Source organism: Streptococcus mutans, from assembly GCF_006739205.1.
GTDB classification, from domain to species: Bacteria; Bacillota; Bacilli; order Lactobacillales; family Streptococcaceae; genus Streptococcus; species Streptococcus mutans.
The window spans coordinates 922,744-1,038,086 of the sequence record NZ_AP019720.1 but is presented as its reverse complement, the minus strand read 5'-3'; the positions used below and the strand labels follow the sequence as shown (position 1 = coordinate 1,038,086).

109 protein-coding genes, 1 tRNA gene, 1 other RNA gene and 1 riboswitch (2 of these 112 only partly in view) are annotated in these 115,343 nt (G+C 36.5%); of the genes, 20 read left to right on the top strand and 91 right to left on the bottom strand.

Going from position 1 to position 115,343, the window contains the following annotated elements; all coding sequences use genetic code 11:
• The 9 genes in view from FNL60_RS05375 to FNL60_RS05335 are tightly spaced (at most 59 nt apart) and all read right to left on the bottom strand, a layout consistent with a single transcriptional unit that may run on beyond the window.
• Positions 1 to 933, bottom strand: partial view of an ABC transporter ATP-binding protein gene (locus FNL60_RS05375; protein WP_002279944.1) — the 5' portion only. It extends 813 nt beyond the left edge of the window; only the first 933 of its 1,746 coding nucleotides appear in the window; it begins with the start codon at positions 931 to 933; its stop codon lies beyond the left edge, outside the window.
• A complete protein-coding gene (locus FNL60_RS05370; protein WP_002279945.1) occupies positions 930 to 2,663 on the bottom strand; it encodes an ABC transporter ATP-binding protein in 1,734 nt (577 codons plus the stop codon). Before FNL60_RS05370 ends, FNL60_RS05375 begins: the two co-directional genes overlap by 4 nt.
• A gap of 9 nt (positions 2,664 to 2,672) precedes the next feature.
• On the bottom strand, positions 2,673 to 3,287 hold the full coding sequence (locus tag FNL60_RS05365; protein ID WP_002262260.1) for a lysozyme family protein: 615 nt from the start codon (positions 3,285 to 3,287) through the stop codon (positions 2,673 to 2,675).
• Position 3,288: 1 nt separating this feature from the next.
• Positions 3,289 to 4,266 carry a nucleoid-associated protein gene (locus FNL60_RS05360; RefSeq protein WP_002264268.1) on the bottom strand — a complete coding sequence of 326 codons (978 nt, stop codon included), beginning with the start codon at positions 4,264 to 4,266 and terminating at the stop codon, positions 3,289 to 3,291.
• Positions 4,263 to 5,525, bottom strand: coding sequence for a serine hydroxymethyltransferase (gene glyA / locus FNL60_RS05355; protein WP_002279946.1), 1,263 nt, complete (start codon positions 5,523 to 5,525; stop codon positions 4,263 to 4,265). Before glyA ends, FNL60_RS05360 begins: the two co-directional genes overlap by 4 nt.
• Positions 5,526 to 5,534: 9 nt before the next feature.
• Positions 5,535 to 6,125 carry an L-threonylcarbamoyladenylate synthase gene (locus FNL60_RS05350; RefSeq protein WP_002279947.1) on the bottom strand — a complete coding sequence of 197 codons (591 nt, stop codon included), beginning with the start codon at positions 6,123 to 6,125 and terminating at the stop codon, positions 5,535 to 5,537.
• Positions 6,118 to 6,951 (bottom strand): peptide chain release factor N(5)-glutamine methyltransferase, encoded by an 834-nt coding sequence (gene prmC, locus FNL60_RS05345; RefSeq protein WP_032506511.1) that lies wholly within the window; start codon positions 6,949 to 6,951, stop codon positions 6,118 to 6,120. Before prmC ends, FNL60_RS05350 begins: the two co-directional genes overlap by 8 nt.
• The gene (prfA, locus tag FNL60_RS05340) at positions 6,951 to 8,030 is read right to left on the bottom strand and encodes a peptide chain release factor 1 (RefSeq protein WP_002267672.1); all 1,080 of its coding nucleotides are present in this window, start codon (positions 8,028 to 8,030) and stop codon (positions 6,951 to 6,953) included. The genes prmC and prfA overlap by 1 nt, the downstream gene beginning before the upstream one ends.
• Before the next feature lie 59 nt (positions 8,031 to 8,089).
• Positions 8,090 to 8,665, bottom strand: coding sequence for a thymidine kinase (locus tag FNL60_RS05335; protein ID WP_002264272.1), 576 nt, complete (start codon positions 8,663 to 8,665; stop codon positions 8,090 to 8,092).
• A 158-nt stretch (positions 8,666 to 8,823) separates the two neighbouring features.
• Here FNL60_RS05335 and FNL60_RS05330 point away from each other — a divergent pair, with 158 nt between their 5' ends.
• The 7 genes from FNL60_RS05330 (at position 8,824) to FNL60_RS05300 (ending at position 16,201) form a co-directional block, all read left to right on the top strand.
• Positions 8,824 to 9,009, top strand: a complete 186-nt coding sequence (locus FNL60_RS05330; RefSeq protein ID WP_002262253.1) for a 4-oxalocrotonate tautomerase — start codon at positions 8,824 to 8,826, stop codon at positions 9,007 to 9,009.
• Between the two features lie 81 nt (positions 9,010 to 9,090).
• Positions 9,091 to 10,026, top strand: coding sequence for an FAD:protein FMN transferase (locus FNL60_RS05325; RefSeq protein ID WP_002267671.1), 936 nt, complete (start codon positions 9,091 to 9,093; stop codon positions 10,024 to 10,026).
• A 24-nt stretch (positions 10,027 to 10,050) separates the two neighbouring features.
• Complete coding sequence (locus FNL60_RS05320) at positions 10,051 to 10,653, top strand: NADPH-dependent FMN reductase (RefSeq protein WP_002262251.1); 603 nt, start codon at positions 10,051 to 10,053, stop codon at positions 10,651 to 10,653.
• Positions 10,654 to 10,672: 19 nt separating this feature from the next.
• Positions 10,673 to 11,929 carry an NAD(P)H-dependent oxidoreductase gene (locus FNL60_RS05315; RefSeq protein WP_002264275.1) on the top strand — a complete coding sequence of 419 codons (1,257 nt, stop codon included), beginning with the start codon at positions 10,673 to 10,675 and terminating at the stop codon, positions 11,927 to 11,929.
• Between the two features lie 241 nt (positions 11,930 to 12,170).
• Positions 12,171 to 13,694, top strand: coding sequence for a putative cross-wall-targeting lipoprotein signal domain-containing protein (locus FNL60_RS05310; protein WP_002279949.1), 1,524 nt, complete (start codon positions 12,171 to 12,173; stop codon positions 13,692 to 13,694).
• A 326-nt stretch (positions 13,695 to 14,020) separates the two neighbouring features.
• On the top strand, positions 14,021 to 15,529 hold the full coding sequence (locus FNL60_RS05305) for an ABC transporter permease (protein ID WP_002279950.1): 1,509 nt from the start codon (positions 14,021 to 14,023) through the stop codon (positions 15,527 to 15,529).
• A 15-nt stretch (positions 15,530 to 15,544) separates the two neighbouring features.
• Positions 15,545 to 16,201, top strand: a complete 657-nt coding sequence (locus tag FNL60_RS05300; RefSeq protein ID WP_002279951.1) for an ABC transporter ATP-binding protein — start codon at positions 15,545 to 15,547, stop codon at positions 16,199 to 16,201.
• Positions 16,202 to 16,319: 118 nt separating this feature from the next.
• Here FNL60_RS05300 and FNL60_RS05295 read toward each other — a convergent pair whose 3' ends face one another.
• The 17 genes from FNL60_RS05295 to gyrA form a co-directional block, all read right to left on the bottom strand.
• Positions 16,320 to 17,840, bottom strand: a complete 1,521-nt coding sequence (locus tag FNL60_RS05295; RefSeq protein ID WP_002264279.1) for an ABC transporter permease/substrate-binding protein — start codon at positions 17,838 to 17,840, stop codon at positions 16,320 to 16,322.
• The gene (locus FNL60_RS05290) at positions 17,840 to 18,562 is read right to left on the bottom strand and encodes an ABC transporter ATP-binding protein (protein ID WP_002262244.1); all 723 of its coding nucleotides are present in this window, start codon (positions 18,560 to 18,562) and stop codon (positions 17,840 to 17,842) included. Before FNL60_RS05290 ends, FNL60_RS05295 begins: the two co-directional genes overlap by 1 nt.
• Positions 18,559 to 19,041: a MarR family winged helix-turn-helix transcriptional regulator gene (locus tag FNL60_RS05285; RefSeq protein ID WP_002267667.1), complete on the bottom strand. Its 483-nt coding sequence runs from the start codon at positions 19,039 to 19,041 to the stop codon at positions 18,559 to 18,561. Before FNL60_RS05285 ends, FNL60_RS05290 begins: the two co-directional genes overlap by 4 nt.
• A complete protein-coding gene (locus FNL60_RS05280) occupies positions 19,041 to 20,003 on the bottom strand; it encodes a zinc-binding alcohol dehydrogenase family protein (protein WP_002267666.1) in 963 nt (320 codons plus the stop codon). Before FNL60_RS05280 ends, FNL60_RS05285 begins: the two co-directional genes overlap by 1 nt.
• A gap of 318 nt (positions 20,004 to 20,321) precedes the next feature.
• Positions 20,322 to 21,446 (bottom strand): AI-2E family transporter, encoded by a 1,125-nt coding sequence (locus tag FNL60_RS05275; protein WP_002262240.1) that lies wholly within the window; start codon positions 21,444 to 21,446, stop codon positions 20,322 to 20,324.
• Between the two features lie 384 nt (positions 21,447 to 21,830).
• Positions 21,831 to 23,267, bottom strand: a complete 1,437-nt coding sequence (locus tag FNL60_RS05270) for a 6-phospho-beta-glucosidase (RefSeq protein WP_002280161.1) — start codon at positions 23,265 to 23,267, stop codon at positions 21,831 to 21,833.
• Positions 23,268 to 23,279: 12 nt separating this feature from the next.
• Complete coding sequence (locus tag FNL60_RS05265) at positions 23,280 to 23,873, bottom strand: histidine phosphatase family protein (RefSeq protein WP_002265474.1); 594 nt, start codon at positions 23,871 to 23,873, stop codon at positions 23,280 to 23,282.
• On the bottom strand, positions 23,870 to 24,484 hold the full coding sequence (locus FNL60_RS05260; protein WP_002265475.1) for a histidine phosphatase family protein: 615 nt from the start codon (positions 24,482 to 24,484) through the stop codon (positions 23,870 to 23,872). Before FNL60_RS05260 ends, FNL60_RS05265 begins: the two co-directional genes overlap by 4 nt.
• 11 nt (positions 24,485 to 24,495) lie before the next feature.
• Complete coding sequence (locus FNL60_RS05255) at positions 24,496 to 25,092, bottom strand: histidine phosphatase family protein (RefSeq protein WP_002262236.1); 597 nt, start codon at positions 25,090 to 25,092, stop codon at positions 24,496 to 24,498.
• Positions 25,093 to 25,369: 277 nt separating this feature from the next.
• A complete protein-coding gene (locus FNL60_RS10615) occupies positions 25,370 to 25,642 on the bottom strand; it encodes a VOC family protein (RefSeq protein ID WP_326845864.1) in 273 nt (90 codons plus the stop codon).
• Between the two features lie 7 nt (positions 25,643 to 25,649).
• Positions 25,650 to 26,291 carry an SGNH/GDSL hydrolase family protein gene (locus FNL60_RS05245; RefSeq protein WP_002280160.1) on the bottom strand — a complete coding sequence of 214 codons (642 nt, stop codon included), beginning with the start codon at positions 26,289 to 26,291 and terminating at the stop codon, positions 25,650 to 25,652.
• Between the two features lie 65 nt (positions 26,292 to 26,356).
• Positions 26,357 to 27,169: a Cof-type HAD-IIB family hydrolase gene (locus FNL60_RS05240; protein WP_002280159.1), complete on the bottom strand. Its 813-nt coding sequence runs from the start codon at positions 27,167 to 27,169 to the stop codon at positions 26,357 to 26,359.
• Between the two features lie 218 nt (positions 27,170 to 27,387).
• On the bottom strand, positions 27,388 to 28,641 hold the full coding sequence (locus FNL60_RS05235; RefSeq protein ID WP_002280158.1) for an NRAMP family divalent metal transporter: 1,254 nt from the start codon (positions 28,639 to 28,641) through the stop codon (positions 27,388 to 27,390).
• A 280-nt stretch (positions 28,642 to 28,921) separates the two neighbouring features.
• Complete coding sequence (locus FNL60_RS05230; protein WP_002273362.1) at positions 28,922 to 29,893, bottom strand: DUF1002 domain-containing protein; 972 nt, start codon at positions 29,891 to 29,893, stop codon at positions 28,922 to 28,924.
• An 83-nt stretch (positions 29,894 to 29,976) separates the two neighbouring features.
• Entirely contained in the window at positions 29,977 to 30,381 is a 405-nt protein-coding gene (gene gloA2, locus FNL60_RS05225) for an SMU1112c/YaeR family gloxylase I-like metalloprotein (protein WP_002262231.1), read from the bottom strand.
• A gap of 217 nt (positions 30,382 to 30,598) precedes the next feature.
• Positions 30,599 to 31,339 carry a class A sortase gene (locus tag FNL60_RS05220; protein WP_002265480.1) on the bottom strand — a complete coding sequence of 247 codons (741 nt, stop codon included), beginning with the start codon at positions 31,337 to 31,339 and terminating at the stop codon, positions 30,599 to 30,601.
• A 6-nt stretch (positions 31,340 to 31,345) separates the two neighbouring features.
• Positions 31,346 to 33,808 carry a DNA gyrase subunit A gene (gene gyrA / locus FNL60_RS05215; RefSeq protein WP_002280157.1) on the bottom strand — a complete coding sequence of 821 codons (2,463 nt, stop codon included), beginning with the start codon at positions 33,806 to 33,808 and terminating at the stop codon, positions 31,346 to 31,348.
• Positions 33,809 to 33,993: 185 nt separating this feature from the next.
• Here gyrA and FNL60_RS05210 point away from each other — a divergent pair, with 185 nt between their 5' ends.
• On the top strand, positions 33,994 to 34,980 hold the full coding sequence (locus tag FNL60_RS05210) for an L-lactate dehydrogenase (RefSeq protein ID WP_002262228.1): 987 nt from the start codon (positions 33,994 to 33,996) through the stop codon (positions 34,978 to 34,980).
• Between the two features lie 51 nt (positions 34,981 to 35,031).
• Here the strand turns inward: FNL60_RS05210 and FNL60_RS05205 are convergent, their stop codons facing one another.
• From FNL60_RS05205 to FNL60_RS05160, 10 genes are all read right to left on the bottom strand, one after another.
• Positions 35,032 to 36,168, bottom strand: coding sequence for a hypothetical protein (locus FNL60_RS05205; RefSeq protein ID WP_002280156.1), 1,137 nt, complete (start codon positions 36,166 to 36,168; stop codon positions 35,032 to 35,034).
• A gap of 166 nt (positions 36,169 to 36,334) precedes the next feature.
• Entirely contained in the window at positions 36,335 to 37,708 is a 1,374-nt protein-coding gene (nox, locus tag FNL60_RS05200) for a H2O-forming NADH oxidase (protein ID WP_002268044.1), read from the bottom strand.
• A gap of 239 nt (positions 37,709 to 37,947) precedes the next feature.
• The gene (locus FNL60_RS05195) at positions 37,948 to 38,904 is read right to left on the bottom strand and encodes an ABC transporter permease (protein WP_002262225.1); all 957 of its coding nucleotides are present in this window, start codon (positions 38,902 to 38,904) and stop codon (positions 37,948 to 37,950) included.
• A 1-nt stretch (position 38,905) separates the two neighbouring features.
• The gene (locus FNL60_RS05190) at positions 38,906 to 39,982 is read right to left on the bottom strand and encodes an ABC transporter permease (RefSeq protein ID WP_002264516.1); all 1,077 of its coding nucleotides are present in this window, start codon (positions 39,980 to 39,982) and stop codon (positions 38,906 to 38,908) included.
• Positions 39,975 to 41,507: an ABC transporter ATP-binding protein gene (locus FNL60_RS05185; RefSeq protein WP_002264515.1), complete on the bottom strand. Its 1,533-nt coding sequence runs from the start codon at positions 41,505 to 41,507 to the stop codon at positions 39,975 to 39,977. The genes FNL60_RS05190 and FNL60_RS05185 overlap by 8 nt, the downstream gene beginning before the upstream one ends.
• Before the next feature lie 69 nt (positions 41,508 to 41,576).
• Positions 41,577 to 42,626: a BMP family lipoprotein gene (locus FNL60_RS05180; RefSeq protein ID WP_002262222.1), complete on the bottom strand. Its 1,050-nt coding sequence runs from the start codon at positions 42,624 to 42,626 to the stop codon at positions 41,577 to 41,579.
• An 89-nt stretch (positions 42,627 to 42,715) separates the two neighbouring features.
• A complete protein-coding gene (locus FNL60_RS05175) occupies positions 42,716 to 43,186 on the bottom strand; it encodes a cytidine deaminase (RefSeq protein ID WP_012997758.1) in 471 nt (156 codons plus the stop codon).
• Positions 43,092 to 43,754: a deoxyribose-phosphate aldolase gene (deoC, locus tag FNL60_RS05170; protein ID WP_002280155.1), complete on the bottom strand. Its 663-nt coding sequence runs from the start codon at positions 43,752 to 43,754 to the stop codon at positions 43,092 to 43,094. The genes FNL60_RS05175 and deoC overlap by 95 nt, the downstream gene beginning before the upstream one ends.
• Before the next feature lie 18 nt (positions 43,755 to 43,772).
• Entirely contained in the window at positions 43,773 to 45,050 is a 1,278-nt protein-coding gene (locus tag FNL60_RS05165) for a pyrimidine-nucleoside phosphorylase (RefSeq protein WP_002280154.1), read from the bottom strand.
• Positions 45,051 to 45,158: 108 nt separating this feature from the next.
• A complete protein-coding gene (locus FNL60_RS05160; RefSeq protein ID WP_002270201.1) occupies positions 45,159 to 45,755 on the bottom strand; it encodes a class I SAM-dependent methyltransferase in 597 nt (198 codons plus the stop codon).
• Positions 45,756 to 45,850: 95 nt separating this feature from the next.
• Here FNL60_RS05160 and coaA point away from each other — a divergent pair, with 95 nt between their 5' ends.
• On the top strand, positions 45,851 to 46,771 hold the full coding sequence (gene coaA, locus FNL60_RS05155) for a type I pantothenate kinase (protein ID WP_002262217.1): 921 nt from the start codon (positions 45,851 to 45,853) through the stop codon (positions 46,769 to 46,771).
• A gap of 53 nt (positions 46,772 to 46,824) precedes the next feature.
• The gene (gene rpsT, locus FNL60_RS05150; protein WP_011074586.1) at positions 46,825 to 47,079 is read left to right on the top strand and encodes a 30S ribosomal protein S20; all 255 of its coding nucleotides are present in this window, start codon (positions 46,825 to 46,827) and stop codon (positions 47,077 to 47,079) included.
• 88 nt (positions 47,080 to 47,167) lie between these two features.
• Here rpsT and ciaH read toward each other — a convergent pair whose 3' ends face one another.
• The 18 genes from ciaH to FNL60_RS05060 all read right to left on the bottom strand — a co-directional run bounded on the left by ciaH (position 47,168) and on the right by FNL60_RS05060 (position 64,325).
• The gene (ciaH, locus tag FNL60_RS05145; protein ID WP_002276249.1) at positions 47,168 to 48,475 is read right to left on the bottom strand and encodes a three-component system sensor histidine kinase CiaH; all 1,308 of its coding nucleotides are present in this window, start codon (positions 48,473 to 48,475) and stop codon (positions 47,168 to 47,170) included.
• On the bottom strand, positions 48,465 to 49,139 hold the full coding sequence (gene ciaR, locus FNL60_RS05140; protein WP_002262214.1) for a three-component system response regulator CiaR: 675 nt from the start codon (positions 49,137 to 49,139) through the stop codon (positions 48,465 to 48,467). The genes ciaH and ciaR overlap by 11 nt, the downstream gene beginning before the upstream one ends.
• Before the next feature lie 50 nt (positions 49,140 to 49,189).
• Positions 49,190 to 49,426 (bottom strand): hypothetical protein, encoded by a 237-nt coding sequence (locus tag FNL60_RS05135; protein ID WP_002280153.1) that lies wholly within the window; start codon positions 49,424 to 49,426, stop codon positions 49,190 to 49,192.
• Positions 49,427 to 49,826: 400 nt separating this feature from the next.
• Positions 49,827 to 52,376 carry a M1 family metallopeptidase gene (locus FNL60_RS05130; protein WP_002280152.1) on the bottom strand — a complete coding sequence of 850 codons (2,550 nt, stop codon included), beginning with the start codon at positions 52,374 to 52,376 and terminating at the stop codon, positions 49,827 to 49,829.
• A 40-nt stretch (positions 52,377 to 52,416) separates the two neighbouring features.
• Positions 52,417 to 53,070, bottom strand: a complete 654-nt coding sequence (gene phoU / locus FNL60_RS05125) for a phosphate signaling complex protein PhoU (RefSeq protein ID WP_002262211.1) — start codon at positions 53,068 to 53,070, stop codon at positions 52,417 to 52,419.
• A gap of 31 nt (positions 53,071 to 53,101) precedes the next feature.
• Positions 53,102 to 53,860 (bottom strand): phosphate ABC transporter ATP-binding protein PstB, encoded by a 759-nt coding sequence (gene pstB / locus FNL60_RS05120; RefSeq protein ID WP_002262210.1) that lies wholly within the window; start codon positions 53,858 to 53,860, stop codon positions 53,102 to 53,104.
• An 11-nt stretch (positions 53,861 to 53,871) separates the two neighbouring features.
• Complete coding sequence (pstB, locus tag FNL60_RS05115) at positions 53,872 to 54,675, bottom strand: phosphate ABC transporter ATP-binding protein PstB (protein ID WP_002262209.1); 804 nt, start codon at positions 54,673 to 54,675, stop codon at positions 53,872 to 53,874.
• A 15-nt stretch (positions 54,676 to 54,690) separates the two neighbouring features.
• Positions 54,691 to 55,578 (bottom strand): phosphate ABC transporter permease PstA, encoded by an 888-nt coding sequence (gene pstA / locus FNL60_RS05110; RefSeq protein ID WP_002262208.1) that lies wholly within the window; start codon positions 55,576 to 55,578, stop codon positions 54,691 to 54,693.
• Entirely contained in the window at positions 55,568 to 56,503 is a 936-nt protein-coding gene (gene pstC / locus FNL60_RS05105) for a phosphate ABC transporter permease subunit PstC (protein WP_002262207.1), read from the bottom strand. The genes pstA and pstC overlap by 11 nt, the downstream gene beginning before the upstream one ends.
• A gap of 72 nt (positions 56,504 to 56,575) precedes the next feature.
• A complete protein-coding gene (locus FNL60_RS05100; protein WP_002265494.1) occupies positions 56,576 to 57,439 on the bottom strand; it encodes a phosphate ABC transporter substrate-binding protein PstS family protein in 864 nt (287 codons plus the stop codon).
• A 102-nt stretch (positions 57,440 to 57,541) separates the two neighbouring features.
• Positions 57,542 to 58,846: an RsmF rRNA methyltransferase first C-terminal domain-containing protein gene (locus tag FNL60_RS05095; RefSeq protein ID WP_002280151.1), complete on the bottom strand. Its 1,305-nt coding sequence runs from the start codon at positions 58,844 to 58,846 to the stop codon at positions 57,542 to 57,544.
• Between the two features lie 63 nt (positions 58,847 to 58,909).
• Complete coding sequence (locus FNL60_RS05090) at positions 58,910 to 59,668, bottom strand: inositol monophosphatase family protein (RefSeq protein WP_002262204.1); 759 nt, start codon at positions 59,666 to 59,668, stop codon at positions 58,910 to 58,912.
• Positions 59,658 to 59,936 (bottom strand): UPF0223 family protein, encoded by a 279-nt coding sequence (locus tag FNL60_RS05085; protein ID WP_002265496.1) that lies wholly within the window; start codon positions 59,934 to 59,936, stop codon positions 59,658 to 59,660. The genes FNL60_RS05090 and FNL60_RS05085 overlap by 11 nt, the downstream gene beginning before the upstream one ends.
• Positions 59,929 to 60,342, bottom strand: a complete 414-nt coding sequence (gene spx, locus FNL60_RS05080) for a transcriptional regulator Spx (RefSeq protein ID WP_002263835.1) — start codon at positions 60,340 to 60,342, stop codon at positions 59,929 to 59,931. Before spx ends, FNL60_RS05085 begins: the two co-directional genes overlap by 8 nt.
• Before the next feature lie 60 nt (positions 60,343 to 60,402).
• A complete protein-coding gene (locus FNL60_RS05075) occupies positions 60,403 to 61,323 on the bottom strand; it encodes a bifunctional riboflavin kinase/FAD synthetase (protein WP_002262201.1) in 921 nt (306 codons plus the stop codon).
• A gap of 30 nt (positions 61,324 to 61,353) precedes the next feature.
• A complete protein-coding gene (gene truB / locus FNL60_RS05070; RefSeq protein WP_002280150.1) occupies positions 61,354 to 62,235 on the bottom strand; it encodes a tRNA pseudouridine(55) synthase TruB in 882 nt (293 codons plus the stop codon).
• 92 nt (positions 62,236 to 62,327) lie between these two features.
• On the bottom strand, positions 62,328 to 63,635 hold the full coding sequence (locus FNL60_RS05065) for a sensor histidine kinase (RefSeq protein ID WP_002280149.1): 1,308 nt from the start codon (positions 63,633 to 63,635) through the stop codon (positions 62,328 to 62,330).
• Positions 63,636 to 64,325 carry a response regulator transcription factor gene (locus FNL60_RS05060; protein WP_002266795.1) on the bottom strand — a complete coding sequence of 230 codons (690 nt, stop codon included), beginning with the start codon at positions 64,323 to 64,325 and terminating at the stop codon, positions 63,636 to 63,638.
• Positions 64,326 to 64,499: 174 nt separating this feature from the next.
• Here FNL60_RS05060 and FNL60_RS05050 point away from each other — a divergent pair, with 174 nt between their 5' ends.
• From FNL60_RS05050 to FNL60_RS05040, 3 genes are read left to right on the top strand one after another with little or no spacing between them, the layout of a single operon-like run.
• On the top strand, positions 64,500 to 65,408 hold the full coding sequence (locus tag FNL60_RS05050; RefSeq protein ID WP_002280148.1) for an ABC transporter ATP-binding protein: 909 nt from the start codon (positions 64,500 to 64,502) through the stop codon (positions 65,406 to 65,408).
• A complete protein-coding gene (locus tag FNL60_RS05045; RefSeq protein WP_002280147.1) occupies positions 65,408 to 66,148 on the top strand; it encodes an ABC transporter permease in 741 nt (246 codons plus the stop codon). Before FNL60_RS05050 ends, FNL60_RS05045 begins: the two co-directional genes overlap by 1 nt.
• Positions 66,145 to 66,873, top strand: a complete 729-nt coding sequence (locus FNL60_RS05040) for an ABC transporter permease (protein ID WP_002280146.1) — start codon at positions 66,145 to 66,147, stop codon at positions 66,871 to 66,873. The genes FNL60_RS05045 and FNL60_RS05040 overlap by 4 nt, the downstream gene beginning before the upstream one ends.
• A gap of 126 nt (positions 66,874 to 66,999) precedes the next feature.
• Here FNL60_RS05040 and FNL60_RS05035 read toward each other — a convergent pair whose 3' ends face one another.
• The 13 genes from FNL60_RS05035 to FNL60_RS04970 form a co-directional block, all read right to left on the bottom strand.
• Positions 67,000 to 68,364, bottom strand: coding sequence for a DUF438 domain-containing protein (locus FNL60_RS05035; RefSeq protein WP_002280145.1), 1,365 nt, complete (start codon positions 68,362 to 68,364; stop codon positions 67,000 to 67,002).
• Entirely contained in the window at positions 68,364 to 68,597 is a 234-nt protein-coding gene (locus FNL60_RS05030) for a DUF1858 domain-containing protein (protein WP_002262193.1), read from the bottom strand. Before FNL60_RS05030 ends, FNL60_RS05035 begins: the two co-directional genes overlap by 1 nt.
• A 172-nt stretch (positions 68,598 to 68,769) precedes the next feature.
• Complete coding sequence (locus FNL60_RS05025) at positions 68,770 to 69,681, bottom strand: hypothetical protein (RefSeq protein ID WP_002280144.1); 912 nt, start codon at positions 69,679 to 69,681, stop codon at positions 68,770 to 68,772.
• A gap of 98 nt (positions 69,682 to 69,779) precedes the next feature.
• Positions 69,780 to 70,214 carry a hypothetical protein gene (locus FNL60_RS05020; RefSeq protein WP_002280143.1) on the bottom strand — a complete coding sequence of 145 codons (435 nt, stop codon included), beginning with the start codon at positions 70,212 to 70,214 and terminating at the stop codon, positions 69,780 to 69,782.
• 21 nt (positions 70,215 to 70,235) lie between these two features.
• Positions 70,236 to 71,489: a DUF2130 domain-containing protein gene (locus FNL60_RS05015; protein ID WP_002269287.1), complete on the bottom strand. Its 1,254-nt coding sequence runs from the start codon at positions 71,487 to 71,489 to the stop codon at positions 70,236 to 70,238.
• Positions 71,490 to 71,576: 87 nt separating this feature from the next.
• The gene (locus FNL60_RS05010; protein WP_002262188.1) at positions 71,577 to 71,741 is read right to left on the bottom strand and encodes a hypothetical protein; all 165 of its coding nucleotides are present in this window, start codon (positions 71,739 to 71,741) and stop codon (positions 71,577 to 71,579) included.
• Between the two features lie 42 nt (positions 71,742 to 71,783).
• Positions 71,784 to 72,806, bottom strand: coding sequence for a hypothetical protein (locus FNL60_RS05005; protein ID WP_002262187.1), 1,023 nt, complete (start codon positions 72,804 to 72,806; stop codon positions 71,784 to 71,786).
• Between the two features lie 27 nt (positions 72,807 to 72,833).
• Complete coding sequence (locus FNL60_RS05000; RefSeq protein ID WP_002270212.1) at positions 72,834 to 73,625, bottom strand: abortive infection family protein; 792 nt, start codon at positions 73,623 to 73,625, stop codon at positions 72,834 to 72,836.
• 276 nt (positions 73,626 to 73,901) lie between these two features.
• Positions 73,902 to 75,647, bottom strand: a complete 1,746-nt coding sequence (locus tag FNL60_RS04990) for an ABC transporter ATP-binding protein (RefSeq protein WP_002268174.1) — start codon at positions 75,645 to 75,647, stop codon at positions 73,902 to 73,904.
• On the bottom strand, positions 75,640 to 77,412 hold the full coding sequence (locus FNL60_RS04985) for an ABC transporter ATP-binding protein (RefSeq protein ID WP_002262184.1): 1,773 nt from the start codon (positions 77,410 to 77,412) through the stop codon (positions 75,640 to 75,642). Before FNL60_RS04985 ends, FNL60_RS04990 begins: the two co-directional genes overlap by 8 nt.
• A gap of 10 nt (positions 77,413 to 77,422) precedes the next feature.
• Positions 77,423 to 78,034 (bottom strand): TetR/AcrR family transcriptional regulator, encoded by a 612-nt coding sequence (locus FNL60_RS04980; protein WP_002280142.1) that lies wholly within the window; start codon positions 78,032 to 78,034, stop codon positions 77,423 to 77,425.
• Positions 78,035 to 78,225: 191 nt separating this feature from the next.
• The gene (locus FNL60_RS04975; protein ID WP_002280141.1) at positions 78,226 to 80,859 is read right to left on the bottom strand and encodes an ABC transporter permease; all 2,634 of its coding nucleotides are present in this window, start codon (positions 80,857 to 80,859) and stop codon (positions 78,226 to 78,228) included.
• A gap of 13 nt (positions 80,860 to 80,872) precedes the next feature.
• Entirely contained in the window at positions 80,873 to 81,574 is a 702-nt protein-coding gene (locus FNL60_RS04970) for an ABC transporter ATP-binding protein (RefSeq protein WP_002280140.1), read from the bottom strand.
• 112 nt (positions 81,575 to 81,686) lie between these two features.
• Here FNL60_RS04970 and FNL60_RS04965 point away from each other — a divergent pair, with 112 nt between their 5' ends.
• Positions 81,687 to 82,244 (top strand): TetR/AcrR family transcriptional regulator, encoded by a 558-nt coding sequence (locus FNL60_RS04965; RefSeq protein ID WP_002265512.1) that lies wholly within the window; start codon positions 81,687 to 81,689, stop codon positions 82,242 to 82,244.
• Positions 82,245 to 82,358: 114 nt separating this feature from the next.
• Here the strand turns inward: FNL60_RS04965 and FNL60_RS04960 are convergent, their stop codons facing one another.
• The 6 genes from FNL60_RS04960 to pcrA form a co-directional block, all read right to left on the bottom strand.
• Positions 82,359 to 82,922 (bottom strand): TlpA family protein disulfide reductase, encoded by a 564-nt coding sequence (locus FNL60_RS04960; RefSeq protein WP_002268730.1) that lies wholly within the window; start codon positions 82,920 to 82,922, stop codon positions 82,359 to 82,361.
• Positions 82,923 to 82,935: 13 nt separating this feature from the next.
• A complete protein-coding gene (locus FNL60_RS04955; RefSeq protein WP_002262178.1) occupies positions 82,936 to 83,649 on the bottom strand; it encodes a cytochrome c biogenesis CcdA family protein in 714 nt (237 codons plus the stop codon).
• A 196-nt stretch (positions 83,650 to 83,845) separates the two neighbouring features.
• Positions 83,846 to 84,616, bottom strand: a complete 771-nt coding sequence (locus tag FNL60_RS04950; protein ID WP_002280139.1) for an HAD-IIB family hydrolase — start codon at positions 84,614 to 84,616, stop codon at positions 83,846 to 83,848.
• A 96-nt stretch (positions 84,617 to 84,712) separates the two neighbouring features.
• Entirely contained in the window at positions 84,713 to 85,453 is a 741-nt protein-coding gene (locus tag FNL60_RS04945; protein WP_002264475.1) for a cyclase family protein, read from the bottom strand.
• 13 nt (positions 85,454 to 85,466) lie between these two features.
• Positions 85,467 to 86,747 (bottom strand): O-acetylhomoserine aminocarboxypropyltransferase/cysteine synthase family protein, encoded by a 1,281-nt coding sequence (locus tag FNL60_RS04940; protein ID WP_002280138.1) that lies wholly within the window; start codon positions 86,745 to 86,747, stop codon positions 85,467 to 85,469.
• 313 nt (positions 86,748 to 87,060) lie between these two features.
• Positions 87,061 to 89,337 carry a DNA helicase PcrA gene (gene pcrA / locus FNL60_RS04935; RefSeq protein ID WP_002262175.1) on the bottom strand — a complete coding sequence of 759 codons (2,277 nt, stop codon included), beginning with the start codon at positions 89,335 to 89,337 and terminating at the stop codon, positions 87,061 to 87,063.
• A gap of 174 nt (positions 89,338 to 89,511) precedes the next feature.
• Positions 89,512 to 89,597, top strand: a riboswitch (glycine riboswitch).
• Positions 89,598 to 89,707: 110 nt separating this feature from the next.
• On the opposite strand from pcrA, the gene FNL60_RS04930 reads away from it, so the two are divergent.
• Both FNL60_RS04930 and FNL60_RS04925 read left to right on the top strand, forming a co-directional pair.
• Positions 89,708 to 91,072 carry an alanine/glycine:cation symporter family protein gene (locus tag FNL60_RS04930; RefSeq protein ID WP_002264472.1) on the top strand — a complete coding sequence of 455 codons (1,365 nt, stop codon included), beginning with the start codon at positions 89,708 to 89,710 and terminating at the stop codon, positions 91,070 to 91,072.
• A gap of 98 nt (positions 91,073 to 91,170) precedes the next feature.
• The gene (locus FNL60_RS04925) at positions 91,171 to 92,361 is read left to right on the top strand and encodes a cation diffusion facilitator family transporter (RefSeq protein WP_002280137.1); all 1,191 of its coding nucleotides are present in this window, start codon (positions 91,171 to 91,173) and stop codon (positions 92,359 to 92,361) included.
• Between the two features lie 121 nt (positions 92,362 to 92,482).
• Here the strand turns inward: FNL60_RS04925 and FNL60_RS04920 are convergent, their stop codons facing one another.
• From FNL60_RS04920 to FNL60_RS04855, 14 genes are all read right to left on the bottom strand, one after another.
• Positions 92,483 to 93,316 carry an amino acid ABC transporter substrate-binding protein gene (locus FNL60_RS04920; RefSeq protein ID WP_002264470.1) on the bottom strand — a complete coding sequence of 278 codons (834 nt, stop codon included), beginning with the start codon at positions 93,314 to 93,316 and terminating at the stop codon, positions 92,483 to 92,485.
• A gap of 21 nt (positions 93,317 to 93,337) precedes the next feature.
• Positions 93,338 to 93,967, bottom strand: coding sequence for an amino acid ABC transporter ATP-binding protein (locus FNL60_RS04915; RefSeq protein WP_002262171.1), 630 nt, complete (start codon positions 93,965 to 93,967; stop codon positions 93,338 to 93,340).
• Positions 93,968 to 93,975: 8 nt separating this feature from the next.
• A complete protein-coding gene (locus tag FNL60_RS04910) occupies positions 93,976 to 94,617 on the bottom strand; it encodes an amino acid ABC transporter permease (RefSeq protein WP_002262170.1) in 642 nt (213 codons plus the stop codon).
• A gap of 190 nt (positions 94,618 to 94,807) precedes the next feature.
• A complete protein-coding gene (locus FNL60_RS04905; RefSeq protein ID WP_002280136.1) occupies positions 94,808 to 95,140 on the bottom strand; it encodes a zinc ribbon domain-containing protein YjdM in 333 nt (110 codons plus the stop codon).
• Positions 95,141 to 95,314: 174 nt separating this feature from the next.
• Positions 95,315 to 96,463: a mannitol-1-phosphate 5-dehydrogenase gene (locus FNL60_RS04900; RefSeq protein WP_002280135.1), complete on the bottom strand. Its 1,149-nt coding sequence runs from the start codon at positions 96,461 to 96,463 to the stop codon at positions 95,315 to 95,317.
• 15 nt (positions 96,464 to 96,478) lie between these two features.
• Positions 96,479 to 96,916 (bottom strand): PTS sugar transporter subunit IIA, encoded by a 438-nt coding sequence (locus FNL60_RS04895; protein ID WP_002262167.1) that lies wholly within the window; start codon positions 96,914 to 96,916, stop codon positions 96,479 to 96,481.
• 1 nt (position 96,917) lies between these two features.
• On the bottom strand, positions 96,918 to 98,870 hold the full coding sequence (locus tag FNL60_RS04890) for a BglG family transcription antiterminator (protein WP_002280134.1): 1,953 nt from the start codon (positions 98,868 to 98,870) through the stop codon (positions 96,918 to 96,920).
• Between the two features lie 29 nt (positions 98,871 to 98,899).
• Complete coding sequence (locus FNL60_RS04885) at positions 98,900 to 100,669, bottom strand: PTS mannitol transporter subunit IICB (protein ID WP_002266813.1); 1,770 nt, start codon at positions 100,667 to 100,669, stop codon at positions 98,900 to 98,902.
• 348 nt (positions 100,670 to 101,017) lie between these two features.
• Positions 101,018 to 102,832: a glutamine--fructose-6-phosphate transaminase (isomerizing) gene (gene glmS / locus FNL60_RS04880; protein WP_002280133.1), complete on the bottom strand. Its 1,815-nt coding sequence runs from the start codon at positions 102,830 to 102,832 to the stop codon at positions 101,018 to 101,020.
• A gap of 172 nt (positions 102,833 to 103,004) precedes the next feature.
• Positions 103,005 to 103,559, bottom strand: a complete 555-nt coding sequence (lepB, locus tag FNL60_RS04875; RefSeq protein WP_002262163.1) for a signal peptidase I — start codon at positions 103,557 to 103,559, stop codon at positions 103,005 to 103,007.
• 78 nt (positions 103,560 to 103,637) lie between these two features.
• Positions 103,638 to 103,880 carry a GlsB/YeaQ/YmgE family stress response membrane protein gene (locus FNL60_RS04870; protein ID WP_002310292.1) on the bottom strand — a complete coding sequence of 81 codons (243 nt, stop codon included), beginning with the start codon at positions 103,878 to 103,880 and terminating at the stop codon, positions 103,638 to 103,640.
• A 287-nt stretch (positions 103,881 to 104,167) separates the two neighbouring features.
• Positions 104,168 to 105,670: a pyruvate kinase gene (pyk, locus tag FNL60_RS04865; RefSeq protein ID WP_002262161.1), complete on the bottom strand. Its 1,503-nt coding sequence runs from the start codon at positions 105,668 to 105,670 to the stop codon at positions 104,168 to 104,170.
• 73 nt (positions 105,671 to 105,743) lie between these two features.
• On the bottom strand, positions 105,744 to 106,757 hold the full coding sequence (gene pfkA, locus FNL60_RS04860) for a 6-phosphofructokinase (protein ID WP_002262160.1): 1,014 nt from the start codon (positions 106,755 to 106,757) through the stop codon (positions 105,744 to 105,746).
• Positions 106,758 to 106,839: 82 nt separating this feature from the next.
• Positions 106,840 to 109,944: a DNA polymerase III subunit alpha gene (locus FNL60_RS04855; RefSeq protein WP_002280132.1), complete on the bottom strand. Its 3,105-nt coding sequence runs from the start codon at positions 109,942 to 109,944 to the stop codon at positions 106,840 to 106,842.
• A gap of 177 nt (positions 109,945 to 110,121) precedes the next feature.
• Here FNL60_RS04855 and stsR point away from each other — a divergent pair, with 177 nt between their 5' ends.
• Genes stsR through FNL60_RS04840 form a run of 3 tightly spaced genes read left to right on the top strand, consistent with a single transcriptional unit; the run spans position 110,122 to position 112,025 of the window.
• A complete protein-coding gene (gene stsR, locus FNL60_RS04850; protein ID WP_002262158.1) occupies positions 110,122 to 110,493 on the top strand; it encodes a GntR family transcriptional regulator StsR in 372 nt (123 codons plus the stop codon).
• A complete protein-coding gene (locus FNL60_RS04845; protein ID WP_002262157.1) occupies positions 110,490 to 111,197 on the top strand; it encodes an ABC transporter ATP-binding protein in 708 nt (235 codons plus the stop codon). Before stsR ends, FNL60_RS04845 begins: the two co-directional genes overlap by 4 nt.
• 9 nt (positions 111,198 to 111,206) lie before the next feature.
• Positions 111,207 to 112,025: a hypothetical protein gene (locus FNL60_RS04840; protein WP_002264461.1), complete on the top strand. Its 819-nt coding sequence runs from the start codon at positions 111,207 to 111,209 to the stop codon at positions 112,023 to 112,025.
• A gap of 52 nt (positions 112,026 to 112,077) precedes the next feature.
• Here the strand turns inward: FNL60_RS04840 and FNL60_RS04835 are convergent, their stop codons facing one another.
• Positions 112,078 to 112,698: a DUF3862 domain-containing protein gene (locus tag FNL60_RS04835; RefSeq protein ID WP_018110204.1), complete on the bottom strand. Its 621-nt coding sequence runs from the start codon at positions 112,696 to 112,698 to the stop codon at positions 112,078 to 112,080.
• 45 nt (positions 112,699 to 112,743) lie between these two features.
• Positions 112,744 to 113,092, bottom strand: a transfer-messenger RNA (tmRNA) gene (gene ssrA / locus FNL60_RS04830).
• 79 nt (positions 113,093 to 113,171) lie between these two features.
• On the opposite strand from ssrA, the gene FNL60_RS04825 reads away from it, so the two are divergent.
• Positions 113,172 to 113,786 carry a TVP38/TMEM64 family protein gene (locus tag FNL60_RS04825; protein ID WP_002266815.1) on the top strand — a complete coding sequence of 205 codons (615 nt, stop codon included), beginning with the start codon at positions 113,172 to 113,174 and terminating at the stop codon, positions 113,784 to 113,786.
• 295 nt (positions 113,787 to 114,081) lie between these two features.
• On the opposite strand, the gene FNL60_RS04820 is transcribed toward FNL60_RS04825, so the two are convergent.
• Both FNL60_RS04820 and rpsA read right to left on the bottom strand, forming a co-directional pair.
• A tRNA-Arg gene (locus FNL60_RS04820) sits at positions 114,082 to 114,153 on the bottom strand.
• Between the two features lie 138 nt (positions 114,154 to 114,291).
• Positions 114,292 to 115,343, bottom strand: the 3' portion of a protein-coding gene (rpsA, locus tag FNL60_RS04815) for a 30S ribosomal protein S1 (RefSeq protein ID WP_002280278.1). It continues 148 nt past the right edge of the window; the window shows 1,052 of its 1,200 coding nt (coding positions 149–1,200); the start codon falls outside the window, past its right edge; its stop codon occupies positions 114,292 to 114,294.

The window sequence follows — 115,343 nt, the reverse complement described above, 5'->3', positions numbered from 1 at the left end:
ACATGCTAAAGCACTTTGTAATTCAGATAGAACGGCTGAAATGTCATTAAAGGGTTTGGTATATTGAGTGACATAATTCAAGAAAGTGGTCAATTGCCCCACAGTAAAATTCCCATTCATAATGCGTAATGCTCCGATACCAGCTAAGAGCGCATAAATTAAGGCATTGATAAAACGTGTCGCGGGATTGACTGTAGATGAATAGAAAATAGCACCTTGTGAATACTTAGCATATTTGCTATTTAGATGATCAAAAGTGTGAATAAATTGATCTTGAGCATTGAAGCTTTGAATCAAACTTTCCTGACGAAGACTCTCCTCAATATGTTGAGTAAATGCTCCTCTGGCTCTGGTTTGTCTTTGATAAAGATGATAACTCTTTTGAGCAATAAAACGAGCAACAAATAAGGAAAGTGGTGTTAAGACCAGTACCAAAATCATCATAAAAAAGTCTAGCTTCGCCATTGTTATGATGGTTAACAAAATAGTCAAAATACCTACGAAAAACTGATTAAAAACCATTAAAAGTCCGTTGGATAATTGTTCAACATCCGTTGTTATACGACTGACTAAATCACCTGAAGAATGCTTATCCAAATAAGATAAAGGGAGGCGATAAAGTTTTTCAATGATATTCTGCCGAAGCTTCTGGCTATAAGTGAAAACCAAACGATTGTAAGTCAAGGGATTGATCCATTGGATAATGGTATTAAAGGCAACAACAAGAATCATGCTAATCAAGATTGTCGGTAAGATTTTCTGGACATTTTTAGCAAGAACAGCATCAACTGCTTGCCCAATTAGAACTGGGAGATAAACCGTTAGGCTGACCTGAATCAAAGTACCCAATAAGGCAAGAAAAACCAAAATTCTCTGCTTAAGAAAGTCAGCAGTCAAGCGCTTTAAGGTATTTTTATTATTTCTAGCTTTCATTTGACAACCTCCTCTTGCGGATGTTGCGAGTAATGAATTTCCTGATAAAGCGAACAGGTTTGTAAAAGCTTAGCATGATCGGCTAATGCCACTTGCTTTCCTTGATCCAAAACCAAAATATTATCTGCCTTAGAAAGACTGTTAGTCCTTTGAGATACCATAATAAGTGTCGTCTTCTTAAAATTATCCTTGATAGCCTGTAAGAGTTTTGCTTCTGTTAAATAATCAAGAGCTGAAGTGGCGTCATCTAGTATCAGCAAAGGTGCTTCTTTTAATAAAGCTCTAGCAATAGTCAAACGCTGTCTCTGTCCGCCTGAAAAATTCCTTCCAAAGGCTTCTACTTGGGCATCAAGTTTTCCTGGCTTCTGATTAACAAAATCGCTAGCCTGAGCTATATCAAGCACTTGCCAAAGCTGCTCATCACTGACTTGTTTTTCTGTACTAAGCAACAAGTTAGAACGAATCGTTCCTGTGAAGAGTTCTGCCTTTTGAGGAACCAGACTAACCCAATTTCGCCATTCCTTGATGGTTTTTGCACTCCTTTTGTCCTTAAAAATAGCGACATTGCCCTTTTGAGGGAGATAAAGACGCAACAGAACTTGAATTAAACTAGACTTTCCAGAACCAGTCCCGCCAATAATACCAAAGAATTCTCCTTGTCCAACAGCAAAAGAAATTCTTTCAAGAGCTGATTTAGCAGCCTGAGGATAGGAAAAAATCATATCTGTCACTTTAACAAGGACATCATCCGAAACGAGTTGAGATTGCAAAGGCGCTAAAACATCTTCTTCCTCTTGGTCAAAAACCTGAGTGATTCGTCTAGCGCTGATGAAACTCTGATTCAAAGAAGAAACCAACATCGTTAATTTTAAAAGCTCTACCAGAATTTGCAGCAAATAATTGACTAGCGCAATTAGCATTCCCTGACTCAAATAATGATGTGAAATAGCAATTTGTCCCTGCCAAATGACAACAATCAAGGTGACATTGACAGCTAAATAGGTCAGAGGGGTTATTAAGGTTGAAATATAACCTGTTTTAATTTGCCAATCCGTATAATCTTGATTCGTTTTTTGAAAATTCTCCTCTTCTGCTTTTATTTGACCAAAAGCACGAATAACACGACTTCCTTCTAATTGTTCACGAGTTAAACCAACAATTTTATCAGTTAGACGGCGAATCTTATCATAGAGAGGATTGACCACAACAGACATGAGATAAACTAAAGCAAAAAGGACAAAAACCATCAGGAAAAACCAAATGGTAATTCTGGGACTAATTAGAAAAGCCATCAAGACTGAACCAAAAACAATAATCGGTGCTCTAAGAAAAAGGCGCAAGAATTGATTAATGCCAGTTTGAATTTGAAAGGTATCACTAACCAAACGTGTCACTAAACTTGACGTTGTCAATTCATCGCGTTTTTCCTTGGGCAAGCGCATGATTTTTTGAAAAAGACTTTGACTAAGCTGTTTAGTATAGCCCACTGCTGCTTTAGCAGAACAATATTGGGCAATAAGAGCCACCGTAATATTGGAACAAGCTAATAAAACCAGAAAGAAAATCATCAAATAAAGATGATTTTTATCATTATGAGGAATATAACGATCAACCATTTTGGCAATAACCAAGGGAACTAGCAATTCAAAAGAGGCCTCTAAAAGTTTGAAGACGGGGCCAAGTATGGTTTCTTTGAGATACCCCTTAAAATAGATAAGTAATGATCTCATCAATAAAACTCACTTTCTTTGGAAAGCAGCAACAAACTTAATTAAGGAGAGATTTAGTTTGACCTGCTTAGCGTAATAGATATTGCCGCCGTCTTTATAAAGCTCACCGCCACCATAATAGAATGCTACTAAATTATGATAGTGATATGTTTCTCCTGTTTTATTTCCTAGACTTGGTGCTACAACATCTTTGGAATAACGTTTGGCTAGTTTTATTGTACTCTTACCACCATGCTTAGCAATATAACGAATATAATTTTTACCGAAATTATAAGCTTGCACTGCCGTCCAGACATCCGTATTCCTATTCTGCGCTTCTTCTAAATTTTCAGATAAAACGGTTATACCTTGTTTAACGCTTTCACGACTATCGGTAATAGTATTAGCAATGCCACTTGAACTTTCGCTGGATTGCATTAAATCATCTTCTCTGCCTTTTGTCTCTGTATAAATCATGGCTAAAACTAAATTTTCATTGGTTTTAGTATCATTTTCATCTAAAACTTCCTGCACCATTGGACGGTATGCAAGTACTTTTTTGACATTCTGATAGGTAGTAAAAGTTTGATATCCGATAAAAATCAGAAGACCTAAAAGAATGATTCGTATTAGTTTTTTTTTCATATTATTTACTTTGTATGTCTTCGATATTTTTGATCAAAATAGAATAAGTTCCATTTTGGTTTTGGATAAATTCAACAGATTCTGCATCCTGATAGATATGATTGGGTACTAAAAGCTCAATTCCATTGGAAAGAGACAGTTTTTGATTCTCCAATTTTTTAGTTTGACGAGAATGATCGATATCAGAAACTTTGATTGACTCTGGGATTGTTTCTTTCAAGTCATCAATAAAATTTAAACGCGCTGTCAGATTGGAATCAAAGAGCTGATCGGCTAATTTTTCTGGTGATAATTCCTGATCTTCTTCCAAATTTTTATAAATGGCGGCTTTCATCTTTGCATGAAAAGCAAAGTCATCTTGATTGAAATTATCAGCAATTTTTTGTGCTGTCTGTTCCATCATCTTAATGGACTTTTTAACTGATTGTTCAGGCTTAACTTGAAGAAGATTCTCTGAAAAATAATTAGCAAAAGAGCCATTATGCTTAATGCGCTTTTCAATAAGATAATACTGCTGATTTTGACGATTGATAATTAAAGCTTCATCTGGTGTTTGTGCAGCAGATGGCAAATTATTTTGTGTCAGGCGCAGAGGGCTATCGCCATCATCAATAATATGCGTTAAACTCTCCTTTAGAGCTAGTCTTAAGAAAGCAAAATGCTCAATGCCCTCTTTATCAAACTGAAGAAAAACTAAATCATTCGTTTTTTGATTGTCACTGATAACGAATTCTTCTTTCCAAAGGTGGGCAATTTTCTTGGAGGACTCTAAAAAGTCATCTGTCAAATAACTAAGAAAGACATTACCACTATCAAACTGACCACGCCTAGCTTCGTCAGAAAAAACTTTACCTACTTTTTTTCGAAAATAAGTATCTAAATTGGGTGTAATAGTTAAGCATTTATCCGAAAGAATGAGCTCAGTATCATCTGGAGTAAATTGGTGAATGACAATCTTTTTTAAATACAAATCCATCATACAAGATTCTCATAAAGTGGGAAAGCATCTGTCAAAAGTTTAACTTCTTGACGCACTTCTTCTAACACTGCTTCATTTTCGGTATTTTCAAGGGTTTTAACAATCAATTCAGCCACTTTACGGCATTCTTCAGGACCAAAACCACGCGCTGTTACTGCTGCCGTTCCAATGCGAATACCTGAAGTTTTAAACGGTGACAGCTTTTCAAAAGGAATAGAATTTTTATTCAATGTGATATGAACATCATCTAAAATATTCTGAGCCACTTTACCGTTTTCAACAACTTGTGTGACATCAACGAGGAAAAGATGGTTTTCACTAGCACCAGAAACAACACGGAATTTTTCGTGAGCATTGAAAACTTCTACCATTGCTTGGCAATTTTCAATAATTTTTTGCGCATAAACTTTAAAAGCAGGATCTAAATTTTCCTTGAAAGTGATAGCCTTGGCCGCAACAATATGTTCCAAAGGACCACCTTGCAAACCAGGGAAGATAGCAGAATTGATTTTTTTAGCTAAATCTTCATCATTGGTCAAGACGAGCCCACCGCGAGGGCCACGAAGAGTTTTATGAGTCGTTGTTGTTGTAATATGAGCATAAGGTACAGGATTTGGATGCAAGTCGGCAGCAACCAAGCCAGCAATGTGGGCCATGTCAACCATAAGTTTTGCACCAACTTGGTCTGCAATGTCACGGAATTTTTTAAAATCAATGATATGAGAATAAGCAGATGCCCCAGCAACAATTAACTTAGGCTGCACTTCTTCAGCCTGTTTTAAAATTTGTTCATAATTCAAAACTTCTGTTTCAGGATCAACATTGTAAGCTATGAAGTTATAGGTTTGCCCAGAAAAACTAACTGGGGAGCCATGTGTCAAATGACCACCAGCAGCCAAATCTAAGCCCATAACAGTATTACCGGGCTTGATAAGTGCCATATAAGCTGCAGCATTCGCTTGACTACCAGAGTGGGGTTGAACATTAGCATATTTAGCACCAAAAAGTCTTTTAGCACGTTCGATAGCCAAACTCTCAACTACATCAACATAGTCTGTACCGCCATAATAACGACGGCCAGGATAACCTTCAGCATATTTATTAGTCAAAATAGACCCCTGCGCCTTCATGACTGCTTTAGAAACCACATTTTCAGAGGCAATTAATTCAATATTGTTTTGCTGTCGCTTTTCTTCTGCGTGAATAGCTTCCCAGACTTCTCTATCGTACTCTTCATAATTATCTTTATCAAAAATCATTTTTTCTCCTTAAAATCTTATATCTTTCACATGCGCTTGAATAGCGTCCTGTGTAAGCGCTCCTTGTCTCAGAATCTTTGCTCGGGAACTTGAAATATCTAAAATAGTCGAGTCTCTTCCTTTTATTGCCTTATCATCCTGAATACCTAATAAACGATTAGCAAAAGCCTCTTGAATTTCCCGATAAACCAAACCACTTGCTTGACCAGATAAATTAGCTGAAGTGCCAATTAAAGGACCAGTCTGTTTGATATAGGCTAGAGTTTGAGGGTGGGCGGGGACCCTGAAACCAACAGTTGATAAACCGCCATTAATCCAAGCTGGCACTTTTTCGTTAGCTTTCAAGACAATGGTTAAGGGACCCGGTAAAAAAGCTTTATAGAGTTCTGCCAAATAAGCTGGTGCCTCTTTTGAAAAAGCCAAAATATCTTCTAAAGAGGCAACGTTTAAGTTCATTGCTTTTTCGCGTGGCCGTTTTTTTAAATCATAAACATTATCAACAGCTCTTTTGCTCAAAGCTTGAGCAAAAAGACCATAGACGGTTTCTGTTGGCAGAACAACTGCCTGTCCCTCTCTAAGTGCTTCTTCAATTTTATCCATCGTCAACCACAACCATTCTATCCTTGCCAAAACTATCCTGCAAAAGGCGAACACGCTTATTTGGGAACTGTCTTTCAAAAAGCTGAGAAACTGCTTCTCCCTGCTTGTAGCCAATTTCTAAGTAAATTTTACCTGTAAGTTTTAAATAATGCTCAGCTTCTAAAGCTAACTTCTGATAGAAAGCTAAGCCATCATTATCAGCAAAAAGCGCTAAATGGGGTTCGTGTGTCAAAACATTCTGTTCAACTTCATCTTGATCCCTTAAAGAAATATAAGGTGGGTTAGAAACAATAATATCGTATTTATCTGAAATGTGACTAAAAATATCTGACTGCAAAAAGGTCACAGCTGCTTGATTAACAGTAGCGTTTTCCTGTGCTAAATTAAGAGCATCTTCTGAAATATCGCTAGCCCATACTTGCCAATCTGGCTGAGCTTTTGCAAGAGCCAAAGCAATAGCACCGCTGCCTGTACCAATGTCTAAAAGTTTAGCAAAGCTTCTATGCTGATTTTCTTTTAAGATAAATTTGACTAATTCTTCTGTTTCTGGCCTTGGAATCAAAACACGTTCATCAACCGATAGGATTAAGTCAGCAAAGTAAGCTTTTCCTGTGATATATTGAGCAGGGATATGCTGCCTTAATTGTTGCATGCTTTCTTCAAGTTTAGTCAGATCCGCTTCAGCAATTTCTTGTGGCTGTTGAAGGATAAAATCTGTCTGATTCCAACCCTTACAATCTTTAAAAACGTAGGCCAAACTTTCCTTTTCTTCTCCCAAAGCTTCAAGTTCTGATTCATATTGGGCAAAAACTTGTCCATAATTCATCATTTATTAAGCTCTTCTAATTTTTGTGTTTGATCATAAAGAATAAGAGCGTCAATGACTTCGTCTAACTTGCCTGACAAAATACTGTCTAATTTTTGAAGTGTCAGCCCAATACGGTGATCTGTGACACGGTTTTGCGGAAAATTATAGGTACGAATACGCTCTGAACGGTCTCCCGTACCAACTGTTGATTTTCGTTCAGCATCTTGTTCATCCTGAGCAATTTGCGCAAAGTGGTCTGCTACACGCGCACGGATAATTTTCATAGCCTTATCACGATTTTTCTGCTGGGTGCGCTCTTCTTGCATTTCAACTTTAATGTTGGTTGGCAAATGGATAATACGAACCGCAGTTGCTACTTTATTGACATTTTGCCCACCAGCACCTGAAGCATGATAGATATCCACACGCAAGTCTTTTGGATCTATTTCATATTCGACTTCTTCAACTTCGGGCATGACGAGAACTGTTGCTGTTGAGGTATGGACACGACCTTGACTTTCTGTTACAGGAACACGTTGAACTCGATGGGCACCCGATTCATATTTGAGTTTAGAATAAACAGACTGTCCTGAAACCATAGCAACGACTTCCTTGAGTCCGCCGACACCATTGGTAGAAGCCTCCATCACCTCAAATTTCCAGCCTTGATTTTCAGCATATTTTTGGTACATATTCAAAAGATCACCAGCAAAAAGAGCGGCTTCGTCACCGCCTGCAGCACCACGAATTTCTAAAATAATATTCTTATCATCGTTGGGATCTTTTGGTAAAAGGAGAAATTTCAGTTTTTCTTCGTATTCTTCCTTTGCTACCTTGGAGTTTTTCAACTCTTCCTTGGCCATTTCCTCAAGTTCAGGATCACCACTAGCATCTTTAATCATTTCTTGCGCATCAGCAATATTTTGAACGATTTGCTTGTACTCACGATAGACAGCAACTGTTTCGCGGCTATTGGCTTCTTCTCGCGATAATTCCATAAAACGCTTGGTATCACTGACGACGTCTGGATCTGAAAGCAATTCTCCTAATTCTTCATAACGATCTTCAACCGCCTGAAGTTGATCATAAATATTCATTTTATCATTTAACCTTTCTTTGGACTTGATACATCAATAAGTCATTCCTGTCAAAAATGTCAGGCTTTGATTGGAGGATGAAAGTAATGTCTTCGACAGACAGGAATATAAGTTTCATTACCACCAATTTGAATTTGATTGCCCTTATAGACAGGCCTGCCATTTTCTGTTCTTAAAACCATGGTTGCCTTTTTGGAGCAAAATTGACAGATAGTTTTAATTTCCTCAATCTTATCAGCTAACAGCAAGAGTTCACGTGACCCTTCAAAGAGATGGTTCTGAAAATCATTTTTGAGCCCAAAGGCCATAACAGGCACATCCAATTCATCAACAATCCTTGCTAGATCATAAACATTTTTTTGGCTTAAAAACTGACTTTCATCAATTAAAATACAATAAGGTTTCTCAAACATGTTTTCGATGTAAGCAAAAATATCCATGTCATCTGTAATAGTAACTGCTTCACGTCGCATGCCAATTCTACTAGCCACCACACCAAATCCATCTCGCGTGTCCAAGCTGCTCGTCATAATGACAACAGGCTTTCCTTGTTCTTCATAATTATGAGCAACCTTTAAAATTTCGATTGTCTTACCTGAATTCATGGTCCCATATTTATAATATAACTGCGCCAAGACTGTCATCCCCATCTCAAACTGATATCTTATCCATTTTACCATAAAAGCTCAAAAGGCGCACTGAGTTTTTTTGTTAAATAAAAGACATATTGTCATCTTCTTTTTAACAAAAATATGCTAAAATGAAACTATTAAATTAAAGGAGTGTTATACTTATGCCATTTGTTAAAATTGACCTTTTTGAAGGCCGTAGCCAAGAACAAAAAATCCAGCTTGCTCGTGAAGTAACTGAAGTAGTATCTCGTGTTGCAAAAGCACCTAAAGAAGCGATTCACGTTTTTATTAACGACATGCCGGAAGGAACCTATTATCCTCACGGAGAAATGAAGAAAAAAGGTTAGGTTTCGGTTATTTAAAGCTTGATTTTATTTTCAGAAAACGCTATCATATAATCAGAAAGCTCTAAAGGAGGTAGGAAAAATTTGCAGGCACAACAAACTTTACATCTGATGGGGACAACGATTGATCTTATGGTTGAAGCCGACAATGCTAAAGAACTTGTTGAGACTGCTTGCCAACTTTTAAAGACTTACGAACATCGTTTCAGTGCCAATAGTGATGACTCAGAACTGATGGCTGTCAATCATCTGGCAGGTATCAAACCTGTTCAGGTTCAAGAAGATTTGTTCCAATTAATTAAAATTGGGAAAAAACATAGCCTTGAGCAGCCAAGCAATCTCAATATCGCTATCGGACCTTTGGTGCAAGCTTGGCGGATAGGTTTTGACGATGCCAATATCCCCAGCAAATCTCTGATTGAAAAAAAATTGAAACTGATCGATCCTCAAAATATCAGACTGGATGAGAAAAAACAAACTGTCTTTTTATCCCAAAAGGAAATGAAGATTGATTTGGGATCTTTGGCAAAAGGTTACATTGCTGATAGAGTCATTTCTTATTTAAAACAGCAAGGTGCGTCTTCTGCTATGATTAATTTGGGTGGCAATCTTTTGGTTTATGGTCCTAATAAAAAACGTTCAAATGGTTTATGGTATATTGGGATTCAAGATCCTAAAAAGCCACGAAACCAAAATATTGGTATTGTGAAAATTCATGGTCAATCTGTTGTTACTTCTGGCATTTATGAACGTCACCTACAGATTAATGGGAAAGATTATCACCATATTTTTGATAAAAATACAGGCTATCCAATAGAAACTCAAATGGCTAGTCTCAGTATTATCTCAGACTTATCACTTGATGGTGAGATTTGGACAACACGTTTATTTGGTTTACCAATACCGTTTGTTATGGAAACAATTAATCAAATCAGTCATATTGAAGGAATTATTATCACTAGAGATAATCGACTTGCTGTTTCAGATGGTCTTAAAAACACTTTTTCCACTTTCCATTAAATTCAAAGAAGAGAGGTCACACATATGAAACTCATTGGATTAGTTGGTACAAACTCAAAAAAATCCACCAACCGCCAATTACTGCAATACATGCAAAAACATTTTGCTGATAAAGCTGACATTGAATTGCTTGAAATTAAAGATATTCCTATTTTTAATAAACCAGCAGACAAAAAAGTTCCAGAGCAAATACTTAAGATAGCTGAGAAAATTGAAGCTGCAGATGGTGTAATTATTGGTACACCTGAATACGATCATTCTATTCCAGCTGTATTAATGAGTGCTCTGGCTTGGCTGTCATACGGTATTTACCCGCTTCTTAATAAACCTGTCATGATTACTGGGGCTTCTTACGGAACCCTTGGTTCATCTCGAGCTCAGCTGCAACTTCGTCAAATTCTTAATGCGCCAGAAATTAAAGCGAATGTCCTTCCTGATGAATTTTTACTCTCTCACTCTCTGCAAGCATTTGACAAAGAAGGTAATCTTAATGATTTAGATACTTTCCAAAAACTTGATGCTATCTTTGACGATTTCCGTCTTTTTGTTAAAATCACCGAGAAACTATCAAGTGCCCAAGAACTTTTACATAAAGAAGCTGAAAATTTCAATTGGGAAAGTCTGTAAACAAAAAGGAGAAAATAAGATGAAATTTGTAGGACTTGTAGGCTCAAATGCAGAACAATCATACAATCGCAAACTGTTAGAATACATCAGAAAACAATTTAAATTAAAATTTGAACTAGAATTGTTGGAAATTGATGAAGTACCAATGTTCAATCAAGATCAGAGTTGGAAAGACAGTTTCCAATTGCGTCTCCTATACAATAAAATTATACGTGCTGACGGGGTAATTATCGCTACACCTGAACATAACCACACCATTACTGCCGCTTTAAAGAGTGTTTTGGAATGGTTATCCTGTGAAGTCCATCCCTTTGAAAACAAACCTGTTATGATTGTTGGTGCTTCTTATTATGATCAAGGGACATCCCGAGCTCAGGTTCATTTGAGAAAAATTTTAGACGCACCCGGCGTCAATGCCTACACTCTTCCTGGTAATGAATTTTTACTTGGAAAAGCTAAGGAAGCCTTTGATGACAATGGTAATATTATTAATCAAGGAACTGTTGATTTCCTTGAAACTTGTTTAGATAATTTTATGAGCTATGTTGGAGTAGTATCAAAATTGCAAAAACCAAAACCAATTGAACCAGAAGATTTGGATTGTAATCATCCTATTGCTACAACCATTACTGAGGTTGATCCCGACGATCCTGAATGGGTTGAAAAAGTCGCTGAAATCACAGGTGCAGTGTCAGGTGATGCTTATGTTAAACTTGATCATGGTATTTTGACAGTCGATCAAATCAATATGTTCTTAAAAGCTATGCCTTTTGAGTTGACTTATGCGGATGACAATAATCAATTCTTGTATTACAATAACGCCCATCAAGATCCTGATACCATGTATGCTAAGCGTATCCCGGAACAGTCTGGAAATCGTTTGTCTACTGTTCATAATTCGCTTCCTGCAGGGCGTATGAAAAATGTTGAATGGGTTATTGGAACATTGCGCAATGGCAATCAGGAGTATGTCCGTACCCTTATTCCAAGCCCAAATCCCGCTGTTTTGAATACGCATAATTATCAAGCCATGTATTATGATGATGGTTCTTTTGCGGGAATCAATGAAATTGTCTTCAATTTCAAACCTTGGCTAGATTGGTATCTACAAACAACAGGACAAAGACTTGTTGGTGGTGCAGGTGGTGTCGATGCCACATCTGGTGCTTCTGACAGTGGCCATGGTGGAGGTAGCGATGCTACTTCCGGTGCCTCTGATAGCAGTCATAGCAATGAAACAGCTGCTGATGCCACATCTGGTGCTTCCGAACATTGATCTTATTAATATTTTAACAATAAAAGGTTAGGACAAAAGTCCTGCCTTTTTCAAATATATTAGGCATAGTAGCTTGAAGTCAGACTGCTTAACTTTCTATTTTTGTCGATATACTCTTAATTGTATTCATTTTTTACAGAAATGTAAAAAAAATGTGTCCATAATAAAATTAAATCATGATAAACTATATTATTATTTTAATGTCATTAAAATAATAATAATTTATTTATGAGAGGAAAAAATGGAACAGAAGATTTTTAGCAAACGAAAAAGTAAGATTGCTGGGCTTTGTGGAGCTATTTTAACGACTACAGTTGTTGCCCTTGCGTCAGGTACTGTAATCGAGGCTGATGAGACAATAGAACAGCCTGTCGCAGCTGAGACTGTCTCGCAAGCTGATGGGGACAATCCCGAACAAACAACAAGCGTTCAACAAGAAACTGCTCCTCAACAAACGGAAACTTCTCAAAGCTCAGACGCAACCGTAGATAGAGAAGAGTCAGCAACCTCCCCATCTGATGAACAGATCGTAAGTCAAAATGATTCAAACTCATCATCTCAAATTGATCAAACGATAGCTGATACGAATCGCTCTGACTCTGATCATATTTCAAAAACATCAGCCGCTACAACTGAAGATCAAGAAGAGAAAGTTAATTCTGCAAAAGCACAAACTGCTGCCGCAACCAACAATCAAGACACTCGTTATAGTGCGAAAGATGCTTATGGCAATTCCAATTTTAACAAGACATTAACTGAATTTGGAAAAAATGCTAATGTTGCTGATGTAACCTATGATGGCGTGAGGGATGAATATATTGTGGTTAATGATCCTAGTGCTCCTTACGTTCCTAATGCAAACGAAATTGCAAAATACTTAAAGGAATATTTAACAGAACTCCGCAACATCAATAATATTGCTATTCCTGTGCCTTCTGTTGATCAGGTTATGCAAAAATACGCACAAGATCGGGCTAACGAAGAAGCCAATGAAAAAAACGGCTTGGATCATGATACTAGTTTACCTATCCCTAATAATTTAACTTGGGTTGCCGAAGATGGACATTTGGATATGGATAGCAGCATTCAATCCAAAAGTCAAGAAGGCTATACACTTGCCTCTGATAAAGCAACCGCCTACTATCTAGCGCTTAACTGGTTTTCTGACTATTTTAATATTTACGATGACCCCAACGATGGCCTCAAATCGTTTGGACACGCTGTCAGTATTTTGTCAGACGGGGGAACTGGAATGGGCTTAGGTCTTGCTTCAGGTCAAGATAATGAAAAGGGAATGTGGTACGCACAATTGGAATTTGGTGGTAACGATAACGAAGATAATACCAACGATTTTTCATCTTTAAAAAACGGCAAGGGAGAATGGGTATTATATTATAAAGGAAGTCCTGTTAAGTTTCTTCCTAACACTACCTTTTGGTATGTAAAAAAAGGCACTTCCCCTGATGCAGCTTCTACTCCTCACAACAGTGATAAACCTTCATTCCAGTCATCTAAAGATCTTGACCCTAATTTCAAGGCCGATAATAGATTCCAAGAAGGAAAGGAAGCCTCTGTTCATCAGGCTATTCCTGCAACATTTAAATCTCATCGCGATGAAGTTGGTAATAAAGACCAAAATTCTATTTCTGCTCAACTACCTGATACAGGAGTTCAAAAAAATAATCAATTAGCCTTGATAGCTTTAGGAACAGGCTTGATTTTACTTTCCGGACTTCTTCTTTCAAAAAGAAAATCCTTAAAATAATTGTTCTATTTTTATTTATAGGGGGGATGGTTCCCCATGATTGCTAGTCAATCACCTTCAAAAAAAGCTACCCTCACTAGGTGCATAATCCTAGTGGGGGTTTTATAATTGATCATTTACTGAGCTCTTACTTCAACAACTTTCCAAACTGTTAAAGTTTTAAGCCTAAAAACTACTGCACAATAAAAAGGCGGGACATTCTGATCCTAGCCTCTTGAAATTTTAAACCTATTATCATTGATTTTAAGGCTCTTTTTAGTTTTCTTTCAGCCTGCTTTAAGCCAACCATCATAAACTGACTTCATCATTAGTTTGGAGGAATCCTTATGAATTTTATCAAACGTGCTTGGCTGGCAACCAAGGCTAAAAAAGGCCGAACTGCTCTCTTGACTCTAGTCACCAGTAGTATTCTTAACTTTGTATTAGCTGGACTTACCATTAAATCTGCGGCAGATAAGGCAGTTGATAATGCTAAAAAAGAGGCTGGAGCAACCGTCAATCTTCAGGTCAGCCGCGACTACATGATGAAAAAGGCTCAGCAATCATCATCTAGCCAATCAAACAATAACCAACCTCCGAAATTTGAGATGACTCCTATTTCTCTGTCAACTGCTCAGACTGTTGCTAAAATGGTTGGTGTTAAATCTTATCTCTATACCTCAACAACAACTGCCAGTGCCGGAAGTATCACTCCTATATCTACTAGTTCCAGTTCATCAAATTCTTCTGATTCTAATAGCAAAACGAACAATTCAGAAGGACCCAGCGGTCAAAATAGTAAAATGGATTCTGGTGACTTTACTATTACTGGCGTCAATACAAGCGCAAATGTTTCAGATTTTTCAAGTGGTACCAACAAAATAACTAAAGGAAAAGGTATCACAAGTCAAACTGCTGATAATGACGTTGTTATTGAATCTGATTTAGCTAAAGCAAACAATCTCGCTGTTGGTGATCGTTTTACAGTCAAAGTAACTACTGATAGCAGCAATACAGCGAAAACTTATATTCTTAAGGTTATTGGTATTTATAAATCTAGTTCAAGTGTAACCTCTTCTCAATTACAAAATAATGCATCTAACCCTTCCAATAATCTGTATGTCAATCTAAAGACAGCAAATACAATGAAGGGTCAAACCAATACTGTTGATGCTGCTACTTATACTTTATCAAACCCTGCTAGTATGAAATCATTTGTTAAAAAAGCCAAAAGTAAGATTGATACGCAAAAATTTACCATTGAAAGTAATGATCAAGTTTACCAACAAATGTTAACACCTTTAAACAATGTTGCTAGTTTTTCAAAAAATATTGTTCTCTTAGTTGCCCTAGCTGGTGCAGTAATATTAACATTGATTATTATTCTTAGTATCCGTGAACGACGTTATGAAATTGGCGTGCTTATGAGTCTCGGTGAAAATCGTTTAAAGATTATCGGTCAATTTTTCGCAGAGCTTTTCATGGTTACTTTGGTTTCCTTAGTCATTGCTATCGTAGCTGGTAACTTTGTTGGTAATGCAGTTGGAAATCAACTTCTTTCTCAACAGACAACTTCAAGTCAACAAAGTAGACAAATGGATGCTGGTCCGGGACAAAATGGTTCGAAAACTAATAGTCAGAAATCAAATCAACCTCCTTCTAGGGGTGGTCTTGGTGCTATGATGGGCACATCACAGGCAAATGTTGCTCAAATTAATAAACTAAACGTTAAACAGACACCTGAAAGCATCGCTAAACTTGGTGCCATCGCTCTTCTGATCACCTTTTTATCAATTATTCTGGCAAGTATTGGTATTATTCGTATGAAGCCAAAAGACATTTTATCTTCAAATTAGAAAGTAGGTTTTTCTATGACATTGAAAACAAATAACCTCAGTTACTGGTACAATAACAATCCTGATGATTATCTTTTCAAAGAAGTCAATCTTGAATTTGAAAAAGGGAAAGTCTATTCTATCCTCGGGCAATCAGGTAGCGGAAAAACTACTTTTCTATCTCTTCTAGCAGGACTTGACAGTCCTAAAAAAGGAGAAATCCTTCTTAATAATCAAAATATTAGTGAAAAAGGCTTAACTGATTATCGTAAAAATGCTGTCTCAACCATTTTCCAATCCTATAATCTTTTGCCTTATATGACAGCTCAACAAAATGTTGAAACCGCACTTGATATTTCATCTGTCAAGACAACAAGTGAAAAAATTGTAACATTATTTGATAATGTTGGTATTTCTGAAGATTTGATAGATAAACCTGTCTTACATCTCTCCGGAGGTCAGCAACAAAGAGTTGCTATCGTGAGGGCGCTCGCTAGCGAACACAATATCATTATTGCTGATGAACCAACTGGTAATCTAGACGAAACAACAACCAAAGATATTGTTACTATTTTTAAAAAGATTGCCCATGAGCAGAAGAAAACGGTGATTATTGTTACGCATGAACGAGAAGTTGCTGATAGTTCTGATATTATTTTCGAATTACGCAAAAAAGAATTTACATTAATTTAAAAGCAAGCGGTGATTTTCTTTTCGCCGCTTGCTTTTTACTAAGTCAGATTGTTTCTTATATGCTTGCATTCTTTTAGCATAAATATTAGTTTCAATTTTTTGAGCTCTTTTTAGGTTTTTATTTCAGCAAACCTGTTTTTTTGAGATAATGATGAGCTACTGTTTTAGCAGATTTTCCTTTGACTTTAACCTGATAATTCATGTCGCTCATTTGACTTTCTGTAATTTTTCCAGCTAAGCGATTCAGAATCTTTTTTAGTTCAGGATGTTTTTGTAACAATTTCTTTTTGAATAAAGGAGCTCCTTGATAGGGTGGGAAAAGATTTTTGTTATCCTTGAGAGTAACCAAGTCGTATTCCTTGATTTCTGAATCTGTTGAATAGGCGTCAGTGATGTCAATATCACCACTCTTAATTGCTTGATAGCGCAAAGCAGGTTCCATTGTACTCACCTGTAAATTAAGTCCATAAAGACTCTTCAATCCTTTGTTTCCATCTTTTCGGTCATTAAATTCGAGAGTAAATCCTGCTTTTGCTGTATTTTCAACCTTTTTCAAATCAGAAATAGACTTTAATCCTTTTTCTTTAGCAAATGATTTCTTAACAGCTACAGCATAGGTATTTTGATATTTCATGGGCTTTAGATAGACAAGATTGTCCTGTTTTAAAATACCATCACGTGCTTCTTCGTAAACTGTTTGAGGATTATTGGACGTTTTAGGTGGATTTTTTAGAAGACTACTTGTAATTGTTCCAGTAAACTCTGGGTAAATATCAATATCACCTTTTTTTAGGGCTTCATAAAGAAAGGTTGTTTTTCCAAAATTAGGTTTGACTTTTACTGATAGGTGACTATCTTGCTCAATTAATTCTTTATACATATTAATCAGGACTTCTGGTTCAGGTCCCATTTTACCAGCAATGACAATTTCTTTCTGACTCTGACTGGCTTTAATCACATTTGGAAGATAAGAGGCGCCCAAACCAATCAACATGATAAAAAAGGCAAGCATAATCTTTTTCAGCGAAGCTTTTTCTAAAAATTTAATAGCGAGATTAAAAAGAATAGCTAAAAGAGCTGAAGAAATAGCTCCTATTAAAATCAGAGAAGTGTTGTTACGATCAATTCCAAGAAGAATGAAGGAACCCAACCCTCCAGCTCCAATCAAGGCTGCCAAGGTCGCTGTCCCAATAATCATAACAGCCGCTGTCCTTACTCCAGAAATGATAACTGGCATAGCCAGCGCTAATTCAAATTTTTTCAGTCGCTCCCACTTGGTCATACCGAAAGCTTGACCAGCTTCGACCAAACTTGGGTCAATAGTTGTTAGACCAGTGATGGTATTTTGCAAAATTGGAAAAAGGGCATAGATAACCAGAGCCGCTACGGCTGGCACCGTTCCAATCCCCATAAAAGGGATGAATAAGCCTAAAAGAGCCAGAGAAGGAATCGTTTGGAAAATCCCTGAAATTTGTAAAATAATCTCTGCTATTCTCTTTCGATGACTGATAAAGATAGCCAGAGGAACAGCAAGGATAATGGCTATTAAAAGTGACAATAAAGATATTTGTAAATGCTCTAACAAGGACTGTGTCCAGTCAGCAAAGCGATTTTGGAAGGTTGCCATTAAATCGGTCATTAGTTATCACCTCCAAATAAATCTGCCACAAAATCATTGACCGGATTTTGCGCCATATCTTTAGGACTAGCCAATTGAATAATCCGCCCCTTTTGAAAAATAGCAATTCGATCTGCTAACTTTTTGGCTTCTTCAATATCATGCGTTACAAAAACAACTGTCATTCCTAATTCTTTTTGTAAAGAGAGTGTCAAATCTTGTAGTTGTTTTCTCGAAATAGGATCCAAGGCTGAAAAAGGCTCGTCCATTAAAAGAATATGGGGATTTGCAATAATGGCACGTAGAATACCTACCCGTTGTTGCTCACCACCTGATAGGTCACGTGGATAACGTTCCAAATACTTATCTGCTGGCAAGCCAGCTTTATCAAGTAATTTCTTCGTTTTTTCGAGTCGATCTGCTTTTGACCAAGCCTTCATTTCAGGAATCAATTCAATATTTTCTCTGACAGTCAGATTGGGGAAAAGAGCAATTTGCTGAAGAACATAACCCATATCTAAACGTAATTCTCTTAAAGAAATGTCAGTGATGTTTTTATCATTTAAATAAATATCTCCTTGACTGGGAGTGATTAAGCGATTAATCATCTTGAGGGTAGTCGTTTTACCGCTGCCACTGGGACCAATCAAAACAAAGAATTCTCCCTTGGCAATTTCAAAGTTAAGATCGGCAATGACCCGGTTATCCCCGTAAGATTTAGTAATATTTTCAAATCGAATCATAACTTCTCCTTTGTAGCTTTTTCTCCTTCTCCTTGAACAAAATAAAGCTGCATTTGTGATAATAAAGCTTGATAATAATGTCCCGTCAATTGAATCATTGTTTGTTGCTCTTGAACAGACAAACTATTAAAGGCGGCTTCTTCCATTTTCTCTAAAGGAGCAATAATGGATGCAGCATATTCTTGACCTTGAGAAGATAAAATTATTTTCTTTTCACGACGATCTGTTTGTGACTTGAGAAAAACGATATAATTTTTTTCATTCCATCTTTTTAAGGTAGCGTTAACCACTTGTTTAGTTGAATAAGTTTTTTCAACAATTTGTTTTTGTGTGATTCCTTGTGGATTATAATAAAGCCAAAGAAGGATAAAAAGAGATTTGCTTTGCAGACTGTTCTTTCGAGCGTAATGCTCATAAAGAGACATCTGCTGATCAAAGATACGTAAATATTGCTTTGTCTGCTTTTGTGATTTCGTCATTAGGCATCTCCGTTCAATACAATAACTTTGCCAAAAGCTTGAGGACTTTCTAAGTAGTCATGTGCTTCTTTAATGTGATCAATAGTAAAAATCTTTTCCGCCTTAATAGGAACAGCATATTTAGCAATAAAATCAAAGAGCTCTTGCAATTTGTTTAAATTGATATTGCCAGAATAGAAAGTTGTTAGATAAATGTTATTTTGCAGAGCCATGATGGGATCAAAATTGTCCAAGGTCCATTGACCGCCTAATAAACCAACTAGACAGATAATACCACCATCAGCAACATGGTTTAAAGTATCATCAATACAAGCAGGACCTATCAAATCCAAAACCTTATCAAATTTTTGCTTCGTTTGTAAACAGCTATCTCGGTCAATAATAACCTCATCATAGCCGCTATCTAAAAGTTGTTGCTTTTTTGCAAGAGAACGTACACTGGCAGTCACCTTGATCTCAGGCAAGGAAGCCTTTAATAAATTGAGAAAAGCTAAAGCAACACCGCTTGCTCCTGCTCGAACAAGAACAAGATCCTGCTTTTTCAATTTCAAATTTTTATAGGCACCGTAAGCTGTATAATAGCTCTCAGGAGCTGCTGCCAACTTATCCCAAGTTAGATTTGTTTTTATAGGGTAAATTTGTTCATTTGGCAAAAGGACATATTCAGCATAGCTGCCATCAAATGCTCTTCCCATCTCTCCCATAATGGAAACAACTTTCTGTCCATGGAAGAAATGGTTTTTATCCGATGTTTCTTCAATAATACCGACACATTCAATGCCTAAAACCCTTGGAAAAACAACAGACGGCGAGTAACCCTTACGCGTAAAAATTTCAGAACGATTGATACCGAATCCCTTAATTTTTACCAGAGACCAACCTTCCTTAATTTTAGGAATCTCTCTTTCCACAACTTTTAATTGTTCAGATGAGCCCGGTTGTTCAACGAGTACTGCTTTCATTGTAAACAAGCCTCCTAATAATAATTAGGTTTAGTATAACATGACAAAATTAAATAGTCAAATATTTTTACTATTTAAGAGTTGTTTTTTAAAAATTGGATCATCCAATCTTTTAACTCATTATCCACCAAAAATATAACTCAAAGATTTTAAGAAGGTATCATTATCCTTACAACTGCTGTCATTATAGGTCTCATAATGCCTGTCGAATCCGTAACGACCCCAGTACATATAAATTGAAAAGACCTAATTTCAAAAGAAACATTAAAATGCCCATCTTTTTTTAAAGTATATATACTTAAAAACCCAAGAGGTAAATTATTTCTCTTGGGAAGCTTTTTGTGTTTGCTTTTGATAAACATGATCTTTAATAATTTGATAAAGGCTGGCTAAAATAGGTACAGCCATCAGCATACCAACTAAACCTGCTAAAGCACCGCCAATAGTAATGGCCAGCAGAACCCACATAGATGGTAAACCAATAGAGCTGCCAACAACTCTTGGATAAATCACATTGCCTTCAAACTGTTGCAGCAAAATAACAAAGACAAGAAAGACAACTGCCTGTGAGAAGGACTGTGTCAAAATTAATATAGTTCCAATAGTAACACCAATGTAAGCACCAACAACCGGTATCAGAGCAGTAAAAGCAATCAAGATCCCAATTGTCGCTGCATAAGGTAAGTTAAATAGCATCATACCAATAGCTGTCAATGTTCCTAAGATCATGGCTTCTAAAGTCTGACCAACAAAAAAACCATGAAAGCGACTGTGCAAAATACCAACAAGATAATGAACTGTCCCAGAATATTTACCAAGGTAAGTATCAATTAGAAGATTAAACTGACGCCCTAATTTCTCTTTATTAGCTAGAACATACATGGAAAAGATAATACTAACAAAAATTGAAATTAAAGCTGATGCTATTGAAGTAACCGAAGTTAGTACATTTGTTAAAACACTCAAAAATTGACTCAAAATTTGTCGGCTGTAATTAGAAATGAGGCTGCTAATTTGTGTATCTCCTCCAAAAGATGCTAACATTTTGGAAACCCATTTATTGTGTTGGACTTCATTGATGATATTTTGAATATCCTTTGGGTTAATAGACAGCAAGGATTTAAGGCTAGCAATCAAATCTGGTAGAACAATGGTAAAAATGAGAACGACAACAAGCACAAAAGTTGCATAAGCTAAAACCATAGTCAAAGGCCGTTTAGCCTTCAAAAGACTTTGTGACTTAATCAATTTATCATAAAGTCTTTCATAGGCACTCATAACAATGTTAACAATATAACCAATGGCAGCTCCTGTTAAAAAAGGAGATAGAGCAGACAAAAAAGTATTCAATATTTTAGCTCCTGCTGACCAGTTTGCCAAAATTGCATAACAAATGACAAAGACCAAAACAGGATAAGCAACATAAGATTTTTTGATTTTCATAACTGTTATTATACACTAAATTAGCCTTAAAAAGATAGGAAATAACTAAAAAAACAGATTTTTAAAAATCTGTTTCAGAGTGTAAACAAAGTTTTTTTATAAGACTTTCCTTGGGTTCAAATCTTCCGAGTGGCAGAAACAGTGAAGCTTCTGCCACTTTTATCACGGCGGAAAGTTCTCGATTAGGGCTTGCTTCGCTTGCAAATCAATGCCATTTAAATTGGCTTTTGCAGAATTTCAAAACATATATGTATAGACAAACATACTATTTTTTAAAACTCTACAAATTAAAATTATTTCCTTATTGACGAGCAAAGCGATCACTAAATAAGACTCTTTCTTCAGACTAAACAGATTAAGTCTGTTCTGTTTTTTTACTTTAAACTACAAGTCTGTTCCATTAGAAGCAATGACTTTCTTATACCAGTCAAACGATTTCTTTTTAGAGCGCTTAAGAGTGCCATTACCAGTATTATCACGGTCAACATAAATGAAGCCATAGCGTTTTTTCATTTCACCCGTACCTGCAGAAACAAGGTCAATACAGCCCCAAGTGGTATAACCTAGGAGTTGAACACCATCTTCATTAATCGCAGCATTCATAGCCTTAATGTGTTCGCGCAAGTAATCAATCCGATAATCGTCTTCAACATAGCCATTTTTATCTGGCTTATCAATTGCTCCAAGACCATTTTCAACAATGAACATTGGCTTTTGATAGCGATCCCAAATGGTATTAAGAGTAATCCGAAGACCGAGCGGATCAATTTGCCAACCCCATTCAGATGATGACAAGTAAGGATTTTTAATAGAGGCAAAGATATTCCCTTGCGTTTCGTCGTTAATTTTTGGATCAGCAGAAGCCACTCGGCTTGAATAATAAGAGAAAGAAACAAAGTCAACTGTATTTTCTTTTAAGAGCTGTAAATCTTCTTGCGTCATGATAATATTCAGACCATCACGTTCAAATTGCTTTTTAGCATAATTAGGATACTCTCCCCGCGCCTGGACATCAATAAAGAAATAATTAGAACGATCCTCCTTCATAGCTTTCCAATAATCACTAGGATTGCAAGTATTCGGATAATACTGTCCAGCTGCCAACATACAGCCAACTTGATTTTCTGCATCAATTTCATGTGCTAGCTTAGTAGCAATAGCTGACGCGACCAATTCATGATGAGCAGATTGATACTTCACCTCTTCTTCATTTTCACCTTCTTCAAAATACAAACCTGCTCCCATAAATGGTGCATGAAGAATCATATTGATTTCATTGAATGTCAACCAATATTTAACAAAACCCTTAAATCGTGTAAAAAGTGTACGGCAAAGACGTTCATAAAATTCTAACATCTTACGATTACGCCAACCACCATATTCTTCAATCAAGTGCATAGGGCAATCAAAATGTGTTATGGTCACCAATGGTTCAATGCCGTATTTATGACATTCCTTAAACAAATCCTCATAGAATTGCAAACCAGCTTCATTAGGTTCTAACTCATCTCCCTGTGGAAAAATACGCGTCCAAGCAATCGAAAGACGATAAGTTTTGAAGCCCATTTCTCCAAAAAGAGCGATATCTTCTTTGAAATGATGGTACATATCAATGGAATCTTTAGCTGGATAAAAATAACCTTCTTCAAAGTCAAACATCTTCTTTTTACCAGCAATAATCGGAAAGCGATCTTCACCGATTGGCACAACGTCAACATTGGCTAAACCACGGCCATCAACATTATAGGCGCCTTCGCATTGGTTAGCAGCTGTTGCACCACCCCATAAAAATCCCTGTGGAAACGGTTTTAATTTTATCATTCTAAACTCCTTTTATAAATTGATTATTTTTTCTTCTAAAGTATCAATAAAGCGTACAAGATCAAATTGGTCAGTCTCGTAGTGAAATTCTAAAACGCAACAATTACTTGGAAAGAAAGTCAATTTCTCTTCTAAGCCAAGAGCCAGTAAAAATTGTGACAAAGCACCTGCATGACTAACTGCTAAAACAGTTTTGCCAGCTTCTGCTTGAGCAATAGCTGTCATTGTTTTTAATAAGCGCTCTTGAACAGCTCTGTCTGTTTCACCGCCAAATTTTTCATAGTAATTACCTGTTTCCCGACGAACTGTACGCGGTGGATGTAGGTATTCTTGTTGACCTTCATAAGCTCCAAAGTTCATCTCTTTCAATCCCTTGAGACGTTTATATACTGTCCGTCCTGTTACTAATTCTAGGGTATCGCTGGCACGTTCAGCGGTTGAACAGTAGAGACTATTAAAAGTCAAACCCAATTTCCTGAGATAGTTGCCAGCTTGTTTAGCCTGCTCAATTCCCACTTCTGTCAAAGGGGAATCCGACCAGCCCTGAATACGTTTTTGGACATTGAATAAGGTCTGACCATGTCTCATCAAATAAATGGTTGTCATCTTTGGTCTCCCTTTCTATAAACAAAACTGGCATCATCTGGATTGTAAATAGATAAAAGATCAAATTCACCATTGTCATAGTAAAAATGCAAAATAGCACAGTTGTGCATACCGCGAATTTGTGGTGGATCAGCTAGAATATGACGAAAAAACTGAGCAATGGCGCCACCGTGACTGACAGCAAGAATGGTTTTGGCAGAGCTATTTTCTAGCAAGTTTCTGACAGTCTCTCCCATACGCTCACGTACGTCTTGATTTGATTCACCACCATGGACAACAAAATAATCGCCATAACCAACACCACCAGCTTGCAAAGGAGGATTGAGGTATTCCTGTTGCCCTTCAAAAGTTCCAAAATCCCATTCTTTCAAGCCTTTCAAGCGAATAATATCTTTTCGTCCTGAAACGATTTCCGCAGTGTCACAGGCACGTTCTTGTGTGGAAGAATATATTTCTTCAAAAACAATTCCCTTATCTTTAAAATAATCTGCTGCTTGTTGAGCTTGTTTAATACCAAGTTCGGTCAGGGGTGAATCACAAACTCCTTGGATTCTGTGCTGCTCATTAAAGCGTGTTTGCCCATGCCGCATCAAATAAAAATGTTTACTCATACAAGAATCACCTAAATATCAAAAGAAATATTTTTCAAGGGATCAATAACACTAAGCAAGTTCAGATGACCATTCTCATACTGGTACTTGCAAATAGCACAATTTCCAAAACGAAGATCCTGAGGCAATTGAATGTTCAATTCAAGTATCAATCCATATAATGCTGCACCATGACTGACCATCAACAGCGTTTGGGCTGACTGTTTTTTCAAAGTTGTAAGAATTGTTTCATAAATACGTTTACCCACTTGAGCAATATCTTCACCACCATAAGGAACCAGTAAGTCTTCAAAAGAAGACGAACCAGGTCTAAAACGAGGCAGCAAGCTTTCTGGTTGAGCTTCAAAAATCCCGAAATTCATTTCTTTCAATCCCTTCAACTGTTGATAAGATTGATTTGTAATCAATTTCAAAGTATCTGTCGCCCGCTCCTGTGTTGAGGAATAGACCTTATCAAAAGTAATTCCTTTTTCTTGAAAATAATCTCTCACTAATTTTGCTTGAGTAATTCCCAGATCAGTCAAGGGAGAATCACACCACCCTTGAACGCGCTTTTGTGTGTTAAATAAGGTTTCTCCATGGCGCATAAGATATAGCGTTTGAACCATTTTTTATCATATTCCTTTCAAAATGGATAAAAAATTGAATAATCATCACCAGAACTTCGTCTCCTTAGTCATTAAAACACTTGTTCACCAATTACAATTCATTTTTTATCTTAATACTTGTATTATACCTTAGAATAAATAGTTTTTCTTGTAAAATAATCAGGTATACTGATACTATCATACGATAGCACTAAATTGTATTTTCAATTTGATTGCTTTTTATTCCTAAAATAAAAGATTTATAATAACCGTCCCTTTAAACCATTCTGTCATTTTATCAACCTTTTTTGCTACCTACACTAAAAGCTAGGTGTATAAAGCCGAGATGCTCTTGAGTTAGCTTATCATGATTAATATTTTTCTTGCTTATAATTTCCAAACGTACACTATCATCAGAAGATAAAAAATACGACTTAAATCTCTTCTTTCGATTATGATAGAGTTCATTTGCTTGATCATCAAAGTATTTTTCAAAAAACCTTCTCACTGTTTCCAAATCTTTAACATACTTGGCTACTAGATTGGGTGTTTGATTTCCTTTGGATTCTATTTTTTTCTTATAAGTCTGTTTTTATGGTTTGAGCAATTTTATCATAGGCTGTTTGAGTCAAATGCAGTCCGTCCGTCGTATAATCCTCAGCTAATTCTCCTTTTTCATCTAACAATAATGGATATAAATCAATATAGTTAACCCCAGATAAAACCTGTAAATGCTGATTTAACACCTGAATAAGTGCATTATTTCTGATTTTTACCTTACCAGCATACTGATCAGATTCATTGACTGGTAATACAGACAATACATAAATCTTTGTCAAAATATGATTAGCTCTAATTTGAGCAATGATATCCGAGATCCTTGCGACAATGTCTAACAGAGGATAACCTCTACCGATATCATTAATGCCAATCATCAAGAAAACTTTAGCAGGACTCAAAGTCAACACTTGATCTTCTATATGTTCCAAAAGCCAAACAGAATCTGTCCCAGCTATTCCTCTATTGACTAAAGGTAAATCATGACCTAGATATTTTTTCAAAGGGAAAAACTCAGTGATGGAATCTCCTGCAAATACGATACTATCCGCTTTAACCTTACTGTTGGCTTTCTGAAAAGTTTGCAGCCGTTTCATTTGATAGGTAGTCAATTCAGCACTCCCTCTTTCTTTTTGACGTTTTTTAGCAGTTCTATTTTCCAATATTTTATCCCCTTAAATCCATTATGATAGCAAAAAAACTGTTTAAAACAAGTTTTTTGCATGCACTAATCAATAGAAGATAGATAATTATCAATAACGTCTAAGACTCCAGATTCATCATTTGACTTAGCTTGATAATTAGCAGCTGCCTTAACATTTTTAGGTGCATTAGCCATAGCATAAGAATACTTAGCTAGTTTTAGCATTTCAATATCATTTCCGCCATCACCAAAAGCCATTAAATGATCACCAGTAAAATTCCAACGTTTCAATAACTGCTGTAAGGCCCATCCCTTGTGCAGTCCTTTTGTAATAATATCAATATAACCAAAACCGCTGACCGTTCCTACCAAGCGCTGACTTGTTTTATAATCAGCAATAGCCTTTATGATTTGAGCTGACTCCTCTTCTTTAACCTGCAAGGTCAACTTAAAAAAGCGTTCATCAGGAAGAGGGGAAAACGAGTTCACAAGTTCTAAAACAGGAAAGAAAGGTGAAAGCATTTTGACAATATTCTCAGAAACGCCCTTTTTTAGATAGCCTTTCTTTTCTCCCGATAAGACAACAACAGCTTGAGGATACTTCTCTTCAATAAAGTAAATGATACTGGCGATATCCTCTCTTTGCTGGAAAACTTCAACCAAGGATTGATTTTTAGAAATAATATTAGCACCATTTTCACCGACAAAAGTTAACTGCTCATGACAATCAGGAAAATGTTCGCGCAATTGACGGTATGGATTGCTGCTTGCGACAACAAAGCGAATATCTCTTTCTTGCAGTTGTTTTAAGATTCTCTGAAATCGGTTATGATCGTAACTCCCTTTAGAATTTAAGAAGGTTCCATCCATATCGGTTGCAATAACTTTCACACTCATTTCTTCTCCTCTAACTAGCTAGTGTAATTAATCTTAGATAAATAATAACAATATTATTTTAAATCAAATAATATTTCTAATTCGTTCGACTGACTGTATTCGAAGGCAAAATCGGATCCCTTTTAAAGTTCTGGCATAAAATCACTTACTTCCTGTCATTATTATAACACACAAAAAATTTAAAAAAATTAAAAGACACCCTAAAGTGCCTCTTGTTATTAGCTGAGTAGACCAGTTATATAAACCAGAAAGAAAATAGCAAAACCAGCCAGATAAATCAAACCAAAAATTGATAACCAATTCAGCCAAACAGATAGCTTGTGCTCCTTGTTATTAACCAATGAATAATTCAAATAAGCATAAACTGGCGTTGTCAGGAAAGACGCAATCATAGCAAAGCGCATTAGAGTTGCAACATCACCTGCAAATAAAAGAACAATAATAATCCCAATAATAGATGTAAAGACCATCCAAACATTAAGCACCTTTTGTGAAGCTTCCTTTCGTCCAAACAGTAAGCGCATGGTTTCATTATTGGCACGCGAATAGCCATCAATAACTGTAATGGTTGTACCAAAGATGCACAAAAAGGCAATGAAGGCAATCAAAAGACGAGACCAAGCACCAAAGGACGATTCATACATATTGATAAACTGGGCAATGTAAGCTGCACTAGCACTCTTAACTTGTTGGCCTGAACCAAATTGAATCAAAGCACCCAGTGCCAAGAAGATAAATGCAAGAACCGCTGTTCCGATATAACCAACGTTAAAGTCAAAAATACCATCAGTCAGAGAAACTTTTGCTGTCTTGCGCTTTTCAACCGTCCACATAGAATTGATAGCCGAAATTTCAATCGGAGCTGGCATCCAGCCCATCAAAGAAACAATAAAAGGCAGGGCTGTTAGTTGCCACGGTGATGGTGCTGTGAAATCTGGAGCATATTCTCTATGTTTAAAGAGAGCAATAACAACAGCCAAGGTTGTCGCCAAAGTCAAGGCTGTCATCACCCACTTAGATAAGCCATCAAGAAAACGATAACCTCCAATTAAAAGCATTGCCAAGGTTACTATGATAAGGGCTGTTGTTAATTGCGAGATAGACAGGCCAAATCCATTCGGGAAGATATTATAAAGAATTGCCGCAGCTAGAATTCCAACAGCTGCTGTATTGACAACAGCTGAGAATATATTCATGATAAAAAATACCCACAAATAAAATTTCCCTTTTTCTTTGTAGCCTTCAATCAGACTTTTATTATTTTGCAGTGTGTATTGCGAGCCAAAACGAAAAAATGGATATTTAAACAAGTTAACCAATAAAACAATAATGGCCAACTGCCAGCCGTAAATAGCGCCTGCTTGCGTTGATGATACAATATGGGATCCACCAACAGCTGCTGATGCCATAAGGATCCCCGGTCCCATAGCTTTAAATTTGCTTTTCCATGTTGAGCGTTCCTCTTCCGCCATAAACTTTTCTCCTTTTTATAACTTAAATTATCAGAGTTTTCTGAATATGATGTACAATTATTATAACATTGATAGAAAAGCTGTCAAGAGTATTTTCAGAAAATTTCAATAAATTATTTAACTCAATTAGAATGGGATACCTTATTAGAACAGACGGCTATGATTGCAGCGCAATAACCTATAAAAGAGTCTAATCGTGAAGATTACGTATAAAAAATCGGATTGTTAGCCTTAACCTACTCAAAACAAGACTAAATAACTTAGGGAAGTTATTATGATTTTAGGAAAATAATCCTGTAAAAAAATTAACAAGCCATTGCCAGATTTTAGCAAAAAAACCTTTACCGGACTCAATAGCTTTGTTAGCATTAAACTTTAAGTTGAGTCCCTTAAAAGTTGATTTAGCATTAGCAACAATACTGTCTTTTAGAGAATTCAGAGTTGATTTAAACCCTTTATTGTGAATAACCTCACTCTTTGAAAGTTTAAATGCAAAATTAACGATTAATGTTATTTGTTTGTCAGTCATTGAAGAATTTAAATTGTAATTTTTCAACGTATTCTCAACAATCTTTCGAACTTGATCTTTTGTTAATTTATCACCTGAATCAGCCACTGCAGATTTAATGTCTGTTAGAGCAACATTAAGCTTATCAGCATCATAACTTTCTTTTCCTTTATTTTCCTCATTAATTCCAGAAAGGGTATTGAGTTCTTCTTGAGCCAAATTTTTACTTTCTTCAGAAACGCTTGCACCATTTTCTTCAAGTGAGTAATAAATACCCGCTAAAGCTGATTCTCCCGTTACAGCAATTGGTGCTGCAACTGTAATTTTAGCATGTTCAATTCCAAGCGTTACAGCGGCATTTCGATACATATCCTGTGTCACTTTCGTGATGTTTTCAGGAGTAACAATCTGCACATCAAGTGTTTCCTTATTACCTAATTTTTGAATCTTAACAGATGAATATAACTGCAAACTTGGATCATCAGCAACATTCATAATTTTAGCATAGCTGCTTGTATTTAGTGTTTTAACATTGGTATCCTTATCAGCACTATAACCCAACAAATTCAATGTTTGACTGCGCTGCTCTTCACTTAAAGAATACCCCATAACATAGTCTGGCTGAACATAAGATTCATCAATAACCTTCTGAACAGAATCGTTGCCGCTAGCAGCAACGAAACTTAAAGGTACTATAGAAGTCAGAAAAAGTATTCCGCCTATTAATAATTTTCGTAAAATCATCATTCTTCCTTTCTTATTGTCTTTCTCTTATTCTTAATCATGAGAGTTAGCTTTTTAAACTGAAAACTAGCAATTTTTCATGTCTATTCATGTAATTCCAAAGGCAGACCATCTGGATCAAAAAAGAAAGCCATTTTTTTACCTGTATAATCATCATAACGAACCTCTTCAACTCTTATACCTAAAGCTATCAACTCTTGCCTAGATGCCTCAACATCTTCTACATAAAAAGCTAGATGTCTCAAGCCACAAGCTTCTCGCGGCCAACTGATACGCTCTGGTGGGGCGCAGTAATTAGAGTCCGTTAACTTATTTCCAAAAATTTCTAACTCAATATCACCACATTTCAAATCAAGTTTGTAATCATGACGTTTCGGCCTGTGATTTTCTCGAATGACTTCAAAACCCAATTGATTAACATAAAACTCATAAGATTTATCATAATCCGAAACTATCAAAGCAACATGATGAACTGCTTTTAATTTCATTTTTGTTTTTCCTTTCAAAATATTGCCATTAGTGACAATCAAGTAGAGGCTAATCTCTAACTCCTCTCACACCATCACACCAGCGTACGTACTATTAGACATATAGCAGCGGTTCAACTAACTTCTCATGATTCCTTGTTATTACGTTTGCAATGCTCATGAGACCTCACAGAATAAGTCGTACCTAAAAGAAACTCGTTAGAGCGAGTTTCTTGTTTTAAAATGATATTTGATTATAGGACTGCCTAAAAGCTTTTTTTATCTTTTTGGAAGTCTTATTAAAATCAGTTTCCCCCTTATATGTGCCATGAACAATTGTTCTGGCAGTCGCCCCCGCATCTGTACAAGTGACCAAAGTAACTTCATTTTGTCCCGGCCGATTGTCAATAACTTCTACATGTTCAGGTGTGACAGTTTTCACTTCACTAATAACATAAGTATAAACCTTATTTTTATCAGTCAGATAAATTTCCATGCCTTCTTTTGCACGTTCTAAAGGTGAAAAGAGCATCTGTGAAGATCCGGTCATACCAAAAACATGATGGCTAGCAAGAGCATAATTATTTTCTCCCATGACTTGGTCATTTTTCATCGTTCCAGCACCATATGTTAAGCCAACATTATCTAATCCTTTGAAGATTGGTAAGTTGATTTTTAAGTCTGGAATGGCAATTCCGCCAATTACAGGAAGCTTCTGAGCAGCCATTTGTGCTGCCAGTACCGATTGAGTACTGATGGATTCCACCTTTTTAAAATCAAAGGAAGAATGGGCAGCCTTGTTGCGTTCAATCTCCTTCTTGCTAACATTGGAAACCTGATATCTATTGGTATTCCAAGCAATTAGAGTATTTCTAATTGGAGTATTGAAGATTAGTGCTAAACCAATCACTAATAAAAGGATAGGCAGAAAGGTCCTTAAAAAACTTCGTTTTTTCCTAGATTGACGTTCTTTTTTCATTGCTAGCTACTCATTTTCATTATTATTTAGTGAAGTGCCTTCTATTACTTCAGACTTGACCAAAGCAAAGGTTACAATCTTAGCATTTTCATCTAGGCGCATCACTTTGACACCCATAGCTGAACGCCCAGTCTGAGAGATATCGGCAACACTTGTACGAATGATAACACCAGTATCCGTAATAATCATGATATCTTCATCATCATTGACAGTGACAAGTCCAGCGAGAGGTCCATTTTTAGCGGTGATATTGGCAGTTTTAATTCCTTTACCACCACGTCCTTTAGTCGGGTATTCACTGGCAGGTGTTTGCTTACCATACCCTTTTTCTGTAATGGTTAGAACATTGCGATTATCTGCTATGTGATCTGCACCAATGACATAATCATTTTTCCTGAGATTAACACCTTTCACACCAGTTGCCAAACGTCCCATATTGCGGACAGCAGATTCTTGGAAACGAACAGAATAACCTAAATGTGTCCCAATAATGATATCCTCTTGACCATTGGTCAAAAGAACGTTGATCAATTCATCATTATCGCGCAGACTCAGCGCTTTGAGACCATTTTGACGAATATTGCCAAAGGCAGACACACTAGTCCGTTTGACAACTCCTTGTCTAGTCGTAAAGAATAAATACTTATCATGAAAATCATCTGATTTCACATTGATTATGGTTTGAATCGTTTCACCATCATCTAATTTCAGTAAATTGACGATAGGTAAGCCCTTTGCAGTTCGGCCGTATTCAGGAATTTCATAACCTTTGAGACGATAAACTCTCCCTTGATTAGTAAAGAAGAGCATGGCATCATGCGTACTTGTTGATACCAGTTCACGAACAAAGTCATCATCATTGACGCCTGTTCCTTGGACACCACGACCGCCTCGTTTTTGTGTACGAAACTCATCTTGACCAAGACGTTTAATATAACCCTTATTAGATAAAGTAATCAGAACATCTTCTTCTTCAATCAAGTCTTCATCTTCGAGTGACAGGACTTCACCAACCATTAATTCTGTTCGGCGTTGATCAGCAAATTTGCGTTTGATATCTTCAAGTTCATCCTTGATGATTGTGATAACACGTTCTGGTTTAGCCAAAATATCAGCTAAATCAGCGATCAATGCTAAAAGGTCATTATATTCTGACTGAATTTTATCACGTTCCAAGCCGGTCAAGCGACGCAGGCGCATATCAAGAATGGCTTGACTTTGTCTTTCGGATAAATCAAAACGACTCATTAATTCAGCTTGAGCAATGGTATCTGTCTCACTATTGCGGATAATGGTAATAACTTCATCCAGATGATCAAGAGCAATCAGTAAACCTTCTAAGATATGAGCCCGGCTTTCAGCTTTAGCCTTATCAAACTTAGTACGTCTAACAATGACTTCTTTTTGATGGTCAATATAATTATCTAAAATCTGTCTCAAGGACAAAATTTTAGGGACACCCTTCTCAATAGCTAACATGTTAAAACTAAAATTAGTTTGTAGACTTGTTAACTTAAAAAGATTATTTAAAATAACATTAGCACTAGCATCACGGCGGACTTCAATAATAAAACGAACGCCTTCACGGCTGGATTCATCTCGAACAGCAGTGATACCTTCAATGCGTTTTTCTTGTGCTAAGCGAACAATATGCTCATGTACTTTAGTTTTATTGACCATATAAGGAAATTCAGTAACAACAATGCGTTCACGTCCTGACTTCGTTTGCTCAATCTCAGTGCGAGCACGCAAAACAATAGAACCCTTTCCTGTATCATAGGCGCGATGTATACCCGATTTTCCCATGACAAGAGCTCCTGTTGGAAAATCGGGGCCGGGTAGTACTTCCATTAGGTCACGCGTTGTCACGTCAGGATTATCCATAACTAATTTGACCGCATCAATTGTTTCTCCCAAATTATGAGGTGGAATATTAGTGGCCATTCCAACAGCAATACCTGTCGCTCCATTAACCAGAAGATTTGGAAAACGTGACGGTAAAACTAAAGGTTCACGTTCAGAACCATCATAGTTATCTGCAAAATCAACTGTATTTTTATTAATATCACGAAGCATTTCCATAGCAATTTTGCTCATACGCGCTTCTGTATAACGCTGCGCTGCAGCGCCATCTCCGTCCATAGAACCAAAATTTCCATGACCATCAACCAACATGTGACGGTAAGACCACCATTGTGCCATCCGAACCATGGCTTCGTAAATAGATGAATCTCCATGCGGATGGTATTTACCCATGACATCACCTGTAATACGCGCTGATTTTTTATGCGGCTTGTCAGGAGTAACCCCCAATTCATTCATGCCATATAAAATACGACGATGAACAGGTTTTAATCCATCGCGAACATCTGGAAGAGCCCGAGCAACAATAACACTCATAGCATAGTCAATAAAACTCGTCTTCATTTCACTTGTTAAATTGACATCTACTAAATTTCTATCTTGCATTAAAAAATGCCTCATTTCTAGTCTAAAACTCTTTTATATTATATCACAAATAAGGCTCTTTTTCAGCTATTCTACTATAGTTTTCCGCTGAGAAAGGTAAATATTAGTGACTTTCTTAACAAAAAGTGTTAGAATGAAAATGTATAGAATATATACTTAATAAATTATAAGGAGATGTTTAGAACATGACTGCAACTAAACAACATAAAAAAGTCATCCTTGTTGGTGATGGTGCTGTAGGTTCATCTTACGCTTTCGCTCTCGTTAACCAAGGAATTGCTCAAGAACTTGGTATTATTGAAATTCCTCAATTATTTGAAAAAGCCGTTGGCGACGCTCTTGATCTTAGTCATGCACTTGCTTTTACTTCACCAAAAAAAATCTATGCAGCTAAATATGAAGACTGTGCGGATGCTGACCTTGTTGTTATCACTGCTGGTGCACCCCAAAAACCAGGCGAAACTCGCCTTGATCTCGTTGGTAAAAATCTTGCCATCAATAAATCAATTGTTACTCAAGTTATAGAATCAGGCTTTAATGGTATCTTCCTCGTTGCTGCTAACCCAGTTGATATCTTAACTTATGCTACATGGAAATTCTCAGGTTTCCCTGCCGAAAAAGTTATTGGCTCAGGTACTTCACTTGATACTGCTCGTTTCCGTCAAGCACTTGCTGAAAAACTTGATGTTGATGCGCGTTCAGTCCATGCTTACATTATGGGTGAACATGGTGACTCAGAATTTGCAGTATGGTCTCATGCCAATGTAGCTGGTGTTAACCTTGAAAACTATCTTCAAGATGTTCAAAATTTCAATGGCGAAGAATTGATTGACTTATTTGAAGGTGTCCGCGATGCTGCCTATACAATCATCAATAAAAAAGGTGCAACTTTCTATGGTATTGCTGTTGCCCTTGCTCGTATCACTAAGGCTATTCTTGACGACGAAAATGCCATATTGCCACTTTCAGTATTTCAAGATGGCCAATATGGTTTCAATGAAGTCTTTATCGGTCAGCCCGCTATCGTAGGTGCACATGGTATTGTTCGCCCAGTAAATATTCCTTTGAACGATGCTGAAAAACAAAAGATGCAAGCTTCTGCAAAAGAATTAAAAGCTATCATTGACGAAGCCTTCTCTAAAGAAGAATTTGCTGCTGCAGCTCGTAACTAAACAATAAAAATACCAAGCATTGTGTAATGCTTGGTATTTTTATTAAACGTTTTAATCACTGTAGTAAGTCCTGCTAACAACAGTCCAACTGTTAAGACCATCCGATGACTTTTCCAACTCTCCATTAGCATTAATACGATAATGAGCAACAGTTGGACTAGTATTAGGATCTGCTCCTGCTTGCTTCATTGCATCAGACTGATGATTTTCCTTAATAGTAGCATAAACCAAACCATCCGTATCAGATTTCCAACTTTCAATAGTGAAATCTTTTTTAGTAAAACGACTATCTTTACGATTCTCCAGATAATTTGCGATAACCCAATCTTCAACCTGTTGAGTAGTAAGATTTTTTGTATCTACTTGACTGTCACTACTCTTTCTATGAGAAGACTTCTGTGATGAAGGTCTTCCTTTTTGCAACTGGTAATCCAACCCAATATTAGTTAAAGGTTGAGAATAATCAAAATCGCTGTCAACACCTGTTTGCCAAACTAAAGGTTTAATATAGCCATCTCCAATATAGACACCATAAGCATATCTAACGTAAACTCCTCCTAGTTGTGCTCCTGCCACCAAACCACTTGGTTGTGTCCCTTTAACAAAATGATAACAGTAAGTATTAACGCCCACTCTCTCTATATTTTTAATTCTACTTGTGTAATTTTCTGAACCAATAACTGTTTTTATCACACCATTTTTAGAAAAGGTCATTTGAATATCTTTTTGGAGATTATCAACATAACCATACCACGTTCCTCTTAACTTTACTGGAAAAACAGCTCTAGTTTTCTGGCTTTGACTACGATCAGATTTTGTCTTGTTAGTTTTATCTTTCTTTTGGAGAGATGACGTTGCTGTGGTTCTCTTAGAAGTTGAGGTATTAGAGATAGGTCGAGAGCTGTCTTTTAAAAACATAAGAAAGAGAATAGCTATGATTACTCCTATAATACATACTGATGCTATTAAATAAGTGCGAAAACGTTTTTTCTGCAATAAATTTTTATGCTCTGTTTCGTACTGTTGTAGCAAAAGAGAAATTTCTTGTTTCAACTTAGGATCTTTTTCTTTTTTTATAGCTAACTGAAGACGAGAAATTCTTTTTTCTAATTCTTCTTCAGCCAATCTCTTTTGTTTATCATGTGTCGTCGGTTTTTTATTTTTCCTAGTGAAATCTTGATTCGCCATATCTTTCTAACGCCTCCTTTTCACTTTTATTATATAATAATCACTTTCAGACAGCAATATACCTAATGATAAAAGTATGAGAATTTGATAGATAAAGATAACTCAATAGTTTTCTTGAAAAACGATTAAACTGACAAAAAATTACTTTTCACTGTTTCATTCATAATCATTTAGCTTTTAATGCTGCTTTGATCATATAATTATAGGGTTGATTGAAATGAGGAAGAAAGAAATAGTCCAGTAGAGCTAAACGTTCAATGGTAACTTTTTCCTGAATAGCCAATGAAAACATATGAATTCCCATTGACATATCTTCTTTAGATGCCATTTGTGCACCAAGAACCAGTCGGCTATCCTTATCATAGACAATTTTAAGTGTAACAGGATAATTATCATGTTCAATAAAACTAGCCTTCTGAAAATCTGTAAATGCAGTGACTTCTGGATTATAGCCAAAACGCTTTGCTTTTTCTTGCGTTAACCCAGTTGAAACCATATTGAGACCAAAAATTGAAATACCATTTGAACCTTGAACACCAAGAGATTCCAATTTATGCCCTGCTGCATTATGACCAGCTACAATACCTGAGCGAAGAGCGTTTGAAGCTAAGGCAATATAATTGGTATCATTAATAGCGTTGTCATAAACAGTCGCGCAATCGCCGATGGCATAAACGTCAGGAATACTTGTCTCTTGTTTTTTATCAACAAGGAAAGCACCATTACGGAAGGTTTTGAGTTTAGCGTTGCCAAGTGCAGTATTAGGACGGAAACCGACAGCTAAAATAACCATATCCACATCATGGCTCGCTTTATCAGTTACAATACGTTCGACTTTACCATCACCTTCAATGGCTTTGACAGTTTCTCCGAATGCTAATTCAATACCATGATCTTCCAAATTTTGACGCATCATTTCTGAAAGATCCTGATCATAATAACCAGCTAAGCAAGTGTCAACAACATCAATAAGAATCACTTCTTTTCCGAGGCGTTTAAAGGCTTCAGCAAGTTCTACACCAATATAACCAGCACCAACAACAGCAATACGATTCAGATTTTGACTCTTATCCTGTAATTTATTAATAACATCTTCTGCATTTTGATACAATTTAACAAATTGAAGATTTTTCAAAGTTGCTTCAAAATCACGACTACCTTCTTTGATAGCTGCACCTTTGATAGGTGGTAAGATTGGTGTTGATCCTGTTGCCAAAATAAGCTTCTCATAGCTTTCAACATGTTCTTGACCATTGACCAAAGCAGTAACCCTCTTAGCATCATAATCAATGGCTGTCACTGGCGATTCCATATAAATTTTAGCACCTTTTGCTTCTAACGATTCCTTGTCAGCATAAAAAAGACCTTGAGGGCCTGATATTTGTTTTCCAATCCAAAGTGCCATTCCACAACCCAAGAATGAAATATTAGAATTTTGGTCAAAAACGACAACTTCGTTTTCACTACCGTAATTATCTAGAATAGTATTAATGGCAGCTGTACCTGCATGGTTAGCTCCAACAATAACGATTTTACTCATAAACAAATCCTCTTTTCAATATAATCTAATTATTACTTCATTAGTATAGCATGAGGTTGAAACGCTTACAAAGAATATGCTCATCTTTCATAAAAATAACTTTATAATCTCCAAAATGGACTTCTCTACTATAATCTACAATTGATAAGGAATCAAAAAATCACTCAATATATAAGCTCCTGATTGCTAGCTTTCAAGAGCTAATCAAACAAGATTGTATATCGAGTGATTTTAAATTTTTATTTTGATTTAATATAATTAATACCATCCGCTTTTGGAGCAACTGCTTGTCCAAAGAAGACTGCTAATACAAGAATCGTTAAAGCATAAGGTGCAATTTGCAGATAAACTGTAGGAATTTTTGATAAAAAAGGTAATTGACCGCCAATAACTGCTAAACTCTGTGAAAGACCAAAGAAAAGGCTTGATAACATAGCTCCTATCGGATTCCATTTTCCAAAAATCATAGCTGCCAAAGCAATGAAACCTGGTCCCAAAATGGTCGTTCCTGCAAAGTTCACAGAGATGGACTGTGCATAAATCGCTCCGCCTATTCCACCCAGAAGACCTGAAATCATAACACCGAGATAACGCATCAAATAAACATTGATTCCTAAAGTATCCGCAGCTTGTGGGTGTTCACCAACTGAACGCAATCGCAAACCAAATTTCGTTTTGGTAAGTATGAACCAAGCAAAGACCGAAAAGAGAACAGCTAGATAGGCTACTAAACTAGTTCCTTGAAAGAAGATAGGACCCAAAAAAGGAATATGTGACAAAATTGGAAAATCAAATTTACCAAAAGATTGACTGATATTATCTGTCTGTCCCTTGTTATACAGTGCTTTAACAAAGAAAACAGCTAAAGAAGGAGCTAAAAGATTAAGCACAGTACCAGAAACAATATGATCTGCTCGAAAATTAATTGTTGCTAGAGCATGAAGTAAAGAAAAAAGTAAGCCAACCAGACCGCCTACAAGAGCAGCAATCCAAGGAGTAGCCTTGCCAAAAGAGTGAGCAAATTCGATATTAAAAACAACACCAGCAAAAGCTCCCATAACCATAATACCTTCAAGACCTACATTAACAACACCTGATCTTTCAGAAAAGACGCCACCTATACTTGTAAAAATAAGAGGGGTCGCATAAACTAGCATTGACGATATCAAAAGAGCTAACATATTTTCTAAACTCATTTTACTGACCACCTTCCACTTTTTTTCTAGGTTTAATGTAATGTTCAATAATATAGTGAGCTCCAACGAAGAAAATAATCAAAGCAGTCACTACTTTTATCAATTCAGGCGGTGTGCCAACATGAGTAGCATCACTAATACTCATACCCGGTGCTCCAACACTGAGTGCTCCAAATAAAAAGGCTGAAAGGAAGATACCAATTGGAGAATTAGAGGCCAAAAGACTGACCGCCATTCCGTCAAAACCAATAGCCAAGGAACTTGTTTGCACATAAACATTGCCAAAGGTTCCCAATCCTTCAACAACTCCACCTAATCCAGCAAGAGCACCTGAAATAATCATTGAAAGAACGATGGTTCTTTTAGCTGACATACCAGCATATTCACTAGCATGCGGATTGAGCCCCACTGAACGGATTTCAAATCCCAGAGTTGTCTTATTGAGTAAATACCAGACAACTACAATAGCAATGATTGCCAAGAAAAAGCCGATATTCATTCGTGAATTATTTGTCAAAGCACGCAGCCATTCTGTCTGATAGCTGGCATTATGACCAACATAGATACTAGAGTCTGAATTTCTCATAATATTCTTAGCAAAGCCGTCTTGAATAATAGCATTGCCAATATAAAGAACAATGTAATTCATCATAATCGTTACAATGACTTCACTGGTTCCTAAATAAGCTCGCAAGAAGCCAGGAATAGCACCGACAACACCTCCTGCTGCTGCTCCAATAAGCACTGTCATTAGAATCATCAGGGGACGAGGCAGGCTGGGATTAGCTAGAGCAAACCAACCAGCAGCAATCCAACCAGCATAGGCTTGACCAGATAAACCAATATTGAAAAAGCCCGCACGGCTTGCAACAGCAAAACCAAGAGCAATTAAAATCAAAGGGCTCATAGCGCGAAAAATTTCGCCAATATCCTTGAGACTGCCAAATGCTTTTTGAAATAACCCTTCATAGGCCCAAATAGGATCATAGCCAAAAATCACCATGATAATGGCACCTAGTATAATCCCCAAGATAACTGAAATCAGAGGAACTACCAATTTTTGTGTTTTCTTAGACATTTACTTCCTCCCTTTCAATACTGCCACCAGCCATTAAAATTCCTAGTTCTTGTTTATTAGTTGTTTCTGGTGTAACAATACCTTGGATTTGACCATCATGAATAACAGCAATACGATCTGACAGGTTGAGAATTTCATCAAGTTCAAAACTAACTAACAGAACAGCCTTGCCTTCATCACGCTCTGCAATTAAACGTTTATGAATATATTCAATAGCTCCAACATCAAGACCTCGTGTCGGCTGACTAACAATTAATAAGTCTGGATCACGGTCAACCTCACGAGCAATGATAGCTTTTTGCTGATTGCCGCCTGAAAATCCTTTGGCTGGAATAAGTTCATTAGCTCCGCGAACATCAAATTCCTGCATTAAGTGACGACCATGTTCATTGATTTTACTATAATTCAAAACACCATTGTGACTTAGGGGGTCCTTATAATATGTTTGAAGAGCGAGGTTTTCTGCCATAGTTAACTCAAGAATCAGACCATCACGATGACGGTCTTCAGGAACATGACCAACACTGAGCTCTGTAATCTTACGGGTCGAAAGTTTGGTCACATCTTGTCCTTTGATTGTTAAATGACCAGATTTTATCTTACGTAATCCTGTGATAGCTTGAACTAATTCACTTTGCCCATTGCCATCAATACCAGCAATACCGATAATTTCACCAGCCTTAACCTCTAAAGACAAACCTTTAATAGCAGGAATTCCTCTATTTTCATTGACTACAAGATCTTTGATAGACAAAATGGTTTCTTTAGGTTTTGTTGGCGTTTTTTCTATTGTAAATGAAACAGAACGCCCAACCATCATCTCAGCTAAATCCTGTGAAGTGGTGCCAGAGACCTCAACTGTCTCAATACTCTTACCGCGACGAATTACAGTAACACGATCAGCTACTGACCTAATTTCATCCAACTTATGAGTAATCAAAATAATAGATTTGCCTTCTTTGACAAGACTCTTCATGATAGTCATCAATTCCTGAATTTCAGAAGGTGTCAAAACAGCTGTTGGTTCATCAAAAATTAAAATATCAGCACCACGATAAAGTGTTTTAAGAATTTCAACACGTTGCTGAGCACCGACAGAAATATCAGCAATCTTAGCATTGGGATCTACAGCTAAACCATACTTTTCAGAAAGTGCTTTAATTTCTTGGCCAGCTTTTTTAAGATCTAATATACCATTTTTGACAACTTCATTTCCCAAAATGATATTTTCAGTAACCGTAAATGCTTCAACTAACATAAAATGTTGGTGAACCATCCCGATACCTAATTGAGCTGACTTAGAGGGCGAATCAATCGTAACAGCCGAACCATTAATCTTAATGCTACCACTAGTAGGTTCAAGCAAACCTGCAAGCATATTCATCAAAGTTGACTTCCCTGCTCCATTTTCACCAAGCAAAGCATGAATCTCACCTTTTCTGAGATCAAGATTGATGTGATCATTAGCCACAAAATCATCAAATTTTTTAGTAATCTCTCTCATTTCAATGACATGTTGCGCCATAATCTTTTCCTTTCAGAAATTTTATATTTCAGCTTGAAAAAAGCGACCGACACGATCGCCTTTAAAAGTTTATTTTTCTGGAACTTTAACATCACCAGATACAATTTTCTTCTTAGCATCATCAACAGCCTTTTTACCCTCTTTAGATAAATGTGTTGGTACTAAATCAACTCCTTTATCTTTAAGACCATAAGTTGTCACTTTACCGCCCGGAAATTTTTTCTTAGAAGTGTTTGTTGAAATCAACTGAACAGCCTTACCAACTTCTTTTAAAGAAGAAGCAAGAACAAAGTTAGATTTCTTACCATCCTTAGAAGTATATTTACCTTCAGCAGCTTGATCTCGGTCAACTCCAATGACCCAAACTTTTTTATTTTCTTTTTTCTTTTCATTAACAGCTTTGGCTTCACTAAATACCCCAGCACCAGTACCACCAGCAGCTTGATAAATAACATCTGCACCACTGGCATATTGTGCAGCAGCGATTGTCTTACCTTTGGCTGCATCTCCAAACGAACCAGCGTAATCAACTTGAATTTGAATAGAACTATCAACTGATTTCACACCAGCTTCAAAACCTTTTTCAAAACGAGTGATCACTTCAGATTTCACACCACCTACAAAGCCGACCTTCTTTGATTTAGTTGTTTTTGCTGCAGCGATTCCTGCGAGGTAAGCAGCTTCATTATCAGCAAAGGTAACACTAGCGACATTGTTTTTCTTTTGGATAACATCATCAATAATAACGTAATGGATATTCTTATTATCTGCTGCTGTTTTTTCGATAGCATCATGCAAAGCATAGCCAATACCAAATATTAATTTATAACCGCTTGATGAAGCTGTATCAAGGTTAGTAGCATAATCGGATTCACTAGCTGATTGGAAGTAATCAAAACCATTTCCCTTGCTAAGACCGTTATCTTTGCCCCAAGCCTGTAAACCTTCCCAAGCTGATTGATTAAATGATTTGTCATCAACACCGCCAGTATCAGTGACAATAGCGACTTTTAAGTCTGTCTTTGCCTTACCCTTTTCCCTAGCTGCACGATTTCCACAAGCAGCAAGTCCCAATACTGCTACTGCAGTTAACCCTAAACCAATAATTTTTTTGTTCATAAAAATGAACCCTCCTAAATTTTATAAACAACAACTGTTGTAACATTTTATATTAAACCTAAAGGTTTAACAGACAAATTAAAATAGAATTACTTTAACTCTCTAAAGGAATAAGGAAGTAACTCTTCGACTGTCATCACGACCGTCTTACCACCCTTTGCAATTAAAGTAACTTTTGCAGATGGTTCAAAAAATTCAGCCATTACTTGACGGCAAGCACCACAAGGCGAAATAGGCTTTTGCGTCTCACCATAAATAGCAATTTCTTCTAAGTCACGATAACCTTCAGAAATAGCTTTAAAAATTGCTGTTCGTTCACCGCAATTGGTCAATCCAAAACTGGCATTTTCAATGTTACAGCCTTGATAGATTTTACCCGATTTGGTTTTAAGTGCTGCTCCAATCGGAAAATGTGAATAAGGAACATAAGCATTTTTACTAGCTTCAATAGCTGTTCTGATTAAATCAATAACCACTGTTTGTTTGCTTTCCTTCCATAATAGTAACTCCAGCAGATGTCCCAATACGTGTTGCACCTGCTTCAATAAAAGCTTGCGCATCTTCTAAAGATCGCGTTCCTCCTGCCGCCTTTACTCCAACATCAGGTCCTACCGTTTGACGCATAAGACGAACATCATCTAACCTAGCTCCAGCAGTTGAAAAACCAGTTGATGTTTTAACGAAATCAGCACCTGCTGCTACTACAGCTTGACAAGCTTTAATTTTTTCTTTATCTGTAAGGAGACAAGTTTCAATAATAACTTTCACCAATTTGTCACCACTGGCTTCAACAACTGCCCGAATATCTTCTTCAACAAAAGCAAAATGACCGGATTTAGCTTGGCCAATATTGATAACCATATCAACTTCGTCAGCTCCATGACTAATAGCATCCTTGGTTTCAAAGGCTTTTACAGCACTAGTCGTTGCTCCTAAAGGAAAACCAATAACAGTACAAACTTTAATGTCTGTTCCTTCAAGAGCTTTAGCCGCATAAGAAACCCAAGTTGGATTGATACAGACACTGGCAAAATTATATGTCTTAGCTTCTCGAATCAGTTTATCAATCTGATCTTGCCTACTTTCTGGTTTTAATAAAGTATGGTCAATATATTGATTGATTTTCATGTTATCCTTTCTTAATAATCAAGTAATGATTTTTAAAATTTCAGTTACTTTCATTTCTTCCTTATCTATTTTAACATTTTTTTTGAATTCTGTAAGTAAGTTTTCCGATAATTTTTCATTGGAATAAATCTCTGCTAGTAAGTCACCCTTTTGGATTAGATCACCGACTTTTCTATAAAAAACGATTCCTGTCTCATAGTCAAGTTGATCCGTTTTAACTGCTCGTCCAGCTCCCAGACGCATAGCAAAAAGTCCAAAAGCTAAAGCAGGTAATTCCTTGATATAACCATTTTTATCAGCAAGAATCTTGGTCACAAATTTTGCAGCTGAAGGACGATAGAGATCGTTTAAGTCACCACCTTGATAAGCAACCATGTCTTCAAATTTTTGAAGAGCCTGTCCATTGATCAAATGTTCCTTGATTTCAGTCAGACTTCTCTTTTGTCCTGCCAATTCTAAAAGTAATTGAGCCAGCTGACAAATAAAATCAGTAATATCCTTACGGCCTTTCCCCTGCATAATTTGTAAGGCTTCTAAAACTTCTAAGCGATTGCCGGTAGCTTGTCCCAAAGGTTGACTCATATCTGTAATGGCAGCAATGGTCTGACGCCCCACTTCTTTACCTAAATTAACCATGGTTTGAGATAAATCTTCAGCTTCTTTTAAAGTTTTCATAAAAGCACCATCACCCACTGTCACATCTAATAAAATACGATCCGCCCCTGCGGCAATCTTCTTGCTCATAATCGAACTAGCAATCAAGGGCATTGTATCAACTGTTGCTGTGACGTCACGCAAGGCATAGAGTAATTTATCGGCTTTGACCAAATCATTAGACTGACCAATAACCGCCAAGCCAATATCTTGGACCTGCTTAATGAAATCTGCTTGTGAACGCTCGACCTGATAACCCTTGATTGATTCCAATTTATCAAGGGTTCCGCCAGTATGTCCCAGTCCGCGACCGCTCATTTTAGCAACCGGCACTCCAAAACTGGCTACTAGCGGTACTAAAATTAAGGTGACCTTATCACCAACACCACCTGTGGAATGTTTATCAACCTTTATTCCGGCAATAGCTGATAAATCAATTTGTTGACCAGACTTAACCATAGCCATGGTCAAATCTTGCGTCTCTCTAGTGCTCATTCCTTTAAAATAGATAGCCATAGCAAGTGCTGACATTTGATAATCAGGAACTTGGCCATTAACATATCCTTCAATAAGCCAAGAAATTTCTTCCTGTGTCAATGTCAGCCCATCACGTTTTTTCTGAATTAAATCAACTGCTCTCATCACCAAGATACCAAGAACGCTATAAAAAGCAAGTGAATGTTAAAAGCTTGCTAAAATCCCAATTTCTGATGCAAACTATCCAACTAAATTCAAGCTTTCTACTTGTGTTCAATCTCCTTCTTTCACACTTCTAAGAACATAATAGCCCTTATCCCTTTTTAAAACAATCGCATTGCCAAAAACATTTTCCATCTTATCTTTAGCACTAGGAGCACCTTGCTTTTTTTGGATGACAATAGTCAAACTGCCATTTTCTTTTAAATGATTAATACTTCCCTCAATAATAGTGTGGACAACTTTCTTACCAGCCCTAATGGGCGGATTGCTAATAATATAATCAAAACTATCAAAAACATTTTCATAAATATCAGATTGGAAAATATTAGCAGATACTTCATTATTTTCAGCATTTTGACGGGTTAAATCAAGAGCACGGTTATTAATATCAACCATAGTAACGTCAAGTTTTTGAACCTTAGCCAAGGCAATGCCAAGCGGTCCATAGCCACAGCCGAGATCTAATAATGTTTTTTCCTCAGCAAAATCAAGGCTGTTTAAAAGAGTCTGACTGCCATAGTCAATCATGTTTTTACTAAAAACACCTGAATCTGTTAAAAAATGAAAAGACTGTCCCAGTAATTCGACCTTTATTTTTCTAATATCGTGTTTACTATCGGGATTTTCTGTATAGTACATATTATTCATTTTAACTTCACTCCTGTTTTATGCTAATCAATTTTAGCACACTTTGAAACGGTTTTCAATTCAATGTGGTATAATATTTTTTAAAGGAGAACTTCATGGCAAACGAGTTTATTAATTTTGAAAAAATTTCCCGTAAAACTTGGCAGCACTTGCATCAAGAATCACAACCACCTTTAAATGAAAATGAATTAAATTCCATTAAAAGTCTCAACGATAGAATAAGCATTAAAGATGTGACTGACATTTATTTACCGCTTATTAGCTTGATTCAAATTTATAAAAAATCTCAAGAAAATCTTTCTTTTTCTAAAAGTATTTTCTTACAAAAAAATATCAGCAACCGCCCTTTCATCATCGGAGTATCTGGTTCCGTTGCTGTAGGTAAATCAACAACCAGTCGGCTTTTACAATTACTGTTAGCCAGAACTTTTAAGGACTCTAGTGTTGAATTGATGACAACAGATGGTTTTTTATATCCTAATGCTGTTTTATCTTCAAGGCATATGTTGAATAAAAAAGGTTTCCCTGAAAGTTATGATATGGAACGTCTATTAGACTTTTTAGATACTATTAAAAATGGCCAGTCTGCTGAAATTCCTGTTTATTCACACGAAATTTACGATATTGTACCGAACAAAAGTCAAATAATTGAAGTACCTGACTTTCTTATCATAGAAGGAATTAATGTTTTTCAAAACCCTCAGAATAATCGTCTTTATATGAGTGATTTTTTTGATTTCTCTATTTACATCGATGCTGACAGTGACTATATTGAGAATTGGTATCTAGAGCGCTTTGCAACCCTGCTTGATTTAGCTAAAAATGATAAGCAAAATTACTACAATCGTTTCTTAAAATTAGGGGAAAAAGGTGCTCTTGACTTTGCCAGAGACATTTGGAAAGATATTAATTTAGTTAATCTAGAAAAATATATTGAACCGACACGAAGCCGTGCTGAGCTTATTCTTCATAAGACTAAAAATCATAAAATAGATGAAATTTACCTTAAAAAGTGAGAAAGACTTGCCAAATATGTTATTTTTCTATATAATGGTATAGTTATTATAATATGGAGGTAATAAAGACATTGGCAAATATTAAATCAGCTATTAAACGTGCTGAACTTAACGTTAAACAAAATAACCGCAATTCAGCTCAAAAATCAGCTATGCGTTCAGCTATTAAAGCTTTTGAAGCAAATCCTAATGAAGAGCTTTTCCGCGCTGCTTCTTCAAGTATCGACAAAGCTAAATCAAAAGGTTTGATTCACAAAAATAAGGCAAGCCGCGATAAAGCACGTCTTGCAAGCAAATTAGCCAAATAAAAAAACCTCAAAATCGAGGTTTTTTTATTTATTAAAAATTAATAACGTCTTCTAATCATACTTAACCGAATCTGTTTTTTATAACACTTTATTTATTAGCAAGCAGGCGAGCTTCAAACATTACTCCTTGTGGTTTTTTATCTTTAACAATAATGCTGCCTTTTAAGCTGTCTGTTATTTGTTTTGCCAAAGACAAACCAAGTCCGAACCCACCCTTTTGTCGTGTTCTGGCTTTATCGACGCGATAAAAACGATCAAAAATTTTTTTCTTATCCTCGTCTGAAATACCTTGACCATTGTCCGCAACTGAAAAAATTAAACTGCGATCAGTTATCTTGACGTCCAGCCAAATTTCCCCGTCGTTATCTGTATATTTGACAGCATTATCAAAAAGAATAGTCATTAATTGCTTCAGCAAAGTCTTATCTGTCTTAATTTGACGGTTGACCTTATTGGTAATATGCAATTTTTTCCCATTTTCTCGAGCGATCATCTCATAATTTTTAAAAGTATCATCAAAAAAACGAGGTTGAATTTCTGTTATTTCTGGTTTGATACCATCATCCCGACGGGCTAAATTAAGGAGATTTGCTGTCAGCATTCTCATGTTTCTGACCTCTTCCAAACTAGAAGCAATAGATTCCGAAGAATCTAAGATAGTAGCCTCTGGTTTTCGAAACAAACTCTCCAAGCGATTTTGCAAAACAGCCAAAGGAGTACGTAATTCATGACTGGCATTTTCAACAAATGATTTTTGCTTTTCATAATTTTCCAGAATCGGTTTTTGACTCCACTTCGCTAAATAAACACTGGCAATAACTGATATAAGCCAAAAAACAATCATCACACTGATAATAATCGTAACATAACGCGTATTAGCCTCTTCAAGCTGTGTTGTATTAATAACAATTGTTGCAAATTTTATCTGTGGGTAAAAATCATTATTTACCTTAACTGTCACTGTCCGATACTTTTCGGTCTGACCGTAAATATTCTTAGCTTCTTGTTCAACAATATCACCAATATCTTTTAGTTTAGGGCGAATATGATACAAAGAAGAGAAGGCATTGACATTATTGATGACGTTATGCTTTTTATCATAAAGAATAGTATCTGTATTAGCAGCCATCTGGCCATTTGATTTTACTTTAAAAGAGGCATCTCCATTTTCAGCTTCAGTAATAGGATTATTATGCGATAGAGTCATATTGACATAATCATTGACATTCTCAGTTGCTATTTTTAGACTATTATCAACTGAAGAATAGATACCAAAATGCATAACCTGAATAATAATAACTGTCATAACAAAGAATATTCCGGTAAAAACAGCAAAGAAATGACTGAAAAATGAAATATTCTCATCCTGCTTTTGTTTTCTTAATTTAATTAGCATCCTTCAAAATATATCCTACACTGCGTAATGTCTGTAAATTCTTTCCAAATGTGGTGTCTTTTAATTTCTTTCTTATTTTAGAAACATAGACTTCAACAACCGAAATTGTCGTATCGCTATCAAAGCCCCAGATACGATCAAAAATTTGTGACTTAGGTAAAATGACATTTTGATTTTGTAAGAAATAAACTAATAAGTCAAACTCTTTGCCAAGCAGTTCAACTTCTTTTCCATTTACCATTGTTGTATTAGTTGCTGTATCAACGGTTAACTCACCGTAAGTCAGATTATTTTCGTTGAATTTGCCTGAACGTTTGAGGAGGGCCTGAATACGCATTTTTAATTCTTCAAGATAAAATGGTTTTGTCAGATAATCATCAGCTCCTAATTCAAAACCGTGTCCTTTGTCATCCAAACCTTCCTTAGCTGTCATAATCAAAACAGGTGTCGTTATCCCTTTTTCACGCAGTTCTTTTAAAACTTGGAAGCCATTTTTTTCAGGAAGCATTAAGTCTAATAGAATCAAATCATAAACGCCACTCTCTGCTTCATACAGTCCTTCTTCACCATCAAAAACCTGCATGACATCAGCAAAATCATCCAGAAAGTCAAAGATAGAGTTAGATAGACTCAAATCGTCTTCTACTAATAATAACTTTATCATATTTTACTCCTTTTTTACTTTCTATTATAGCATGACTTGGGATATTTCGACTAGCCATTTGTTATGGAAGAATTTGAATTCGTATTGCTACTATTAGAATCGGAATCACTATCCGATTGCGATGAATCATTTGAATTGCCATTAGGTGGAGTACCTTTTTTGACATTTTTAGGCATAGTAGGCTTCGTCTGAGTTAGTTTTGCTGTTGCATAGCCTCCAGAAAAGCAAAGTGCCATACCTAGGATAGCTAAAAAAGCCATCATCCATTTTGATTTAAAAATTTTCATAATTGGCCTTTCTAAACACTAGATTATTATCCCTTTGCAACAATAATAATTAAACTGGTTAATACAGCTTTTGTTGCCAATGACAGAAAAATGGGGTTAATTACTATTTTTTTCATATGATAGACCTCGTCTTTCTTATAGGATATGCTTAGTCTAACTAACCATGCTTAAAAGAGACTTAATAAAGAATTTGCTGTCATGGAAGAGACTCATTGGCATAATCTCTAAAGTAGCATTGAATATTACTATTTAAGACATTCAGATACTTTAGTATCTGTAGTGGGTATGCCTACAGGCTTTTGATAAAACAAAAAAGATTTAATCCTGTTTCCATACAAAACTAAATCTTCATTTCAAATTATTATTTAACTTTTTAAGTCATGTAAATCTATTTTCTTAATTACAAAAAAGTATTGACAATAGTTTGTTCAACAGCAGCTTTTTCTTTTTCAATTAGCGTTATGCGAGCTGCTATTTCTTTAATTCCCATAGTAATATTACGGCTGATGGATAAATCATCCAATTGAGGTTCAAAGAAAGCTTTGTATTCTGCCAGACGTTCTGGTGTCTTAAAGACATTTGCTGGAATAATTACAAAACTATCAAAACTCATATCACCACCAAGTGTGGCTTTAATCCAAGCCCAATTCTCACGCGCCCAAGTCCAAAAGGTTTCTTGTGCAAATGATTTTCTCAAGAAAAGTCCATACCATAATGACAAATCTTGCGGTTTAATAACATCTCTATTAGGCAATTGAGCTAGAATACGATCAAGCGTTATTTGTGATTTCGTATTTGCCAGAGCACTGGCCAATTGCCTACGAAAATTACTGTCATTCGTTTTAACGTATGAATCTAAATAAAGACTTACTAAATCGTCGGTTTCGGCATGCTTTATTTGATTCGTTAAAACGTCAAGACGAATAGCGGCTGGAATGGCTTCAATATTTTCCTTATAATTTGCAAAAATCGCTTGTGCTTTTTCATTGGCATCAGGATCATCAGCATAAATCATATTAGAAATAGTAATTTGACGAACCTTTTCGTCCTCATCCATTTCCTCCACGGACTTTTCAAAACCTAGGCGTTGATAATTCGTACGATAAACATCACGAACAAGAACTTTAAACATCGATTCTGATTGGCTGTCTTCATCTAAAAATCGTTTTAAACCAGCAATTAATTGATCGCTAGCTGAAGCGACCATGTAAGACGTTTCGTGAGATAATTGTGTTAACAATTTTACTAATTCAGCATAAGAAATCTGACCGCTTTCTGCTAGAAGACGACGTTCCTGAATAATTTGCAGCTTGGAGGTTTTATCAAGATTCTCAAAATCAGATAAAATTGATTTTAACAGCTGACCTTCATAATTACTGATATAATGAGCTGTATTATCTGTATTTAAGCGTAATGGTCCTTTTTCTTTATTTACAGCAGCTAATTGACTGAAATTAGGAATGTCAATCGTTTTTTCCGATAATATTTCCGGTAAACCTGACCAATTGCTGTTAAGAGGAATTGGCCAAAGACGATCTTGATCCTCATATTCTCCGATGAAAAATTGTTTTTGAGATAGTTGCAGGCTATCTCCTTCAAGTTTAAGTGTCACTAAGGGGTAGCCCGGTTGTTCAAGCCAAGCATCCATGAAACTAGCAACATCCTTACCAGAAGCGGTTGATAAAGCATTCCACAGATCACGCCCAACAGTGTTATTGTATTGATGCTTTTCAAAGTAAAGTTTCAGTCCAGCAGCAAAAACTTTGTCACCTAACCAGCGACGCAGCATATGCATCAATCGGCTTCCTTTAGCATAGACAATAGCAGCATCAAAAAGTGTATTGATTTCATCAGGATGATTAACTGCGACATGGACAGATTGAACACCGTCAGTTGCATCACGCTTCAAAGCATGAGGAACACCGCTGGTCTGAAAGTCTTCAAAAATATGCCAGTTTGGTTCAATAGCATCAATAGCAACATATTCCATCATATTGGCAAAACTTTCATTCAGCCAAAGGTCATCCCACCACTTCATAGTTACCAGATTACCAAACCATTGATGCGCCAGTTCATGGGCAACAACAAGTGCAACCTGCTGGCGGCTGCTAACGGTAGAATTTTCATCAACAAGAAGATAAACCTCACGATAAGTGATTAATCCCCAGTTCTCCATAGCACCTGCTGAGAAATCCGGTAAGGCAACATGGTAAGCCTGTGCAATAGGATACTTAATACCATAATAATCTTCATAAAAATCAATAACACGAACAGCAATATCTAAAGCAAAATCAACCGAGTCAATATTATGGGCACAGGTTGCAAAAACACCTACTTCTGTTCCACCTTTTGTATAGGCCGTCTTACCATGAAGATTACCTAAGGCAAAAGCCAGCAGATAAGAAGACATTCTTGGAGTTGTTTCAAAGGTCCAGACACCTGTTTCTTGACGACGATTAGCATTAATCTCTGGCATATTCGAAAGAGCAATGTCTCCTTCTTCCTGATCAAATTTCAAAGCTAAATCAAAGGTTGCCTTGGCTTCCGGTTCATCAATACTTGGAAAAACTTCACGGGCAAAGTGACTTTCAAATTGTGTTGAAATAATCTCTTTTTTAACATTTTCAACCGTATAATAAGAAGGATATATTCCTGTCATATTGTCTGTAATCTTACCTGAAAATTCAAGAACAAGGGTCATACTGCCTGTCTCAGGCAGTTCAATCCGAACAGCCTCATTTTCATTATCAATATGATAAGTTAATTCATTATTATCTAAAAGGACCGAATGAATCGTTAAATCCTTCTGATGGAAGGAAATAACATTATCTAGCGCTTCTCCGTTAATAGCAACATTTCCTGAAAAAAACTTCTCCTGACGGTTAATATCAAGGAAAATATTATAATTTTCAGGTACAAACTTTTCAATAAGGTGCTCTACAGTTTCCATGTATCTCCTCAATTATTCAAAATTCTAAGACTATATTATATCATAATTCAATGATTTTGCCAGTTTTAAGATAAACAATCCATTCACAGATATTTCTTGCATAATCACCAATACGTTCAAGAAACATCAGAACTTGGAAATATTCTTTTCCTGCAAAAGCCGCATTAGGTGCTTTCTTAATTTCTTCAACAGCTAAATTTTGAATATCTTTAAAGTAATTATCAATAATCTCATCTGTTGCTGCAATTTCATAAGCCTTTTTGTCATCACCATTAATATAGGCATTCAAAGCATCTTCTACTATATGTTTAACAGCCTTCCCCATCTCACTGATTTGCTTTTCAACATCTAAAAGGCGTTCCTCACCCTTCATTCGAATAGTCGCTTTAGCTATAGATGAGGCGTGATCCCCCATACGTTCAATGTCACTTGAGGCCTTAAGGACAGTGATTACTGTTCTTAAGTCATTAGAAACAGGTTGCTGCAGTGCAATAATTTCAAGAGATTTCTTTTCAAGTTTCGTTTCATACTCATTGACAACATCGTCTTCAGCAATAACTTCTTTTGCCAAATCACGATCATGACTGACAAAAGCGCGAACTGTTTTATTAATCTGTGCCAGCACCTCTGTTCCCATAGCGTAGAATTGATTGTGAAGCTTATCTAACTCTTCCTCAAATTGTGTTCTTAACATATTCTCATCTCTTTTCTATCTCTCAATTTATCTATCCAAACTTACCTGTAATATAGTCTTCGGTTTCTTGCTTTTGCGGATTCATAAACATTTCTTTGGTATTTCCATATTCTACCAAATCACCAGCTAAGAAAAATCCCGTACGATTAGAAATACGTGAAGCTTGCTGCATTGAACGTGTCACCACAAGCATTGTGTATTTTTCTTTCAAACCATAAAGGGTATCCTCAATTTTTCCTGCTGAAATAGGATCTAAGGCTGAAGTTGGTTCATCTAATAAAATAATCTTAGGGCTTGTTGCTAACACTCTAGCAATACAAACACGTTGCTGCTGTCCTCCTGATAAACCAATTGCTGAATCATGTAGACGGTCTTTAACCTCATCCCAAATGGAAGCCCCTACCAAAGATTTTTCAACAGCTTCATCTAAAATTTTCTTATCTTTAACACCTTTTAAACGAAGACCGTAAACAACATTTTCATAAATAGTCATTGGAAAGGGATTAGGCTGTTGGAAAACCATACCAATTTCCTTACGTAATTCAACTGTATCTGTTCGAGGGCTGTAGATATTGTGACCATTATATATAATCGAACCTGTAACTGTCACCTCGGGATTTAGATCACCCATTCTATTGATAGCACGTAACAAAGTTGACTTACCAGATCCTGATGGCCCAATCAACGAAGTGATTTCATTAGGATAAAAATCAATAGATACACTATGAAGGGCCTTCTTTTTACCATAGTAAACAGAAAGATCGTTTACTTTTAAAATAGGTTCTGTCATCTCTTTCCTTTCTATCCAAAGTGTCCAGATACATAGTCACTTGTCGATTGCAATTTAGCATTTTGAAAAATATTATTTGTCTTATCGTACTCAATCAAATCTCCTAAATAGAAGAAAGCGGTATAATCACTAGCCCGGGCTGCCTGCTGCATATTATGCGTAACGATAATAATAGTATAGTTTTCTTTAAGTTCAGACATAGTTTCTTCTAGCTGCATAGTTGCAATTGGATCCAAAGCAGAAGCCGGTTCGTCCATCAAAAGGATATCTGGCTTAACAGCAATGGCACGCGCAATACAGAGCCGTTGTTGCTGTCCACCTGATAGTGTAAAAGCTGATTTATGAAGATCATCTTTTACCTGTTCCCAAAGAGCTGCTTGTTTTAAAGAGGTTTCGACAATGTCATCAAGAAATTGTTTATCTTTAACACCAGCGCGTTCATAAGCAAAAGTAATATTTTTATAGATGGATTTCGCAAATGGATTTGGTCTTTGAAAGACCATGCCAATGTGTTTGCGCATTTCATAAACATTAATATTAGCGGCATTGACATCAATACCTTCAAATAAGATTTGACCAGTCACTTTAGCGATATCAATAGTGTCATTCATGCGATTTAAACTACGAAGAAAAGTAGATTTCCCACAGCCAGAAGGGCCAATTAAAGCAGTGATCTTCTTTTTTTTAAATTGCATATCAATTCCTTTGATGGCTTCTTTTTCGCCGTAATAAACATGAAGATCTTTCGTTGACAAAGCCAAGATTTCTTCAGGAAAAGTAATGATATGTCTTTCATTCCAATTATATTCAGTCATTAACTTTCTTCTCCTTTAAGCTGCTGATGTCAACTTAGCATGTAATTTTTTACCAATATAACGAGCAGACAGATTGAAAATCAAAATAAAGATAAGCAAGACTGCTGCGCTTCCTTCTGATACTTTGGTCGCATCTGGAATAGTGCCTTCACTATTAACTTTCCAAATATGAACAGCAAGAGTTTCAGATTGACGAAAAATAGAAATCGGACTGGTAACACTAAGTGGATTCCAATTACCCCAATCAAGAGCAGGTGCCGATTGACCTGCCGTATAGATAAGTGCCGCTGCTTCACCAAAAATCCGACCAGAAGCCAAGACAATTCCTGTCACAATCCCCGGAAGTGCTTCGGGAATGACAACATGTAAAACAGTTTCCCAACGAGAAATACCTAAAGCAAGACCAGCCTCGCGCTGAGTATGGTGCACATTGCGTAAACTATCTTCAATATTACGTGTCATTTGTGGCAGATTAAAGACGGTTAAGGCCAAAGCTCCTGAAATAATAGAAAAACCATATTGAAATTGAACAACAAAAATCAAATAGCCAAAAAGTCCAACAACAACCGATGGAAGGGACGATAGAATTTCAATACAAGTACGTACAAAGTCGGTCAAACGTCCCTTTTTAGCATATTCAGATAAATAAATCCCTGCTCCCATAGACAAAGGTATGGAAATAATTAATGTCACGACCAAAAGAAAGAAAGAATTGTAAAGCTGAATACCAATACCACCACCAGCTTCATAAGAAGAGGAACGGCCTGTCAAAAAGTGCCAACTGACATTAGGTAAACCTCGTACAAGAATAAAGAGCAAGAGCGAAGCCAAGATGGCAACAATAATACCCGCAATCGTGTAGAGAATACCTGTAGCTAACTTATCAAGTTTCTTAGCGTTCATAATTTTTCTTACCTTCCCTTGTAATAAATCTCATCAGCATATTAAAGGCCAGACTCATAATGAGAAGAACTAAGGCTAAGGACCAAAGGACATTATTTTGAACAGTTCCCATAACCGTATTACCGATTCCCATTGTTAAGACTGATGTCAAAGTTGCTGCAGGTGTGGTCAATGACGTCGGAATAACAGCTGAATTACCAACTACCATTTGGATAGCTAAGGCTTCACCAAAAGCTCGAGCCATCCCAAAAACAACGGCCGTAAAAATACCTGGCTTAGCAGCATTTAAAATCACACGCCAAATCGTTTGCCAGCGAGTAGCTCCCATAGCAAGACTAGCTTCCTTATAATGCCTAGGAACGGCCTTCAAACTATCAACTGTCATAAAAGTTACTGTTGGTAAAATCATAACAAAGAGAACAAAAACCCCTGATAAAATCCCAAAACCAGTACCGCCAAAAATAGATCTCACAAAAGGAACCACAATTTGCAAACCAATAAAACCATAAACAACTGAAGGAATTCCTACCAAAAGCTCAACGACAGGCTGTAAAATTTTGGCACCGTACTTAGGTGAAATTTCAGTCATAAAGACTGCTGCTCCAATAGCAAAAGGAGTTGCAATAATAGCAGATAAAATAGTTACAATAAAAGAACCTAAGATCATCGGTAAAGCCCCAAGTAATGGTTTACCATCAGCTCCTTTAACATTTGGCTGCCACTCTGTCCCAAACAAGAATTTAAGAGGATTGATTTTATTCACAAAAAAGGTTGACAATCCCTTTTGGGCAACAAAAATAAGAATCATTGCTACAATAATAACAATTAAGATTAAGCAGAAAAGCGTAATCATCTTTCCGAATTTTTCCAAACGAGAATTTTTGGAAGGAGATGTCAGCTTTTTAGCAAGTTCTTGATTTTTCATGATTCCTCCACACATCAAGATAAAAGAACTTAAACAAGAAAAATAGAAATCTTATTCTCTTCTCTATTCAATTTACTTAGCAATTACAGTGCCATCTGCACGCTTAACCACTTTCATATCATTAACAGAAATATAACCCATTCTGGTCACAACACCTTTTTGAATCTTGTCACTCATCATGAACTTTAAAAATTCTTTGGTTAAACCTTTGGCTTTTCCTTTAGTATACATGTGTTCATAAGACCAGAGCGGCCAATTATTAGTTGTGACATTCTTAACGGTTGGTTCATAACCATTTAACTTTAAAGTTTTCACTGACTTATCAACGTAAGCAAAAGCGAGGTAAGAAATAGCGCCCGGTGTCTGTGAAACAATTGACTTAACCATCCCATTTGAATCTTGTTCTTGACTTTGTCTGGCACTTTTTCCTTTCATGACGACACTGTCAAAGGTAGCACGTGAACCCGAACTAGCAGCACGATTGATGATCGAAATTTCCAAATCTTGCCCGCCAAGTTGTTTCCAGTTTGTATATTCTCCCGTGAAAATTTTTCTTAATTGATCAAGGGTTAAATTTGATACTTTAACTTTTTTGTTAGTAATGACAGCAATTCCTGCAACAGCAACTTTATGGTCGACTAACTTACTGGCATCAATACCATCTTTTTCTTCAGCAAAAAGATCGCTATTTCCAATTTGAATGGCACCTGATTGAACTTGAGAAAGTCCTGTACCAGAACCTCCACCTTGAACATTAACTGTTTTGCCAATGTTAGCATGTCCAAATTCATCCGAAGAAGCTTCAACTAAAGGCTGCAAAGCCGTAGAACCAACACTGGTAATTGACTGCCCTTTATCAATCCAATTGGAACATGCCGCTAAGACAAGACTAGCCAGGGCTAGCATTGCGAATAAAGTTACTTTTTTCTTTTTCATTACCCGCTTTCCTTTCTTTATCAATTAATTATAACAATAAAATAAATCAAACGGTTTGCAATTCTAATTATTTCCTCAAAATGTATTCTATAACATTCAGGATTAAAAACGAAGGCCTTTAGGAAAATAATTTTTAATAGTATTTCCAACTACTTTTGCAAAACCTAGACCATTACCATTTATAAGAATTTGATACCATCCATTTTCATAATTTGTAGTAAGGGCAATAATATTTCCAGAGGTATATACCTTAAACTGTTCTATATCAATTTCTATTGATTGAACAACTTCATCCTTTCTTAAGGCAAGTCCTAAAGCAAAGGAGGGTTCGAAACGATTTTTCTTAAAAGTCCCCAAATGCAAACCATTTCGAGCGATTTTTAATTGAGACATATCGGGTAAACCATGCGGCAAGAGATAAAGTTTATCACCAAAAGTTTGATAAAAACCATCTAATTTAACGTTAAGATGTTTATGAGCAAAATCCTGCCACAACTGCTCTTGTTCCCTTTTTAACCGATTTCTAGCAGACTTGACAGGAACTGTTCTAGACGTCCGTCTATCGCGTAATTTAGCAATAAACTGTCCTTCTCCCTTGAAAAGATGGGGATACATACGAGCCACTTGTGGCATATCAATGCCTTGAACCATACCATTTAACTTAGGAACATTCACCAATTCTAAATAATCGTATTGAGAAAGCAGCCACCTGATAACCGCTTCATTTTCTTCAGGCGCCCAAGTACAAGTAGAATAAACTAAGTTGCCGCCAGCTGCTAACATTTTCATGGCTTCTGCTAAGATTTTTTTTTGAAGCTCTGCACATTCCACTGGATATGCTTCATGCCAGTACTGAATAGCTGCTGGATCTTTCCGAAACATGCCTTCACCTGAACAAGGAGCATCTAAAACAATTAAATCAAAATAATTCCCAAAAACCTTGGCTAAGTTTTGGGGACTTTCATTTGTAACAACAACATTTCGAGCACCAAAACGTTCAACATTTTCAACAAGAATTTTACTGCGCTTTTTTGAAATATCATTACTGACTAAAATACCACTATTATCAAGATAGGATAAAAGATGAGTCGTTTTGCCTCCCGGTGCTGCTGCTAAATCAAGCACCTTCATTCCTTTTTGAGGAGCTGCCGCTTGAACAACCATCTGAGCTGCAGGCTCTTGGGAATAAACCAAACCAGAAACATGCTCTGCTGATTTCCCAAAAACTTTGCCATAGTGACCCCAAACGGTATTTGGAATAGCATCTTCAAAAAGAAGCTGCTCTTTCTTTAAAGGATTTGTCCGAAAAGCCCAAATGGGTTCTTGATCAAAACTCTTTAAAAAAGTTTTAGCTTTAGAGCCTAAAATGGTTTGATATTTTTCTACAAATTTATCAGGTAATAACATATTTTTCAATCGTTTCTTTTATAAACAGCCAAAAAACCTAATTTGATTTAACAAATGAGGCTTTTACTTGATGTACCTTTGAATTTCTTTCAACTTCATTTTAGGAATAAACATGATTTTTTGTCTTGTTTTATAATTAGGCTTTTGCCCGTACAAGTCAAGAGCAACATAGCCTAATTTTTCTCCCATAACACTACCAGCAGCATAGTCCCAAGGTGAAATATTAGAAAAATAAGCCATGAGACGTCCCTCTAAGACTCGGCAGATACTGAGACCTGCACTGCCAATTCCGCGAATACCTAAGGTTTGACGACCGAAATCGGCAATCCCCATAACATTTTGTGCACACATACCATTATTAGCACCAATCAAAGAACGGTTAAAGGGTCTATCTTGAAAAGGTTTTAAAACTTTGTCGTTAACCTTAACCTCAAACTGACCGCCACCATTGTAAAGAAGATCATTCATGACATCATAAATGAGTCCAAATTGTCCTATTCCATTTTCATAATAAGCAATCATAACCGCAAAATCACAGCCCTGTACAACAAAATTAATGGTTCCATCAATAGGATCCAAAACCCAGACAGCACCATTATTAATATCCGCTACAAGATCATTTTCTTCTGCAAAAACATGATCCTGAGGATAAGTACTATTGATACGTTTAACCATTAACGATTGAACAGCCTTATCTAAATCGGTCACCAGATCATCAAAAGTCGACTTTTCTTCAATGGTAAGATCCTTTGTCATATTGTCACGAATATAACGACCTGCTTCATAAATAAGTTCTTTAGCAAATTGAAATTTAGTTTTCAAGAGAGATGAATCCTTTCTCTTTAGCTTTTGCGGCTTGAACAGCTCGATAGGTAGAATAACCACTAACCCTTTCAAAATTACGATCGATTTGCTTTTCTTGCGACTTGCTGCTAACAATCGTTTTGTAATTCTGATAACTTTTTAACAAAAGAGCAGCTTCAACTCTGTTTTCATAAGCTTTTTCTACCAAATTTAAAAAAGAAAGCACTGAGGTTATCTCTTCAGTGCTCCACGACAAATCCAAAGGGTAAGCGTAATTCTTAGTCATCTTCTCCCTCAACTTCCGCTCTGATAGTTGCTTGACGCAGTTCTTGTTTGCGATAGTCTCGTGGTAAAAAGGCACGAATCTCATCTTCATTAAAACCAATTTGCATACGTTTATTATCCATGATAATAGGACGGCGAAGCAAACTTGGATTCTTGGAAATAAGATTGATTAATTCCGAGACGGACAATTCATCTACATCAATGTCTAATTTCTGAAAAACCTTGGAACGTGTCGAAATAATATCTTCTGTCCCGTTTTCTGTATAGGATAAAATTTTTAATAGTTCATCACGGCTCAAGGGACTAGTCATAATATTGTGTTCCTGAAAAACAACATCATGTCTATTCAGCCAAGCTCTCGCTTTACGGCAGCTTGTACAGCTAGGTGATAAAAATAAGGTAACCATAAATCTACTACCCCTTTATTCATACTTGCCTCTTATTATACAAGATTTTAAAGCACTTGGCTATGATTTTCCCCAATTTATCGCAATTTCTTTATCAGATTTTAATTGTTCGACCAAATCATTGACGCTATTAAATTTAACCATTTCACGAATTTTATTTAGCCAGAAAATTTCAATTGTCTCGCCGTAAATATCATCGTCAAAGTCAAATATATTAGCTTCAAGACGCAATTCCGTTCCTCCAAAAGTGATATTTTTACCAATACTGGTCATGGAACGATAACGCTTCCTGCCGACAATAACATCAGCCACATAAACACCATCGGCTGGTAAATAAGTCCGATCCAGCGGTGCAAGATTAGCAGTTGGAAAACCAATTGTACGTCCTCTGGCATCACCGTGTACCACTATTCCTCGTGTTGAAAACTCATAGCCTAAAAGACGGTTAACTTGAGTCATATCACCTTGTTTAATGAGCTGGCGCACGCGCGTTGAACTAATCTTTTTCCCCTCATACTGTACTTCAGGAACGGTAATGACTTGCCCCGCGAAATGATGCTTAAGATAATCAGAATTTGCTTTACTATGACTGAATTTATAATCAAACCCCATAACAACAGCCTTAGCTTTCAGAGCTTTAATATAGTTTTTGATAAAATCATCAGAACTGATCTTTGCAAAGGAAGAAGTAAAATCTGTCAAATAAAGACAGTCAACTCCGTACTCTGCAAACTTACAATAGCGTTTTTCTGGGTAATTAATATGATTGAGTAAATCGGGCTCAAAACGCGTGAAAGCTAATTGAGGAGACTCTGGAAAGGTCAAGACAACTATTTTCAGTTGCATCTTTTGGGCTATTTCCCTAGCTTGATTAAAAAGTTCCTTATGTCCTCTATGAAGCCCATCAAAATAGCCCAAAACCAAGACAGAATCTTCTTGTTGCTCAATATCTTTATGACTGTCTATTTTTATAATTTCCATGTACGTTTACAATACTTTCTAACATCACTCTCAAAGAAAAACCTTTTTAGATTTGTAAGAGGTATCTCTTTTTTCCAAAACGGCAACTAGCTGATTTTCAAAAAAAGCTGCTAACAATTCTTCCTGACGGAGCAGTTTAAGGCGTCTTCCAAAAGAAACTTCTTTGGTTTGTTTTGGATTTAAGTCTATTCTTGGTAAATCAAGAACACCATATTCTATTGGCAAAAGAAAAGAGAAATCTTTCTCTTCAACTTTTTCAGCAATTTCAGCTAATGTTAAAGCTTGACTTAAATCTAAACCAGCTGATGCTGTTCGTTTTAGGAAGGACATGTGACTGGCATAGCCAAGTTTTTGACCCAAATCAACCGCCAAGGTTCTGATATAAGTTCCCTTGCTGCAAGAAACCCTAAAATCAAAGTGACAGCATTCATCCTCAAAAACCAAATCACTAGTCCGTTTAAAATCATAAATCCTGACTTGACGCTGAGGACGTTCTACTTCCTGACCTGCACGCGCATATTCGTATAATTTTTTTCCATTGACTTTGACGGCTGAATACATGGGCGGAACTTGTGTGATTTGACCCATAAAACATGTCATCACCTGATCAATAAGCTCCACAGACAAGGTTTCATCAACTGGTGTCCATTGGAGAAGCTCACCGCTAGCATCTTCAGTTGTTGTTGAAAAACCAAGCGTTATTTGACCTTCATAGACCTTACCAGCTTCTGTCATGTATTCCAGAACCCGTGTGGCCTTGCCAACTGCAATGGGAAGGACGCCAATAACATCAGGATCCAAGGTTCCCCCGTGTCCAATTTTTTTTTCTTTTAGTATTTTACGAAGCTTGAAGACTGCGTCGTGCGAGGTCATCCCTGCTTCTTTTTTTAAATTGATAATTCCTGAAATCATAACTTTTATTATAGCATAGATTATCATGGGATGGTCAAAAGAAAAGCTCTGATTATAAACACTTCTCTACTTATAAATGCTCCAATTAAAATTCATCCGTTACAGGGCAAAACAATCGTCACTTTCAAACCTGGATGATTATCTGAAAAGACAGTCTCACCTTGATGAAGTTTTATGATTTGCTTAGTGATAACGGTGCCCATGCCATGCGACTCATAATTAGTTGATTTTTGATTTAGTTCTACAATTTTCTGAGCTGTAATAGTTCCTTTATCTGCAATGATAATAATCACTTTATTATCAAATAATTGATAAGTCAAATCGATCTGATTAGAGCCACTATGCCTAATACTATTGAGCAGAAGATTTCTAAAAGCCCTTTCTAATAAAGTGGCATCACCCTTTACCAATACCGCCTCTGCAGGTAAATCAAAATGAAGTATAACTGTTTCATAATTATTTAGAATATCAGCAATTACGGATCGCAGAACAACAGCTAAATCAAGGCTTGAAAATTTGGAATGACGCTTTTGATTATCCAACAGGTAGCTCAAATTGAGATTAGAAATCATTTCTTTCATATTTTGAATCTGATTTTCAATCTGCTCCATTTGCTTTCCATGACCATATTGTTGTTCCAATTGACTGGTGTAGCCTGAAATCAGCATCAGCGGGTTGCGCAAATCGTGACTGACTCCTCTAATCCACTGTTCTTTCATCATATTACTTTCTTCTAAAATATGAGAAGTTTCATTGAGAGCTGTCTTAATTTCAGAAAGATTGCCTTTTTCATTAAGAGCAGCACTTTGACCTTGCGACAGGAAAGTGAGCGCAGAGACAATCGGCTCTATTTCCTTTTTAATGCGCAGCTTTGAACGGCTAAAAAGAACAAAGATAAATAAAAAGATGATGCCTAAGAAAACAAACCCTAAATGAAGAAAATTCTTAATAAATTGCGTATTCAGATAAAAATTAAACTTTGCTAGGGAATACTTTTTGGGATAGCCAAAAACTAAAATCTGCTGACCACGTACATAGGAAAAAACAGGATAATCATCTAAATACCAGCGCGAAAATTTCACCATATCAGCATTGGTATAATGTCTTTTGAGCTGTTGAGGTAAACGATAAGATTGGACGATCTGACCATCTTGATTTAATACCATAGCCCAAGTCTTTTGTTTATCCATTTCTTTTTGACTTCTTTTACTAATATTGAACGCATCTTGTTGACTCGATTGAGCGATTTTGGTGTAAACTAGCTCTGGTTTTTCCTTTCCATAATAATTAAGATAGGTTAAGAAAACCAAGCCATAAACAAAAATAACTCCTACAATTAAGGCAAATACTAATAGAACATACTTGGTCAATAACTTCGTAAAAAATTTAACGGTATCCATTTAACTCACCTTTAGTTTGTAACCCAAGCCCTTAACTGTCAGTAAACATTCTGGCTTAGAAGGATTGGCTTCAATCTTTTGCCTGATCTTGCGAATATGCGCCATCATAGTATTTTCATAGCCTTGATATTGCAGACCCCAAACTTTTTCTAAGAGTTGATCAAAGGTAACAATGCGATTTTGATTGTTATATAAAACTTTAAGAATACTGTATTCCTTAGCTGTCAGCTGAATTTCCAATTCTCCTTTGGTAATCAAAGCTTGACTAAAGTTGACCTGACAAGTAGGTAAAATAAGGGTATCGTCCTTTTCAGGATAGGCTCTTTTTAAAATAGAAAGGATTCGCAACTCCAATTCCTTAGGACGAAAAGGTTTGACGATGTAGTCGTCCGCTCCCAACTCAAAACCTTGGTATTGCTTTTCAATGTCGGATACCGCAGACAAAAAGAGTACTGGCATAGTAGAAGTTTTCCGAATTTCTCTTAGTACCTCAAAACCCGAACCATCAGGCAGCATAATGTCTAAAATGGCCAAATCAAAGGATCTTTTGCCAAGTTGCTCCAAGGCCTCTTTTTTTGATTGCACGCTTGTTAGGTTGTTAAAACCAGCAATGTTTAAAGACTCTTGCACCATTTCTAAAATTTCTGGATTATCATCTAAAATTAAGATTTTTTTCTCTTTATAATTCATGATGTTACCTCGATAAAATTAGTATAACATATCGTTTTTCTGATCCAAGGGCTTCAAAGCAAAAATTAAGAAAGAATTAAGGAAGAGAGTAAGTTGAGATAAAGAAGTTTCACTATAATGAAAAGTGTTAAGAAGGGAATGACAGGACACTAAACGATTTAAAGGAGAAGCAAAATGAACAATTACATCATTGAAACCAAGCAATTAAGCAAGGATTTTTCAGGTGAGGCAGCTGTTAATCAGCTTTCAATTCATGTTAGAAAAAATGAAATTTACGGTTTTTTAGGACCCAACGGTGCTGGCAAAAGCACGGCTATGAAAATGCTTTTAGGGCTGCTGCAACCAACGCATGGCTCTATTAGACTCTTTGACAAAAATTTTGACAGCAATCAAATTGCACTGCTTTCAAGTGTAGGATCTCTCATTGAAGAGCCATCCTACTATGCTAATTTGACCGGTTATGAAAATCTAGAGATTATTCAACGTTTGCTTAAATTACCCAAGGAAAATATTGATAAGGTTTTGAAAATTGTTAAGCTTTACGAGCAAAAAGATAAGCTGGTTAAAAACTATTCACTAGGGATGAAGCAACGTTTAGGCATTGCCTTAGCCATTATAAAATTCCCTAAATTACTGATTTTAGATGAGCCAACCAACGGACTAGATCCTGCTGGTATTCAGGAAATCCGTGAACTGATTAAATCCTTACCTCAAAAATATGACATGACCGTCATTATTTCCAGTCACATCTTGTCGGAGATTGAACAGATGGCTACCACTGTTGGTATTATTAACAAAGGGAAACTACTTTTTGAAGGACAACTTACTGAGTTGGAAGAAGATGAAAAATACCTTTTTGAGACCAGTGATGATGCACTCGCTGAACAGCTATTGATGCGAAAAGGTTTTGAGCTAGAAGAAAATCAGAGCATAGTACTTAAAGATTACAACAAAGCTAATATCGCAGCGGCTGTTAAAGTTTTAGTGGCAAATGACATTGATATTTACCAAGTCCGCATGGTGCGTAAATCACTGGAAGAGGTCTTCCTTGATATGACAGGACGAGAAGGAGGTATCTTGTAATGCTCAATTTAGGCTTAGAATTTACTAAATTAAAAAGACGCTCTTTCCTGCTGTCCTTGATTGTCATTATTATCGTGGAATTAGTCTGGATCAGTGTTGTTATCAATCATGAGCTGGCTAATACACATGAAGCCTACAATGCCATCTTTGACATGGCCTACATAAACGACCTTATCCTACCACTTTTTATTTCTGTTTTGGCATCTAGACTACTGGAAATGGAACACTTGGGTAAGACTTTTAAGCTGTTGCAAACCAGCAATGAAAGCCCTTGGCAACTTTTTAAGGCTAAACTAATCTTGATGACCATTTTTGCCTTTGTGGTCAGTTGGCTACAAACCATCTTCTTAAAATTCATCATTCAAGCTACGCAAGTCAAGGTAACACCTGCTCAATTAAGTCTCTCTTTGCTGACAACTTTTTTAGTCTGTATTTTCTTATCTTGCCTTCATCTTTGCTTGGCTTTTATCTACCAAAAAGCAAGTGTGACCGTGGTGACAGGTCTAATTGGATCCTTCCTATCATTTGTCGGTATCAGTGCTCTACCCCTACCTATTCGTTTCTTTGTTCCTTGGCAATATTTCTCTATGATGGGAATCGCTAAGCGGATAACAGGGGCTCATACTTACCTTTTCCAATATGATAGTAGCTATCCCTTAAAACTAGTGGCTCTGCTGCTTATCATTCTTTTAGCTATTTTTGTCAGTAAAAAACTTATCGGAAAGGCGGATTTATTATGATAATATTTGAATTTAAAAAAATCAGGAAAAGCGCCATTCCGATAATTCTCATCTTTTTCAATCTTGTCGGAACCTTATTAGGAACAATGATGTTTGCCCTCAATCGCAACTACCTTGTTGATGGAACAGAAGCTTCTATCCTCTGGGGACAAACGGTTTTCTATGCCTCACAAATTTTCACCCCTATCCTCATTGGAACCATATGTTCCATCAGCTGTCAATTCGAAGAAAATAATAAAAACTGGCAGCGGCTCTTAACCATTCCTATCAAACCTAATTGCATCATTTTAACAAAAATCGCCAGCTTATCGGTGGTTATGGCCATCAGTCAATTATTGCTGCTATTCTTTTACGTGCTTAGCGCTGCCCTTTTGAAAGTATCTTTTGTAGGTTTTCTGCCAGACTTTTTGCTCTGGTCTATTACAGGCTGGCTGGCGACTATTACTATTGTTACCATTCAAATTTTTATCAATATTCGCCTGAAAAACTTTGCAGTACCTATTCTCATCTCTGCTATTTTGGCAATGGCTGGGCTCATGACCCTCTTTATTGGGAACAGTCTATTTACAATCTTTCCATACACACAAGTTGCTGTAGGTCTTCGAGCTCGCGCCTTAGTACCTTTTACCCTGTCAGAATTATCCTTGTTTCTAGGACTTAATGTCATCTACATTATTCTCTTTTATGGCTTAGCAGTCAGTCAGCTTAAAAAGAGATTTATCTGATTGGTCTTACTTCATAACAATAAAACAAAAAAAGTCTAGAGCATAATGATATATCTTCCAATTGTTGAACAAGCATCCAACAACTGGGAGACATACCATATGATCCTAGGCTTTTTATCGTTTCACCTATATATCTCGATTGAACTCACTATCTAGTTCAAAGAATGGTTTGATGTCTTGTACATATTCGAGGACACCTTGAAAGTCTCCTGCTTGGTCACGGACAGCTGCATAGGTCACATAGACAAATTTGCCTAGGCGTTCAGATTGAAACCACATGTCAACCTTATCGCGCTGACCGCTGCGTAGGAGTTCAAAAACCTTCCTAACCTTATCCAAGACTTTTGGCGGATGGCAAAGCTCCACATTGCGTCCAACTTGGCTTGGTGTGCGTTTAAAAACCATTTCTGCTGCAGGAACACTGTCATTATAATATTGGAAAATATCATCTTTATTGACAAAGGTAATTTCCAGTGGCAGATGATTGAGAATAAGATTAGCCTGTTCTACCGATAGATAACCGTTACCAAAAGGCTGTTGGGTCGTACGATCTGCTGCTGCTTCTTTTTCCTTCGGTTTAAAAGTGATAGTAAATTGACCTTCGGGTGTGTTGATGACTTTTGTATTGGTCCCCTCAGATGAATTGTCATCTTGCACTTGATTTAGAGCATCAGCCAGTTGGTTGTCAGAAGTGTCCGCGTCAGCTTCATTATCAAAAGACTCACGGTGAGGAATCCATTTTTCAGTCGGCTTGAGAATGGCATAACCGTAAGCGTCACTCTCGCTAGCAATCTGCAGCCAATCGTCCTGAGTGAAAGATTCCAAGAGAATCATAAGGAGAATAGCTTCTTCCTTGAAAATCATCTCTTCAAATTCCTTGGCAAAGGCTTCAAATTTTTGAGAAAGTTCTTCAATAGAGCCATCAGGCAATTTAGCTAAAGTCGCTTTGGCATCTTTGAAAAGATCACGAATATCATCATCAACACCCCACATCACCTTAGGTGGTGAATCATGCCCATAGCATTCCATAATTGGGAAAAAGAGTTTTTCCTTGCGAGTATAATGATGATGAAATTGTCCCAGTAAATCAAATTGATGCTTAAGCCCTTTCAGAATTTCCTGACGAAAGTCCTCATTTTCGGGTTTAGTATAATTTTCAATAATGCGGCGGATACGCATAATAGCTGCGCGTAAAGCCAAATTCTCATCCTTGAAAACCTTGACAGGATGCCCTTCCTGCTCAGCATCTGGCACATCAACATCGGCAATAGCACCTTTAAAAAGATTGGCATGAACATTGCAAAGTCCCATAACATCTTCAAAGGTAATGCCTGTGTCAGCATTCATAAGTTCATGCTCCATCATGGAAATCTCAATAGCGGAAACGCCCTTAAAATGCTGATTAAAACGTTCTTGAACAGACTCTGCGCTGGCACCATGATGGAGTTCCAATAAAATGTCTTTTAAAACTTCAATTCTTTCATCTGCCATCATTCGTCTCCAATCACTTCATAGCCATTGAATTCTAGAGTTTGTTTAATCTTTTCCAAAGGAATTCGTGCCATTTTAGAGCCAGCCAACAAGGTCGTGACTTTACCGACTGTATTGAGCATGGCAGGATTTGCCAAAGGTTTAAAGCCCAGCTCCACCAGAATATCCTTAACTTCGGGATGTTCTTTGATCGTTTGTGCAACTGGTTTTGATAAATCTATTGTATTATTCATAAGAATACCTCATATATTGATAACTTTATTATAACGGAAACTGGCGAAAAAGCCAGAAAATACTAATTTTTACCGTTTTCATCATTTGTTTCTCAATCGTTTGTTGGATCTTTTATAACAAAGGTATTCTTGGGAGATACAAAAGAACCAAGGTGGCTCTTTTCTAAAACTATTACTTTTTCAAACTCTTGTTAATGGCATCATAAATGGGATTATTTTCATGTGGCACACAATCTTGCACCCATTCCCACCAGAAATAGCCACCAACATAATGTTTGGTATATTTAGGCATAGTATAATACCTCTTTGCCATCGCAATCTTACTGTTTTCGGTCGCATTATCTGCTGTATTACCACATTCCCCCATACCGACATTTGAATTTGGAAACAGATTCTGTAGTTGATTAAAAATACTCTGCCAATCTGGCTGATAACCTTCATTATCATCTTCATAGTAACTGATAAAACCATAGTCAACCCTAGAACGCAACATAACTGGAATATTTTTCTTAATCCAAGCTATCATATCGTGGTCATACTTAGGATTTTCATAATAAAAGGTCAAAGCAGTCTTGCCACCGGCAGAAGAGATTGTTTGGTAAACTGCCTTTAATTTCTGGGTAATCAAGGTATTCTTCTGCTTTATCCAGTCAGTACCGTTAACTTCATTGCCAATTTCCCAAATATCCGTATAAGATGACAAATAGTGATAGGCATCCGTAAAACGCTTTCGATAACTATTGACATCCTTATATAAGTTCATCTCATAGGAATCAACTGGACAGGCCATAACATAAGCTACCTTATGAAGCTTTCGGAACAAATTAACATAAGATTTTGGAGAGCTATCTTTTGACATAACAATTCTGACCGTTGGCTTGACAGGCATAGCTTTCAGTGCTGCAATAATATCAGTCATTTTGGTCCTATCATACCAAGAATCATCTATTGTGACACCATAGAGCTGCGTATCTTTCTTTAATGTTGTCTTCGTTAGTCTCACTTTGCTGACAAAAATCCCAATAAACACAAGGATAGATAAACAAAGCAAACTTATTAATAACATTTGAATTTTTCTTTTCATTGCTTTTCCTCAAATGACAAGTCACATGATAATAATTTCCTTTTGAGACTTATTACCACTATAAGCTTTTGCATCACTCACACTTTGAAAAACATTATTTATTTTTCCTTATTTGGATGTTTGATATAAAAAACAGAGCTGATTAGAACCAATACAATCAAAAGATGTAAGATGGTGTGATAAACATCAGGAATATATCGTCCATTCATTTTTAGCCAGTGTAGACTATACTCAAAATACCTTATTTTCCCTGCTGTAGTTCCCATAAAACCACTATTAAAGAAGGTATACCATTCATGACTAAGAAACTGAACTATTCCCCATAAGAAGACGCAAGTAGCAACCAACCACTTTCCGATATTGTCATTTATCACAAACAGGAGAACTGTAAAAAGGTAAATGAGAAAAAAGATGCCATCTTCATGATAGGATTGCGTCACTAAATAATGCTTCCCGACGGAAAGACCAATCATATCCAGAAAAAACCAAATCAAAAGCAAGACCTGTAGAGCAAGAAAATGTTTTTTCGTCATCTCTTTGACCTCCAATTTGCTTTATTCCTTCAAAGCTTCAAACTTGGCCTTCATTGTTGGATTTTTTCGGGTTAGTTTTTTGACAGAGACATCATCCAGTTTATTGTTGGCTAGGCGCAGTTGATTTTCACTAGTGGTTAAAGCGGTCTTAACAGCTTCCATACGCTTAATAGCCTTATCAATTTCATCAATGGCCTTTTGGAAATTTTTACTAGCTGAATTGTAGTTTTTGGCAAAAGCATTTTTAAAGGTTTCCAAATCATCTTCAAAGTGCGTAATATCAATGTTTTGTTCACGGACCAAAGCCAACTCCTGCTTGTACTTGAGCGAATTGAGCGCAGCATTGCGCAAAAGTCCAATCAACTGAATAAAGAACTGCGGCCGCACCACATACATTTTCTCATACTCATGGCTAACATCAACAATGCCTGTATTAAAGTAATCATTATCAGCCTCTAACATGGTCACCAAAACAGCATATTCGCACTTCTTCTCCCTGCGGTCCTTGTCCAATTCCTTATAAAAGTCACTGTTTTTATGCTTGGTTTTAGTCGTGTCAGCCTCGTTTTTCATTTCAAACATGATGGAAAGAATCTCAACCCCATTCTCATCAGCTTCACGAAAGATAAAGTCCCCCTTGGAACCAGAAGCAGATGACACCTCATTATCCTTGCCAAAATAAGCATTAGGAAAGGCATAAGAGCGAACTTTGTTGAACTCACTTTCCGCATAAACTTCCAGACTCTCACCAATGGCCTTGGTGGATTGCTGCGCCTTGAAATTTTTATAAAATTCAACTTGTTCATTGGCAGCCTTTAATTGGACCTCGTAATCGCTACGCACCGCAGCTAAGGACAGTTCAGATTCTTTTTCCTGCACCACCAATTGATTTTGAGCCTCATCACGTTCCTTTTCGATCTGAGCCACTGTTTTTTGCAGCTGATTCTCATGCTCCAAACGTAATTTATCCACTTGATTTCGCAGACTCTGCACTTCCTTGTCTTTCTCTGATAAGGCATTAGCAAGTTCCAGCGCATTCTTATCGGATAACTTATCTAATTGCGCCCGTAAATCAGCAATCTCCTTGTCCTTATCATTGAGATTAACCTGCAATTCATTCTTGGATTTTTCCTCCAAAAGCGCCGTTTCTCGCTGCAGGCGCTCATGAATCTCCCTTTCAAACTCCTGACCACGCACCTGAGCCAAAAGCTGACTGTATTCCGTTTCATTAATGGTAAAAACTGTCCCACAGTGCGGACATTTGATTTCGTTCATGAATTCTCCTTTTATTGATACCTTCTATCCCTATTACTGCCTTTAGAATCCAATAAACCTAACTGAGTAAACTTCGTTAAGTAACGTCTAGAATTGACAGGACTCAATGCTGTCAGCCCTTGCAAATCTTTGACCCTTAATAAAATCGTGACTAGCAAGATATTCCTGAACCTGCTTAAAGACTGTTTCTTCTTTATCGCTCACTTCCTTGAGCGAATACTCCTGCAAGGTCTCTAAAATAGCTTCCAACATAAATTCGATATGTAAAATATTAACTATACAGCACTGTTAGATTCACCAATCCATCTTTTCCAATGGTTCGTATATATTATATACTAGGTCTTCCTTAATTAATTTCATATCTGTTACTGTAAATATATCATCACACCTAATTCCCTGTTTTTCAAGTACCTCATAAAATTTTCCATAAGTATGATTATCCAAAACTTTGTAACAAGGAACAAAAACATCAAGTTTAATCTTACCTTCATTTTGAGGAGGACAGATACGTTTATTTCCACTTATTAATTCAACTTCATAGTTTAAAGAAGCTGTTTCTTCTGTTAGAATGTAAAAATCAATTGTGTTTGTACCAATATTTAAGGGCTGATGACATTTTTGAATTAATTCTTTTTCAAATTTAAATCCTCTGGGTACTCTGAACAGAGTCTTGTTAAGATTTATAGGAATTCCAGTCCCTCCTAATGGTTTCACAAATCTTCCTTGTTCTCTATTATAGCCTTGACCATCGTCAAATAAGACTTTCTCATTTCTAATGACTTCAACCCTAATACCTCTAACATTATCATTCTCTTCAAAATATTGCTTAAAGTTATTCAAATAGTCAACCAAAGCTACAACTTTAATTTGTCCCTCCTCAATTTCCTGTGTTTCTATTGGATATTCTAAGAGTAATTCATACTTTTTTTGAGACTGTTCAGTAGCGTAAAATTTCACCATACAATCTGCTGTCTGTCCTGCTTTATTTCCGTTATTAATTAACATAAAGCAAAACTCTTGGGTGTCATTTATAAAACCACCATCATATTGAATAACCGGAAACGATTTTGAAGTAAGTTGAACATTTTTTAATTGAACACTTGTAATAGCCTGTGTTTTGCCACTATTATTTTGAACAGTGACTATGTTATGAACTAAATTAGAATAATGATTCTCGTTTGGAGTACCTAATGTTTTAACGTATTCTTTACTACTCCTGTCATCAGTAATGTTAATAGACTCTATCTTAATATGTTTCCTACGAACATTAATTTTTTCCAAAATATTAAATATACTTTCAAGACTGTCAAATATCATATTTACCTCTTTTATTCATAAGCACTATCAAAACGGCAAATCATTCCCTTCATCATTATTGATGTTTTCTACTTCTTTTGGAAATTTCTTTTCGTAAAAATTTATCAAAAATAACCCAACAGTTGCACAGGCATTGACAATAAAATAAGCATATAAAGGTTCATCAATAAGATACTTCTCCGAATCATGACCATGAAATGATGTCTTATCACTCCGCAAATCCTCAATAGCTTTTGAAACAGTCGTAAGAGAACTTCCAATACTCTTTATTTCATCAGGCATTTGAGGACTATTAGGATTTAATCCAAATTCCTTTAAAATTGCTTTTACTAATTTACCATTTGTTAATTTTGTCGCATCAATATCAAATCTCTGATCTTTTAAAATTTCCTTGATAATGCTCTCAAGAACCGAGTTTGCATATCCTACCGATTCAGCAGGGTCTTCCTCTATATTTTGGAATGCTTTTTCAAAACTTGTCGAAGCATTTTTATAGTCTGCTTTCAGTTCATTTCGAAAAGTAGGAATAGATGGAATGTAGTCCGGTGTTTCAATCCCTAAGTCAATGGCCATTTTTAATAATTTATCTGGTATATCTTTAGCAATCACCCTTAATGTTTCAATTAGGTTAATTTTCTCCTTATTCTTCCCTTCACTGAAATAAGAAATATCAAAATCAACTTGCCCAAACCCATCGTATATCTGATTAAGTTTCATATACTGCTCAACATCTTTATAACTTTTATACCGATTCCAAATTTCTTTTTCTACTTTTTCTAATAATTTCATTCTGTAAACTGGGGAAATTTTGTATTCCATTATATACTCCCTATATCATAATAGTTTCAAACACTCCTATTATACCCCAATCAAGGCAAAAAAGCACTGGGTTTGGCGCTTTGATGCTATTAACGTTAGTTGACATTTAAAAAGGCTACCCAAATATAAATCGACATTAACCCATTATTTAAAAAATCAACCGAATATCAGTTGACATCTAAAAACGTTTTGCATTTGCTTGCTCGCAAAAAGGAGAAAACCTTATTTCATAGTTTTCTCCTTTTGGTTTAGATAGCGACTCATGTCTTCTGGCAACTAGTTTTCTGTTGCTAGTTTCCATGAGAGGGCTTCTTTTCTTGTTGTGATGAAATCACGATAAATGCCTGCTTGTTGAGCTAATTGGGCATGCTTGCCTTGTTGGACAATTTGTCCTTTGTCAAGAACAACAATTTGATCCGCATTTTCAACGGTTTTCAGGCGGTGGGCAATCATGATAATGGTTTTATCTTGTGTTAATTCATCAACGGCTGTCATGAGTTCTGCTTCGTTTTCAGGGTCTATATTGGCCGTAGCTTCATCAAGAATAATAATTGGCGCATCCTTCATCATGGCACGCGCAATGGAGATTCTTTGTTTTTCGCCTCCGGACAGGCTGGCGCCTGCTTCACCAATAATGGTTTCATAGCCATTTGGCAAGTTCATAATGAAATCATGACATCTAGCCTTTTTAGCCACGGCAACGACTTCTTCATGGCTGGCTTCTTGCCGTCCGAATTTGATATTATTTTCAATGCTATCTTCGAAAAGATAGACATTTTGGAAAACAAAACTGAAGTTGCGAATCAGGCTGTCATAACTATAGTCTGTCAATGGGTGACCATCTAAACGAATGCTGCCACTGTCAAGGTCCCAAAAGCGTGCTATCAGATGACAAAGGGTCGTTTTACCAGAACCCGAAGGGCCGATAATAGCTGTTCGTGTTTTTTCAGGAATGGTCAGGGAAAGATTTTCGATGATTGGACGTTTTTCATAAGTAAAAGTAATCTGATCAAGTTCTAGAGTACTAGTTTGTGGTTGAATATCTTGTCCTTTGGTGTTCATTGGTTGCAAGGCAAAAACTTCTTGGACCAATTCCACTGCTAAATCAACAGATCTTAAAAGGGAAGAAAAGCTGCTGACGCCATCTAAGCTTTCGTAAACCATATAAGCACTGATGACCATCATCATACAGATCAGCAAGTCCATGCTGCCTTGCAAGTAAAACCAAATAGCTGCACCACACATGGCAACCCCTGTTAATTTGGTGATGATATTTTGAACAGCAATCCAAGGTACAGTGACCAAGGTCATTTTAATATCGGCATCTCTTTTGGCAAAAATTGTTTGAGACAACCGTTTAGCCGATTGTTTGGTAATGTTGAAACTTTTTACTTCAGCGATACCTTGGACATATTCCAAAATAACATCCACCAAGTCAGTGTCGGCTTTTTGCTTAATAGGCGTTATAGCTCCAGCCTGCATGCGCATTAAACCATTTGGCAGGAGAAAGACGGCTAAGCCAGCGATTAGAATCAAACCGATTCGCCAATCATAAAGAAGGACAAAAAGTGTGATAACAGCAGTCGTCAAGAAACCTTGTGTCGTTACCATAACCACTCGTGTGGCAATATTGGATAAACTTTCCAAAGTATTGGTTGTAATGCTGGTAATTTTTCCCAAGCTATTTTGATTGAAATAGCCCATAGGCAAATAACGAATATGCTCAGCGATTTCGATGCGCTTTTGTGCACAAGTATGATAGCCACCTTCTGTTTGCAGCATGGTTATCTTTAAGGTTACAAAGATATTGAGCACAAGAGACAGCAACAAGATACCTGTTGCCTGCCAAATAACCGTCATTGACAGTTTATTGATAATCAAAGCATTCAAAATAAGGGCAATGGCTGGAATTCGCATGGCTGCAATCATGGCTTTTAGAAGCCCTAGGACAAGGGAAGTATAAAATTTTTTACGATCTTCTTCGGTACAAAAATCAAAAAAGCGTTTTAAAATACTAAGCATGAGCCAGGCCTCCTATCTTTTCATCACGGTCTGCATCTTTGACCGACAAATGTGCCTGCCACATCTTTTGATAGAGGTCGCTTGACTTGAGTAAGTCTTCTTGCTTGCCAATTGCTTCTATATGTCCCTCATTTACTAAAATAATCTGATCTGCATCAGCAATGGTTGAGAGGCGATGGGCAATCACAATCAAGGTTTTGTCTTTCACTAATTGTGCAATACTTGATTGTACCAGAGCTTCATTTTCAGGATCGGTATAAGCAGTCGCTTCATCCAAAATAACCACAGGGGCATCCTTTAGCATGGCTCTGGCAATGGCTATTCTTTGGCGTTCACCGCCAGACAGGCTGCTGCCAGAACTACCAACCTGCGTTGCAAAGCCATTTTCAAGATTCATGATAAAATCATAACAACCGCAATCTTTAGCAACTTGGTAAACCTCTTCATCACTGGCAGATGGCTTGCCCAAACGAATATTCTCTAAAATACTATCATTAAAGAGAAAATTGTCCTGAGAAACATAGGCGATCAGCCGACTGTATTCTTCCAGTGGAATCTTTCTGATATCAAGTCCGCCAAAAGAAATGCTGCCTGTTCTAACATCCCAAAAGGAAGCTATTAATTTGGCCAAAGTGGATTTACCAGAACCCGAAGGACCGACCAAGGCATTGACTGTCCCAGATTTGATGGTCAAAGAAATATCATGCAGTACATCCTTGTCCTCTTCATAGGCAAAAGAAACCTTTTCTAAAAGAATATCGTTTCCTTGTAAAGGTTGCTCCAATTCTTGTGGCCGTTGTAAATCAGGATGTTCCAAAATTTCCGTAATTTCACCAAAAATGGTCCCCACTTTTCTAATGTCATCCATATAAGTTCCCAGTGTTATCAAAGGCGTCAGCAATCCCATTGATAAAATCATTAGTAAAATGAAATTGTCTTGGGATAAACTGCCACTATAAACAAAATAAGCACCAACAGGTAAAAGGATAGCTAAGATCGAAGGCATGATAACAATGACTGCTGCCATATCAAATTGACACTTACGCATCCAATCAATAAAACAGTCAGCTCCTTCTTTAGCTGCTGTGACAAATTTCTGATAGGAAAATTTTTCCTTTCCAAATACCTTGATCACTTCAATGCCATTGATATATTCAACAGCTGTATCATTTAAAGCCTTAGTCTTAACCACTGTATTTTCAAAATCTCCCTTACTCTTACGCAACATATTGACATAAAATAAAATGCCGATTGGCAAGGTTAAAAGAGATAAAAGGGTCAAACGCCAATCCAATCTTATCATATAAATTAAAACAATTAAAGGACCAAATAAGGACGCCGTGAATTCTGGAATAATATGAGCTAGGGTTGTTTCAGCTTCATCCACACGCTCAACGATAATATTTTTATAGGATCCAGACGATTGCGCAAAGACAGATCCTAAAGGAATCTTAGCTAATTTTTCTGTTAAACGAAAACGAATGTCCGCTAAAACAATAAAAGTAGCTCTATGCGAAAGAGCCGTTGATAGAGCATGACAAATGGCATAAGCCAACCAAAAAACAGCCATCCACAGACATGCTTGTAAATAAAGCTGCCCATTTTTAAGACCATTGAACAAATCACGAATAATCCGTCCAATATAAAAATAAGGCAGAAAACCACAAATAACGGAAGCAAAGGCTAAAAGCACACTTGCTATATAATGAAATCTATAGGGTGCAATGAACTCAGATATCCAAGCCATTGTTGATTTTTTCTTCATACTACCTCCTCTAAAAGCCTAATAAGTGAGACCAATTAAAGAGTTTAATAATAGTTTGACAAGCCAAGAGGGCTTCTTGATAAGACCACCCCTGCTCCAAAGGCTGGATAATAGCTTTGTAATAGGCAGTCATAGCTAAACAAAGCTGAGACTTGTCAAGGATATGAGAAATTTTTCCTTCTTGATAAGCTTGCTCAAGATAATGATAAGTACTATCTGTCAACCCCTCAATCATTTGCTGCTGAAAAGTCTCAAATTTTGAGCCATGAGATTTAAAGAGTAATAAACGCATGCTATCTTCGTGGTCATAGATGAACTGCATGATGTCAGTCAATTCATCTAAAGATTTGTTCCACATTTGTGATAGCCTATTTTCTCTTAACAATTGATAATCATTTTGCAGATACTCTTGTTTCATCATCTCTATTGCTTGCACAGTAGGTTCAAGAAGGGTACCAAACAAAGCTTCTTTCCCTGAATAGCGTTTATAGAGAGCTCCTGTTGTTACACCAGCATTTTTACAAATCCGACGTAAAGAAGCTTCTTGATAGCCATATGTTAGAAATTCTTTCTTGGCACTATTTAAAATTTCCAAATTTAAGGTTTCATCTTTTCTAACCATGGATCATCTCCTTTTTGATAACACTGTTATCATATTGATACCATTATAACAAAAGTGCGACTTTTTTTAAATACTATTTTTAGTTTAAATTCAAAATAATAATGCAAACAGCCTTAAGAAACTGTTTGCACTACAAAACAAGGAACCATTCTTTTTTTCTGTAAAATCATACTGTTTATAACATTTCCAGATCAATCCACTGACTTCAAAGCTTCTAGCATATCGAGATTTTTCAGACGGCGATTAATCAGCCAACCCAAAATGAGCAAAATCAGCAGGATAAAGAAAACAGGAATAAGATAAACAGTGCCAGCAACAGTTGTGCCAAACATAACATTATCCGAACCAATCATTTCCATAATAAATTGATGCAGGTAGCGCCCTGCTAATAATCCAAAAGCAATTCCTACCAAGGAGAGAACAATCGTTTCTCGATAGATATAGAGTGTTACTTCTCTATTATAAAATCCGAGAACTTTAATAGTTGAGAGTTCTCTAATACGTTCTGCAATATTGATATTGGTTAAATTATAAAGAATAACAAGAGCTAAGAGAATGGTAATAACAACTAAGACAGTCATAGCAGCATTTAGCGATGTCACAATGGTCTTGATGGTCTTCATGCGCGCTGTATTTTGCGTAACAGAAGCAACACTAGTCATGGCTAAAAGCTTTGTTGCTGTATCTTTAATATGAGAAACAGAATCATTCTTTAGATTGATGAAATAAGCATTATTATCTGGCTTTTCAGCAAAGATCTTTTGATAAGCAGACTTGGTCATGAAGAGATAATGCCCAGCATTCATCTTAACCACTGCTCCTACTTTGACCTGCCGCTTTTTACCTTTACTATCTTTGAACTTAAAGCTATTGCCTGCCTTAACCTTATAAAAGCGGGCTAACTTTTCAGAAATTAGGACGCCTTCTTTTGGCAAGGTCAACGAATGAACAGAATCAACATTTTTTAAATGGACAAAATCCGTAAAGTCTTTTTTATCTGATACCATAATGGCAATAGACTGACGGTCCTTAATATGAGGAATTTCTTCCATGACATGGGTATAATAAAGGCTTTGATAGCTAGAGACCTCTTTTGATTTCAAGAAATCTGTCAATTCCTGATCATTCTCAGTCCCATCTTTCTTGCTTACTACTAGATGATAAGGTGTTAACTGTGTAAATTGCTCCTTAATGACTGTTCCTAGGGAAGACTGTATGCCAAGACCTGCAAAGAGCAAAGCAACGGAACCTGCAACACCAAAGATGGTCATCAGCATCCGCTGTTTATAACGAAAAATATTTCGTGTTGTCACCTTATGAGTAAAACTCAAATGATTCCAAATAAATCCCAAGCGCTCTAGGAAAATTTTTGCCCCTCTCATCGGTGGCTTGGGAAGTAATAATTGAGCAGGTTTTTCACTTAATTCTCGTCTGGCAATTAAGTAGGCTGGCAAGACAGCACTAACAAGACCTAAGAGAATGGCAATAAGACTATAGGACCAATAAAAAGCAAGATGAAGATTACCAAGGGTCATTTTACCTGTAAAAATCTGAGCAACAATTCTTGCCAAAAGGTAATGACCACCGAAAATGCCAAGAATTGTTCCTATCAAACTAGCCACAAAGCCGTAGACGAGAAATTTTTGAATCACATCTTGATTAGAATAGCCTAAAGCTTTGAAAACACCGGAATTAGTTCTTTCTTCATCAACAAAACGTGTCATGGTCGTAAAGGTGACCAAAGCCGCAACAGCATATAAGACAATAGGAAAGATATTGCCAAGATTTCCCATACTATTGGCATTAGAATTGTAAACCGTATAGCCTTCACCACCTAACATGGTGGAGCGTGTATAAGTACTGTAAGTAGGCTCCACTATAGCGTCAATTTTAGCCTGAGCACTTTTAACTTGCTTTTCTTTCTGGGCAAGTTGCTGACTTGCTTCTTGAAGAGAGGCTTGCGCCCGCTCTTGTTGATAAGCCGGCAAGCCATTGATTGCTGCTTCCTTTTCTTGCAATTGTTTTTTAGCTGCTGCTAAGGCTTGTTTACTTTGATTAACTTTTGTCTGTGGTGCTTCCTTTAACTCTGCTAAGCGATTCTTGCCATTATCTTCTAACAATTTATCTAAGTCATCTTGATAACGTCTAACTTTTGAGCTGTAATCATCAGAAAAAGGATTCCTATTTTTTAAGGTATTGTAACGAATGCGCGCTAAGGTATTGGTCTTGTTAGCAAAGGCTGATGAGGTGACCAGAGCATAACTTGATAGCGTCCCATCACCTGCTGTTGATGAGCCTAAGTTTAAAGTTGACCATATTTCCGATGAATTGATAAAGCCAACCACTTTGAACTTTCTTCTCTTTAAAAGAGATTTCTCAGAAGATTGAAAAGTCAAAGTATCTCCTATTTTATAGTTTTTTTTCAAGGTTGAAATTAAGGCAATTTCATCAGCCTTTTTGGGTAAACGTCCTGACTCCACATGATAAGTTGAGAGGGTTTGAGTCTTAGAAAAGACACGCATGGCGTCATCTTTTCCTGCGAGTGTCATATCTGTTACTTGGCCAAAGTCTATTTGGGCATTTTTGATATTATTCAGTTCTGTCTGATCGGCTTTACTAAAACCAGAGCTAGCTGTGACAAACAAATCTGCCGTTTTATGGGTTTGCAGGTAATTTCTTGCTAAAGTTTGCATATTGGGTTTAGTTGCCTTCAAACCAATAAAGGTAAAGGAGCCTAGAAACATCAAAAGCATGATGGAAATAAAACGTCCTTTAGATTGCAGCAAAGCCGTATAAATCGTTTTCCAATAGATTCTCTTTTTCATAAGGAAGACCTCCTTAATATTCTAGAGTTCTAATATCTTGAGGCTGATCATTGATTTTCACATCTTTTACCTTAGCGTCATGCAGATAAATAACTCTATTAGCTAGTGGTGCTAAGGCAGAATTATGGGTTACAATAACAACAGTTGAGTCCTTCTGGCGAGACATATCTTGTAAGAGTTTAAGAATTTGCTTTCCAGTCTGATAATCCAGAGCACCTGTTGGTTCATCACATAAAAGTAATTTAGGATTTTTAGCAAGGGCACGCGCAATGGACACTCGTTGCTGTTCGCCGCCAGACAATTGTGCAGGAAAGTTATTTAAACGCTCTCCCAAACCTACTTCTCTTAAGGTCTCTTCTGCATTTTTAGCATGACTAACGATTTCCGAAGCCAATTCAACATTTTCCTTAGCAGTTAAATTAGGTACCAAATTATAAAACTGGAAGACAAAGCCAACATCGTTGCGGCGATAAGCGGTCATCTGCTTTTGATTGTAGTCTGCAATATTGACACCATCAATCACGATCTGACCTTCATCATTATTGTCCATTCCACCCAAAATATTCAGAACCGTTGATTTTCCAGCACCTGATGCACCTAAAATGATAACAAGTTCCCCCTTTTCAATTTCAAAACTAATATCATCATTGGCAATGATTTGGGTTTCACCCATCTGATAACGTTTATAAGAATGTTTCATTTCAATATAAGCCATAAGAACCCCCTTATCTAGACATATGTTGATTTAACTTTTGTTTTAGTATATAATGATTGCAAGTTAAAAACAAGCATCATTATATAGACGAATGTCTATTTAAGGAGAGAATATGATTCAAAAACGCCAGACACAAAGCAAGGCTAAAATAAAAGCAGCTATTACGGAGCTGCTGCTGAAAAATTCAGATTTTAATAGCATTACTATTCGAAAAATCACTGAAAAGGCGCAAGTCAATCGAAGCACTTTTTACCTTCATTACCAAGATAAGTATGACCTCGTCGATAAATTGGCCCATGAAGTCACAAGGGATTTTAAAGAGTATTTAATGCTTAATTCGGCAAATGGAGGACTTCGGGAAAATCTTATTCAAGCTCTAACCTATCTGCAAAGTCAACAGAAATTCATGTATGCCTTATCTCAAATTATTCAGATTAATTTTTCTCAGAGAACAAGGGATTTTATTAAGGAGCTGATAACCGAAAATCCTAGTTTCTTTTATGATTCTATTAATCCTAGTCTAGGATTATCAAAAGAATATATGCTTGTCACCTATGCTGCTAGTATTGAGAGCCTTTACATACACTGGATTACCACTGGTGCTCAAGAATCCCCTCAAGAAATTGCGGATATGTTCTTAGTCATCCGAGGTTTTTATCAAAAAACTTGAAAAGTTTAGTTATTATTACTCACTCAACAAGCGGCTGTCTATTTCACCTGATAATAGAGAAACATCAGAGTCAAATGAGGCCCACACCGCCTACTAAGGAGACGGGGAATTTAGTTACTTCAATTTTTTTAGGTAATATTTAAGAGAGTCCTCATCAAGACCTCCTGCAATTTTTTCCGAAAGACTGCCATCACTATTGATAAAGATATGAGTTGGAATGGAACGAATGCCATATGCTTGGGCAAAATTGTCCTGATAATCGTAAAGAATTGGATAAGTAATCCCTTTGTCTTTAGCTTTAGACAAAATGGTGCTCTTATCCTTGTCAATAGGATCACTATTTTTATATTTGGAATCATTTGGCGATGTTACAGACAAGAAGACAAAATCTTTTTTATGTTTATAAGTCTGATAGATTTTTTCTAAATCTGGAATTTCTCGCATGCAAGGTCCGCACCAAGTTGCCCAAACATTGATATAAACTTTTTTCCCCTTATAGGCGGACAGACTGACTGTTTTGCCTTTTTTATTTTTTAATTTGAATGCAGGCGCTGAATTTTTAGCCGTTTGAACTATTTTTGGAGATGTCTTGCCTTGTGCAAAAGACGTTGTCTGATTTGTTAATCCAATTCCTAATAAGGTAACACCGAGAGCTAATGGTAAAATAACCTTTTTCATAACTATCTCCTTTTTAATTAAATAAGTGTGCTATTTTAGCAAATGATCCTGTTAAGATAGAAATCCCAATGAGAATAAGAAGAATTCCTGAAAATAATTTGGTATATTTTAAAAATCGTTTTTGCTTCTTAAAGACGCTCATTACCCTTTGCGAAAAGAGCGCAATCAAAGCAAAGGGAATAACAAATCCTAAACAGTAGATCAAAATGAGTAAAACACTGTAAATGCCCTGATGGGTGCTAGCATATAAGAAGACACTGGCTAAAATCGGACCAATACAAGGTGTCCAAGAAAAACTAAAAGTAAAACCCATTAAAAAAGCGATGAGAGGGGTTACTTTTTGTCCTGCTTGATAGACTTTATTCTTAGCTGAATATTCCCTGTTAAAAAAATGAGATTTAATGAGACCTACCTGCACTAATCCCATAATAAGAATTAAGATTCCGCCCAAATTTTGAAGAAATTGAATATGACTTTGAAGAAATTGACTAATAAGGCTGCTAGCAAAAGCCAAAATAAAAAAGGTCGCTGCTATGCCAGAAATAAATAAGAATGTATTGGTAAAGACTTTTCGCCTATCCCAAATTATTTCTCCAGATTGCTTCTCCTCTCCCTGACCAGCCAAGATACCAATATAAACTGGCAGGATAGGCAAAACACAAGGGGAGAAAAATGATAGAAGACCTTCAATAAACAGTGTCAAAATAGTAATATGTTGAAGATTCATATTATTTCCTATTCGTTTTTTTAATTTAAAGAGGATAGAGGCATGTATTTGGATAGCGTCCACTTCCTTCCACTCCCATTATAGACCACTATTCTCACCCTCTTATTATACCAAAAACCACTTCTTAAACTTTAAAGAGGGATTACAAATTGAAACAATTCACAAACAATTGATACAGGATGGATATGTTTTAATGCTAAGCACGAAACTTTTCAAACGTTTCGTGAATTTTATCTGCCACTGCTTGATGATAATCTTGTCTCAGTAATACTTGCGTATCTGCAAAAGGGCTTAAATCTGCAAAATCACCAACTTGCACACTATAAACCGCTGCTTGGAACATAGCGATATCATTGCGATCATTACCAAAAGCAACGAAATCATGATCAAAGAGCTCTTGAATCGTTGAAGATTTAGTGACTTCTTTAGGATTGAGATAGAGACAGCTTTCATCATCATGAAAAGTTATGTCTAGCTGCTCTAGTTTAGCTAAATGATGACTAACTTCTGCAATTTTATCAAGATGATTGCCAAAGAAAACAACCATTTTAATGGGATGTTTCAAGTCTTCAACTACTACCTCTTTAGCTAGTTTTAAAGGATCCACACTATGAATAAAAGGGATGAATTGTTCCAAATGATGGGCATAATTAAAATCATCATCCACAAAATAAGGAAGCTGATAGCGATGGCAGTAGTAAAGAGCCAAGTCAAAAGCCCGATGATTCATGGGCTTTTCCAAAATTAATTCCCCAGCTTTATAGGCAAGACCGCCATTTAAACCAATGACCGTTTTTTGACTTAATTCTTGACCCAACACATCTATACAATCGCGATAAGAGCGTGCCGAAGCAAAGCTGATCTGATGCCCATAATTGGCAGCGTCTTTTAAAATCGCTTTGATTCTTGAATCTATCTGAAAACGATCAAAGCAAATCGTCCCATCTATATCAAATACAAACTGCATGGCTAGCTCCTTTCTGCTTTTTTATTATAACATATCTCTTCATACAAAAAGAGTGGCATAAGCGAACGAAGACCGCTTCTTTCCACTCTTTTATCTTTACTCCTGCGCAATGTAAGCGATGGCTCTAACAGGAGAACCTGTTGCTTTTTCCCAATGAGGATAAGCAATCGAAATGAAACTACCAGTAGCAGGTAGGAGATTAAGGTTGTTTAAAACTTCCAATTGATAAATTCCCTGATCCAGCAGATAATATTCCTCAACTAATTTTCCATTTTCAGCAGCTGCTTGGCCGCTGTCTGTATCAAAAGTTTCGTGTCCTACTGCTTTTACTTGACGTTCATGAATCAGAAATTCCAAAGCTTCATGACTCCAGCCAGGTGTCTGTTGAGCACCTGCAGTATCAAGATTTCTAAATTCCTCTTGACTAGGCCAGCGTTTTGACCAATCACTGCGAAAAGCAACAAAAGCCCCTTCTTCAATTTGACCATACTTTTCCTCAAAGGCAAGAATATCAGCCTTGCTCAATTCATAGTTAGGATTATCAGCAACAGCCTGTGACTTATCTATGACATACATCGGTAAAAGGAGATCTTCCAAAGGAAGTTCATCTAACCAAGCACCGCCTTCAACAAAATGAATAGGTGCATCAATATGCGTGCCATATTGCCCAACAACCGTAAATTGTTGGATATGAAAACCATCTTTTAAGGTAAAGAGATCTTTTTTCTCTAGAGCAGGCAATAATGGAAAATGAGGACTATTTTCATTTATTTGATGTGTTAGATCAATAATTTGGGCAGATTTAAAAGCAAGATAGGCTTCTTGAAGTGTTGTCATCGATTTCCCCCTTTTATATTTTTTCAAGTGCTAGGCGCAAATCTTCGATTAAGTCATCAGCATTTTCCAAACCAATAGAAACACGGATTTGCTCAGGTTCAATACCACAAGCTCGTAGATCTTCTTCAGTCATTTGACCATGAGTGGTTGTTGCCGGATGAACAACTAGTGATTTGGCATCAGCAACATTCGCCAAATCAGAAAAGATTTCAAGACTGTCAATGACCTCGCGAGCGGCTTTCGCACTGCCTGCAACATTAAAAGTAAAGATAGAACTAGCTCCTTTTGGCAAGTATTTTTGAGCCAAGTCATAATAAGGACTTGATGGCAAACTAGCATAATTAACTTTTGTGACTTTAGGATGATTTTCCAGATAGTACGCAATTTTCTTAGCATTTTCCACATGACGCTCAACACGAAGTGATAAGGTTTCTAGACCTTGTAGCAAAAGAAAGGTATTGAAAGGTGAAAGGCAGGCGCCTGTATCACGCAGCAGTTGCGTACGCACCGCAGTTACAAAAGCTGCTTTTCCAATATCACGTGTATAACTAATGTCATGATAGGAAGGATCTGGTTCTACAAATTGTGGGAATTTTCCAGATTTTTCCCAATCAAAGTTTCCAGAATCAACAATGACACCGCCAATAGATGTCCCATGTCCACCGATAAATTTAGTGGCAGAATGAACAGCAATATCAACACCGTAAGAGAAGACATTAAGCAAATAAGGAGTACCAAAGGTATTATCAATAACCAAGGGAATAGCATGTTGATGGGCAATCTCAGCTAATTTTTCAAGATCAGCGATATTTCCAAGAGGATTTCCTAACGTTTCAGCGATAATAAACTTAGTCTTGTCTGTAATAGCCGCTTCAATTTCAGCGAAATTAGCAACATCAACAAAACTTGTAGTAATGCCATAGCGAGGTAAAGTTTCCTTAAGAAGATTAAAAGTGCCACCGTAAACTGTCGTTGCTGACACAATATGATCACCTGCATGAGCAAGAGCCAAGGCAATATAAGTTACTGCTGCCATACCAGAAGCTGTTGCCAGTGCACCGACACCACCTTCAAGAGCAGCCATCCGTTCTTCAAAAACGGCTGTAGTCGGATTAGTGATCCGCGTATAAATATTGCCGGGTGTACGAAGTGCAAAAGAATCTTCAGCATCTTGTGCATCATTAAACACATAGGAAGTCGTCTGATAGATTGGTACTGCACGCGATTTTGTTGTAGGATCAACACTTTGTCCCGCATGTAATTGTAAAGTTTCAAAAGAAAATTCTCGAGTCATGGAAGCTCTCCTTTTATTATTAATTAGATCCATTCTACTCCATTATTCGGTAAATGACTATTTTCTATTACTTATCCTGACCTATAGTTATAAACTATAACAATAAAACTATGAAAATTTTTTCTTTAATTAGTAAACTGTTTTCCGCTTAACGCAAGTGTTGATTGAAATTTCGCAACTTGTTTTTTAGGAGCAAATCTCTAACAGTCCAGTAGACTGCTTGAGTTTATTTGTCTAATCCCGTGAACGCTAAATTCGTATCAATATCTGATCAGCCTTGTGGAAGCAACAAAGTCCTTTACCTTTTCTCTTCTTATGTCTCCTTTTTCTCAAGGGGTGCTACACTAGCCAAAACTTTTTTCAAGCCAATTTCTGGGAATTTAATTTTCAGTTCCTGAGCACTTCCACTGCCCGAAACTTCTAAGACAGTGCCATCTCCCCATTTCTTATGATGAGCAGTATCGCCAATTTGCCAATCAATGTGTTCTTTCTGATCATCCTTGCTATTTGAAAAAGGAGACTTCTTAGGCTGTGAAGCAACTTTTCGAGCCTGTAAAGCCTGAGCCAGACTCATTCCTTGACCAAATTTAGTTTCATTGCTGTCTTGATAACTAACTTTAAAGGAAGCTCTGGCTGGACGCGCCAATCCCTGATGCACCAGCAAATCTTCTGAAATTTCCTGAATAAAGCGACTTTCGCGATTGTAGCTAGTACGGCCATAAAGTGTGCGAGAATTAGCGTTGGTGATAAAAAGCATTTGTTCCGCTCGCGTGATTCCAACATAAGCCAGACGGCGCTCTTCTTCCAGTTCGCTTTCTTCTTCCATGGAGCGCGACAAAGGAAATACACCCTCTTCAAGTCCAATAAGGAAGACTATTGGAAATTCCAGTCCCTTAGCAGCATGCAGCGTCATCAGGGTGACTTCAGCTGACTCACTTTCAGCTTCATCTGTATCAGCAATCAAAGCTAAATCATTAAGAAAGCGACTTAACCTTTCAAGACCTGTTTCATTTTCAGGAACATCATCAGTCGTATCGTCAAAATTTTTGGTAACAGAAAGAAACTCTTCTATATTTTCAATCCGAGTCTGACTTTCCAGAGTCTTTTGAATCTCTAAAACCTCAAGGTAACCAGAACTGTCTAGAACTGCTTCAACAACTTCTGTAATGCTGTAATGATCCAGTTTAGAACGCAAGTCTATTATCATATTAGCCAGCTCATAAACTGCTTGTACAGCCTTTCCCTTGATGGAAGAGAGCATGATATTTTCAGAAGCTTCTAACAGACTCATGCCCTGCAGATTAGCAAAGTTACGAATTTTTTCCAGAGTCCCTGGTCCAACACCGCGCTTGGGTTCATTGACAATACGCTCAAAGGAGATATTGTCGGCAGTGTTAGCAATTACATTCAAATAAGCGATAATATCACGAATTTCCTTGCGGCTGTAAAACTTAGTCCCGCCAACCATAGTGTAGGGAATATTGGACTTAAGCAGAGCCTCTTCAATGGTACGTGACTGCGCATTGGTACGATAAAGAACTGCGAAATCCTTAAAATTTTTCCCCATTTCACGAACAATATTAGCAATAGTTGAGGCGACAAAAACAGCCTCATCTTGTTCATCATCTGCCCGATAATAAACGATCTGCTCTCCATCATCATTTTGCGTCCAGAGTTTCTTATCTCGGCGATTACGATTATTTTTAATAACATCATTGGCAGCTTGCAAAATCTTCTTGGAAGAGCGATAGTTCTCCTCCAAGAGCACTACCTTAGCCTCAGGATAATCCTTTTCAAAATCAAGGATATTCTGCATATCAGCACCACGCCAACCATAAATAGACTGATCAGCATCCCCAACCACACAAATATTTTTAAATCGTGAAGCCAAAAGCTTAACCAGCTGATACTGGGCATGGTTAGTATCTTGATACTCATCCACATGAATATACTGGTAACGCTGCTGATAATAAGCCAAAACATCAGGATTTTGGTCAAAAAGACGCAAGGTCAGCATAATGAGGTCATCAAAGTCCATAGCTTCCGATTGACGCAGTTCACTTTGGTAGGCCTTATAGCATTTAGCGACAAGCTGTGTATATGAATCCCCCGCCCTATTTTCATAAGCGATTTCATCAAGTAAATCGTTTTTAGCATTGGAAATGGCAGCTAAGACAGCACGCTCATTCCACTTTTTAGAATCTATATTAAAATTCTTAAAAATACGCTTCATAAGCGTGCGTTGTTCACCGGGATCAACAATAGTAAAGTTACGGTTGTAACCAATATGATCTGCATCACGACGTAAAATCCGTACGCACATAGAATGAAAAGTCGCGATTAAAGTCTCCTGTGTCGCAGCATTTAGAGCAAAAGCACGTTCTTTCATTTCACGCGCAGCTTTATTGGTAAAAGTAATAGCTAAAATATTCCAAGGATTGATAAACTTCTCATCAATCAAATAAGCAATGCGATGGGTTAAAACACGTGTCTTACCCGACCCTGCACCTGCCATAATCAAAAGCGGACCTTCCGTTGTTTTCACAGCTTGCGCTTGTTTTTCATTCATTCCATGTAATAAAGGGTTCATCTTCTTCTCCAAACTATCAATCTAACTTTCAAATTATATCATTTTTTAGACCTCAAAAAAAGTTAAATTCTTTTCTTGAAATTTTCAGAAAAGATTGACAGTTTTATTGAAATTCTATACAATAAAAGAATAAAAATAGTAAAACCGAGTGACATTATTAGGATAACTGATAATTGACGGACTTCTGGAGAGACCTACTAGGCGCCGAAGGGGCAAGGCTGTTTGCTCAAACTCTCAGGCAAAAGGACAGAAAAGAAAAAAAGAATTTTTAATGTTGAAACAATTCTTATCTTCTAACTCTAGAGGTATCGTCAAGTATTGACAACCTCTTTTTTGATTTCCATTTCGGTTTATGAGGAGAAAAGTTTATATGTTAACATTTTTTAAAGCTCTAGACAGCTTTGTCTGGGGTGTTCCCCTATTAGTTCTTTTAGTCGGTACTGGAATTTATTTGAGTACTCGCTTAAGATTATTGCAGGTATTGAAACTCCCTTTAGCCTTTAAACTCATCTTTGCCGAGGACAAAGGGGAAGGTGATATTTCGAGTTTTGCGGCTTTAGCTACTGCTCTTGCTGCCACTGTTGGAACTGGAAATATCGTTGGTGTTGCCACTGCAATCAAAGCTGGCGGTCCGGGAGCACTCTTTTGGATGTGGATAGCAGCTTTTTTTGGTATGGCAACTAAATATGCCGAAGGTCTTCTGGCTATAAAATACCGTACTAAGGATGCTAACGGAGAAGTCTCTGGTGGACCTATGTACTATATCATAAACGGTATGGGGAAAAAATGGAAACCCTTAGCTATCTTCTTTGCATTGGCAGGTATCTTAGTGGCATTTTTAGGAATTGGTACCTTTTCTCAGGTCAATTCAATTACTGCTTCCCTAAAAAATAGTTTTAATTGGTCACCGCAGATTGTCAGCATCTTAATTGCCATTGTTGTTGCTGTTATTATTTTCGGTGGTATCCAATCAATTGCAAAGGTTTCTGAGAAATTAGTTCCTTTCATGGCTGCAGCTTACATCATCGCAACCTTGATCGTCATCTTTATGCACTACAATCATATCATTCCTGCCATTGAACAAGTCTTCTCTGGAGCTTTCACAGGGACAGCCGCAGTTGGTGGCTTTGCTGGTGCTGTTGTGAAAGAAGCCATTCAAAATGGTATTGCTCGTGGTGTCTTCTCCAATGAATCTGGTCTAGGTTCTGCTCCAATCGCCGCTGCGGCTGCTAAAACTCATGAACCTGCTGAACAGGGCCTCATTTCAATGACAGGCACTTTTATTGATACTCTCGTCATTTGTACCTTAACTGGTCTTTCTATCTTGGTCACTGGAAAATGGACTGTCAAAGGACTTGAAGGTGCTCCACTGACACAATCAGCCTTTGCAACTGTTTTTGGCAATATAGGCGTTCTAGTGCTGACTTTGTGTTTGGTTCTGTTTGCTTTCACAACTATCTTAGGCTGGTCCTATTATGGTGAGCGTTGTTTTGAATTTTTATTTGGGGTTAAACACATCAATATTTATCGCTCTATTTTCATTATCATGGTCGCCTTAGGTGGTTTCTTAGAATTAGATCTTATCTGGACAATTGCCGATATCGTTAATGGGCTAATGGCTATACCAAATCTTATTGCCTTATTAGCCTTATCACCAATTATTATTGCAGAAACAAGAAATTATTTTAAACGTAAAAACAAGAGCTTCATTAAAACTAAAACAAGGTTAGGATAATCCCAGTCTTGTTTTTCTATTTTCAAATTTTCTCTCTTCTTTTGTAATTCAGCAAAACATGCTATAATAAGCCTATTATATTGACCAAGGAGTTTTGTATGTCAACACCCGCTGATAACCTTAAACTTGCTCGGCGTGGTCCAACAATCGCTATTTCTGTTTATTTGACTTTGGCACTTGCTAAACTGATTTCAGGGCATTTATTGCATTCTGCTTCACTAACAGCCGATGGCTTTAACAATGTTTCTGATATTGTAGCCAATGTCACCATTTTAATTGGACTTTATCTGGCCAGTAAGCCTGCTGATAAGGATCATAAATTTGGCCATTGGAAAATTGAAGACCTAGCCAGTTTAATCACTTCATTTATCATGTTTACTGTCGGTTTTCAGGTTCTGCTGGAAACGATTAACGGCATTATTCACAACAGTCGTGCCCAAATTGATCCTTATGGCGCTCTGGTTGGAATAATCTCTGCTATTGTTATGTTTATCCTCTACCTCTACAATAAACAGTTGTCGAAAAAGTTAAAATCAGGCGCCCTGATGGCTGCAGCAAAAGACAATCTCTCTGATGCCCTGACTTCTCTAGGAACATCTATTGCCATACTTGCCAGTACCTTTAATCTCTTAATTATTGATAAAATGACTGCGGTTATCATTACTCTTCTTATTTTGAAAACAGCTTATGACATCTTTATGACCAGCGCTTTTAGTCTTTCTGATGGCTTTGATGATAAGCAGCTGCAAGAATACGAAAAAGCTATTTTAGAGATTCCTAAAATTTCTGCCGTAAAATCTCAACGCGGACGGACTTATGGCAGCAATGTTTATTTAGATTTGGTTTTAGAAATGAACCCTGATTTATCTGTCTATGAAAGTCATGCTATTACAGAAAGAGTCGAAAAACTCTTACATGAGCAGTTTAATGTTTATGATATTGATATCCATGTCGAGCCAGCAGCTATTCCGGAAGATGAAATTTTTGAAAATGTCTATCATAAACTTTATAAATATGAGGAAATCATTTTAACTAAGACTTCAGACTATGAACAGCTCCTAACAGATTCTTTTATCTTAATTGATGAGAAAGGACATGTTAATGCAAAAGCAGCATTCCTAAAAGGTCGCTCAAGTGAAGCAAAACTTTTTAACTCTTTTAAGATGCTTTCCATCAGCCAAAAGACTAAACTCATTACTTACGAATTAGATAGCTACCGACATACCAGTCTTTGGCGTCGGCATGAGAGATGGCAGATTATTTACCATCAAGTCTCGCCTATTCTTTAATTACAATATAGTAAATAATTAAAAAACCTAAAATAATCAAAAACGAATGACTTTAGATAAGCCAATAAGCTTTATCTGAAATCATTCGTTTTTTAACTATTTTAAAAAAGAGTGATTGTGCTTACCTCTTGATCGCATTTGAAGCAACATCTTGACCAAACCATTTTTGGGAAATTGCTTGGAATTTACCATTTTTGTAAAGCTTTTTGAAAGCTTGATTGACTTTCTTCTTCAAGGTTTTATCAGATTTGCGCACTCCAACTGAAAAATCTTCACTGGCATATTTTCCTTTGATAATATTATAGTTATCAAGTTCCTTTTCCTGCTTAAGGTAATAATTGGCATAAACACGATCAATTAAAAGACCATTAATACGATCATTTTTTAAGTCAATGAAGGCTTGGGTAAAGGTTTCATATTGACTGGCATCATTATCTTTAACAATATCTTTTAAAATTTTAGGATTAGCTGTGAAAGCATCATAGCCAGATGAACCTGACTGAGCACCTAAAGCTTTGCCTTTCATATCAGCAAAGCTCGTAATGTCAGATGACTTCTTCGTGACAAGTACTTGGTCATTTTTCATATAAGGCTTGGTAAAGGATACCTTGCGTGCACGTTCCCTAGTTTTGGAATAGCCATTCCAAATCAAATCAATTTTACCATTTTTCAGCTCCGTTTCCTTCAAATCCCAATTGATTGGCTGCCATTTCACCTTGATACCATATTCATTAAAGACAGCATTTGCTAAGTCAATATCAAAGCCAACATTTTTACCATTCTTGTCTTTAAATCCCATGGGAACAAAAGTATTATCAAAACCAATAGTAACAGATTTTTTCGACTCAAATTTTTTCCAATTATCTTGGGAATCAGCTCCTTTTTTACCACAGGCTGTCAAAGTTACTACTGCTAGAAAAGTAATAAGAGCTGTTACTGCTTTTTTGAATGTCATCTTAATACCTAAACTTTCTTTTTATTTTGGATTGATTTTTACAATCTCATCAGAAATATTTTGGGCAAACTGCATATCGTGTGTCACAACAATTTGTGTGATACCCAATTTTTGATTTTGTAAAATTAATTTTTCAACTTCCTGCCTTAACTCTGGATCTAAGGCACTAGTAGGTTCATCATAGCCGATAATTTTAGGATTAACCATCATGGCACGAGCCAAAGCTACCCGCTGTTTTTGACCGCCTGATAAAGAGTAAGGATAGGCGTTTTCATGTTCCTCCAATCCTAAACGTTTTAAGAGATCACGTGCTTTTTGTATCGCTTCTTCTTTCGATACATTCATAGACTTTATGGGTGATAAAATCAAATTATCTAAAACAGTCAAATGCGGAAATAATTGAAAGTCTTGAAAAACAAAACCTAATAAGTTGCGATGTCCCAAATGTTCAATAGCAATAACTTCATCATCATAGATGACTTGACCAGAGTCAATTTTTTCCAGCCCTGCAAGCATGCGCAACAAAGTTGTTTTACCACCACCAGATGGGCCAACCAAAGATAAGATTTTACCTTCAGGGATGCTTAGATTAAAATGATTAAAAATCACCTTCTGACCAAATTGCTTAGAAATGTTTTTTAGCTCTAACATGATTCACCTTACTTATAATAACTAAATTTTTTCTCAACGTATTTTGATAAAATGGTAACAACACCAATTAAAATCAAATAAATACCGCCGGCAATAAACATTGGTGCTAATGTAGCGTCACGATTGGCCGCTGTCTTACTGGCTAAAAGCAAATCACCAACACCAAGTACATAGACTAGAGAAGAATCTTTAACAAGATTGATGATTTCATTAAAGACACTCGGTAAAACAATCTTGACAACCTGAGGCAAAATAATATAGCGAACAGTCTGTATCTGACTTAATTTAAGAACCTTAGCAGCTTCATATTGCCCTTTAGGAATAGCCTCAATACCGCCGCGGAAGATTTCCGCAAAATAGGCAGCATAGTTGAGAGTAAAAGCTAAAATAGCTGCTGGCATACGATCAAAAGTGATCCCTGCACTTGGCAAAACATAATAAATAAAAATCAGTTGTAAAAGGAGCGGTGTCCCACGCATAATCCAAACATAGAGATTTAACAGCCAACGTAAAGGTCTAAAAGGTACCTGCATAAGGAAAGCTAATATAGCTCCTAAAGGAATTGAAAAGAGAATAACAATAAAAAAGACTTGTAAAGTAATCAGCGCCCCATCTAAAAGACTCGGTAAAACTTCTGATATATAAGACATACTTGCTCCTCAAAAAATAATCGTTTTTATTATATCAAATTTTCAGAAAATTTTATAGATGGAATTGAATTTTCATTCAAAGATAAGCATAAAACCAAGCAGAGATTCCTGTATCACCAAAAAAGAATAAGAATGAACCACCTTCATTAATTGATTGTTTCTAAGATAGACAGTTCAACTTGCTCTACTCTTATAATTTTTTCACAAATTCAGACTTTAATTTCATAGCACCAAAGCCATCAATTTTACAATCAATATTGTGATCTCCTTCAACAAGGTGAATATTTTTAACACGTGTTCCTTGTTTTAAATCTTTAGGAGCCCCCTTAACTTTAAGATCCTTAATAAGAGTGACTGTATCACCATCAGCTAATTGTTTGCCATTCGCATCAATAACAATAAGTCCTTCTTCTTTCTCAACTTCTGCAGGATTCCATTCATAAGCACATTCTGGACAAACCAATAGAATACCATCTTCATAGACATACTCTGACTGACATTTAGGACAATTAGGTAAAGACATATAAACTCCTTTTATTTTGATTACCATTAACAGTTTACCTGAGTTTTTATCAGTTGGCAAGTCCTATCACAACAAAAAGCTAGCTGCTTGTACTGACTCTATGAGTTAAGTATACTGTCTAACTTATAGAAAACGCAGAACAAGAGCTAGTTCTTTTAATTATAAGAGTTTCCTTTAATTTAAAGATTCAACACTGGTAACAATTTCTTCAATCAAAGCGGCATCTGTCAATCCTGTTACTTCTTTAACAACTGCTTTTAAAGACTTTTCTTGTAGAAGCATTTTAAGTTGAACACTTTGTTCATCATTTGAATCCTTGTAATGGAAAACATAAGCCACTGTTTGCAAAAGATATTCATAAGATAAACCACGATCTTTCAGCTCACGAATAGGACGGATAAAGCGTTCATCATAACCTAACTTACGAATTGGTGTTCTGGCAACACGAGTAACATCATCTACAATATAAGGATTTTCAAAACGACTGATAATAATATCATGATAAACTTTCAGATCATTCTCTTTGAATTGCCATTTAGCCATTAAAAGCTGGCGAATTTCACCTAAAACTGCCTTTACTTGCTCTTTAACTTGTTGGTCTTTAAGTGCTTCTAGGACCGTCTTAGCACCAAAATAAGCACCTGTATAAGCTGTTGTTGCATGACCTGAATTAACAGAGAAAAGCTTTCTTTCAATGAATGGTTCCAAATTTTCTTCATAGTGAACTGAAGACAATTTTAAATCAGGATTTTTCATAGCAGCAGTTTCGACTACCCATTCTGAAAATGGCTCAACCACAACAAAGAGGGGATCTTCATGAACCTGAGCTGGAACAATACGGTCAACAGCAGCATTTGGAAAGCCAATATAATCTTTAGCAAAAGCTAAACCATCAGCGCTGAGGTATTTCTGCACTTCCTGCCAGAGAAAGGCAGAGCCACCAATCATATTTTCACAGGCAATGATATCCAGTGGCGTTTGATTCTGACTTTCACGGCGTTTTTCAATACCTTTGGCAATCAATTGGGCAATAAAAGGCAAAATGTTAGGGCCAATAGCGGTTGTAATCAACTCTGTCTCAGCCACAGCATCAATGACTGCTTGAGGATTTTCCTTGTTATTAATGCCAGTAACATTAGAAACTGTAATGTGACGTTTCCCATCTTCTGCAATTTCAATATCATAAGAATGACGTTCATTAAGAGCATTAATAATTTTATCGTTAACATCGACAAAATCAATAGCAAAGCCATTTTCAAATAAAATTTGTCCAATAAAGCCACGGCCAATATTGCCTGCTCCAAAATGTACTGCTTTTTTCATGATTAAAAACTCCTTTTAATTGACTTGACTTAAAAGTTTGACAACTTCATCTTCTGTTTGAGCATCAGCTAACTTAACAACATTATCAACATCTGCACAGAAAATCGAAATATTTTGAATGATTTGCAAATGTTCATCACCAATTCCAGCGATGCCAAATAAAACTGTCGCAACTTGCGGATCATCTTCTGTTCCAAAATTAACACCGTCTGGCACCTGAACAACTGTGATACCTGATTTGAGGACATCCTTTTTAGCGTCGTCCGTTCCATGAGGAATGGCAATGAAATTTCCCATATAAACAGAGAGTTCTTTATCGCGCTGAATCATGGCGTCAATATAAGCTGGTTCTACGTAACCACCATCAGCTAAGAGCTGTCCACAAAAACGAATAGCAGCTTCCTTATCGGGAAAATGTTGGTTCAATTTAATTAAATCTTTTTGAAATTCCATCTTAGGTCTCCAATTTCTTTATTTTTTCTGTAAATATTTGATTCAATAATTGATAAATAATATCTTTATTACCTGTCTTGTAAATTTCTGTATAAAGATGATTTTCGATGATAGATTGACTGATGGCCGTCATTAAATCTCTCATTTCTTTTGTTTCATCTAACCGTGTCAGCATAACCAAAATTCTTGTAACTGTCTCTTTTTCGTAATTCATGGACAGAGCTGTTACAGGTCTTTTTAAATCATAAATTTTAAAACAAGACGTTATAACCTTACTTGACTGTGTATGCAAAAGAGCCAAATGAGTCTCTGGAATAGCCAAGGGACTGACAGCAAAACGTTTTAATAACTTACTGGACAGATAAGTTTTATCTGAAACTGCAGCAATAGTCTCCATAATTTTTGGAACACTTGTTTCAAAATCAGCAGGATTATCAATCTCTTGATAAGAAAATTCCTGTAAAAGTTGTTGTGTAGCCAAAAAATAATTTTGAAGATTATAACCTTGCCTATTTGTCTGCTCATCGCGAATGATGATTTTTTGATGAGCCTGTACATTCTGTAAATAATCTTGAAGTTGCAGCATTTCTTTTGCATCAGGATAAGTAGAAACCATTTTGACTGCCTTATCCGCTAAAGGCTTGGTTGCCAAGACACAATTATAATAATCTTTATCCTTTGTTTCATACTGAGCCAATTCTTTGACAACTACCTTATCAACAAAAGGTGCAATGGTTTTAATACGTGTGATGAGAAGTTCTCTCGCTAAGGGACGCTCATCTGTTAAAAGTAAAATCTTAATAGGATAAATATCTGGACTGCGGCGCAGACTTGAAGCAAAATGTAAGGTAATTAATTCATACTCTGGTTCCTTTTGCAAATACTTCGGAAAAATATCCTGAACCAGAAGACTAACAACACGATGTAGATATTCATTGCCTTGAACAACCTCATGAGCAATCGTATTATTTGACTTGTCTTCAAAAATTTGAGGGACAGCCAAATTCAAGCGAATATGATTAAACAGAAAATGAAAGAGTGTTTTATCCTTAGCAAAATTAATTTTAGTATAAAGAGATACTTTATCAATCAAATTTGAAATATTATAGAAAAAAGCACTGTCAAATTTTTCATGAAAAAGCGGCGTTTCCTGTCTCTTAATAACCAGTTCATCTAAAATACTGGCATAATAAAGAATCTCTTGAATACTGTAAAATTGATTGGTTTTCTGTGAAAATTCAGTATAAACTTTCTGTGAAAAATCAAGAGCTGCTTTGCTAATACTGTGTCCAACTGCTTCATTGTCCCGCCAACCTGATAAGGCTAAGAGAATGATGAAAAACTCACTCATCTTAGCATCTAAATCAGGTAGATCTTCTTGTGATGATTGAAAGATTTGCTTCGCAAGTTCTAATTTTGCCTTATCTAAGACTTCAAAATGACCATATGCTCCTGCCCCAAAATCAGAAATCGAAAGGTTATTAGTTAATAAAATAGCCAATAAACGTCGTAAAGTGTTTTTATTTCCTACTAAACGGTAACCTTTTTTACGATCTAACCGTAAGTCAAAATCTGCCAAACGCTTTTCAATTTCAGCAATATCTTGAATAATGGTAACATTAGAAACATTAAATTCCTCCTGCAGCTGCTCATTTGTGATACTGCTAAAACTCATCAATAACTTATAGGTAATGAGATTCAAACGTTCATACTGTTCATAAGTATCTAGACTAATAATACTAGCCAGATTAGCTAATTCTCCTACGAGAAAATAGTTTTGATTTTCTTTGATGATGCTAATATTAATCGTGTTAAGGCTATCTGTTAAATCAGAAATTGTCCGATAAACGGTTCTCTGAGATACCTTAAGCAAATCTATCATCTGTTTAAGCGACAGCTTCCCATAATTTTGGAAAGCTGCTAATAAGTGTTTTTCTCTCTTTGTTAATAGCATAAAACTATTATACTACTTTCTGATGCGTTTTACTTATGCATTCTGGCGACTAACTTATCATACTCTGGTGTTGTCACAAGGCTATCCACAACAAGTATTTGTGCATTAGGAGCCGCTTGCTGTGCCTGCCCTTGCTGAGCAATTGTTGTGACAAGTAGAATATTTTTAGCATTGTAGTCACTTAAATGAGCATAAGAAGCAGTTGAAACAGGAATTTTAACATTATTCTGTTTAAAGATTGAACGCAGGGTTTCTTGTCCCATCGTTGCTGAACCTTTAGCGATACCATGAGCAAAAACGACCGCATCAATTTGGTTAAGATCAATTTCTGCACTATCTGCTTGTGTTGAATGCGCTGCATTTTCACTACCACTAGCTTTGCCATTTGTTAAACTAGCAATAATATCATCATACTTAGAAGTAGCTAAGAAATTATCTACCGCTACATGAACAGCTCGTGGGGTTTTTTGTCCCGCGCGATCTGCCAGCTCTTCTTGAGTCACAATTAAAGTATTAGCTGTATCCTGCAGATTGGAAATGGCTTGGTTACTCACAGAAATATCAAGACCAACCTTTTTCACTTTATCTCGAAGGATGGAAGCGCCCATGGCTGAACTTCCCATACCAGCATCACAAGCAAAGATAATTTGATGAATATTGTCTGTTGTAATATCTGAATGGAGGTTTGGTTCAGTGACTGCTTGGCCCTTAGACTCGGCCTTTGCTGCTTGTGTCACTGCTTGTGCAGTTTCCAGAGAATCATCATCTGAATTATCAGATTTCAAGATAATGGAAGCGACTAGGAAGGAAGCCACTGCTGCTGCAAAGACACCAGCAAGAACAACTAAGTGAGGTCCCCAACCTTTAGGAGACATTCCCATGATAGCGATGATTGAACCCGGTGAAGCGGGTGCTGTCAAACCTGCACCCAGTGTTTGGAAAGTAAAGGTACCAGTCAAACCACCAGCAATAACAGCAAGGAACATAGCCGGTTTCATCATAACATATGGGAAATAGATTTCATGAATACCACCAAAGAAATGGATAATCATAGCACCCCAAGATGAAGATTTAGCAGAGCCTTTGCCAAACATAGCATAAGCAATCAGCACACCAAGACCAGGTCCAGGATTAGCTTCCAATAGGAAGAGAACAGATTTACCAACTTTAGCCACTTGCTCTGTACCTAATGGCGTAAAGATACCATGGTTAAGAGCGTTATTTAAGAAGAGAATCTTAGCTGGTTCAATAATTAAGTTTGCTAAAGGCAAAAGGTGAACTTTGACAATCGCTTCTACACCAATACCAACCCATTCTGTTAACTGAGCCACAACTGGTCCAATAACAAAGAAAGCCAAGACCATCAAAGCAAAACCAATCAAACCAAGTGAAAAGTTGTTTACCAACATTTCAAAACCAGTTCTGATTTTTGGCTGAACTTTTTCATCGAATTTCTTTAAAATCCAAGCCGATAATGGCCCCATAATCATAGCACCAATGAACATGGTTACTGTAGAACCTGCAATGGCACCAAAGGAAGCAATAGCACCGATAACGCCACCACGCTGTTTGTGAATATTGTAACCACCAGTGTAACCAATTAAAAGAGGTAACACATACTTCAACATTGGTCCAACAACATTGGTATCTAAAGCTTTATTGGGTAAGTAACCTGTTGCAATAAACAGAGATGCTGCAACCCCCCATGCAATAAAGGCACCAATATTAGGCATAACCATGTTTGATAATGAAGTTCCGAGTTTTTGTACCCGAACCTTCAATGAAGATTTTCGTTCCATCAGAAATCCCCTCCTTTTTATTCTAAAACTACTGTAACATTTTTCATTTTCTAATAAAACTCAAATTTTGGCACAAAAGTTTTGCCAAAATTTGTTATTCTAAGCGGAAGAATAGGATTTGACAAAGCCTGACTAAGACTGACTTTTTTATCACTAATATTTTTCTCATGTTAAAAACTTGCATATATAACTTTTTTAACAGTTTCCTTAGGTAATAGAGACGAAAAAAAGCAGCAGCATTCCTCAAGTTTCCTTTTAAACTTCAAACTGAATGTCTCAACATTTTAAAACAGCCCAAAAAAACCAAAGAAAAATCAAGTAGATTTTTCTTTGGTTTAAGATTTAGTTCTATTCAACAGTAACAGCTTTAGCCAAATTACGTGGTTTATCAACATCAAGACCACGTTGAAGTGAGGCATAGTATGCGATCAATTGCGTTGGAATAACCATTGAAATACTTGAAAGATAAGGATGGACTTGATTGACAACCACATCATCTTCTTCCTTATTTAAACCTTCTTCAACAACAGTTAAGACATTGGCACCTCGAGCAGCAACTTCTTGGATATTTCCGCGCGTATGAGCAGCAACAGTCTCACTAGATGAAATCAAGGCAAGAACAGGTGTACCCTCTTCAATAAGGGAAATGGTTCCATGTTTTAATTCTCCAGCAGCAAAGCCTTCACATTGAATATATGAAATTTCTTTTAATTTGAGTGATGCTTCCATAGCCACATAATAGTCATTACCACGACCAATATAAAAAGCATTACGTGATGTTGCTAAAAGATTAGCAACCTTCTTTTCAATAACTTCTCGCTCCGAAAGACTAGCTTCAATAGACTGAGCGACAATGGATAATTCATGTACCAAGTCAAATTCTAGCGCTTCTTTTTTACCATTGGCTTCTCCAACTGCTTTTGAAAGGAAAGCAAGGGCAGCAATTTGCGCTGTATAAGCCTTGGTTGATGCCACAGCAATTTCAGGTCCAGCATGTAGTAACATGGTATAAGTTGCTTCACGTGACAAGGTTGATCCAGGAACATTTGTGATTGTCAAACTTGGAACTCCCATGACATTAGCCTTAACCAAGACCTGACGACTATCAGCTGTTTCTCCAGACTGACTTAACAAGATGAACATTGGCTTTTTACTCAATAATGGCATGTTATAGCCCCATTCCGATGCAATCCCTAATTCAACAGGCGTATCGGTCAAGGTCTCAATCATTGATTTTGAGGCAAAACCGGCATTATAAGATGTTCCGGCAGCTAAAATATAGATGCGATCAGCTTCTTGAACAGATTTCACAATAGCAGGATCAACTGTTAACTTACCATTTTCATCAGCATAAGTTGAAATCAATTTACGCATAACTGTTGGCTGTTCATCAATTTCTTTAAGCATGTAGTAAGGATAGGTTCCTTTACCAATATCTGATAAATCAAGTTCTGCTGTATATGCTTGACGTTCAACAGGATTGCCATCATAATCTGATACTTGAGCCGTATCTTTTGTTAAAACAACAAGTTCTTTATCATGAATTTCCATAAATTGATTGGTTTCACGAATCATAGCCATAGCATCTGAACAAACCATATTATAGCCTTCACCTAAACCGATTAGAAGTGGTGATTTATTTTTAGCCACATAGATAGTATCTGGATTTTGCGAATCAATCAAAGCAAAGGCATAAGAACCTTCAATGATATGCAAGGCCTTCTTGAAAGCTTCAAGTACAGACAAACCATCTGTCACAAATTGACCGATCAAATGAACTGCAATTTCTGTGTCTGTTTCACCTTTCAAGTTATGTCCTGCCAAATAATTTTCTTTAATTTGGAGATAATTTTCAATGACACCATTGTGAACCAAGACAAGACGACCTGTAGCCGATGCATGTGGATGAGCATTTTCCTCCGTCGCTTGTCCATGGGTTGCCCAACGTGTATGACCAATCCCTGTAGAACCAGCAACATCAATACCAATCTTAGCTCGCAAATCAGCAATTCGTCCTACTGATTTAATTAAACGTCCATTTTCAGGTTGATTAATAACATATATTCCTGCCGAATCATAACCTCTATATTCCAATTTTTCCAATCCTTGCATTAGGATATCGGTTGCATTACGATTGCCGACAACACCTACAATACCACACATAATTCTTCATTAGTAGTAAGAAAACCTTACTGCTTCCTCCTTAATTTTTTATAATTGGTATAGTCTAATAAGACAGCCAAAATTCAACAAAACCAGTATATAACTTTATTTAAATAAAGTCAACAAGAAAATTGGTATAGTCTTTTTGACATTTAAAAAAAGAGTAGCTGTACTACTCTTTCGAAACAAATCCAAATTTCTTGAGCGGCAAAATCCTAAAAGTGACAACTCCTTTAATTTGAGATTTCTTAATTAAACCAAATGTTCGGCTATCTTTCTTATTTGTCCGATTATCATTTAAAATCAAGTATTGCCCCTTAGGAATTTTTTGGTATTTTCCCTTTGTAATACTAGAAATTGAAAAATCAGAAGTAAAAAGATTTTCTCCATTTTTTGTATGATATTTATTTTTTAAATCATTAATATAAGATTGGTCTTCAGCCTTATGATTAAGGTAAAAAATATCATCCATATAAGTAACACTATCTTTTGGTTTACCAATAATACGGCCAATACGATCCTTACCAGCAACCTTATAGACAACAAAATCCTTATAATTAGGCTTTTCATTCTTTGTGATCGTAACGAGATCTCCCGATTTCAAAAAGTTATTAGCATCTGCTTGCCTTACCCGATAGTTTGAAAAGACAAACACTCTTAATAAAAGCAAAGCAAGAACTGCTAGCAGAACCAGAAGAATATTTCTGATAAAGTCACGTTTAACCATTCATTTCTCCTTAATTTATTGGTCTTATTATAGCATTTTTTAAAGAAGAAAAAAAGCAAGACTTATCATAAGTATTCCTTAATTTTCACCAAAAAAGAAGGAAATAACAGCTACCACAATTACTGCTCCCAGAATAGACGGAAGAAGAGCCATACCAGCTAAACTAGGTCCCCAACTGCCAAACAAAGCTTGACCTGCCCAAGAACCAACTAATCCTGCAAAAATATTAGCAATGCAACCCATTGCTTTTCCTCTATTCGTAATAGCACCTGCAATTGCTCCAATAAGTGCTCCTACTATTAGTGACCAAAGTAATCCCATAATTTCTTACCTTTCTTTATAAGATTATATCTAGTCTAACAATAAAACGAAGAAATGCCAAGAAAAAGGTGGTAGAAACTAAAAATGGTCATTATAACTACAGGTTTTTGGGTTTGTCTTTAATACTAAAGTAGAATAAAGTAAGCTCAGAACGCAACAAAAGTTGAGCAAAATACGACTAAGAATATATCAATCAATGCGATAAGAAAAGCTTCCATATCTCAATCATATTAAAAATAAAAAGTGTAAAAGATTGAAAGTCTTTCACACTTAAACTTAAATTCATTTTATTGAACGGTACGAACACGCATAGTATTGGTACCACCAGATCCAACCGGTACACCAGCAACAATAACGATGTTGTCACCAGACTCTACCAAACCTGATTTAAGAGCTGCTTTTTCTGCAATTTCAAACATATCATCAGTAGATGCAGGTTTTTCTGTTAAGATTGGAATAACTCCCCAGTTAATCATCAATGATTTTTGGACTTTTTCATCAAATGTTAAAGCTAAGATATCTGCATCCGGACGGTATTTTGAAATTAAACGAGCTGTGTTACCAGATTCTGTAATTGTAACAACCAATTTAATATCCATTGATTTAGTCGCATCTTTAACAGCTGAAGCGACAACTTCAGTCTTGTTGGTACGTGGCAAATTATCTGAATTCAAACGGCCATATTCATTAAGAAGTGTTTGAGCATTCTTATCAATTGTTGCCATGGTACGAACAGCTTCAACTGGATACTTACCATTAGCTGATTCACCAGAAAGCATTGTTGCATCAGTACCATCAATGACAGCATTAAAGACATCAGAGACTTCCGAACGTGTTGCACGTGGTTTGTCAGTCATTGTTTCAAGCATATTTGTTGCTGTGATAGCTGACTTCCCTGCTGCATTAACTTTCGTGATAATCATTTTTTGATATACTGGAACCATTTCAAACGGCACTTCAATACCCATGTCACCGCGAGCAATCATGATACCATCAGCTGCATCAATGATTTCATCAATGTTATCAATACCTTGTTGATTTTCAATTTTAGCAAAAAGTTTTACGTGCTCGTTGCCTGTTTCTTTACAAATTTGACGAACTTCATTAACATCCTTAGCAGTACGAACAAAAGAAATAGCAATAAAGTTAAGACCTTGTTCCAAACCAAAGCGAATATCTGCATTATCACGCTCAGCAAGTGCTGGGAAAGGAATTTTAGTATTAGGAATATTGACACCTTTTTGTTTAGCAATAATACCATCATTTTCAACGGTTACTTCAAACTCGCGAGTCGTAATATCTTTAGCGGTTACTGTAAGGCCAAGTTTCCCATCATCAATAAGAATAGTCTGACCGACAGCAACATCATCATAAATATCAAGACCGCCTGCAACATTTAAAGCAATGACATCCTTAGTTGATTCAATGCCTTGTTTAGTTGCTATACGAAGTTTATCACCAGTCTTATATTCATATTCTTTGACACCATCTGCAAACAATTCTGTACGCATTTCAGGTCCTTTAGTATCAAGAAGGAATCCAACCTTTTGACGTGCCAATTCTTCCGCGCGACGTACAGTCGCCATACGTTCACCTTGCTCAGCATGGTCACCATGTGAAAAGTTAAAACGAAAAACATTGGCTCCTTCTGTAATCAATTCAGCAATTTTTGCTGCTGAAGCTTCAACATCAAGCTTTTCACCCCAATAGCCATCTTCACCAAATTTTTTACCACCACGGATTTCTACCGCTGGACCTAAAGTTGCAACAATTTTTACGCGTTTATTCATTTTTATGAAACTCCCTTATTTAAATCAACAATTGACTGTTAAAAACTTATAATCTAACCGACCTTAATCATGCTTAGTTGGACAAATCACGATTCAAAGCAGCAAAATCAAGACGTGCTTTATGCGGATTATTTACAACGATCTCACCTTGTTCTGTTAAACTAAAGAGTGCACCGTCTTCCGCAGATCCAAGAATTGGATGCTCAACCAACTCCTCATTTTGAATACCAATGGCAAGACCGCCTTTTCCTTCCCTGAGCAATTCAACGGCATGGGCTCCCATCCATGAAGCAATCACACGATCACGAGGAGTTGGTGCACCACCGCGCAGGATATGCCCAAGGTTGGTAACACGAAGATCACTGTTATCTCCTGCTTCCTTCATCTGAGCAGCAAACTCTTCACCATGCATAACGCCTTCGGCAAGAACAATGAGATGGTGGTTTTTAGACTTACTAAGATAGCCATTTTTCACATTGGCGACAACCTCTTTAATATCATAGGGCTCTTCAGGAATAATAATTTGGTCAGCACCGGCAGCAATACCAGACCAAAGAGCAATATCTCCTGCATTACGTCCCATAACCTCAACAACAAAAGTTCTGCCGTGACTAAATGAGGTATCACGAATTTTATCAAGTGCATCCGTAGCAGTGTTTACTGCAGTATCAAAACCAATTGTATAATCAGTTCCTACGATATCGTTATCAATTGTACCCGGAAGACCGACAGCAGGAAAACCATGCTCAGTCAAGCGCATCGCACCATGATAAGAACCATCGCCACCTATAACAACGACTCCTTCAATGCCATGCTTTTTGAGTTGCTCGATACCCTTTAATTGCCCTTCAAGCTTTGCAAATTCAGGGTAACGTGCGGACTGGAGAAATGTCCCTCCACGAGAAAGGATGTTTGATACACCTTTAGCGTCAAGCGGGAAGATATCTCCTTCGACCATACCAGCATAACCACGATTGATTCCGCAAACTTCCATTCCTTCAGAAATTGCTTTACGAACGACTGCACGAACGGCAGCATTCATACCAGGAGCGTCTCCACCACTGGTCAAAACAGCAATACGTTTCATTTTGCTTGATACTCCTTTATTTAAATTAACGTTATTATTATAGCACAACCTAGGTAAAATGTTTAGTTTCTGAACATACTTTTTATTGAAAAAGCGTTTTCAGAGCATAATAAGCCAACTTTTCCTGCAATTCTGGATCCTTAGCGACAAAATAGCGGCTGCTTTGGAAAGTTTCTTTAGTATTTGAGTAATGTAAAACTACTGGAATATTTCCAGGGTAAGCTGCTAAAATTTCTGATATCTCTCTATCACAATCATGATTTTGTAACTTAATCCAGCATTTTTCTGTTGAGGCAGAGTCTAATTGATGTAAAATCATTTGCAATTGATTATCACGCTCCTGTATTTTCCCAGTAAAATAATAAATCGTTTTTTCTGTTAAGAAATTTTTGTACTTTTGATAAGTCTCTGGAAAAAGAGTGATATTCAATTTCTTCTTAGTATCTGTCACACTTAGAAAAGCCATTTGCTCGCCTCTGGATTTCGTTCGAATAATTCTAATGGACTCAATTTGAGCTAATATGGTAGCTTCATTTCCTTCAACGAGGTCAGTTAGAGCAATTAAATGTCTGCTGGAATGCTTTGCAATTTCTATTAGAGGATGCGGACTAACTCCTGCACCAATGATATCTTGTTCCAGCTGATATTTTTCAGCATTGGTATAATCTTGCGCTTCTATCCAATTATAGGAAGAATCAGCAAACAAACTCCCTAATTCATTGACAAAAGTAAAAAGGTGTTCTAGATTGACAACGATTTTCTGGCGGTTTTTATCAAACTGATCAAAAAGGCCTACTTGAATTAAAGGAGTGATAATCTCAGTTTTCTGATACTTTTCGGGTATTCTGATTAAAAAATCTTCAATACTAGAAAAAGGACGGTTTCCAATAATCCAATAGGCAAAATCACGATTTAAACCCTTGATGTTTTTTAAACCCAAGTAAATCTGACCATGACTAATTTTATCAGAATAAGGAATCGTATTAATGGACAAAGGTCCTAATTTAAAATGAGTCTCTAAAGCATTGCTGAGATAATCACCGCTAGAGTAATTTAACATGACATCAAAGAACACCGCTGGATAGTGTACTTTGAAATAAGCCATTTGGAATGCTAAAGCTGAGTATGCGTAGGCATGACTGCGATTAAAGCCATAACCAGCAAACTTAGCCATTCTTGCAAACAAGTCTTGGGCAACTTTTAGATCTCGTCCTAACTGATCAGCACCCTGCAAAAAATCTTTTTCCATTTTTTGCATTTCAACAGTATTTTTTTTTGACATAGCACGGCGTAATAAATCAGCTTTCCCTAATGTAAAACCAGCAAAAATCTGAGCAATTTGCATCACTTGTTCCTGATAAAGCATAATACCATAAGTCGATTTTAAAATAGAAGCAATTGATGAATCAATCAAATCCACTTCTTCTTGCCCATATTTTCGGCGAATAAAATTTTCAGTATAATCACTAGCACCGGGACGATTGAGACTGGTAGTTGCAACAACTTCTTCAAAACGAGAAGGTTTAATTCTTTTCAAAAGATTGATAGCTCCGGCTGCTTCAAACTGAAAAATGCCTTTGGTATCTCCAGCGGCAAAAAGTGCTAAGGTCTCTTTATCTTCTAAATCAATAGCTCTGATATCTATGGCACGGCCATAATCTTGTGCTACTTTTTCCTGCATTTTTTGAATAAAAGTAAGATTACGCAGTCCGAGAAAGTCCATTTTTAAAAGACCATTAGCTTCAACAGCTGGAGCATCATATTGCGTGATCATCATTTCTTCACCTGTTTTGAGAGGAATGTGATCTGTTAAATTATCATCACTCATCACAATTCCAGCCGCATGAATGGAAGTTTGACGAGGATTTCCTTCAATTTTTTTCGCAATTTCGAACGCACGCTGATATTCGAATTTACTATTAATGAGTTGGCGAAAAGCAATCTTTTTGTCATAAACACTTGTCAAATTATCACGAAAACTAATTTTTTTAGTGATTTGACTGAGTTCATATTCAGTCGCTCCAAAACGCTTAAAAACATCACGAATTGCCTGTCTGGCACCAAAGGTCGAAAAGGTCACAATTTGTGCTGAATGTGTTGAACCATAACGATCACGGACATAATTTAAAAACTGACTCCGATAAATATCAGGAAGATCAATATCAATATCTGGCATGCTGTAGCGTTCCTCATTAAGAAAACGCTCAAAAAGTAAATCATTCTTAACAGGATCAATACCTGTAATATCAAGGGCATAAGCCACAAGACTCCCTGCTGCAGAACCACGTCCCATTCCCATATAATAATGCTGGGAACGGCCAAAGCGCAGTAAGTCCCAGACAATCAAAAAATAATCATCAAAGCCCATTTGATGAATGACAGCCAATTCATCAGATAATCGCTTTTGATAGTCATCACTCAAAAGTTTTTTTTCTATAAGTCCCTTTTGCGCTAATTCTTTTAATTCCACAACAGCAGGTTTATCTCGACTAAAACGAGGCAATTTCAAATCAGTATCAAACTGATAAGAAACATTGGCGACCAACTTTTCTAAATTTAACAAGCTCTGTGGAAAACGTTCCTCAAAAATTTGTTCCATCTCTTCCTGAGAAAACAGATACTGATCTTTAGAAACAGGAGGCACTTCCCTTAAAGGAAGATTATCTCTAATAGCATGTAATATTTGTAAGGTCTCTGTATCATCATTATCATAATAACGTACTGTATGTAAAGGTAAAATGTCCCTTTTAAAATCCAGCTGAGGAGTATCTTTTCTGACGCCAATATAAAAAGAAAAGGGAAAATCCATTTGATCAATTCCTTCAAAATAAGGAACAATTATAGCAAGACCATCCATAAATTCTTCAATATCAGAGAAAAGCTGTTGACCTGTCATCTTGGCTGTCGAAATTTTTAAGAGATTGTGGTAGCCAATTGTATTTTGAGCAATAAAACATACGGTCGTCAAATCATCAGATAAAAATAAATCCAGTTCAAGACCAAGAATAGGGACTAGTTTTTCTTTTTGAGCTTCTTTTATAAAATGAAAAGCTCCGTAGAGATTATCTCTATCCATAATACCAATATGCGAATAGCCCATCTCCTTAGCTTTCTTAATATAAGATTTTAAGTCAATCAGGCTATCCATAAAACTATAAACGGTTTTAGTATCTAATTGTGCAAACACTTCTGTCTCCTTAAGATCTACTTACTTTTATTATACTACAAATCCTTAAAATCCTCTTACTCTTTCATTTAATTCTACTAAATCTCATCAGTCTAAATTTACCACTTGACAATATTTTACTATAATTGTATTATATATATAACACAATTATACACTGCACTTTAGAAAGGAGAAAAAATGGCTTGGAAATTTAATGAGAAATCCCCTATTTATCTTCAAATTGCCAATCATATCAAAATGCAAATTATCAGTCAAGAAATCAAACCCGGCCAACAACTAGCCACAGTTAGAGATTTAGCAGAAGAAGCTGGCGTAAATCCTAATACTATGCAACGTGCTTTTACATCACTTGAACAAGAAGGGATGGTCTTTTCAGTTAGAACTTCGGGACGTTTCGTGACAAAGGACCAGCAGTTAATTGAAGAAGAAAGACACAAGTTAGCTCAAACAGAACTTGAAGACTTTATCAACAAGATGACAACAATTGGCTTTAGCAAAGATCGTTTAACTACTATACTGGACCAATATATTAAAGGAGAGACGAAATGACAGAACAACTGCCCTTATTACAATTACATCATATTACTAAGAAGTTTGGAAACAAGCTAGCTCTTGATGATATTTCTTTAAAATTACCAAAAGGTAAAATAATTGGACTGTTGGGACCAAATGGAAGCGGTAAGACGACACTGATTAAATTAGCTAATGGACTGTTACAACCTACTGCAGGTGAAATTGTGATTAACGGACTCAGACCTTGTCCTGAAACAAAATCGCTCATTTCCTATCTTCCCGATACCAGCTATTTAAGTGATAAAATGAAGGTCCATGACATTTTAAAACTATTTGAAGATTTCTATGTTGATTTTGATAGGCAAAAAGCCGAACAATTACTGGAAGATTTAGCCATTGCTCAAAGCGAAAAATTAAAAAATCTTTCTAAAGGAAACAAGGAAAAGGTTCAGCTTATTCTGGTTATGAGTCGCAAAGCAAAACTTTACATTTTGGATGAACCCATTGGTGGTGTTGATCCAGCTGCACGTGATTATATTTTAAAAACAATTATTAATAACTACTCAGAAGATGCATCTGTTCTTATTTCAACTCATTTAATTTCGGATATTGAGCAGGTTTTAGATGAAGTTATTTTTATCAACCAAGGAAAGATTGTTTTACAAGAAAATGTAGATGATTTGCGTGAACAATACGCACAATCAATCGATCACATTTTTAGAGAGAAATTTAGAGCCTAGGAGGAGAAAATGTTTGGAAAGTTATTAAAATATGAATTTAAATCAGTTGGAATTTGGTTTTTCGGTCTATATGGACTAGCTGCTTTCATTTCTTTAGCTGCCGGTATTTGGATCAGAGCTAATCTTAAAGCCTCTAAGTTATCTAATTCTAGCTACAGTACTAATTTTTATTCAAGATCACAAGGAATTCTAGCTTTTATTTTATTTTCCTTATTGTTAGCTATTTTTATTGCTATTTTTATCGCAACACTGCTAATTATTATTCGCCGATTTTACAATAATATTTTTGGAAGAGAAGGCTACCTTACGTTAACCCTGCCAGTTTCCACACATAAGACTCTCTTAACTAAACTGTTTGTTGCTTTTATTTGCACGATTTGTAGTGGTTTGATTTTCATCCTTAGTTTTTTCTTATTAATCCTTCCATCGCTTACTATAGGGCCTTTTTTAACTTATTTCACAGAAACTTTGTCACAAGCTGTTAACATTCTAACCAAGCCTGAAGTTATATTAGCTATTCTTTCTTTTTTGTTAGGGATAACTACCAGTATCTTAGAAATTTACTTCGCTATCGCATTAGGACAACTGTTTCAAGATTACCGCGGTCTACTAGCTTTCGGTTTTTATTTCCTTATTAGCTTTGTTCGCAGCACTTTAAATATTCTTATTGGAACTGGCAATAACGGTTTTATTAGTTTAATGAGTACGAATAACAGTTTTCTAGACTGTTACCATCTCACCTTAAATATTATTCTTCTAATTGTCTATGGTCTCGTTTTCTATTTTGGCACACATTATATTATCAAAAATAAACTGAATATCCAATAATAAAAATACTAGAGGATAATATCAAAAAGTTTTTATGCTCTAGTATTCCTTATTATTCCAAATCTTTTTGTGTTTTATTTTTTAGAAGACCATTTTCAAAATAGAGTTCAATAGTTGCCGAAGATGACTTTGTTTTTATGCCACTAGACCAGACAGTCTGCATTTCTTCTTTGTCTGATGACATTGACTGGGACAGCACATCTGGTTCACCCAATTTTTCAACAATCTTTTTATAAGATTCACCGATTTTCAGTTCATCATAATCTTCTTTGCCAATTTTAGCCTCTCTACTGAAAGAAAAATTGGAAATTGAACGTGCCACAGTACTATTCTTATACAATTGGGCATTAATAACAGCACCATCTTTCACCCAGGTATAGCTATCTAAAGTGATGTTTCCTGCATTTCTTTGCTCACTTTTATTTGGGTCACCAAACCATTGTTTCAACTGTTCAATACTTGTTCCACCAGAAAAATGATTCTGATCAGTTGTCACTTTGATTTTATTGAAACTTAAACGAAAATCTAAGTTTTCTGTTTTTGTTAATGCGGCCTCATTAGAAGGCTTGGTCCCTCCCTCTTTGTCTTCTTTAGATTGACAGCCTAGCATTAGAAAACAGAAAGTCACTGTTAAAAACACTAAAAGCCAATTCTTTGTTCTTTTCATACTCATCTTCCCTTTAAACATAAACTTTAAATAAAAAAACGCTTATGCGTTTAATGGAGCCGGTGGGAGTCGAACCCACGTCCAAACATCTGCTAACCCATTTGTCTACAACTATAGGTTATGTGTTTATTTAACACCGTTACAATACATAACTCAAACTCTAACGATGCGAGTCAGTAGAACTCTTTTAGAACAGCCTGACTCAGTTCTAACGTAGCTTGTTAACAATAAGACCAATCAACAAACACAAGCAATTTGTTATTGATCACACAGGCTGGTTTTTAGGCAGCTACTGCGTAAGAATTTGTATTTTTTGCAGTTATATTTAACTGGCGTTTTACATCCGCTAGATGAGTCGCAAAATAGGTCTCATAATGCCTGTCGAATCCGTAACGACCCCAGTACATATTGTGTGAAAATAGTATAGCAAAATAAAGGAAAAATAGCAAAAAATATTTTAGATATGGTATCATAATACTATGAAAGTGAAATTAAGCAAACGTTATATTTTAATGCAAAAAATCATTCAGGCTTTAGGAATTTTAGCCTTAATTGCTTCAGTCATTTTAGTTATCTGGTTTTATAAATTAGGCATTTTAAATGACAGCAACGCTTTGAAGGATCTTGTACACCATCACAAAGTTTTAGGTCCTTTAATCTTTATTCTCGTTCAGATTTTCCAAATTGTTTTCCCTGTTATCCCAGGCGGCGTCACTACTGTTGCTGGTTTTCTTATTTTTGGTACTTGGCTTGGTTTCATTTTAAATTACATCGGTATTATTATTGGGAGTGTCTTACTCTTCCTTCTGGTAAAGTGGTTAGGTCGTAAGTTTATTTTGCTTTTTATGAAAGAAGATACTTTTTTCAAATACGAAGCCAAACTGGAAAGTGATACTTATGAAAAACTATTCATTTTTTGTATGCTTTCTCCTGTGTCGCCTGCTGATATTATGGTAATGATTACTGGTTTAACAAGCATGAGTCTTAAGCGCTTCACTGCTATTATGGTCATCACCAAACCATTGTCTATTATTTGTTATAGTTATTTCTGGATATACGGTAGTAAGTTACTAGAATTTTTATTTCATAAGTAAAAGCAGCTTTGATAGACTGCTTTTTTTATAATCATCAAAACTTTAAGTTAGTTAAAGTAAAAGCAAAAACGGCAATAAAAATATTTCTAAACTTCTGTTTGGATAATCTCAACCGAAAGGCAGTAGTTAGCTTATGCTTCTCTTGTCACATAGTCGATAAACATAATAGTTTTAAAATCTATTTAGTAACAAATAAGATTAATGTTCTTACTTTTGATGTTAACTAATAATAAGTCTGCAAAAATCGGGTATCAAAACTACTTTTTGTAAAAGCACCGCTTTCATCTTTACCTAATCCACCTTGAGGGAATCGAACCCCCATCTCAAGAACCGGAATCTTACGTGATATCCATTACACTAAAGGTGGGTAACACAATAATTATACCATAGTTTCATTAATTTAGCTGTAAATGTATGAAAATTTCCTTGAAATATAAAAACCCTTCTAAATCTTTTTTAAGATTTAGAAGGGAATAAAATTCAATTTCTACCCATTGATTATAGATTATAATTCAATATCACCAAACAAGTCAGCCATTGAGAATCCAGTTTGAGTTTCTGGAAGTTCGTAGTCACGTTTATCTTGACGTTTTTGACGACGAGGACGAGATTGACGTTTTTCTCCATTGCTTTCGTCCTGAGCTGGACGTTCTTCAAGCGCTTTGATGGAAAGTGAGACACGTTCATCAGCAGTATTAACATCAAGAACTTTGACAGTAACATCTTGACCGACTGAAAGAACATCCTTTGGATTTTCGACACGTTTGTGTGAAATTTGTGAAATATGAACCAAACCATCAATACCTGGAAGAACTTCAACAAAAGCGCCAAAGTCTGTCAAGCGTTTTACTTTGCCTTCGATAACATCACCAGCGGCAAGTTTTTGTTCAACACCATCCCATGGTCCAGGAGTTGTTGCTTTAAGAGACAGTGAAACTCGGCCTGCTTCTTCATCAATAGCAAGCACCTTCACTTGAATTTCTTCACCAACAGTGACGACTGATTTTGGTGAAACATTACGTTCATGCGATAATTCAGTAATATGAATAAGTCCGTCAACACCACCAAGGTCAATAAAAGCACCAAAACTTGTCAAACGAGCAACAGTACCAGTCACGATATCACCAACAGCAAGTCTTGAGAAGACTTCCTCACGCGCCTTTGCAGCTGCAGCTTCAACCACATCACGACGAGAAAGGATAAAGCGATTTTCTGAAGGATCAATTTCTTTGATTTTTGCTTCGAATTGCTGACCAACAAATTTTTCAGTATTGCGAACAAAACGGGTATCAATCATTGAAGCTGGAATAAAACCACGAAGTCCTTCAAATTCAACAGAAAGTCCACCCTTAACAGCACGTGTGCCCTTAACAGTCACAACGTCACCTTCACGACCAACAAGTTTGTCCCAAGCCTTGCGAGCTTCTAGGCGTTTTTTAGAGACAAGGAAAGTTACTGTATCAGTATCTTTACCAACAACTTGGCGAAGAACAAGCACCTCGACTTTATCACCAGCTTTGACAAAGTCATTAATGTCAGCATTACGATCATTGGTCA

What these genes read in the sequence shown, in the direction of transcription:
- FNL60_RS05370 (WP_002279945.1), bottom strand. Translation starts at nt 2,663, where the DNA reads ATGAGATCATTACTTATCTATTTTAAGGGGTATCTCAAAGAAACCATA.
- FNL60_RS05365 (WP_002262260.1), bottom strand. Translation starts at nt 3,287, where the DNA reads ATGAAAAAAAAACTAATACGAATCATTCTTTTAGGTCTTCTGATTTTT.
- FNL60_RS05360 (WP_002264268.1), bottom strand. Translation starts at nt 4,266, where the DNA reads ATGATGGATTTGTATTTAAAAAAGATTGTCATTCACCAATTTACTCCA.
- glyA (WP_002279946.1), bottom strand. Translation starts at nt 5,525, where the DNA reads ATGATTTTTGATAAAGATAATTATGAAGAGTACGATAGAGAAGTCTGG.
- FNL60_RS05350 (WP_002279947.1), bottom strand. Translation starts at nt 6,125, where the DNA reads ATGGATAAAATTGAAGAAGCACTTAGAGAGGGACAGGCAGTTGTTCTG.
- prmC (WP_032506511.1), bottom strand. Translation starts at nt 6,951, where the DNA reads ATGAATTATGGACAAGTTTTTGCCCAATATGAATCAGAACTTGAAGCT.
- prfA (WP_002267672.1), bottom strand. Translation starts at nt 8,030, where the DNA reads ATGAATATTTATGATCAACTTCAGGCGGTTGAAGATCGTTATGAAGAA.
- FNL60_RS05330 (WP_002262253.1), top strand. Translation starts at nt 8,824, where the DNA reads ATGCCATTTGTTAAAATTGACCTTTTTGAAGGCCGTAGCCAAGAACAA.
- FNL60_RS05320 (WP_002262251.1), top strand. Translation starts at nt 10,051, where the DNA reads ATGAAACTCATTGGATTAGTTGGTACAAACTCAAAAAAATCCACCAAC.
- FNL60_RS05315 (WP_002264275.1), top strand. Translation starts at nt 10,673, where the DNA reads ATGAAATTTGTAGGACTTGTAGGCTCAAATGCAGAACAATCATACAAT.
- FNL60_RS05310 (WP_002279949.1), top strand. Translation starts at nt 12,171, where the DNA reads ATGGAACAGAAGATTTTTAGCAAACGAAAAAGTAAGATTGCTGGGCTT.
- FNL60_RS05305 (WP_002279950.1), top strand. Translation starts at nt 14,021, where the DNA reads ATGAATTTTATCAAACGTGCTTGGCTGGCAACCAAGGCTAAAAAAGGC.
- FNL60_RS05300 (WP_002279951.1), top strand. Translation starts at nt 15,545, where the DNA reads ATGACATTGAAAACAAATAACCTCAGTTACTGGTACAATAACAATCCT.
- FNL60_RS05295 (WP_002264279.1), bottom strand. Translation starts at nt 17,840, where the DNA reads ATGACCGATTTAATGGCAACCTTCCAAAATCGCTTTGCTGACTGGACA.
- FNL60_RS05290 (WP_002262244.1), bottom strand. Translation starts at nt 18,562, where the DNA reads ATGATTCGATTTGAAAATATTACTAAATCTTACGGGGATAACCGGGTC.
- FNL60_RS05285 (WP_002267667.1), bottom strand. Translation starts at nt 19,041, where the DNA reads ATGACGAAATCACAAAAGCAGACAAAGCAATATTTACGTATCTTTGAT.
- FNL60_RS05280 (WP_002267666.1), bottom strand. Translation starts at nt 20,003, where the DNA reads ATGAAAGCAGTACTCGTTGAACAACCGGGCTCATCTGAACAATTAAAA.
- FNL60_RS05275 (WP_002262240.1), bottom strand. Translation starts at nt 21,446, where the DNA reads ATGAAAATCAAAAAATCTTATGTTGCTTATCCTGTTTTGGTCTTTGTC.
- FNL60_RS05270 (WP_002280161.1), bottom strand. Translation starts at nt 23,267, where the DNA reads ATGATAAAATTAAAACCGTTTCCACAGGGATTTTTATGGGGTGGTGCA.
- FNL60_RS05265 (WP_002265474.1), bottom strand. Translation starts at nt 23,873, where the DNA reads ATGACAACCATTTATTTGATGAGACATGGTCAGACCTTATTCAATGTC.
- FNL60_RS05260 (WP_002265475.1), bottom strand. Translation starts at nt 24,484, where the DNA reads ATGAGTAAACATTTTTATTTGATGCGGCATGGGCAAACACGCTTTAAT.
- FNL60_RS05255 (WP_002262236.1), bottom strand. Translation starts at nt 25,092, where the DNA reads ATGGTTCAAACGCTATATCTTATGCGCCATGGAGAAACCTTATTTAAC.
- FNL60_RS05240 (WP_002280159.1), bottom strand. Translation starts at nt 27,169, where the DNA reads ATGAGTGTGAAAGTTATTGCAACCGATATGGATGGAACCTTCTTAAAT.
- FNL60_RS05235 (WP_002280158.1), bottom strand. Translation starts at nt 28,641, where the DNA reads ATGGCGGAAGAGGAACGCTCAACATGGAAAAGCAAATTTAAAGCTATG.
- FNL60_RS05230 (WP_002273362.1), bottom strand. Translation starts at nt 29,893, where the DNA reads ATGATTTTACGAAAATTATTAATAGGCGGAATACTTTTTCTGACTTCT.
- gloA2 (WP_002262231.1), bottom strand. Translation starts at nt 30,381, where the DNA reads ATGAAATTAAAAGCAGTTCATCATGTTGCTTTGATAGTTTCGGATTAT.
- FNL60_RS05220 (WP_002265480.1), bottom strand. Translation starts at nt 31,339, where the DNA reads ATGAAAAAAGAACGTCAATCTAGGAAAAAACGAAGTTTTTTAAGGACC.
- gyrA (WP_002280157.1), bottom strand. Translation starts at nt 33,808, where the DNA reads ATGCAAGATAGAAATTTAGTAGATGTCAATTTAACAAGTGAAATGAAG.
- FNL60_RS05210 (WP_002262228.1), top strand. Translation starts at nt 33,994, where the DNA reads ATGACTGCAACTAAACAACATAAAAAAGTCATCCTTGTTGGTGATGGT.
- FNL60_RS05205 (WP_002280156.1), bottom strand. Translation starts at nt 36,168, where the DNA reads ATGGCGAATCAAGATTTCACTAGGAAAAATAAAAAACCGACGACACAT.
- nox (WP_002268044.1), bottom strand. Translation starts at nt 37,708, where the DNA reads ATGAGTAAAATCGTTATTGTTGGAGCTAACCATGCAGGTACAGCTGCC.
- FNL60_RS05195 (WP_002262225.1), bottom strand. Translation starts at nt 38,904, where the DNA reads ATGAGTTTAGAAAATATGTTAGCTCTTTTGATATCGTCAATGCTAGTT.
- FNL60_RS05190 (WP_002264516.1), bottom strand. Translation starts at nt 39,982, where the DNA reads ATGTCTAAGAAAACACAAAAATTGGTAGTTCCTCTGATTTCAGTTATC.
- FNL60_RS05185 (WP_002264515.1), bottom strand. Translation starts at nt 41,507, where the DNA reads ATGGCGCAACATGTCATTGAAATGAGAGAGATTACTAAAAAATTTGAT.
- FNL60_RS05180 (WP_002262222.1), bottom strand. Translation starts at nt 42,626, where the DNA reads ATGAACAAAAAAATTATTGGTTTAGGGTTAACTGCAGTAGCAGTATTG.
- FNL60_RS05175 (WP_012997758.1), bottom strand. Translation starts at nt 43,186, where the DNA reads ATGCGCAAGCTTTTATTGAAGCAGGTGCAACACGTATTGGGACATCTG.
- deoC (WP_002280155.1), bottom strand. Translation starts at nt 43,754, where the DNA reads ATGAAAATCAATCAATATATTGACCATACTTTATTAAAACCAGAAAGT.
- FNL60_RS05165 (WP_002280154.1), bottom strand. Translation starts at nt 45,050, where the DNA reads ATGAGAGCAGTTGATTTAATTCAGAAAAAACGTGATGGGCTGACATTG.
- FNL60_RS05160 (WP_002270201.1), bottom strand. Translation starts at nt 45,755, where the DNA reads ATGAATAATATGTACTATACAGAAAATCCCGATAGTAAACACGATATT.
- coaA (WP_002262217.1), top strand. Translation starts at nt 45,851, where the DNA reads ATGGCAAACGAGTTTATTAATTTTGAAAAAATTTCCCGTAAAACTTGG.
- rpsT (WP_011074586.1), top strand. Translation starts at nt 46,825, where the DNA reads ATGGAGGTAATAAAGACATTGGCAAATATTAAATCAGCTATTAAACGT.
- ciaH (WP_002276249.1), bottom strand. Translation starts at nt 48,475, where the DNA reads ATGCTAATTAAATTAAGAAAACAAAAGCAGGATGAGAATATTTCATTT.
- ciaR (WP_002262214.1), bottom strand. Translation starts at nt 49,139, where the DNA reads ATGATAAAGTTATTATTAGTAGAAGACGATTTGAGTCTATCTAACTCT.
- FNL60_RS05135 (WP_002280153.1), bottom strand. Translation starts at nt 49,426, where the DNA reads ATGAAAATTTTTAAATCAAAATGGATGATGGCTTTTTTAGCTATCCTA.
- FNL60_RS05130 (WP_002280152.1), bottom strand. Translation starts at nt 52,376, where the DNA reads ATGGAAACTGTAGAGCACCTTATTGAAAAGTTTGTACCTGAAAATTAT.
- phoU (WP_002262211.1), bottom strand. Translation starts at nt 53,070, where the DNA reads ATGTTAAGAACACAATTTGAGGAAGAGTTAGATAAGCTTCACAATCAA.
- pstB (WP_002262210.1), bottom strand. Translation starts at nt 53,860, where the DNA reads ATGACAGAACCTATTTTAAAAGTAAACGATCTTTCTGTTTACTATGGT.
- pstB (WP_002262209.1), bottom strand. Translation starts at nt 54,675, where the DNA reads ATGACTGAATATAATTGGAATGAAAGACATATCATTACTTTTCCTGAA.
- pstA (WP_002262208.1), bottom strand. Translation starts at nt 55,578, where the DNA reads ATGAACGCTAAGAAACTTGATAAGTTAGCTACAGGTATTCTCTACACG.
- pstC (WP_002262207.1), bottom strand. Translation starts at nt 56,503, where the DNA reads ATGAAAAATCAAGAACTTGCTAAAAAGCTGACATCTCCTTCCAAAAAT.
- FNL60_RS05100 (WP_002265494.1), bottom strand. Translation starts at nt 57,439, where the DNA reads ATGAAAAAGAAAAAAGTAACTTTATTCGCAATGCTAGCCCTGGCTAGT.
- FNL60_RS05095 (WP_002280151.1), bottom strand. Translation starts at nt 58,846, where the DNA reads ATGTTATTACCTGATAAATTTGTAGAAAAATATCAAACCATTTTAGGC.
- FNL60_RS05085 (WP_002265496.1), bottom strand. Translation starts at nt 59,936, where the DNA reads ATGACTAAGAATTACGCTTACCCTTTGGATTTGTCGTGGAGCACTGAA.
- spx (WP_002263835.1), bottom strand. Translation starts at nt 60,342, where the DNA reads ATGGTTACCTTATTTTTATCACCTAGCTGTACAAGCTGCCGTAAAGCG.
- FNL60_RS05075 (WP_002262201.1), bottom strand. Translation starts at nt 61,323, where the DNA reads ATGGAAATTATAAAAATAGACAGTCATAAAGATATTGAGCAACAAGAA.
- truB (WP_002280150.1), bottom strand. Translation starts at nt 62,235, where the DNA reads ATGATTTCAGGAATTATCAATTTAAAAAAAGAAGCAGGGATGACCTCG.
- FNL60_RS05065 (WP_002280149.1), bottom strand. Translation starts at nt 63,635, where the DNA reads ATGGATACCGTTAAATTTTTTACGAAGTTATTGACCAAGTATGTTCTA.
- FNL60_RS05060 (WP_002266795.1), bottom strand. Translation starts at nt 64,325, where the DNA reads ATGAATTATAAAGAGAAAAAAATCTTAATTTTAGATGATAATCCAGAA.
- FNL60_RS05050 (WP_002280148.1), top strand. Translation starts at nt 64,500, where the DNA reads ATGAACAATTACATCATTGAAACCAAGCAATTAAGCAAGGATTTTTCA.
- FNL60_RS05045 (WP_002280147.1), top strand. Translation starts at nt 65,408, where the DNA reads ATGCTCAATTTAGGCTTAGAATTTACTAAATTAAAAAGACGCTCTTTC.
- FNL60_RS05040 (WP_002280146.1), top strand. Translation starts at nt 66,145, where the DNA reads ATGATAATATTTGAATTTAAAAAAATCAGGAAAAGCGCCATTCCGATA.
- FNL60_RS05035 (WP_002280145.1), bottom strand. Translation starts at nt 68,364, where the DNA reads ATGGCAGATGAAAGAATTGAAGTTTTAAAAGACATTTTATTGGAACTC.
- FNL60_RS05030 (WP_002262193.1), bottom strand. Translation starts at nt 68,597, where the DNA reads ATGAATAATACAATAGATTTATCAAAACCAGTTGCACAAACGATCAAA.
- FNL60_RS05025 (WP_002280144.1), bottom strand. Translation starts at nt 69,681, where the DNA reads ATGAAAAGAAAAATTCAAATGTTATTAATAAGTTTGCTTTGTTTATCT.
- FNL60_RS05020 (WP_002280143.1), bottom strand. Translation starts at nt 70,214, where the DNA reads ATGACGAAAAAACATTTTCTTGCTCTACAGGTCTTGCTTTTGATTTGG.
- FNL60_RS05015 (WP_002269287.1), bottom strand. Translation starts at nt 71,489, where the DNA reads ATGAACGAAATCAAATGTCCGCACTGTGGGACAGTTTTTACCATTAAT.
- FNL60_RS05010 (WP_002262188.1), bottom strand. Translation starts at nt 71,741, where the DNA reads ATGTTGGAAGCTATTTTAGAGACCTTGCAGGAGTATTCGCTCAAGGAA.
- FNL60_RS05005 (WP_002262187.1), bottom strand. Translation starts at nt 72,806, where the DNA reads ATGATATTTGACAGTCTTGAAAGTATATTTAATATTTTGGAAAAAATT.
- FNL60_RS05000 (WP_002270212.1), bottom strand. Translation starts at nt 73,625, where the DNA reads ATGGAATACAAAATTTCCCCAGTTTACAGAATGAAATTATTAGAAAAA.
- FNL60_RS04990 (WP_002268174.1), bottom strand. Translation starts at nt 75,647, where the DNA reads ATGCTTAGTATTTTAAAACGCTTTTTTGATTTTTGTACCGAAGAAGAT.
- FNL60_RS04985 (WP_002262184.1), bottom strand. Translation starts at nt 77,412, where the DNA reads ATGAAGAAAAAATCAACAATGGCTTGGATATCTGAGTTCATTGCACCC.
- FNL60_RS04980 (WP_002280142.1), bottom strand. Translation starts at nt 78,034, where the DNA reads ATGGTTAGAAAAGATGAAACCTTAAATTTGGAAATTTTAAATAGTGCC.
- FNL60_RS04975 (WP_002280141.1), bottom strand. Translation starts at nt 80,859, where the DNA reads ATGAAAAAGAGAATCTATTGGAAAACGATTTATACGGCTTTGCTGCAA.
- FNL60_RS04970 (WP_002280140.1), bottom strand. Translation starts at nt 81,574, where the DNA reads ATGGCTTATATTGAAATGAAACATTCTTATAAACGTTATCAGATGGGT.
- FNL60_RS04965 (WP_002265512.1), top strand. Translation starts at nt 81,687, where the DNA reads ATGATTCAAAAACGCCAGACACAAAGCAAGGCTAAAATAAAAGCAGCT.
- FNL60_RS04960 (WP_002268730.1), bottom strand. Translation starts at nt 82,922, where the DNA reads ATGAAAAAGGTTATTTTACCATTAGCTCTCGGTGTTACCTTATTAGGA.
- FNL60_RS04955 (WP_002262178.1), bottom strand. Translation starts at nt 83,649, where the DNA reads ATGAATCTTCAACATATTACTATTTTGACACTGTTTATTGAAGGTCTT.
- FNL60_RS04950 (WP_002280139.1), bottom strand. Translation starts at nt 84,616, where the DNA reads ATGCAGTTTGTATTTGATATAGATGGGACGATTTGCTTTGATCGTTTT.
- FNL60_RS04945 (WP_002264475.1), bottom strand. Translation starts at nt 85,453, where the DNA reads ATGACAACACTTCAAGAAGCCTATCTTGCTTTTAAATCTGCCCAAATT.
- FNL60_RS04940 (WP_002280138.1), bottom strand. Translation starts at nt 86,747, where the DNA reads ATGACTCGAGAATTTTCTTTTGAAACTTTACAATTACATGCGGGACAA.
- pcrA (WP_002262175.1), bottom strand. Translation starts at nt 89,337, where the DNA reads ATGAACCCTTTATTACATGGAATGAATGAAAAACAAGCGCAAGCTGTG.
- FNL60_RS04930 (WP_002264472.1), top strand. Translation starts at nt 89,708, where the DNA reads ATGTTAACATTTTTTAAAGCTCTAGACAGCTTTGTCTGGGGTGTTCCC.
- FNL60_RS04925 (WP_002280137.1), top strand. Translation starts at nt 91,171, where the DNA reads ATGTCAACACCCGCTGATAACCTTAAACTTGCTCGGCGTGGTCCAACA.
- FNL60_RS04920 (WP_002264470.1), bottom strand. Translation starts at nt 93,316, where the DNA reads ATGACATTCAAAAAAGCAGTAACAGCTCTTATTACTTTTCTAGCAGTA.
- FNL60_RS04915 (WP_002262171.1), bottom strand. Translation starts at nt 93,967, where the DNA reads ATGTTAGAGCTAAAAAACATTTCTAAGCAATTTGGTCAGAAGGTGATT.
- FNL60_RS04910 (WP_002262170.1), bottom strand. Translation starts at nt 94,617, where the DNA reads ATGTCTTATATATCAGAAGTTTTACCGAGTCTTTTAGATGGGGCGCTG.
- FNL60_RS04905 (WP_002280136.1), bottom strand. Translation starts at nt 95,140, where the DNA reads ATGTCTTTACCTAATTGTCCTAAATGTCAGTCAGAGTATGTCTATGAA.
- FNL60_RS04900 (WP_002280135.1), bottom strand. Translation starts at nt 96,463, where the DNA reads ATGAAAAAAGCAGTACATTTTGGAGCAGGCAATATTGGCCGTGGCTTT.
- FNL60_RS04895 (WP_002262167.1), bottom strand. Translation starts at nt 96,916, where the DNA reads ATGGAATTTCAAAAAGATTTAATTAAATTGAACCAACATTTTCCCGAT.
- FNL60_RS04890 (WP_002280134.1), bottom strand. Translation starts at nt 98,870, where the DNA reads ATGCTATTAACAAAGAGAGAAAAACACTTATTAGCAGCTTTCCAAAAT.
- FNL60_RS04885 (WP_002266813.1), bottom strand. Translation starts at nt 100,669, where the DNA reads ATGGAACGAAAATCTTCATTGAAGGTTCGGGTACAAAAACTCGGAACT.
- glmS (WP_002280133.1), bottom strand. Translation starts at nt 102,832, where the DNA reads ATGTGTGGTATTGTAGGTGTTGTCGGCAATCGTAATGCAACCGATATC.
- lepB (WP_002262163.1), bottom strand. Translation starts at nt 103,559, where the DNA reads ATGGTTAAACGTGACTTTATCAGAAATATTCTTCTGGTTCTGCTAGCA.
- FNL60_RS04870 (WP_002310292.1), bottom strand. Translation starts at nt 103,880, where the DNA reads ATGGGATTACTTTGGTCACTAATAGTAGGAGCACTTATTGGAGCAATT.
- pyk (WP_002262161.1), bottom strand. Translation starts at nt 105,670, where the DNA reads ATGAATAAACGCGTAAAAATTGTTGCAACTTTAGGTCCAGCGGTAGAA.
- pfkA (WP_002262160.1), bottom strand. Translation starts at nt 106,757, where the DNA reads ATGAAACGTATTGCTGTTTTGACCAGTGGTGGAGACGCTCCTGGTATG.
- stsR (WP_002262158.1), top strand. Translation starts at nt 110,122, where the DNA reads ATGGCTTGGAAATTTAATGAGAAATCCCCTATTTATCTTCAAATTGCC.
- FNL60_RS04845 (WP_002262157.1), top strand. Translation starts at nt 110,490, where the DNA reads ATGACAGAACAACTGCCCTTATTACAATTACATCATATTACTAAGAAG.
- FNL60_RS04840 (WP_002264461.1), top strand. Translation starts at nt 111,207, where the DNA reads ATGTTTGGAAAGTTATTAAAATATGAATTTAAATCAGTTGGAATTTGG.
- FNL60_RS04835 (WP_018110204.1), bottom strand. Translation starts at nt 112,698, where the DNA reads ATGAGTATGAAAAGAACAAAGAATTGGCTTTTAGTGTTTTTAACAGTG.
- FNL60_RS04825 (WP_002266815.1), top strand. Translation starts at nt 113,172, where the DNA reads ATGAAAGTGAAATTAAGCAAACGTTATATTTTAATGCAAAAAATCATT.